The organism is Streptomyces changchenzhani (assembly GCF_039766235.1).
GTDB lineage: Bacteria > Actinomycetota > Actinomycetes > Streptomycetales > Streptomycetaceae > Streptomyces.
This window is the reverse complement of the sequence record NZ_JBDHNH010000001.1, coordinates 1,454,355-1,569,697: the sequence shown is the minus strand read 5'-3', so window position 1 is coordinate 1,569,697 and position 115,343 is coordinate 1,454,355. Positions and strand designations below refer to the sequence as shown.

95 protein-coding genes, 3 tRNA genes and 2 pseudogenes (2 of these 100 cut by a window edge) are annotated in these 115,343 nt (G+C 70.1%); 45 read left to right on the top strand and 55 right to left on the bottom strand.

Features of this window, described 5'->3' with window-relative positions; translation table 11 throughout:
* Positions 1-949, bottom strand: partial view of a sensor histidine kinase gene (locus tag ABCR94_RS07410; RefSeq protein ID WP_347118256.1) — the 5' portion only. It extends 209 nt beyond the left edge of the window; only the first 949 of its 1,158 coding nucleotides appear in the window; its start codon is at positions 947-949; its stop codon lies off the left edge, out of view.
* A 136-nt stretch (positions 950-1,085) separates the two neighbouring features.
* Complete coding sequence (locus tag ABCR94_RS07405; protein WP_347118255.1) at positions 1,086-3,710, bottom strand: valine--tRNA ligase; 2,625 nt, start codon at positions 3,708-3,710, stop codon at positions 1,086-1,088.
* A 136-nt stretch (positions 3,711-3,846) separates the two neighbouring features.
* Here ABCR94_RS07405 and ABCR94_RS07400 point away from each other — a divergent pair, with 136 nt between their 5' ends.
* Positions 3,847-4,851, top strand: coding sequence for a hypothetical protein (locus tag ABCR94_RS07400; protein ID WP_347118254.1), 1,005 nt, complete (start codon positions 3,847-3,849; stop codon positions 4,849-4,851).
* An 83-nt stretch (positions 4,852-4,934) separates the two neighbouring features.
* Here the strand turns inward: ABCR94_RS07400 and clpX are convergent, their stop codons facing one another.
* From clpX to ABCR94_RS07375, 5 genes are all read right to left on the bottom strand, one after another.
* Positions 4,935-6,218 (bottom strand): ATP-dependent Clp protease ATP-binding subunit ClpX, encoded by a 1,284-nt coding sequence (gene clpX, locus ABCR94_RS07395; RefSeq protein ID WP_283519414.1) that lies wholly within the window; start codon positions 6,216-6,218, stop codon positions 4,935-4,937.
* Between the two features lie 144 nt (positions 6,219-6,362).
* A complete protein-coding gene (locus tag ABCR94_RS07390; RefSeq protein ID WP_347118253.1) occupies positions 6,363-7,037 on the bottom strand; it encodes an ATP-dependent Clp protease proteolytic subunit in 675 nt (224 codons plus the stop codon).
* Positions 7,038-7,080: 43 nt separating this feature from the next.
* Positions 7,081-7,686: an ATP-dependent Clp protease proteolytic subunit gene (locus ABCR94_RS07385; RefSeq protein WP_347118494.1), complete on the bottom strand. Its 606-nt coding sequence runs from the start codon at positions 7,684-7,686 to the stop codon at positions 7,081-7,083.
* Between the two features lie 242 nt (positions 7,687-7,928).
* Positions 7,929-9,380: a trigger factor gene (gene tig / locus ABCR94_RS07380; RefSeq protein WP_347118252.1), complete on the bottom strand. Its 1,452-nt coding sequence runs from the start codon at positions 9,378-9,380 to the stop codon at positions 7,929-7,931.
* 195 nt (positions 9,381-9,575) lie between these two features.
* A tRNA-Pro gene (locus ABCR94_RS07375) sits at positions 9,576-9,652 on the bottom strand.
* 165 nt (positions 9,653-9,817) lie between these two features.
* Between ABCR94_RS07375 and ABCR94_RS07370 the strand changes: the two genes are divergently transcribed.
* Positions 9,818-9,891, top strand: a tRNA-Gly gene (locus tag ABCR94_RS07370).
* Between the two features lie 83 nt (positions 9,892-9,974).
* Here ABCR94_RS07370 and ABCR94_RS07365 read toward each other — a convergent pair.
* Positions 9,975-10,169: a hypothetical protein gene (locus tag ABCR94_RS07365; RefSeq protein ID WP_347118251.1), complete on the bottom strand. Its 195-nt coding sequence runs from the start codon at positions 10,167-10,169 to the stop codon at positions 9,975-9,977.
* A gap of 515 nt (positions 10,170-10,684) precedes the next feature.
* On the opposite strand from ABCR94_RS07365, the gene ABCR94_RS07360 reads away from it, so the two are divergent.
* On the top strand, positions 10,685-11,911 hold the full coding sequence (locus tag ABCR94_RS07360) for an acyltransferase family protein (RefSeq protein WP_347118250.1): 1,227 nt from the start codon (positions 10,685-10,687) through the stop codon (positions 11,909-11,911).
* Between the two features lie 27 nt (positions 11,912-11,938).
* Here ABCR94_RS07360 and ABCR94_RS07355 read toward each other — a convergent pair whose 3' ends face one another.
* The 3 genes from ABCR94_RS07355 to ABCR94_RS07345 all read right to left on the bottom strand — a co-directional run bounded on the left by ABCR94_RS07355 (position 11,939) and on the right by ABCR94_RS07345 (position 13,479).
* The gene (locus ABCR94_RS07355) at positions 11,939-12,382 is read right to left on the bottom strand and encodes an HD domain-containing protein (RefSeq protein ID WP_347118249.1); all 444 of its coding nucleotides are present in this window, start codon (positions 12,380-12,382) and stop codon (positions 11,939-11,941) included.
* 10 nt (positions 12,383-12,392) lie between these two features.
* The gene (locus ABCR94_RS07350) at positions 12,393-12,518 is read right to left on the bottom strand and encodes a hypothetical protein (RefSeq protein WP_347118248.1); all 126 of its coding nucleotides are present in this window, start codon (positions 12,516-12,518) and stop codon (positions 12,393-12,395) included.
* A 79-nt stretch (positions 12,519-12,597) separates the two neighbouring features.
* Positions 12,598-13,479: a TetR/AcrR family transcriptional regulator C-terminal domain-containing protein gene (locus ABCR94_RS07345; RefSeq protein ID WP_347118247.1), complete on the bottom strand. Its 882-nt coding sequence runs from the start codon at positions 13,477-13,479 to the stop codon at positions 12,598-12,600.
* A 7-nt stretch (positions 13,480-13,486) separates the two neighbouring features.
* Between ABCR94_RS07345 and ABCR94_RS07340 the strand changes: the two genes are divergently transcribed.
* Positions 13,487-14,029: an FAD-dependent monooxygenase gene (locus tag ABCR94_RS07340; protein WP_347118245.1), complete on the top strand. Its 543-nt coding sequence runs from the start codon at positions 13,487-13,489 to the stop codon at positions 14,027-14,029.
* Between the two features lie 183 nt (positions 14,030-14,212).
* Here ABCR94_RS07340 and ABCR94_RS07335 read toward each other — a convergent pair whose 3' ends face one another.
* Entirely contained in the window at positions 14,213-15,358 is a 1,146-nt protein-coding gene (locus ABCR94_RS07335; protein ID WP_347118244.1) for a PP2C family protein-serine/threonine phosphatase, read from the bottom strand.
* Positions 15,359-15,464: 106 nt separating this feature from the next.
* Between ABCR94_RS07335 and ABCR94_RS07330 the strand changes: the two genes are divergently transcribed.
* Positions 15,465-16,697: a GNAT family N-acetyltransferase gene (locus ABCR94_RS07330; protein ID WP_347118243.1), complete on the top strand. Its 1,233-nt coding sequence runs from the start codon at positions 15,465-15,467 to the stop codon at positions 16,695-16,697.
* 9 nt (positions 16,698-16,706) lie between these two features.
* Here ABCR94_RS07330 and ABCR94_RS07325 read toward each other — a convergent pair whose 3' ends face one another.
* Both ABCR94_RS07325 and ABCR94_RS07320 read right to left on the bottom strand, forming a co-directional pair.
* Positions 16,707-17,516 carry an Fpg/Nei family DNA glycosylase gene (locus tag ABCR94_RS07325; protein ID WP_347118241.1) on the bottom strand — a complete coding sequence of 270 codons (810 nt, stop codon included), beginning with the start codon at positions 17,514-17,516 and terminating at the stop codon, positions 16,707-16,709.
* Between the two features lie 76 nt (positions 17,517-17,592).
* Positions 17,593-18,081 (bottom strand): ribose-5-phosphate isomerase, encoded by a 489-nt coding sequence (locus ABCR94_RS07320; protein WP_347118240.1) that lies wholly within the window; start codon positions 18,079-18,081, stop codon positions 17,593-17,595.
* A 159-nt stretch (positions 18,082-18,240) separates the two neighbouring features.
* On the opposite strand from ABCR94_RS07320, the gene ABCR94_RS07315 reads away from it, so the two are divergent.
* Positions 18,241-19,773 carry an amino acid permease gene (locus ABCR94_RS07315; protein ID WP_347118239.1) on the top strand — a complete coding sequence of 511 codons (1,533 nt, stop codon included), beginning with the start codon at positions 18,241-18,243 and terminating at the stop codon, positions 19,771-19,773.
* Here the strand turns inward: ABCR94_RS07315 and ABCR94_RS07310 are convergent.
* A complete protein-coding gene (locus ABCR94_RS07310; protein WP_521976356.1) occupies positions 19,737-22,325 on the bottom strand; it encodes a protein kinase domain-containing protein in 2,589 nt (862 codons plus the stop codon). The genes ABCR94_RS07315 and ABCR94_RS07310 overlap by 37 nt on opposite strands.
* Positions 22,326-22,533: 208 nt before the next feature.
* On the opposite strand from ABCR94_RS07310, the gene ABCR94_RS07305 reads away from it, so the two are divergent.
* Entirely contained in the window at positions 22,534-23,244 is a 711-nt protein-coding gene (locus tag ABCR94_RS07305; RefSeq protein ID WP_347118237.1) for an LPXTG cell wall anchor domain-containing protein, read from the top strand.
* A 101-nt stretch (positions 23,245-23,345) separates the two neighbouring features.
* Here the strand turns inward: ABCR94_RS07305 and ABCR94_RS07300 are convergent, their stop codons facing one another.
* On the bottom strand, positions 23,346-23,948 hold the full coding sequence (locus tag ABCR94_RS07300; protein ID WP_347118236.1) for a biotin transporter BioY: 603 nt from the start codon (positions 23,946-23,948) through the stop codon (positions 23,346-23,348).
* Between the two features lie 285 nt (positions 23,949-24,233).
* On the opposite strand from ABCR94_RS07300, the gene ABCR94_RS07295 reads away from it, so the two are divergent.
* Positions 24,234-25,667, top strand: coding sequence for an amino acid permease (locus tag ABCR94_RS07295; protein ID WP_347118493.1), 1,434 nt, complete (start codon positions 24,234-24,236; stop codon positions 25,665-25,667).
* Positions 25,668-25,716: 49 nt separating this feature from the next.
* Here ABCR94_RS07295 and ABCR94_RS07290 read toward each other — a convergent pair whose 3' ends face one another.
* Positions 25,717-27,159 carry an FGGY-family carbohydrate kinase gene (locus ABCR94_RS07290; protein ID WP_347118235.1) on the bottom strand — a complete coding sequence of 481 codons (1,443 nt, stop codon included), beginning with the start codon at positions 27,157-27,159 and terminating at the stop codon, positions 25,717-25,719.
* A 176-nt stretch (positions 27,160-27,335) separates the two neighbouring features.
* Here ABCR94_RS07290 and ABCR94_RS07285 point away from each other — a divergent pair, with 176 nt between their 5' ends.
* The 6 genes and pseudogenes from ABCR94_RS07285 (at position 27,336) to ABCR94_RS07260 (ending at position 33,560) form a co-directional block, all read left to right on the top strand.
* Complete coding sequence (locus ABCR94_RS07285) at positions 27,336-28,757, top strand: ABC transporter substrate-binding protein (RefSeq protein ID WP_347118234.1); 1,422 nt, start codon at positions 27,336-27,338, stop codon at positions 28,755-28,757.
* A 6-nt stretch (positions 28,758-28,763) separates the two neighbouring features.
* Positions 28,764-29,723, top strand: a complete 960-nt coding sequence (locus ABCR94_RS07280) for a carbohydrate ABC transporter permease (protein ID WP_347118232.1) — start codon at positions 28,764-28,766, stop codon at positions 29,721-29,723.
* Positions 29,720-30,550 (top strand): carbohydrate ABC transporter permease, encoded by an 831-nt coding sequence (locus ABCR94_RS07275; protein WP_347118231.1) that lies wholly within the window; start codon positions 29,720-29,722, stop codon positions 30,548-30,550. The genes ABCR94_RS07280 and ABCR94_RS07275 overlap by 4 nt, the downstream gene beginning before the upstream one ends.
* Entirely contained in the window at positions 30,550-31,680 is a 1,131-nt protein-coding gene (locus ABCR94_RS07270; RefSeq protein ID WP_347118230.1) for an ABC transporter ATP-binding protein, read from the top strand. Before ABCR94_RS07275 ends, ABCR94_RS07270 begins: the two co-directional genes overlap by 1 nt.
* Before the next feature lie 41 nt (positions 31,681-31,721).
* Positions 31,722-32,491 (top strand): annotated as a pseudogene (locus tag ABCR94_RS07265) (DeoR/GlpR family DNA-binding transcription regulator).
* A complete protein-coding gene (locus ABCR94_RS07260; RefSeq protein WP_347118229.1) occupies positions 32,469-33,560 on the top strand; it encodes an ABC transporter ATP-binding protein in 1,092 nt (363 codons plus the stop codon). Before ABCR94_RS07265 ends, ABCR94_RS07260 begins: the two are co-directional and overlap by 23 nt.
* 29 nt (positions 33,561-33,589) lie before the next feature.
* Here the strand turns inward: ABCR94_RS07260 and ABCR94_RS07255 are convergent, their stop codons facing one another.
* A complete protein-coding gene (locus ABCR94_RS07255) occupies positions 33,590-34,789 on the bottom strand; it encodes an RNA-guided endonuclease InsQ/TnpB family protein (protein ID WP_347118228.1) in 1,200 nt (399 codons plus the stop codon).
* A 146-nt stretch (positions 34,790-34,935) separates the two neighbouring features.
* Here ABCR94_RS07255 and ABCR94_RS07250 point away from each other — a divergent pair, with 146 nt between their 5' ends.
* The 4 genes from ABCR94_RS07250 (at position 34,936) to ABCR94_RS07235 (ending at position 39,721) form a co-directional block, all read left to right on the top strand.
* A complete protein-coding gene (locus ABCR94_RS07250) occupies positions 34,936-35,946 on the top strand; it encodes a 2-hydroxyacid dehydrogenase (RefSeq protein ID WP_347118227.1) in 1,011 nt (336 codons plus the stop codon).
* A gap of 72 nt (positions 35,947-36,018) precedes the next feature.
* Positions 36,019-37,455 (top strand): FGGY family carbohydrate kinase, encoded by a 1,437-nt coding sequence (locus ABCR94_RS07245; RefSeq protein ID WP_347118226.1) that lies wholly within the window; start codon positions 36,019-36,021, stop codon positions 37,453-37,455.
* 440 nt (positions 37,456-37,895) lie between these two features.
* On the top strand, positions 37,896-38,993 hold the full coding sequence (locus tag ABCR94_RS07240) for a glycerophosphodiester phosphodiesterase family protein (RefSeq protein ID WP_347118224.1): 1,098 nt from the start codon (positions 37,896-37,898) through the stop codon (positions 38,991-38,993).
* A gap of 86 nt (positions 38,994-39,079) precedes the next feature.
* The gene (locus ABCR94_RS07235; RefSeq protein WP_347118223.1) at positions 39,080-39,721 is read left to right on the top strand and encodes a superoxide dismutase; all 642 of its coding nucleotides are present in this window, start codon (positions 39,080-39,082) and stop codon (positions 39,719-39,721) included.
* Between the two features lie 174 nt (positions 39,722-39,895).
* Here ABCR94_RS07235 and ABCR94_RS07230 read toward each other — a convergent pair whose 3' ends face one another.
* Positions 39,896-40,105, bottom strand: coding sequence for a DUF397 domain-containing protein (locus tag ABCR94_RS07230; protein WP_347118222.1), 210 nt, complete (start codon positions 40,103-40,105; stop codon positions 39,896-39,898).
* Entirely contained in the window at positions 40,102-40,983 is an 882-nt protein-coding gene (locus ABCR94_RS07225; RefSeq protein WP_347118221.1) for a helix-turn-helix domain-containing protein, read from the bottom strand. The genes ABCR94_RS07230 and ABCR94_RS07225 overlap by 4 nt, the downstream gene beginning before the upstream one ends.
* A 186-nt stretch (positions 40,984-41,169) precedes the next feature.
* On the opposite strand from ABCR94_RS07225, the gene ABCR94_RS07220 reads away from it, so the two are divergent.
* On the top strand, positions 41,170-41,592 hold the full coding sequence (locus tag ABCR94_RS07220; protein WP_347118220.1) for an ATP-binding protein: 423 nt from the start codon (positions 41,170-41,172) through the stop codon (positions 41,590-41,592).
* 8 nt (positions 41,593-41,600) lie between these two features.
* On the top strand, positions 41,601-41,975 hold the full coding sequence (locus ABCR94_RS07215; RefSeq protein WP_347118219.1) for a hypothetical protein: 375 nt from the start codon (positions 41,601-41,603) through the stop codon (positions 41,973-41,975).
* Positions 41,976-43,584: 1,609 nt separating this feature from the next.
* Here ABCR94_RS07215 and ABCR94_RS07210 read toward each other — a convergent pair.
* On the bottom strand, positions 43,585-44,265 hold the full coding sequence (locus ABCR94_RS07210) for a mycothiol-dependent nitroreductase Rv2466c family protein (protein ID WP_347118217.1): 681 nt from the start codon (positions 44,263-44,265) through the stop codon (positions 43,585-43,587).
* Between the two features lie 142 nt (positions 44,266-44,407).
* Here ABCR94_RS07210 and pepN (ABCR94_RS07205) point away from each other — a divergent pair, with 142 nt between their 5' ends.
* Positions 44,408-47,011, top strand: coding sequence for an aminopeptidase N (gene pepN, locus ABCR94_RS07205; RefSeq protein WP_347118216.1), 2,604 nt, complete (start codon positions 44,408-44,410; stop codon positions 47,009-47,011).
* A 219-nt stretch (positions 47,012-47,230) separates the two neighbouring features.
* Entirely contained in the window at positions 47,231-48,280 is a 1,050-nt protein-coding gene (locus ABCR94_RS07200) for a hypothetical protein (RefSeq protein WP_347118215.1), read from the top strand.
* 36 nt (positions 48,281-48,316) lie between these two features.
* Here ABCR94_RS07200 and ABCR94_RS07195 read toward each other — a convergent pair whose 3' ends face one another.
* Together ABCR94_RS07195 and ABCR94_RS07190 are read right to left on the bottom strand one after the other, a co-directional pair.
* A complete protein-coding gene (locus ABCR94_RS07195) occupies positions 48,317-50,017 on the bottom strand; it encodes a TIGR03767 family metallophosphoesterase (protein WP_347118214.1) in 1,701 nt (566 codons plus the stop codon).
* A 500-nt stretch (positions 50,018-50,517) separates the two neighbouring features.
* Positions 50,518-50,970, bottom strand: a complete 453-nt coding sequence (locus ABCR94_RS07190) for an NUDIX hydrolase (RefSeq protein ID WP_347118213.1) — start codon at positions 50,968-50,970, stop codon at positions 50,518-50,520.
* A 202-nt stretch (positions 50,971-51,172) separates the two neighbouring features.
* On the opposite strand from ABCR94_RS07190, the gene ABCR94_RS07185 reads away from it, so the two are divergent.
* On the top strand, positions 51,173-54,466 hold the full coding sequence (locus tag ABCR94_RS07185) for a S8 family serine peptidase (protein WP_347118212.1): 3,294 nt from the start codon (positions 51,173-51,175) through the stop codon (positions 54,464-54,466).
* A gap of 73 nt (positions 54,467-54,539) precedes the next feature.
* Here the strand turns inward: ABCR94_RS07185 and ABCR94_RS07180 are convergent, their stop codons facing one another.
* Positions 54,540-55,241 carry a nitroreductase family protein gene (locus ABCR94_RS07180; RefSeq protein WP_347118211.1) on the bottom strand — a complete coding sequence of 234 codons (702 nt, stop codon included), beginning with the start codon at positions 55,239-55,241 and terminating at the stop codon, positions 54,540-54,542.
* Between the two features lie 162 nt (positions 55,242-55,403).
* Here ABCR94_RS07180 and ABCR94_RS07175 point away from each other — a divergent pair, with 162 nt between their 5' ends.
* On the top strand, positions 55,404-56,432 hold the full coding sequence (locus ABCR94_RS07175; protein ID WP_347118210.1) for an aspartate-semialdehyde dehydrogenase: 1,029 nt from the start codon (positions 55,404-55,406) through the stop codon (positions 56,430-56,432).
* Positions 56,433-56,681: 249 nt separating this feature from the next.
* Positions 56,682-57,554, top strand: a complete 873-nt coding sequence (locus tag ABCR94_RS07170) for a LysR family transcriptional regulator (RefSeq protein WP_347118209.1) — start codon at positions 56,682-56,684, stop codon at positions 57,552-57,554.
* A gap of 12 nt (positions 57,555-57,566) precedes the next feature.
* On the opposite strand, the gene ABCR94_RS07165 is transcribed toward ABCR94_RS07170, so the two are convergent.
* Positions 57,567-58,067, bottom strand: a complete 501-nt coding sequence (locus ABCR94_RS07165) for a DUF1203 domain-containing protein (RefSeq protein WP_347118208.1) — start codon at positions 58,065-58,067, stop codon at positions 57,567-57,569.
* Between the two features lie 158 nt (positions 58,068-58,225).
* Here ABCR94_RS07165 and pepN (ABCR94_RS07160) point away from each other — a divergent pair, with 158 nt between their 5' ends.
* Positions 58,226-60,796: an aminopeptidase N gene (gene pepN / locus ABCR94_RS07160; protein ID WP_347118206.1), complete on the top strand. Its 2,571-nt coding sequence runs from the start codon at positions 58,226-58,228 to the stop codon at positions 60,794-60,796.
* A gap of 167 nt (positions 60,797-60,963) precedes the next feature.
* Here pepN (ABCR94_RS07160) and ABCR94_RS07155 read toward each other — a convergent pair whose 3' ends face one another.
* Both ABCR94_RS07155 and ABCR94_RS07150 read right to left on the bottom strand, forming a co-directional pair.
* Entirely contained in the window at positions 60,964-61,782 is an 819-nt protein-coding gene (locus ABCR94_RS07155; protein ID WP_347118205.1) for a LysR family transcriptional regulator, read from the bottom strand.
* A gap of 35 nt (positions 61,783-61,817) precedes the next feature.
* A complete protein-coding gene (locus ABCR94_RS07150; protein ID WP_347118204.1) occupies positions 61,818-63,179 on the bottom strand; it encodes an aspartate aminotransferase family protein in 1,362 nt (453 codons plus the stop codon).
* Positions 63,180-63,255: 76 nt separating this feature from the next.
* Between ABCR94_RS07150 and ABCR94_RS07145 the strand changes: the two genes are divergently transcribed.
* Positions 63,256-64,038, top strand: a complete 783-nt coding sequence (locus ABCR94_RS07145; RefSeq protein ID WP_347118203.1) for an SDR family oxidoreductase — start codon at positions 63,256-63,258, stop codon at positions 64,036-64,038.
* Here ABCR94_RS07145 and ABCR94_RS07140 read toward each other — a convergent pair.
* From ABCR94_RS07140 to ABCR94_RS07130, 3 genes are all read right to left on the bottom strand, one after another.
* On the bottom strand, positions 63,967-64,560 hold the full coding sequence (locus ABCR94_RS07140) for a DUF6309 family protein (RefSeq protein ID WP_347118202.1): 594 nt from the start codon (positions 64,558-64,560) through the stop codon (positions 63,967-63,969). The two genes, ABCR94_RS07145 and ABCR94_RS07140, sit on opposite strands and share 72 nt — an antisense overlap.
* Before the next feature lie 12 nt (positions 64,561-64,572).
* The gene (locus ABCR94_RS07135; RefSeq protein WP_347118201.1) at positions 64,573-65,364 is read right to left on the bottom strand and encodes a phytanoyl-CoA dioxygenase family protein; all 792 of its coding nucleotides are present in this window, start codon (positions 65,362-65,364) and stop codon (positions 64,573-64,575) included.
* A 163-nt stretch (positions 65,365-65,527) separates the two neighbouring features.
* The gene (locus ABCR94_RS07130; RefSeq protein ID WP_347118200.1) at positions 65,528-66,541 is read right to left on the bottom strand and encodes an EamA family transporter; all 1,014 of its coding nucleotides are present in this window, start codon (positions 66,539-66,541) and stop codon (positions 65,528-65,530) included.
* A gap of 123 nt (positions 66,542-66,664) precedes the next feature.
* Here ABCR94_RS07130 and ABCR94_RS07125 point away from each other — a divergent pair, with 123 nt between their 5' ends.
* Entirely contained in the window at positions 66,665-67,162 is a 498-nt protein-coding gene (locus ABCR94_RS07125) for a MarR family winged helix-turn-helix transcriptional regulator (protein ID WP_347118198.1), read from the top strand.
* A gap of 127 nt (positions 67,163-67,289) precedes the next feature.
* Here the strand turns inward: ABCR94_RS07125 and ABCR94_RS07120 are convergent, their stop codons facing one another.
* From ABCR94_RS07120 to ABCR94_RS07110, 3 genes and pseudogenes are all read right to left on the bottom strand, one after another.
* Positions 67,290-67,520 carry a hypothetical protein gene (locus ABCR94_RS07120; RefSeq protein ID WP_347118197.1) on the bottom strand — a complete coding sequence of 77 codons (231 nt, stop codon included), beginning with the start codon at positions 67,518-67,520 and terminating at the stop codon, positions 67,290-67,292.
* A pseudogene (gene malQ / locus ABCR94_RS07115) lies at positions 67,466-69,851 on the bottom strand (4-alpha-glucanotransferase). The gene ABCR94_RS07120 and the pseudogene malQ overlap by 55 nt, the downstream one beginning before the upstream one ends.
* The gene (locus ABCR94_RS07110; protein ID WP_521976474.1) at positions 69,852-70,031 is read right to left on the bottom strand and encodes a hypothetical protein; all 180 of its coding nucleotides are present in this window, start codon (positions 70,029-70,031) and stop codon (positions 69,852-69,854) included.
* 238 nt (positions 70,032-70,269) lie between these two features.
* Here ABCR94_RS07110 and ABCR94_RS07105 point away from each other — a divergent pair, with 238 nt between their 5' ends.
* Entirely contained in the window at positions 70,270-73,305 is a 3,036-nt protein-coding gene (locus ABCR94_RS07105; RefSeq protein WP_347118193.1) for a glycoside hydrolase family 84 protein, read from the top strand.
* Positions 73,306-73,347: 42 nt separating this feature from the next.
* On the opposite strand, the gene ABCR94_RS07100 is transcribed toward ABCR94_RS07105, so the two are convergent.
* On the bottom strand, positions 73,348-73,884 hold the full coding sequence (locus ABCR94_RS07100) for an HNH endonuclease (protein ID WP_347118192.1): 537 nt from the start codon (positions 73,882-73,884) through the stop codon (positions 73,348-73,350).
* Positions 73,885-74,189: 305 nt separating this feature from the next.
* Between ABCR94_RS07100 and ABCR94_RS07095 the strand changes: the two genes are divergently transcribed.
* From ABCR94_RS07095 to ABCR94_RS07030, 14 genes are all read left to right on the top strand, one after another.
* Positions 74,190-75,248 (top strand): mechanosensitive ion channel family protein, encoded by a 1,059-nt coding sequence (locus ABCR94_RS07095; RefSeq protein ID WP_347118191.1) that lies wholly within the window; start codon positions 74,190-74,192, stop codon positions 75,246-75,248.
* A 190-nt stretch (positions 75,249-75,438) separates the two neighbouring features.
* A complete protein-coding gene (locus ABCR94_RS07090; protein ID WP_347118190.1) occupies positions 75,439-76,665 on the top strand; it encodes an ROK family transcriptional regulator in 1,227 nt (408 codons plus the stop codon).
* An 89-nt stretch (positions 76,666-76,754) separates the two neighbouring features.
* Positions 76,755-78,089 (top strand): ABC transporter substrate-binding protein, encoded by a 1,335-nt coding sequence (locus tag ABCR94_RS07085; RefSeq protein ID WP_347118189.1) that lies wholly within the window; start codon positions 76,755-76,757, stop codon positions 78,087-78,089.
* 8 nt (positions 78,090-78,097) lie between these two features.
* Positions 78,098-79,066: a carbohydrate ABC transporter permease gene (locus ABCR94_RS07080; RefSeq protein ID WP_347118188.1), complete on the top strand. Its 969-nt coding sequence runs from the start codon at positions 78,098-78,100 to the stop codon at positions 79,064-79,066.
* A 5-nt stretch (positions 79,067-79,071) separates the two neighbouring features.
* On the top strand, positions 79,072-79,983 hold the full coding sequence (locus ABCR94_RS07075) for a carbohydrate ABC transporter permease (protein WP_347118186.1): 912 nt from the start codon (positions 79,072-79,074) through the stop codon (positions 79,981-79,983).
* Positions 79,984-79,991: 8 nt separating this feature from the next.
* A complete protein-coding gene (locus ABCR94_RS07070) occupies positions 79,992-81,257 on the top strand; it encodes a 6-phospho-beta-glucosidase (RefSeq protein ID WP_347118185.1) in 1,266 nt (421 codons plus the stop codon).
* On the top strand, positions 81,248-82,228 hold the full coding sequence (locus tag ABCR94_RS07065) for an N-acetylglucosamine kinase (RefSeq protein ID WP_347118184.1): 981 nt from the start codon (positions 81,248-81,250) through the stop codon (positions 82,226-82,228). Before ABCR94_RS07070 ends, ABCR94_RS07065 begins: the two co-directional genes overlap by 10 nt.
* Before the next feature lie 301 nt (positions 82,229-82,529).
* Positions 82,530-83,927, top strand: a complete 1,398-nt coding sequence (locus ABCR94_RS07060) for a GlnX family signal transduction membrane protein (protein ID WP_347118182.1) — start codon at positions 82,530-82,532, stop codon at positions 83,925-83,927.
* A 20-nt stretch (positions 83,928-83,947) separates the two neighbouring features.
* Complete coding sequence (locus ABCR94_RS07055; protein ID WP_347118181.1) at positions 83,948-84,949, top strand: glutamate ABC transporter substrate-binding protein; 1,002 nt, start codon at positions 83,948-83,950, stop codon at positions 84,947-84,949.
* A gap of 72 nt (positions 84,950-85,021) precedes the next feature.
* Positions 85,022-86,371, top strand: coding sequence for a hypothetical protein (locus tag ABCR94_RS07050; RefSeq protein WP_347118180.1), 1,350 nt, complete (start codon positions 85,022-85,024; stop codon positions 86,369-86,371).
* Entirely contained in the window at positions 86,368-89,250 is a 2,883-nt protein-coding gene (locus ABCR94_RS07045; protein WP_347118179.1) for a serine/threonine-protein kinase, read from the top strand. The genes ABCR94_RS07050 and ABCR94_RS07045 overlap by 4 nt, the downstream gene beginning before the upstream one ends.
* A 2-nt stretch (positions 89,251-89,252) precedes the next feature.
* Positions 89,253-90,536, top strand: coding sequence for a protein phosphatase 2C domain-containing protein (locus ABCR94_RS07040; protein WP_347118178.1), 1,284 nt, complete (start codon positions 89,253-89,255; stop codon positions 90,534-90,536).
* A 78-nt stretch (positions 90,537-90,614) separates the two neighbouring features.
* Positions 90,615-91,973 carry a vWA domain-containing protein gene (locus ABCR94_RS07035; protein ID WP_347118176.1) on the top strand — a complete coding sequence of 453 codons (1,359 nt, stop codon included), beginning with the start codon at positions 90,615-90,617 and terminating at the stop codon, positions 91,971-91,973.
* A gap of 100 nt (positions 91,974-92,073) precedes the next feature.
* Positions 92,074-93,099 carry an FHA domain-containing protein gene (locus ABCR94_RS07030; protein ID WP_347118175.1) on the top strand — a complete coding sequence of 342 codons (1,026 nt, stop codon included), beginning with the start codon at positions 92,074-92,076 and terminating at the stop codon, positions 93,097-93,099.
* A 35-nt stretch (positions 93,100-93,134) separates the two neighbouring features.
* Here ABCR94_RS07030 and ABCR94_RS07025 read toward each other — a convergent pair whose 3' ends face one another.
* Positions 93,135-94,097, bottom strand: a complete 963-nt coding sequence (locus tag ABCR94_RS07025; protein WP_347118492.1) for a methyltransferase domain-containing protein — start codon at positions 94,095-94,097, stop codon at positions 93,135-93,137.
* A 108-nt stretch (positions 94,098-94,205) separates the two neighbouring features.
* Between ABCR94_RS07025 and ABCR94_RS07020 the strand changes: the two genes are divergently transcribed.
* The gene (locus ABCR94_RS07020; protein WP_347118174.1) at positions 94,206-94,610 is read left to right on the top strand and encodes a globin; all 405 of its coding nucleotides are present in this window, start codon (positions 94,206-94,208) and stop codon (positions 94,608-94,610) included.
* Positions 94,611-94,829: 219 nt separating this feature from the next.
* Here the strand turns inward: ABCR94_RS07020 and ABCR94_RS07015 are convergent, their stop codons facing one another.
* The 7 genes from ABCR94_RS07015 to ABCR94_RS06985 form a co-directional block, all read right to left on the bottom strand.
* Positions 94,830-95,555, bottom strand: a complete 726-nt coding sequence (locus tag ABCR94_RS07015; protein ID WP_347118172.1) for a DUF8010 domain-containing protein — start codon at positions 95,553-95,555, stop codon at positions 94,830-94,832.
* Positions 95,552-95,986 (bottom strand): acyl-CoA thioesterase, encoded by a 435-nt coding sequence (locus tag ABCR94_RS07010; protein ID WP_347118171.1) that lies wholly within the window; start codon positions 95,984-95,986, stop codon positions 95,552-95,554. The genes ABCR94_RS07015 and ABCR94_RS07010 overlap by 4 nt, the downstream gene beginning before the upstream one ends.
* Positions 95,987-95,991: 5 nt before the next feature.
* Positions 95,992-97,656 carry an energy-dependent translational throttle protein EttA gene (ettA, locus tag ABCR94_RS07005; RefSeq protein WP_347118170.1) on the bottom strand — a complete coding sequence of 555 codons (1,665 nt, stop codon included), beginning with the start codon at positions 97,654-97,656 and terminating at the stop codon, positions 95,992-95,994.
* A 294-nt stretch (positions 97,657-97,950) separates the two neighbouring features.
* Positions 97,951-99,366 carry a Cys-Gln thioester bond-forming surface protein gene (locus tag ABCR94_RS07000; protein WP_347118169.1) on the bottom strand — a complete coding sequence of 472 codons (1,416 nt, stop codon included), beginning with the start codon at positions 99,364-99,366 and terminating at the stop codon, positions 97,951-97,953.
* 428 nt (positions 99,367-99,794) lie between these two features.
* Positions 99,795-100,196, bottom strand: coding sequence for a single-stranded DNA-binding protein (locus ABCR94_RS06995; RefSeq protein ID WP_347118168.1), 402 nt, complete (start codon positions 100,194-100,196; stop codon positions 99,795-99,797).
* A 163-nt stretch (positions 100,197-100,359) separates the two neighbouring features.
* Positions 100,360-102,138: a YfjP family GTPase gene (locus ABCR94_RS06990; RefSeq protein WP_347118167.1), complete on the bottom strand. Its 1,779-nt coding sequence runs from the start codon at positions 102,136-102,138 to the stop codon at positions 100,360-100,362.
* Between the two features lie 5 nt (positions 102,139-102,143).
* Positions 102,144-103,748 (bottom strand): dynamin family protein, encoded by a 1,605-nt coding sequence (locus ABCR94_RS06985; protein WP_347118166.1) that lies wholly within the window; start codon positions 103,746-103,748, stop codon positions 102,144-102,146.
* A gap of 316 nt (positions 103,749-104,064) precedes the next feature.
* Between ABCR94_RS06985 and ABCR94_RS06980 the strand changes: the two genes are divergently transcribed.
* Positions 104,065-104,137, top strand: a tRNA-Arg gene (locus ABCR94_RS06980).
* A gap of 187 nt (positions 104,138-104,324) precedes the next feature.
* On the opposite strand, the gene ABCR94_RS06975 is transcribed toward ABCR94_RS06980, so the two are convergent.
* From ABCR94_RS06975 to ABCR94_RS06915, 13 genes are all read right to left on the bottom strand, one after another.
* Positions 104,325-105,713, bottom strand: a complete 1,389-nt coding sequence (locus tag ABCR94_RS06975) for a tyrosine-type recombinase/integrase (RefSeq protein ID WP_347118164.1) — start codon at positions 105,711-105,713, stop codon at positions 104,325-104,327.
* Positions 105,713-105,883 carry a helix-turn-helix transcriptional regulator gene (locus tag ABCR94_RS06970; RefSeq protein WP_347118491.1) on the bottom strand — a complete coding sequence of 57 codons (171 nt, stop codon included), beginning with the start codon at positions 105,881-105,883 and terminating at the stop codon, positions 105,713-105,715. The genes ABCR94_RS06975 and ABCR94_RS06970 overlap by 1 nt, the downstream gene beginning before the upstream one ends.
* Positions 105,884-106,196: 313 nt before the next feature.
* Positions 106,197-107,732, bottom strand: coding sequence for a YfjI family protein (locus tag ABCR94_RS06965; protein WP_347118490.1), 1,536 nt, complete (start codon positions 107,730-107,732; stop codon positions 106,197-106,199).
* 991 nt (positions 107,733-108,723) lie between these two features.
* Positions 108,724-109,626: a bifunctional DNA primase/polymerase gene (locus ABCR94_RS06960; RefSeq protein ID WP_347118163.1), complete on the bottom strand. Its 903-nt coding sequence runs from the start codon at positions 109,624-109,626 to the stop codon at positions 108,724-108,726.
* Positions 109,627-109,711: 85 nt separating this feature from the next.
* A complete protein-coding gene (locus ABCR94_RS06955) occupies positions 109,712-110,110 on the bottom strand; it encodes a hypothetical protein (RefSeq protein WP_347118162.1) in 399 nt (132 codons plus the stop codon).
* 21 nt (positions 110,111-110,131) lie between these two features.
* The gene (locus ABCR94_RS06950; RefSeq protein ID WP_347118161.1) at positions 110,132-110,407 is read right to left on the bottom strand and encodes a hypothetical protein; all 276 of its coding nucleotides are present in this window, start codon (positions 110,405-110,407) and stop codon (positions 110,132-110,134) included.
* Complete coding sequence (locus tag ABCR94_RS06945) at positions 110,404-111,003, bottom strand: hypothetical protein (RefSeq protein ID WP_347118160.1); 600 nt, start codon at positions 111,001-111,003, stop codon at positions 110,404-110,406. The genes ABCR94_RS06950 and ABCR94_RS06945 overlap by 4 nt, the downstream gene beginning before the upstream one ends.
* A gap of 14 nt (positions 111,004-111,017) precedes the next feature.
* Entirely contained in the window at positions 111,018-111,206 is a 189-nt protein-coding gene (locus tag ABCR94_RS06940) for a hypothetical protein (protein ID WP_283519488.1), read from the bottom strand.
* A 5-nt stretch (positions 111,207-111,211) separates the two neighbouring features.
* On the bottom strand, positions 111,212-111,502 hold the full coding sequence (locus tag ABCR94_RS06935; protein WP_347118159.1) for a hypothetical protein: 291 nt from the start codon (positions 111,500-111,502) through the stop codon (positions 111,212-111,214).
* Between the two features lie 140 nt (positions 111,503-111,642).
* On the bottom strand, positions 111,643-113,820 hold the full coding sequence (locus ABCR94_RS06930) for a cell division protein FtsK (RefSeq protein ID WP_347118158.1): 2,178 nt from the start codon (positions 113,818-113,820) through the stop codon (positions 111,643-111,645).
* Between the two features lie 99 nt (positions 113,821-113,919).
* A complete protein-coding gene (locus ABCR94_RS06925) occupies positions 113,920-114,159 on the bottom strand; it encodes a hypothetical protein (protein ID WP_347118157.1) in 240 nt (79 codons plus the stop codon).
* A gap of 27 nt (positions 114,160-114,186) precedes the next feature.
* Entirely contained in the window at positions 114,187-114,576 is a 390-nt protein-coding gene (locus ABCR94_RS06920; RefSeq protein ID WP_347118156.1) for an RRQRL motif-containing zinc-binding protein, read from the bottom strand.
* Positions 114,576-115,343 carry the 3' portion of a DUF2637 domain-containing protein gene (locus ABCR94_RS06915; RefSeq protein WP_347118155.1) on the bottom strand. Its footprint extends 132 nt past the window's final position, so 768 of the gene's 900 nt are visible here — the last part of the coding sequence; its start codon lies off the right edge, out of view; the stop codon is at positions 114,576-114,578. The genes ABCR94_RS06920 and ABCR94_RS06915 overlap by 1 nt, the downstream gene beginning before the upstream one ends.

The following is a 115,343-nucleotide window of genomic DNA, read 5'->3' as shown; positions in this document are numbered from 1 at the left end:
GCACGGTTTCGCCGGGTGCGTGCTTGGCCGCGTTCGTCAGGCACTCCTGGACCACCCGGTGGACCGCGGCCTGGCGCAGCGGTGACAGGCCGTACGCCTCCGCCGCGATCTCCAGCTCGACCGGGCTGCCGGCCCGCCCGCTCTCCGCGGCGAGGGCCACGAGCCCGTCGAGCCCCGGGGTGGCGCCGCGCTCGCGGGCCCGCCGCACGATGATCTCGTTGAGGACGCGGTGCGCCTTGCGGGCGGTCTCGGACAGTTCGTCGAAGTCCCTCTGGTGCGCCTCGCCGCGGGCGCGCACCGAGAGCACCTCGGCTCGCACGGTCAGCAGGGTCAGCTCACGGCCGACGAAGTCGTGCACATCGCGCGCGACCGAGGTGCGCTCCTGCTGGACGGCCTGCAGTGCGGTGGTGGTGGCCCGCTGGGCGGCCAGTTCCCGCACGAGGTCCTGGCGGTACGCGGCGATGCCGACGCCTGAGGCCAGTACCCCGATCGGCACCACCAGGCTGAGGAAGTCGCTCAGCGAATCGCCCCGGTACTCGGGCCAGCCGGGCAGATTGAACAGGGCGTACGCCACGACGACGTATCCGACGGTGGCCAGGATTCCGGCCGTACGCCCCCGGTAGCGGCCGACGGAGTAGAGCGCGAACTGGACCAGGGTCAGCTCGTGCAGCCATCCCAGGAGCAGCAGCGCGGCGAGATACGGCGCCCAGGGCGCCCGGCGCCGCACCAGCAGCGTGGCCGCGCCGACCGCGAGGACGGCGGCCGCGTCCAGGCCGGACAGGGAGTTGTCGGCCTTGGCGAGCCCCGGGATGTCGAGGCCCATGAGCGCGAAGCAGCTCAGCGCGGTGAGGACGTCGAAGGTGCGCGGCGAGACGGGGCGGTGCTCCAGCCAGCGACGGCCCACTGCCACCGCACGGCGTACCGGCGAGGTGGCGGGCGGTGCGTGCATACCGTCCATCATCCAAGGTCGCCGGACCCCCGCCGCGGGACTTCGGGCACAAAATGAGTGATAAGACGCACTGGCGCGGGCACGCCGAGGGCCTCGGCGCAGCTGCGCCGAGGCCCTCGGTTTCGTACGTACGGCCCTACTTCTCCGGCAGCGCCGCCAGCTGCTCGGTGATGCGCTCGATGTCCGCCTCGGCCTTGGCGAGCCGCGCGCGGATCTTGTCGACCACGTTGTCCGGGGCCTTGCCGAGGAAGGCTTCGTTGCCGAGCTTCCCGTTGGCCTGGGCCTTCTCCTTCTCGGCCGCCGCGCGGTCCTTCGCCAGGCGCTTGCGCTCCGCGTCGACGTCGATCGTGCCGGACAGGTCGAGCGCGACCCTGGCTCCGGCGACCGGCAGCGACGCGGTGGCGTGGAAGTCCTCACCGGCGGGCTGGAGGCGCAGCAGCTGGCGGATGGCCGCCTCGTGCGGGGCCAGCGCCGTCCCGGTCAGGGTGAGCTCGGCCGGGACCTTCTGGCCGGGCTGCAGGCCCTGGTCGGAGCGGAAGCGGCGGACCTCGGTGACGACCTGCTGGACCAGCTCGATCTCCTGCTCGGCCGCTTCGTCGCGGAAGCCGGAGTCTTTCGGCCAGTCGGCGATGACGAGCGACTCGCGGCCGGTCATCGTGGTCCACAGCGTCTCGGTGACGAACGGGACGATCGGGTGCAGCAGGCGCAGCGTGACATCGAGGACCTCGCCCAGGACGCGCGCGGAGACCTTGGCCTGCTCGCCGCCCGCGAAGAACGTGGTCTTGGACAGCTCGACGTACCAGTCGAAGACCTCGTCCCACGCGAAGTGGAAGAGCGAGTCCGAGAGCTTCGCGAACTGGTAGTCCTCGTAGTACGCGTCGACCTCGGCAACCGTCGCGTTCAGCCGCGACAGGATCCATCGGTCGGTCGCCGACTGCTGCTCGACGGGCGGCAGTTCGCCCTCGACCGTCGCGCCGTTCATCAGCGCGAAGCGTGTGGCGTTCCAGATCTTGTTGGCGAAGTTGCGGGAGCCCTGGACCCAGTCCTCGCCGATCGGGACGTCGACGCCCGGGTTGGCGCCGCGGGCGAGGGTGAAACGGACCGCGTCGGAGCCGTACTTGTCCATCCAGTCCAGCGGGTTGACCGCGTTGCCGAAGGACTTCGACATCTTCTTGCCGAACTGGTCGCGGACCATGCCGTGCAGGGCGATGGTGTGGAACGGCGGGGTGCCGTCCATCGCGTACAGGCCGAACATCATCATCCGGGCGACCCAGAAGAAGAGGATGTCGTAGCCGGTGACCAGAACCGAGTTCGGGTAGAACTTCTCGACGCTCGGGGTCTGTTCGGGCCAGCCCAGCGTGGAGAATGGCCACAGCCCGGAGGAGAACCAGGTGTCCAGGACGTCCGTGTCCTGGTGCCATCCCTCGCCGGTCGGCGCCTCGTCGTCGGGACCGACGCAGACGACCTCGCCGCCCGGCCCGTACCAGACCGGAATCCGGTGGCCCCACCAGAGCTGACGCGAGATGCACCAGTCGTGGAGGTTGTCGACCCAGCTGAAGTAGCGGGGCTCCATCTCCTTCGGGTGGATCTTGACCCGTCCGTCGCGGACCGCGTCACCGGCTTCCTTGGCCAGCGGGGCGACCCTGACCCACCACTGCAGGGACAGCCGCGGCTCGATGGTGGTCTTGCAGCGGGAGCAGTGCCCGACGGAGTGGACGTACGGACGCTTCTCGGCGACGATCCGGCCCTCGGCGCGCAGTGCGGCGACGATGGCGCTGCGCGCCTCAAGGCGGTCGAGCCCTTGGAAGGGCCCGTGCACGGTGATGACCGCGCGCTCGTCCATGATGGCCAGGTTGGGCAGACCGTGGCGCTGGCCGATCTCGAAGTCGTTCGGGTCGTGGGCCGGGGTGACCTTGACGGCGCCGGTGCCGAACTCCGGGTCGACGTGCTCGTCGGCCACGACCGGGATACGACGGCCGGTGAGCGGCAGCTCGATCTCGGTACCGACAAGGTGGCTGTACCGCTCGTCGTCGGGGTGGACGGCGACAGCGGTGTCACCGAGCATCGTCTCGGCGCGGGTCGTCGCGACGACGATCTCGGCGTCCCCGGAGCCGTACCGGACGGAGACGAGCTCGCCGTCGTCCTCCTGGTACTCGACCTCAATGTCGGAGATGGCCGTCAGACAGCGCGGGCACCAGTTGATGATGCGCTCGGCGCGGTAGATCAGCTCGTCGTCGTACAGCTTCTTGAAGATCGTCTGGACGGCCTTGGACAGGCCCTCGTCCATGGTGAAGCGCTCGCGCGACCACGCGACACCGTCACCGAGGCGCTTCATCTGCCCGGAGATCTGGCCGCCCGACTCTTCCTTCCACTTCCAGACACGCTCGACGAACGCCTCACGCCCCAGGTCGTGGCGGGACTTGCCCTCCTTGGCGAGCTCGCGCTCGACGACGTTCTGGGTGGCGATGCCGGCGTGGTCCATGCCGGGCTGCCAGAGGGTCTCGTAGCCCTGCATGCGCTTGCGGCGGGTGAGGGCGTCGATGAGCGTGTGCTCGAAGGCGTGCCCCAGGTGGAGCGATCCTGTGACGTTCGGCGGCGGGATGACGACGGTGAACGGCGGCTTGTCGCTCTTCGCGTCGGCTTCGAAGTAACCGCGCTCCACCCAGCGTTCGTACAGCTTCCCCTCTACCTCGGCCGGCGCGTACTGGGTCGGCAGTTCGGGGGCGGGGGCTGCGGGCTGTTGCTGAGAGTTCTCGGTCACAGGCTCAGTTTACGGGCGTCACGACCCCGTACCGAAACCGGATTCCTGGTACCCGGCGAGGGCCCCGCCGCCTCATGATGTTCGAGGTTCCGTCAGGATGTTCGGAACGCGTAAACATCTGGAGGGGAACCCAGTAATGAGCTACAACCAGCCGGGCCCGTACGACGGGCAGCCCCAGCAGCCGGGCCCCTACGGCCAGCAGCCGCAGCAGCCGGGTCCGTACGGCCAGCAGCCGCCCCCGCAGGGCCAGCCCAACCCGTACGGTCAGCAGCCCCCGCAGCCGCAGGGCCAGCCCGGCTACGGCTACCCGCAGCAGGCTCCGCCGCCGCAGGGCTACGGCTACCCGCAGCAGGGCCAGCAGCAGGCCCCGTACGGCCAGCCCCAGCAGCCGGGCCCCTACGGCCAGCAGCCCCAGTACGGCGGCGGCCAGTTCCCGCCGCCCCCGCCGGCCGCGCCGAAGAAGAAGACGGGGCTGATCGTGGGCGTGGTGGTTGTGGCGCTGGCAGTGATCGCGGGCGGTGCGTACTTCCTGACCATGGGCGGCGGCAGCAACAGCGATGTGGCCGACGACACCAAGGGGTACAAGATCGTTCCCCCCGCGACCGCAGGCGAGTACACGAAGAGCACGGACGGCAAGCCTGCCGGCGCCTCGACCGGCAAGGAGAAGACGCGGCTCGAAGGGGTCGGCGTCAAGAACCCGCAGTCGCTCGGCGCCCAGTACAAGGGCAAGGACCCGCTGAAGCCGAAGCAGGCGTCCCTGTACGGCGTGTGGGGCGAGATCACCGACCCCGAGAAGGCCCTCGACGGCTACTTCGCGGGCGTCGCCACGGGCGAGGGGCTGGACAAGGGGATCACGTTCGAGCCCGTGGGAAGCCCCGAGGCCGTCACGCCCGACGGCTTTGAGGGCGCCTTGATGAAGTGCCAGAACTTCAAGATCACAAACCCGAGCGGAGACGGCAGCGCGGAGAAGGGGCCGAAGGAGACCCAGCTCCCGATCTGCGCCTGGACCGACTACAGCACCCTCGGCGCCGTGACACTCATCGACGTGGCCGCGGCGGCCACCGGCGGCTCGGGCGCGTCCCAGGAGGAGGCCGCGAACATCGCCGCCAAGCTCTACAACACGGCCCGCACCAAGGCGTGACCCGCCGTACGGGGTAACACGCAGGGGCGCCCGGCCAGTTGACTGGCCGGGCGCCCCTGCGTCGTACGTGCTGCGCGTAACCGCTACGCGGACTTCTCGTGGCGCTCGCCCTTGCCCACGATGCGCGGGACCAGCGTCGGGTACACGTTGGAGCGGACCACTTCGGCCGTGATGACTACGCGGGCCACGTCCTTGCGGGACGGGACCTCGTACATCACCGACATCAGGACCTCCTCCATGATGGCGCGCAGACCGCGCGCGCCCGTCTGGCGGAGGATCGCCTGGTCCGCGATCGCCTCAAGCGCCTCGTGCTCGAACTCCAGCTCCACGCCGTCGAGTTCAAAGAGCCGCTCGTACTGCTTGACCAGTGCGTTGCGCGGCTCGATGAGGATCTGCAGCAGCGCTTCGCGGTCCAGGTTGTGGACCGAGGTCAGGACCGGGAGGCGGCCGATGAACTCGGGGATCATCCCGAACTTCACCAGGTCCTCCGGCATGACCGCCTGGAACTGGTCGCTCGCCTCGATCTCCCGCTTGGAGCGGATCGTCGCGCCGAAGCCGATGCCCTTGGCACCCGCCCGCGACTCGATGATCTTCTCCAGACCGCTGAACGCGCCGCCCACGATGAACAGCACGTTCGTCGTGTCGATCTGGATGAACTCCTGGTGCGGGTGCTTGCGTCCGCCCTGCGGCGGGACCGAGGCGGTCGTGCCTTCCAGGATCTTGAGCAGCGCCTGCTGGACGCCTTCGCCCGATACGTCGCGCGTGATCGACGGGTTCTCGCTTTTGCGGGCGACCTTGTCGATCTCGTCGATGTAGATGATCCCGGTCTCGGCCTTCTTGACGTCGTAGTCAGCGGCCTGGATCAGCTTCAGTAGGATGTTCTCGACGTCCTCGCCGACATAGCCGGCCTCCGTCAGCGCCGTCGCGTCCGCGATGGCGAACGGGACATTGAGCATCCGGGCCAGCGTCTGCGCGAGGAGCGTCTTGCCGGAGCCCGTGGGGCCCAGCAACAGGATGTTGGACTTGGCGAGTTCGATCGCGTCCTCACGCCCGGCCGCTCCGCCGTTCTCGCCGGCCTGGACGCGCTTGTAGTGGTTGTAGACCGCTACCGAGAGCGCCTTCTTCGCGGGCTCCTGCCCGACGACGTAGCCCTCAAGGAACTCGTAGATCTCGCGCGGCTTGGGAAGCTCTTCCCAGCGCACTTCCGAGGTCTCGGCGAGCTCCTCCTCGATGATCTCGTTGCAGAGATCGATGCACTCGTCGCAGATGTACACACCGGGCCCTGCGATGAGCTTCTTCACCTGCTTCTGGCTCTTGCCGCAGAACGAGCACTTGAGCAGGTCGCCGCCATCACCGATGCGTGCCACGAGGTGCTTCCCCTTCGCCTGGGAGACGCCTGGTTCAGCGACTCCTGGTGCCTCATATCCGACGGTACCTTGCCCGGACCCTCGTACGGGCCCCCCTTGGCACGGTTCACATTGTCGTGGACGGTGCCAAGGGGTGGGTACGTATCAGGCGGCCGCTTGAGCCGTCGTCTTACGGGTGGACACGATCTGGTCGATCAGGCCGTACGCGAGAGCGCCGTCGGCCGTGAGGATCTTGTCGCGCTCGATGTCCTCGCTGATCTTCTCCAGCGGGGTGGTGGAGTGCCTCGCGAGCATCTCCTCCAGCTGAGCGCGCATCCGCAGGATCTCGTTGGCCGCGATCTCCAGGTCGGAGAGCTGCTCGCGGCCGGTCTGCGAGGACGGCTGGTGGATGAGGACACGGGCGTGCGGCAGAGCCATCCGCTTGCCGGGCGTACCGGCGGCGAGCAGCACGGCGGCGGCGGAGGCCGCCTGGCCCATGCAGACCGTCTGGATGTCCGGCTTCACGAACTGCATCGTGTCGTAGATGGCCGTGAGGGCCGTGAACGAGCCGCCGGGGCTGTTGATGTAGATCGAGATGTCGCGGTCCGGGTCCATCGACTCCAGGCACAGCAGCTGCGCCATGACGTCGTTGGCGGAGGCGTCGTCGATCTGCACGCCGAGGAAGATCACGCGCTCCTCGAAGAGCTTCGCGTACGGGTCGTACTCACGCGTGCCCTGCGAGGTGCGCTCGACGAAGCGCGGGACGATGTAGCGGTTGTCTACCTGGGGGCCCGTGTAGAGGCCGCTCGCGGAGTAGTCGTTCATGTGGGTGTTCACCATCCTGGTGGCGTTCGGTGGGCTGGGGAGGTTCGGCTGCGGGGGCTCAGGCCCCGGTGCCGCCACCACCCGGAACACCCGAGGCGGAGGCCATGATGTCGTCGATGATGCCGTACGCCTTGGCCTCTTCGGCCGAGAACCAGCGGTCGCGGTCACCGTCGCGGATGATCGTCTCGATGCTCTGGCCCGAGTGCAGTGCGGTGATCTCGGCCATGCGCTTCTTCGTACGGAGAAGCTGCTCGGCCTGGATCTTGATGTCGGAGGCGGTGCCACCGAGACCCGCGGAGCCCTGGTGCATGAGGATGTCGGTGTTCGGCAGCGCGAAGCGCTTGCCTGCGGCGCCACCGGTGAGCAGGAACTGGCCCATCGAGGCCGCCATGCCCATACCGATCGTGACCACGTCGTTCGGGATGTACTGCATGGTGTCGTAGACGGCCATGCCTGCGGTCACCGAGCCACCGGGGCTGTTGATGTAGAGGTAGATGTCCTTGTCCGGTTCGGCGGCAAGGAGAAGCAGCTGTGCCGTGATCTTGTTGGCGATGTCATCGTCGACCTGCTGTCCGAGGAAGATAATGCGCTCGCCGAGCAGTCGGCTGTAGACCTGGTCGCCGAGGCCACCACCGAAGGACGGCTCACCGGCGGCCTGGGGCATCAGATTCGTCACGTATCCACCTGCTCGTCTCTGACGGCTCCAGCCGTCTCAGCGTCTTCGTACCGGAAGGCGGGGACTCCCCACGCTCCTCTTCATGGACCCTAACGCGCAGGTAGGACAACGCCATCCCGCTTCCCGAACTGTTCGCTCGGAGCGCAAGGTCCGGGCCCGTACCGGTGTACGACGGCGGGCCCGGACGCGTGAAGCGTCCGGGCCCGCCGCGTAAGGAATCAGGCAGAGGCTCAGGCCTCGGTCTTGTCCTTGAGCTCGGCGTCGCCGGCCTCGGCCGACGCGTCGGCCTGGTCGGTCTCGGAGGCCGCCTCGACCGCTTCCACGGTGTCGGAAGCCTCGGAGGACTCGGAAGCCTCGTCCTCGTCCTCATCCTCGTCGTCGAGCTCGACGAGCTCACCGTTGGTGTCGGTGACCTTGGCGGCCTCGACCACCACGGCCAGCGCCTTGCCGCGGGCGACCTCGCCGACGAGCATCGGAACCTGGCCGCCTTCGACGACGGCCTGGGCGAACTGGTCGGGGCTCATGCCGGAGGTGGCCGCACGCCGCATGAGGTGCTCGGTGAGCTCCTCCTGGTTGACGTTCAGCTTCTCCTTGTTGACGAGCTCGTCAAGGATGAACTGGGTCTTGATGCCCTTGACGGCCTGCTCGGAGAGCTCGGCTTCGAACTCCTCGGCCGTCTTGCCCTGGATCTCAAGGTACTTCTCAAGATCCAGGCCCATCTGGCCGAGCTGGTGGTTCTCCAGGTTGTGCTTGCGGGTGTTGACCTCGTCCGCGAGAAGCTTCTCGGGGATCGGGACCTCCGCCAGCTTCAGCAGCTCGTCGAGGACGCGCTCCTGGGCCTGCGTGGCCTGGTCGTACTGCTTGGTGCTTTCGAGGCGCTTGCGGCTGTCGGCCTTGAGCTCGTCCAGTGTGTCGAACTCGCTCGCCATCTGCGCAAAGTCGTCATCCAGCTCGGGCAGCTCGCGAGCGGCGACCGCGGTGACCTTTACGGCGACCTCGGCCTCCTTGCCCTCGGCGGTGCCGCCCTTGAGCGCGGAGGTGAAGGTGGCCTCGCCACCGGCCTCCAGGCCCGTCACGGCGTCGTCAATGCCTTCGAGGAGCTCGCCGGAACCGATGGTGTACGAGACACCCTCGGCGACGCCGTCCTCCAGGACCTCGCCGTCGACCTTGGCCTCCAGGTCGAGCGTCACGACGTCGCCTTCGGCGGCGGCGCGCTCGACCGGGTTGGTGGAGGCGAAGCGCTCGCGCAGCTCCTCCACGGCCTTGTCGACGTCCTCGTCCTTGACCTCGATGGCGTCCACCTCGACCGCGATGCCGGAGTAGTCCGGAATCTCGATCGTCGGGCGGATGTCGACCTCGGCGGTGAAGGACAGCAGTTCGCCGTCCTTCAGCTCGGTGATGTCGACGTCGGGCTGGCCGAGAACGTTCAGCTCACCCTCGTTGACAGCCTCGGTGTAGAACTTCGGGAGGGCGTCGTTGACGGCCTCCTCCAGCACAGCTCCACGGCCGAACCGCTGGTCGATGACTCGGTTCGGGATCTTTCCCTTGCGGAAGCCCTTCACCGTGACCTGCTGGTTGATCTTCTTGTACGCCGCGTCGAGGCTGTCCTTGAGCTCCTCGAAGGGCACCTCAATGCTGAGCCGAACCCGGGTCGGGTTCAGGGTCTCCACGGCGCTCTTCACGGTTCGGTCTCCTTGGGGCTGACTTCTGGGGTTCTGCTGGGCCGCACGGTGGCGGCTTCGCCGATCGGGCCCGGTACATCAGACACACGGGCACGCAGCTTGCATAGTAACGGCAAGCAGGAGCAGTCCCACAATGCGATCTTGATCGTGATCGCACGGGGACCCTGCCGGCAACCCTGCCGGTAAAGGTGATGATGGTCGGGGTGGCCGGATTCGAACCGACGACCTTCCGCTCCCAAAGCGGACGCGCTACCAAGCTGCGCCACACCCCGTCGGTGCGACACGAAGGGTACATGCCTGCGGACGGCACGTCCGCCGCATTGTTCGCGACCCGGCCCGCCGCCCCGTCCACCGCATTATCGGGTGTGCGCCGAGCGGCCGGAACCCGCTACGATGCTCTCCGTGCCGCGGTCACCTCGACCTGCGGCGCGACATGTGCGGGCGTAGCTCAATGGTAGAGCCCTAGTCTTCCAAACTAGCTACGCGGGTTCGATTCCCGTCGCCCGCTCCACGGCCTCCGGCCCGGTCTCGGTGAGTACTCACCGAGACCGGGCCGGAGGTTTTTTCATGCCCGGAGGGCGCGTACGAACGCGCTCAGAAGCTGATCTGGTTGATGGTGTCCGCTATCGAATCCAGGAAGCGGTTGATGGACGGTGCCATGCCGCTGGACGCGAGGAAGAAGCCGAAGAGCACGGCCACCACCGCGGGCCCCGCCTTGATCGAACCCCCGCGGATCAGCACCACCAGCACGATCGCCAACAGAAGCACCACAGACAGTGAGATGGCCACAACTGATCACACCTTTGGTCGGTCCGCCTTGCCGGCCCGGGAGCGCACGACCCGGCACACACCCGCAAGCCTCCATCGTGCCACCAACTCGCCACTGGTGGCTGCCGGGTGACGGAACGTGGGAGGCCGGTTGGCGCCTTCGATGCGCCCGGCGCGCACTCCGGCGCGGGCGCCACGCGCACACCGCCGAATTGAACGGTCTCGCGCGGAAGCGAATTGAGCTTGATCGTTTCATTACCCACACATACTGTTCGCGGGAAATTCGAATAGTGGCCACTCACACTCCGGGCCGGTCGACAAAGGCGTAATGAGCCGGACATTTCACCGGAGTCGCCCGTCGACGGTATGCACCATTTAAGCGGGACTAGTCAGGTCATAACAGGTCGAAAATGTGACCTGCGCCATAACCATGTACGGCTGTGCCTCGTTGTCCACCAATGGGGTAACCGCGCAAATAGCAGATGGGTGAGAACGGGGTTTTACGAAATCGATCCGCCACGGCTAGGGTGCCTCAGATGTTTCATGCTCCGCACGGATATCAGAGGGCCCCGCTCCCCCCGGCCCGGGAGTCGGAGCCCGAAGCCCCCCTTGCACGGACCGCCATGACGTTCTCGTGGTCCGGGGCCGAAGCAGTACCCACGCCCTCCCCCAAGGGCGCCCCCGTCGCGAAGCACCGCGACGCGTTCTTCGACAACGCCAAGTACCTGGCCATCGTGTTCGTCGCCATGGCGCACGCGTGGGAGCCGGTGATGGACGGCAGCCGCACCACCAGGGCGATCTACATGGTGGTCTACAGCTTCCACATGCCGGCCTTCATCATCATCTCCGGCTACTTCTCGCGCAGCTTCGACATGAGCCGCAAGAAGCTCCAGCGACTCGTCACGGGCGTCGCGGTTCCGTATGTGCTCTTCGAGATCGCTTACACCTTCTTCAAGCGGTGGGTCGGCAATGATCCCGGCCACCCGATCAGCCTGCAGGACCCCTGGTATCTGACCTGGTTCCTGGTCGCGCTGTTCATCTGGCGGGTGACCACCCCGCTGTGGCAGGCGCTGCGCCACCCGATGCCGGTCGCACTCGGCCTTGCCGTCCTCGCGTCCGTCACCTCCAACATCGGTGACGCCCTCAATCTGCAGCGCGTATTGCAGTTCCTGCCGTTCTTCGTGCTGGGCCTGATGCTGAAGCCCGAGCACTGGCAGATGGTGCGGCGTCGCGAGGTCAGGCTGCTGGCGCTGCCAGTCCTCCTGGGTTCCCTGCTCTTCGCCTACTGGGTCGCCCCGCGCCTGTCGCTCGGGTGGTTCTACCACAGCAGTTCCGCCCAGGAGATCGGCGCTCCGTGGTGGGCCGGGGTCGTCATGCCCTTCGCGCTCTTCGGCTGCTCGCTGGTCCTCACCGTCTGCTTCCTGGCGTGGGTGCCGGGCCGCACGATGTGGTTCACGGTGCTGGGCGCCGGCACCCTCGGCGGCTATCTGCTCCATGGCTTCCTGGTGAAGGGCGCCGGGTACGCGGGCTGGTTCGAGACGTACACCTGGCTGTCGACGCCGCTCGGCGAGATCTTCGTGACGGTGGTGTTCGCCGTCGCGGTCACCCTGTTCTGCACCCCGCCGGTGCGGCGGTTCTTCCGGTTCGCGCTGGAGCCCAAGATGGACTGGGCGTTCCGCCGCGACGCGGGAGAGACCGCGCGCAAGCGGGAGAGCGAGCAGCAGCCCGAGCGGGAGCGGCAGTTCGCCGGGCGCTCCTCCTAGGCCGGGCGCCTCCTGGGGCGGACCACCCTAGGAGAGGCCGAGGAGGCGGCGTACCTCCGTGTATTTGAGCGTGAGCCGGGCCCTGGTCACCTCGTCGAGTACGGCGAGGCGACCGGGGTCCGCGTTGTGTGCGAGGTCCGCCTCCTTGACCAGCAGTGCGCCCGGTGTCGCCAGGATGCGGGCGGTGTACGCCGCCCTGTCCTCCCCCGGGCGCTTGGTGACGGCCAGCACCATGTCCTTGACAGAGCGCGGCAGTTCGGCGCTCTCCAGCCACTCGTGGGACAGCGCGTCGTCCTCCACCGCGTCGTGCAGCCAGGCCGCCGCGATCTGCTGCTGGGTGCCGCCCCTGGTGCGTACCCCTTCGGCGACGGCCTGGAGGTGCTCCACGTACGGGCGTCCCGCCTTGTCGGTCTGTGTCGCGTGCGCGTCGCGCGCGACGGCTTCCACCTCGGTCAGGGTCAGATAGGTCATGCCCCCACACTTACCGCATGGCCGCGCGGGCCGGCAGTGAGGTGGATGCCCAGCCCAGCAGCAGTGTCGCGGCGACGAACGAGCCGTAGACGACCGGCGGGATGTACGGGGCCTCGCCCGTCAGGGCGTTCAACATCGGCTGGCCCGGATCCTGCCGGGCGGACGGGCCGCGCACGAACGCGAGTTGGTGAGCTGACCCCGCGAGGACCCCGCCCTCAGCCCCGGGCGGGGTCCTCGACCACCCGGGCGAGACCGTCGAGCATCGCGGTGAGCCCCAGCTCGAACAGCGCGTCCAGGTTGAGGTCGTACCCGTCCGCGAGGGCCCCGGTGACCTTCGCGAAGGTCGGGAAGGCGCCGGACGAAGCCAGCGCTTCCAGCGCAGGCGTCTGCCGGTCCATCCAGTCGTCCTCCGAAAGCCCGGTCGCCGCCTCGGCCTGGGCCTCGCGCTCCAGATGGACCGCGAGGCCTTGGACATGCGCGTACACCAGCACATGCAGATTCATCAGGGTCTCCGCACCGAGCCCGTGGCCGTCCAGCGCGCTCAGCGCCCACTCGGCGTGCACCATCAGGTTGGGCAGCATCAGCGGGCGGCCGAGCGAGCTGATGTGCGCGAGCCACGGGTGCCTGCGGTGCAGCGCCCACAGGGTGTACGCACCCAACTCCAGCCGTGCCCGCCAGCCTTCGGGCGCGTCGACCGCCGACGGGTAGGCCAGTTCCCCGTACACGGCATCGGCCATGAGCAGCACAAGGTCGTCCTTGCTGGTCACATAGCGGTACGGCGACATCGCGGCGACCCCGAGCCGGGCGGCGACCCCGCGCATCGACAGAGCGGCAAGCCCCTCGGCGTCGGCGAGGGCGACGGCGGCGCGCACGATACGGTCACGGGTCAGCTCACGGTCGGGCTCGGGCACGGCCCGGCGCCGGGCCGTGCGGGCGGCGGCCACGACGGTGCCCACGCGGGGCTCGGCCTCGACCAGACCCTCCTGCCGCAGGGTCGCCAGCGCCTTGGTGGCGGTGGCCGGCGCGACCTCCCACTCCCTGGCGATCTGCCGGTAGGGCGGATCCTTCAGCGCCGAGAACTTCCTCGGCCTCGACAACTGGCAGATGTGGCTGCGCGAGGGCACCGCGGGCTACGGCATCTACCCGGTGCGCGACAACACCGAGCTCAGGGTCATGGCGGGTTTCGAGGCACCGCCGCTCGCCGACGGCTACGACTACCGCGACACCGACCGCCAGAAAAAGCTCGTCGCCGAAGCACTCAGCAGCCTGGGCTGGGAAACCCCCAGGCTGCTCAGAGCAATGCACACCGCCCCAGACTTCTACTTCGACTCAATGGCGCAGATCCGCATGGACAGCTGGTCGAAGGGACGCGTCACGCTGCTCGGTGACGCCGGTTACTGCGCCTCGCCCCTGTCCGGCCAGGGCACGAGCCTGGCCCTGGTGGGCGCGTACGTGCTTGCGGAAGAGCTCGGCCGGGACAGCAGTAACCACCTCACCGCATACGCCCGCACGGAGGCCCGCATGCGCCCCTTCGTAGCCCTGAACCAGGCCATCGCCCTGGACAACCCGGGCGGCCCCGCGTCCCAGGAGGCGGTCGACCGGGCAAAGTCGGCGATCGACCTGGACGCCGGACGGCACCTGGTGTGACGAGGGCCCGCGGGACTCGACGGCGGGAGGGGGTCGGGGCCGTAGGGAGTGGTGTTCGGGACGTAAAACGTGATTTGTGGGCCTCTTCCCCGCCAGGGCCTTCGGCGACCCCGCAGTGCGCCTAAATCATGCAGTCCCGAACGCCGCTCCCGGAGGCCACGGCCCCCGGCACCACGGCGCACCTCACGCCTCGTGGCAGATCAGCAACAACGCCCGATCATCATTGACGTCCTTAGCGACCGCTTCAATGAGATGCCAGGCCGCGCCCTCAAATCCAGAGGCGACGTACCGGTCCGCCTCCCCCGTAAGCCGGTCGATTCCTTCCGCGATGTCCCGTCCCGACGCCTCAACAAGACCGTCCGTGAACATCATCAAGACATCGCCGGGGCGCAGCGAGCCCTTCACCGGATCGAACTGGGCACCGTCGTAGACCCCGAGCAACGGCCCGATGCCGGTCTTCTCCTCCCAGCGCCCGCTGCCCGCGTGGAGCTGGAGCGCCGGCAGGTGGCCCGCCGACAGCAGCTCGTAGTCGCCGGAGTCCAGATCGAGCACCAGATGGATGGAGGTGGCGAAGCCTTCGTCCCAGTCCTGGCGGAGCAAATACGCGTTCGCTGCGGGCAGGAAGCCGTGCGGCGGCAGCTGACCGAGGAGGCCGCCGAACGCCCCGGACAGCAGTAGCGCCCGGGACCCCGCGTCCATGCCCTTGCCCGACACATCGGTGAGGACGACTTCGAGCGTGCGCCCCCCGTTCGTGCGGGCGGCGACCACGAAGTCGCCGGAGAACGACTGCCCGCCGGCCGGCCGCAGCGCCATCTCGCGGTGCCACTTCTGCGGGAGGCGCGGCAGCGCGCTCTGCACCCGGATGCGCTCGCGCAGGTCGAAGAGCATCGTGCCGCCGCGCCGCCAGGGGACGCCGACCCTGGCCCTGAACTGCGCGATGACCAGCCCGAAGAAGCCGCACGCGGCCACGGTCAGGACGGTGCCAGGCGTGACACGGGCCGGCCCCTGCGTGTACGGGCCGAGCACGATCGACTCGACGATGAGCGCGGCCGCGGCCGCCGCGTACAGGCTGAGCAGGCTCGCGGGGCGCAGCAGCAGCCCACCGGCCACGATCGGCAGGACCAGCGCGGACGGCGCGCACCAGATCGGCATGGCAATCGTGCCCAGCGCGATCGCCGGGACGGTCAGCAGGAGACCCGCCAGCGCGATCCAGTCGGAGCCGTCGCCGCGGAAATAGTCGACGCCGGACTTGCGCAGCGCGATACGGACCCGGTGCGCCGACTTGCGCGTCCGGGCCGAGAACGAGTCTGCTCCTACTCCGCGTGCCATTGCGGTGGACCCTATCTATCCCTGGCGCTCCTCCGCAGGGGGACCCCCGTGACATTGCGTTCGAAATCGGGTCGCTCGAATGCCGGAGCGCTGGTAGTCATGGCATATGACTACAGAACTTCGGGTACTGCGGCCGGACGAGTGGGACGAGTGGTATGGCAAGTTGGAGCTCGCCTTCGGTGGTGTCGCGGAAGCCCCGGAGGAGCGCGCCCTCTGGAAGAAACTGACGGAGCTCGACCGGTCGATCGGCGTCTGGGACGGCGAGGAGTGTGTGGGCACGGCCGGGGCCTTCAGCTTCCGCCTGTCGGTGCCGGGCGGCGCGCTCGTGCCCTCGGCGGGCGTGACCATGGTGAGCGTGACGGCGACTCACCGGCGGCGCGGGATCCTCAGGTCGATGATGCGGCGCCAGTTGGACGACGTACGGGCGGCCGGTGAGCCGCTCGCCGTGCTGACCGCGTCCGAGCCCGCGATCTACGGCCGCTTCGGGTACGGCTGCGCCACCCAGCAGCTGGCCGCCGAGATCAACACCTCGCGGGTGCGGCTCGCGGTGCCGGACGGGACGGACAACGTACGGGTGCGGTTCGCGAAGCCCGCCGACGCGCAGGGCGCGTGCGAGGCGGTGTACGCGCAGCTGGTGACGGGACGGCCCGGCATGGTGGCGCGCGCGCCCGGCTGGGAGGGCCTGCCGCTGATCGACCGGGAGAGTGACCGCGAGGGCACTTCACCGCTGCAGTGCGTGCTGGCGGAGCGGGACGGGGAGACCGTGGGGTACGCCCGCTACCAGGTGAAGCCCGACTGGGAGTGGACGGGGGCCGAAGGCATCGTCGTACTGCGGGACTGCGAGGCGCTCGACCCGGCGGCGTACGCGGCGCTGTGGCGCTTCCTCTTCGACATCGACCTGACGTCGACGCTCCGGACGCGCAACAGGCCGGTGGACGACGCCTGGCAGCAGCTGGTGTCCGACATCCGCCGGTGCGACGTACGGGTGCGCGACTCGCTGTATGTGCGGCTGGTGGACGTCGGCGCGGCCCTGGAGGCCCGGACCTTCCAGGTGCCCGTGGATGTCGTCTTCGAGGTCACCGACGCGTTCTGCCCCTGGAATGAGGGGCGTTGGCGGCTGACGGGGGACGCCAAGGGCGGTGCGTCCTGCAAGCGGACGGACGAGCCCGCCGATCTGGCGCTGTCCGTACGGGAGTTGGGCGCGGCGTATCTCGGCGGAACGAGCCTGACCGCGCTGGCGGGCGCCGGGCGGGTGCGGGAGCGGCGGCACGGGGCGCTGGCGGAGGCCTCGGTGGCGTTCGGCTCGGACGTCGCGCCGTGGCTGCCGCACGGCTTCTAGCACTGGCCCTCAGCTCTGCTGACACCCTGGGCACCAGAAGAGATTGCGGGCGGCGAGCGGAGCGATACGGATCTCCGCGCCGCAGATGTGGCAGGGCAGTTGGGCCCTGCGGTAGACGTAGACCTCGCCGCCGTGGTCGTCGACGCGTGGCGGGCGGCCCATCTCGTCCGGCATGTGCTCGGGGCGGACGGTGTCGATGCGGTTGTTGCGTACGCCCTCGCGCATGAGCGCGGCGAGGTCCGCCCAGATCGCGTCCCACTCGCGGCGGGTGAGGTCCTTGCCCGCGCGGTACGGGTCGATGCCATGCCGGAAGAGGACCTCGGCGCGGTAGACGTTGCCGACGCCCGCGACGACCTTCTGGTCCATGAGCAGGGCCGCGACGGTGACCCGGCTGCGGGAGATCCGCCGCCAGGCCTTCTCCGCGTCCTGGCCGGGGCGCAGCGGGTCGGGTCCGAGCCGCTCGTGTATCGCCTGCTTCTCGGCGTCCGTGATCAGGGCGCAGGTGGTGGGGCCGCGCAGATCGGCGTACGCCTCGGAGTTCACGAGCCGCAGCCTGACCGTGTCGGCCGGGGGCGGGGCGGGGGCCGCGCCGAAGCCGAGCTTGCCGAAGAGGCCGAGGTGGATATGGACCCAGCCGACGCCGCCGAAGCCGAGGAAGAGGTGCTTGCCATGGGCGTCCGTGTCGTCGATGACATGGCCGTCGATGAGCGCCGCGCTGTCGGAGAACTTGCCCTGCGGGCTGGTGACGCGGGCGGTCCTGCCCGCGAAGCGGTCGCGGTGGTCGTCGGCGAGGCGGTGGATCGTATGCCCTTCGGGCACGGCGTCGCTCCTCGGGGACATGGCCGTGCCGCCGAGGGGCGATGCCCCGGCGGCACAGGGAGAACGGTCGGCTCGGTCAGTCCTGCTGCGGGTGGTGCGCCGGGACCGGGGGAAGGTCACCGGTCGTCTCGTAGGCCGCGAGCATGTCGATGCGGCGCTGGTGGCGCTCCTCGCCCGTGTAGGGCGTGGACAGGAAGATCTCGACGAACTTCGTCGCCTCTTCCCGGGTGTGCATCCGGCCGCCGACCGAGATCACATTGGCGTTGTTGTGCTCGCGGCCGAGGGCGGCGGTCTGCTCGCTCCAGGCCAGCACGGCACGTACACCCTTGACCTTGTTCGCGGCGATCTGCTCGCCGTTGCCCGAGCCACCGATCACGATGCCGAGCCCGTCGGGGTCCGCGGCGGCCTTTTCGGCGGCGCGCAGGCAGAACGGCGGGTAGTCGTCCAGGGCGTCGTAGACGTGGGGACCGCAGTCCACGGGCTCGTGGCCGTGGGCCTTGAGCCACTCCACGAGGTGGTTCTTGAGTTCGTATCCGGCATGGTCGGAACCGAGGTACACGCGCATGGGTCGAGTGTGGCACGAGCGGAGCCGGGCAGCCGTCGCCGGGGTCGGGACCCCGCTCCCCGTACAACGATCCGGATTCGGCTCTTCCGTCCTGGATGAACGTCGGGTTTCAATGCGGGGGCTCGTCACCCGAGCGAACCCAGAAGTTAAGGATTGTGCATGAGCACGCAGCCGACCCTTACGAAGGCAGGCGAAAACCCCGGGGAACCCGGGAATTCGCAGCCTACCGATGGTCTCCAGGCCGGTCTGAAGAACCGCCATCTGTCCATGATCGCCATCGGCGGCGTCATCGGCGCCGGCCTCTTCGTCGGGTCGAGCGGCGGCATCGCCGCGGCGGGTCCGGCGATCCTCCTGTCGTACGCACTCGTGGGCACGCTGGTCGTCTTCGTGATGCGAATGCTCGGGGAAATGGCCGCGGCGAATCCGACCTCCGGGTCGTTCTCGGCTTACGCGGACCGGGCCCTCGGGCGCTGGGCGGGCTTCTCCATCGGCTGGCTCTACTGGTTCTTCTGGGTCGTGGTGCTCGCCGTCGAGGCGACCGCGGGCGCACTGATCCTCGAAGGCTGGATACCGGCAATCCCGCAGTGGGGCTGGGCACTGATCGTGATGGTCGTGCTGACCGCCACGAACCTGGCCTCGGTGGCGTCGTACGGCGAATTCGAGTTCTGGTTCGCGGGGATCAAGGTCGTCGCGATCAGCGCCTTCGTGATCATCGGTCTGCTCGCGGTCTTCGGCCTGCTGCCGGGCTCGGACAACCCGGGGGCGGGCTTCGCCCACCTCACGGACAGCGGCGGATTCTTCCCCAAGGGGCCAGGCGCGATCCTGACCGGCGTCCTGATGGTCGTCTTCTCCTTCATGGGCAGCGAGATCGTCACGCTGGCCGCCGGTGAGTCCGAGGACCCGGAGCGGGCCATCCGCAAGGCCACCAACAGCGTGATCTGGCGTATCGGCATCTTCTACCTCGGCTCGATCTTCGTCGTGCTGACGCTGCTGCCGTGGAACGACAAGTCGATCCTCAAGGACGGTTCGTACGTCGCCGCGCTGAACTCGATCGGCATCCCGCACGCAGGTCAGATCATGAACGTCATCGTGCTGACCGCGGTGCTCTCCTGCCTGAACTCCGGGCTCTACACGGCCTCGCGCATGGCGTTCTCGCTGGGCAAGCGCGGGGACGCGCCGAAGTCCTTCGCCAAGACGGTCGGGCACGGTGTTCCGCGCACGGCGATCCTCGCGTCGGTCGCCTTCGGCTTCATCGCCGTCTTCTTCAACTACATGTGGCCCGACACGGTCTTCGCGTTCCTGCTGAACTCGTCGGGCGCGGTGGCGCTGTTCGTGTGGCTGGTCATCTGCCTGACGCAGCTCAAGATGCGCGGGATCATCCTGCGCGAGGCGCCGGAGAAGCTCGTCGTGAAGATGTGGCTCTTCCCGTATCTGACGTACGCGACCGCGGCGATGATCGTGTTCGTGATCGGCTACATGATCTACGACGACGGTGAGCCCCGTAAGCAGGTGCTGCTTTCGCTGCTGGTCGCGGCGCTGGTGATCGGTATCGCGCTGATCCGCGAGAAGCTGCGGAAGAACGCGTCCGCCGACCCGACCGACCTGGCCGGGCCTGACGGGCCTGCCGACCTGGCCGGGCCTGCCGGTCCGACGGATCAGAGCGGTGTGAAGGAGTCCGTCACCCGGTCGTAGGCACGCAGGGCTTCGGTCCTGGTGTCGGGCGCGTACCAGAGGTTGACCTGGTACGACTTGCCGCCGGCGTTGAAGCCGAGCTGGCGGGCGCGCCAGGGCCGGCCGTCGTCCGTGAAGAAGTACTCCCAGACGATGGCCGGCCGGCCCTTGAAGGTGGTGCGCTCCAGGCGCTCCTTCCGATAATCCGGGACGTCCAGGGACTCCTGCTCGAACTGTTGCCACTGAGCAAGAAGATCGCCGCCGCGTGCGAGTGCGTACAGGCCGGCGATTTCTTGTTGCCCGTCGGGCGAGTGGTAGTGGACGTTGGACGGGCTCTTAGCGCTGCGCGTCCAACTCTTGGGCGGCACCCAGGCGAAGCCTGTCTCGTTGCGGGCGCCGGGGGGCGGCGTGGGGATGGGCTCGGTGGTGCCCCCGCCTGTGCCGGAGTCACTCGGTGGGCGGGAGGTGCCGGCGACGGTCGGGCTGCTGCTGGGGTCACCTCCGTTGCTGCCGCCCGGGTCGCCGGCGGTGGCGATCAAGACGGCGGCCACGGCGGCGGTGGCGGTGAGGACGGCGGCGACGAGCACGCGATTCTTACGGGCGGCCCAGGGGCGGGGTGAAGCGGGCGTGGGGGGACGGGTGGGAGCGGTGTCGGGGGCGAGGTCGGGGGCGGGCTCCGGGGCCTCCTGCTCCGGAGCGCGGCCCGAGACTTCCCGCTGCTCGCGCTCCGGAGCGCGGCTCGGGGCCTCCTGTGCGGGCGCCGGTGGCCCGGAGGCGTTGCCGGTGCCCGGCGGCCCGTAGGCCCGGCGGGGCGCCTCCAGGGTCGGCGAGTGGGCCACGCCCGACGCTGCGGGGCGGGATGCCGCCGGTTCGGGGGGCGCGGGCTCCGTCGGCGCGGGCTCAGCAGTGGTGCCGCGGGGGCCGGTGGCCTCCCGAGGGGGCGAGGTGTGTGGGTGTGCGGGCGCGGCGGTCGCCGCCGCAGCAGGGCGGATGCGCGGGTCGGGGCGGGTCGGCCGTGAGCCGGCGGGCGACCCGGCTGTCGGCCCGACGGGGCTTGCGTTCCCGACGGGGGTGGAGGGGGTGGACCCGTCGGCCTGTCCAGGAAAACTCGCGGACCCCGCTGGGCTCGGGCTCACGCGGGGCTCCGGCGGACGGAGTGCGGACCCGGCCGGACCGGACGCGTGGTGTGCCGCAGCCTCCGCACCATTTCCATGCCCCGCATCCGGCGGGATCCGGCTCTCGTCGCCGTGCGCCTCGGCCAACCAGCCCGTGGACCCCGAGCCTTCGGCCGACGGCCCGGAATGCGGCAGCGTACGGCCGGACTCGGGCGGGGGTACGGGTGCCGCTCCCCCAGCGGCCTCGGGCGCCGCACCGGGTACAGGGGCAGCCCCGGCTCCGACTCCCGCTTCGGCCGAGGCGGCGGGTGCCTGAGGGGCGGCGGGTGCCTGAGGTTGGGGCGCCGTCCCCTCGGGGTCCGGCTCACTCCACGCCGGCACCCGCTCCGGCCTGGCGTACGCCGGTCCCGCGTGCGGGGGCGCAGGGCTCGACGGCGCAGGGCTCGACGGCGTACGCCCCGGCGGATTGGAGCCCGGTGGCGCCTGGCCGGACACCAATGCGCCCGGCGGCGTACGCACCTCGTCCGGTGGGGCCTCCCCGCGTGCGGCGGGGCCGGGCGTTCCGGTGGCCTCCGCGGGGGGCGCGGTCCCCGTCGGGGCGGGCGGACCCGGTGGCGGCGGCGGGGTGTTGGCGATCAGGTGGAGGCGTGCGTGGAGCTCGTCCAGGGTCGGGCGCAGGGACGGCTCCTTGACCAGGAGCGAGGCCAGGATCGGGGCCAACGGGCCTGCGGCGGAGGGGATTTCGGGCTCCTCGTAGAGCACCGCGTGCAGGGTCGCCATGGTCGTCGGGCGGGAGAACGGCGACTGCCCGCCGACCGCGGCGCACAGGGTCGCGCCCAGCGACCAGATGTCGGACGGCGGGCCCTGCGGGCGGCCGCCGACCCGCTCCGGGGCCATGTAGTCGGGCGAGCCGACCAGCATGCCCGCCATGGTCAGCGACGTCGTGTCCTGAATCGCCGCGATCCCGAAGTCGGTGAGCACAACGCGCCCCGCGCGCCCGAGCAGCACATTGCCCGGCTTGATATCACGGTGCAGCACCCCCACCGCGTGGACCTCACGCAGCGCCGCCGCGAGACCCAGGCCGATCCGCGCCGCCTCGCGCGGAGTCACCGTGCCGTCCTCGGTCAGGAACTGCTCCAGGGAGCGCGAGTCGACCAGCTCCATGACGATCCACAGGCGGTCGCCCTGCTCGGCGACGTCGTAGACCCTGACCACATTGGGATGGTCTATCCGCGCGGTCGCCCGCGCCTCCCGCAGTGTGCGCTCACGCCGGATGCGGCAGTCCTCCGCGTCGGGGTCGTCCATCCGCATTTCTTTCACAGCGACGCGCCGGTCGAGAACCTCGTCGGACGCGCGCCACACACGCCCCATTCCCCCCTGGCCGATCGAAACGACCAGGCGGTATCGACCGGCTACCAATAGCCCCGGTGTCCCCGGCTTTCCCAATATTCCCGCCATTTAACCGTCCTCTCCCTCAGCACCGGCTGCGGCCAGGACAGAAGCATGAACTTGCCACCATCACAGCATAGTTGGACGGAATCTTGTGGTACCTCTTCTTGTACTGCAGAACGTTGCGCGGTGAGGGGGACGGGAAATGATCGGAAAGACCGTAGGGAACCACAGGGGACCGAATCGAACATTTGCGGGATCAATGGTGGCGGCCGCAATGGCGACCACTCTCTTTCTGCCGTTCAGCGCCTACGCGGCCGATGAACCGGCGCCGGGAAGCAGCAAGGGAGGCAAGCCGGGGCCCGCAGCGATCGCCGATGTGAAGATCACAACCGAACTGCCGGAGCGCATCACCGTCGACAACAAGACGGAAGGCACCGAGCTCACCGCGAAGGTAGTCAACAACGGGACCAAGGAGACAGGTCCGATCACCCTGACCGTGGTCGGCTTCGACGGCATGCGGATCACCGCCGTCAAGGGCTGCGGGCAGATTCCGAAGGGCCAACTGCCCCCCGGATCCAACAGCGGCTTCGCGTGTGTCATCGACAATGTGGCGGCGGGCAAGAACCGTTCGTACGCCGTCACCGCGACCTACGACCTCCAGAAGGCCGGCAAGATCTGTCTGCCGGTGACGGAGGGCACCGGCAAGAAGCTGCTGTGGCAGCAGGGCCCGGTCGCCTTCGGTACGTCGAAGCCGACGCCGAACGCGCCCGACACCCCGCTGCTGCTCGGCACGGACAACACCCCGGCGGCGCAGGGCGACAAGCCCGCGGAGCCGTCGAAGCCCGGCAAGGACGCCAAGCCCGGCAAGCCGGACCTGCCGTCCACGGGTATCGGGGACCGCACCCTGGCACTCGGTCTGGCCGGCGCGCTGCTGATCGCGGCGGGTGGCGCCGGGTTCCGGTGGACCAGCCGTCGGGCCCGCTGATGTAGGGCACAAAGCCCGCTGGCGTAGGGGACGTACGGCAAAAAAGGGGCGAGGGCCCGCACCAAGTGGTGCGGGCCCTCGCCTACTTCGTACGCGCGGACTCAGTCCCGGCGTCCCATCAGCTTCCACGTCGCGGGCAGCGCGCCCATCGCCAGCGCCGCCTTGAGCGCGTCACCGATGAGGAACGGCACCAGGCCCGCGGCGACCGCGGCGCTCAGGGACATGCCGGTGGACAGGGCCAGGTACGGCACGCCGATCGCGTAGATGAGGGCCGAGCCGAGCACCATCGTGCCCGCGGTGCGCAGCATCGAGCGGTCGCCGCCGCGGCGGGCGAGGGCGCCGACGACCGTGGCCGCGAGCAGCATGCCGAGGATGTAGCCGAACGTCGGCATGGCCATGCCCGACGCGCCCTCCGCGAACCACGGCACGCCCGCCATCCCGACCAGCGCGTACAGCGCGAGGGAGAGGAAGCCGCGGCGGGCGCCGAGCGCCGTGCCCACCAGGAGCGCGGCGAACGTCTGGCCCGAGACCGGGACGGGCGAGCCAGGCACCGGGAGGAATATCTGGGCCGCGACGCCGGTGAGGGCGGCGCCGCCGAACACCAGGACCGCGTCGCGGGCGAAGGCGCGCGAGGCGGTGGTGACGGACGGCAGCAGGTCGGCGAGGACCGCTCCGGGGCGGGTGGGGACGGCAGCAGTGCTCATCGGGGCTCCGCGGGCTAGGGCAGGAAGGGAAAGGCAGGAAGGGACACCGTGACGTTAGCCCAGGGGTTAACGGGCGATCACCATCAGCCGCCGACAAAGCGGGGGTTGGCCTCTTGGTGGGATTCACACAAAGAGTGGTCGGCAATCTCCGCGCATACGTGATGCGCGTCACGGAGTCACCGGTGCGCAGTGGCCCTTTTGCGGAGAAGGGCAATGCTCGGCCAGACTGTAGGTTCCCCATAAACGTTGCGGAACATTCCGAGAATCGCGAGAGTGACGAGCGCCATGCACGACGCCCCGCCCTGCTCCCCGCCCGCCACTGCCACTCCTTTGGCCACCGAGGCCGAGCCCCTCACGCACGGTCTTAAACAGCGCCATCTGTCGATGATCGCCCTCGGCGGTGTCATCGGCGCGGGCCTCTTCGTCGGGTCCGGCGCGGGCATCGCCGCGGCGGGCCCTTCGATCGTCGTCGCGTACGCGATATCCGGCCTCCTCGTCATGCTCGTGATGCGCATGCTCGGTGAGATGTCGGCGGCGAACCCGGCATCGGGCTCCTTCTCGGTGCACGCGGAACGGGCGATCGGCCCGTGGGCGGGCTTCACCGCGGGCTGGGCGTTCTGGGTGCTGCTGTGCGTGGCCGTGGGGCTTGAGGGCATCGGCGCCGCGAAGATCATGAGTAACTGGCTGCCCGGGACGCCCGAGTGGGCGTGGGTGGCGCTGTTCATGCTGGTCTTCCTCAGCACGAACCTGGCGTCCGTGAAGAACTTCGGCGAGTTCGAGTTCTGGTTCGCCGCGCTCAAGGTCGGCGCGATCGCGCTCTTCCTGATCATCGGCCTGCTGGCGATCTTCGGTGTGCTGCCCGGCACGGACGCCCCCGGCACCAGCAATCTCACCGGCGACGGCGGGTTCATGCCCAAAGGCTCCGAGGGCCTGGTGATCGGCCTGCTCGCCTCGGTCTTCGCGTACGGCGGCCTGGAGACGGTCACCATCGCTGCGGCCGAGTCGGAGCGGCCCGTCGAGGGTGTCGCCAAGGCCGTGCGGACGGCGATGTGGCGCATCGCGATCTTCTACATCGGCTCGATGGCGGTCATCGTCGCCCTGGTCCCGTGGGACAACCCGGACGTCGCCGACCCCGACAAGGGCCCGTACGTCACCACCCTCGACCACCTCGATATCCCTGGCGCCGGCACGGTGATGCAGATCGTGGTCCTGGTCGCGCTGCTCTCCGCGATGAACGCGAACATCTACGGCGCGTCGCGCATGGGGTACTCGCTGGTCGCGCGCGGGCAGGGCCCCAAGGCGCTCGGCCGGATCACCGGCGGTGTCCCGCGCGTCGCGGTGCTCGCCTCCTGCGTCTTCGGTTTCCTGTGTGTGCTGCTCAGTTACTGGCGCCCGGACGATGTCTTCCCATGGCTGCTCAACATGATCGGCGCGGTGATCCTGGTCGTCTGGATCTTCATCGCCGTCTCGCAGTTGCTGCTGCGGCGGCGCACGGAGCGCGAGGCTCCGGAGACGCTGGTCGTGAAGATGTGGGCGTACCCGGTGCTGACCTGGGTCGCGCTGATCGGCATGGTCGGCATCTTCGCCCTGATGCTGCGCGAGCCCGGCACCCGCGATCAGTTGCTCGCGACGGGGGCGCTCACGCTGGTGCTCGCCGGGATCGGCTTCGGGCTGCAGAAGTCCCGCGAGCAGGCGGGTACGCGCACGGATACCCGCTAAGGACTGTCCCGCGGGCGGCTTCAGCCCAACGGCACCCGCCAGGGCGGCTTCAGCCCAACCGCGTCACCGCGTGCGCCGCCACCTCCGGCGGCAGCCACCCCCGCGCCTCCAACTCCCCCACCAGCCGGGCGTACGGCTCCGCGAAGGCCGCCGTGCGCCCGGGGTGCGGGTGGACCACCTCCCGGACGCGGACCATCGCCTCCGCCGCATCCGCCAGGTCCCCCGCCTCCCCCGCGCCGTGCGCGGCCAGGACGGCCATCCCCAGGGCGGGCTGGGTCTGTTCGGGGATGCGGGCCGGGCGGCCCAGGATGTCGGCGCGCAGCCCGTTGAAGTACGCGCTGCGCGCCGCGCCGCCGGTGAAGGTCAGCGAGCCTTCGACCGGGGCGCCCAGGTAGTGCAGGTAGTCAAGGCAGAGCCGCTCCGCGTAGCCGATGCCCTGGAGCAGCGCCGCCCAGTGGTCGCCCTCCGAGGTACCGGCGCCGAGTACGAACGCGGTGGCGTCGGGGGCGCTGAACGGGAAGCGCTCGCCGTGCGAGGCGAGCGGGTAGGCGAGGGCGACGGCCGGTTCGTGGTGGGCGGCGAGGCGGTCGAGGCGGGCCGGGTCGGCGCCGGGGAAGGCCGCGTTGAGTGCGCCGGCCCCGACGCTCGACGCACCACCGGGCAGCCAATTGCCGTCCGGGGAGCGGTGGTTGTAGACAATGCCGGTGCTGTCGTGGACGGGGGCCGCGGTGACGCCCTTGAGGACGAGGGTGGTGCCGAGTACCGAGTTCCATGAGCCGATGCGCAGCGCGCCGGACGCGATCTGCGCCGCGCACCCGTCGGTCATGCCGGCCACGACCAGGGTGCCGGCCGGGATGCCGGTCTCGGCCGAAGCCGCGTCGCTGACCTTGCCGAGGGTGGCTCCGGGGCGTACGACCTCGGGGAACAGGCTCGCGGGCAGGCCGATCCGGTCCAGAGCCCCGCCGGGCCACGCGTCGTGTTCCAGGTCGTAGCCGGTCTTCAGGGCGTGGCTGGAGTCGGTGGCGACCGGGCCGCCGGTGAGCCGGGCGTTCACCGTGTCGGCCTGGTGCGCGAGGCGTACCGCGCCGGCTTGCCCGTTGCGCCGCCTGGCCAGCCAGAGCGCCTTGGGCAGGCCCCAGCTCGGCGGCAGCCCCGCCTCGACGGCCTCCGGTCCGGCGCGCCCGTCGTCGTACATCAGGCCGGGGGTGAGCGGGCAGCCCTGCCCGTCAGTGAGCAGGACGGTGCCCGAGGTGGAGCAGACGGCGAGGGCGCGGATACGGCGGGCGGCAACGCCGTTGAGTGCGGCTTGTGTTGCGGTGCGCACTGCGGCCCACCAGTCGGCCGGGTCCTGCTCGTGGCGCACTCCGTCGCGCCGGCCGGTCAGCGGGGCCGAGCCGCTGCCGAGGAGGTGGCCCCGGGTGGTGGCGAGGACCGCGCGTACCCCCTGTGTCCCGAGATCGATGCCCAGCCATGCCGTGTCGTCGGACCGCACACGATCCTCCCGCGCGTATCGGCGCCATGTGTGAACTTCTCACTGTGCACCGAGATTTTCCGTTGCGCGAGGGATTGACGCCCAACTACCGCTGTTCCAAGCTCTGTTAACCAGACGACTGCACTTGTTAGGAGGCCCGGGGGCACCCCCGGGCCGACACAGCAGCGGAGGTCGCGATGGACATGCGCGGACAGGACAGGCGGCGGCTCCTCGCCCTGGCGGCGGCCTCTTCCGCCACACCGCTGCTCACCGCCTGTGGTGCGGGGTTCGGCGGGGACGAGAAGAAGGGCGACGGTTCGGCGGCCGACGACGTCACCGGGTCCTTCGACTGGAAGAAGGCCAAGGGCAAAACGGTCAAGGCGCTGCTCAACAAGCACCCGTACACCGACGCCCTGATCGCCGACCTGAAGGCGTTCACCGCGAAGACGGGCATCAAGGTCGAGTACGACGTGTTCCCCGAGGACAACTACTTCGACAAGCTCACCGTCGACCTGTCCAGCGGCCGGGCGTCCTACGACGTCTTCATGCTCGGCGCGTACATGGTCTGGCAGTACGGGCCGCCGGGCTGGCTGGAGGACCTCGGCCCGTGGATGCGCAACTCCTCGGCCACCGGCTCCGAATGGGACCAGGCCGACTTCTTCCCCAACCTCCTGCAGGCCGACCAGTGGTCCCTGAAGGCGGGCGCCCCGCTGGGGCAGGGCGGGCAGTACGCGCTACCGTGGGGCTGGGAGACCAACGTCGTCGCGTACAACACCGAGGTGTTCAAGAAGCTCGGGCTGAAGCCCGCCGAGACCTTCGACGAACTGCGGGAGATCTCCGGCGCCATCAAGCGCCGGGCGCCGGGCGCGGGCTTCGACGGGATGTACGGGGTCGCGGTGCGCGGGTCGCGCAGCTGGGCGACGATCCACCCCGGCTTCATGACCATGTACTCGCGGTACGGGCTCAAGGACTTCACCGTCGAGGGCGGCAAGGTCAAACCGGCCATGAACTCCCCCGAGGCCATTGCCTTCACCCAGGACTGGGCCGAGATGATCAAGAAGGGCGGGCCGCCGTCCTGGACGTCGTACACCTGGTACCAGTGCTCCAGCGACCTCGGCGCGAAGAAGGCCGGGATGCTCTTCGACGCCGACACCGCCGCGTACTTCCAGGCCGTGGCGGGCGCCTCGCCGGCCTCCGGGAAGATCGCTTTCCACCCGGGGCCGAAGGGGCCCGACGGATCGCTCGCCACGAACATGTGGATCTGGTCGCTCGGCATGAACGCCAAGAGCAAGAACAAGCACGCGGCGTGGCTGTTCCTCCAGTGGGCGACCGGCAAGGAGCATCTGCGCAAGGCGGCGATCGAGGGCAACCACATCGACCCGGTGCGCAAGTCCGTCAGCCAGGACGGCGCGTACAAGGACAAGATGAAGGACATTCCCGGCTTCATCGAGACCTTCGAGACCGTCGTCGACCAGACGAAGATCCAGTTCACGCCGCAGGAGCAGTTCTTCGACGCGACGACGAGCTGGGCCGCGTCGCTCCAGGAGATCTACGGCGGCAAGAACGCCAAGTCCGTGCTGAACGGCCTGGCGAGCGACCTGGCATCGAAGGTCGGGTGACGCCGCATGTCGTCCCTCACCGAGACCGACCACGGGGCGGCCTCACGCGAGGGGGGTGGGCCGCCGGCGCGGGCAGTGCCGCGCTGGCGGCGTTCGCTGCGGCCCTATCTGCTGATCGTGCCGGCTCTGCTGCTGACCGGCGGAATCCTGTATCCCTTCGGACTCGGGCTGTACTACACGGTGTTCGACTTCGCGGCGAGCAAGCCGCAGCCCGACTTCGTCGGCCTGGAGAACTACCGGCGGATCTTCACCCAGTCGTCGTTCTGGGACTCCGCGTGGGTGACGGTGTTGTACGCGGTGGGGGCGGCGGCCGTCGAGACGGTGCTCGGGGTGTCGGTGGCGCTGTTGCTGCACCGCTCGCCCCTCATCGGGCGAGTGCTGGAGAAGATCCTCATTCTGCCGCTGATGATCGCGCCGGTGATCGCCGCGATCATGTGGAAGCTGATGCTCCAGCCGAGCGTCGGCGTCATCAACTACCTCCTTAAACCCTTCGGGTTGGGGGGTGTGCAGTGGACGGACACCCCGACCGGTGCGCTGCTCTCGTCGATCGCCGTCGATGTGTGGGTATACACGCCGTTCGTGGCGATCCTGGCGCTGGCCGGACTGCGCTCACTGCCGGCCTCGCCGTTCGAGGCGGCGGCGGTGGACGGCGCCAACTGGTGGTTCACGTTCCGTAAGTTGACGCTGCCGATGCTCTGGCCGTACGTCCTGGTCGCGGTGATCTTCCGGTTCATGGACTCGCTGAAGGTCTTCGACATCATCTACGCCCTCACCGAGGGCGGTCCCGGTGACTCGACCGTGGTGCTCCAGATCCGCGCGTATCTGGAGGCGATCCGCTTCCAGCGGTACTCGTTCGGGATCAGCTACATGATCGTGCTGTGGGCCGTGGTCTACCTGGTCACGATGGTGCTGGTCCGCTACCTCGGGAAGATCCAGAACCGGGCGGCGGAGGTGCCTCAGAAGTGAAACGCAAGCTGCTCTCGATCGCCGCCGACGGCGCCCTCATCCTGTACTTCGTCTTCGCGCTCTTCCCGATCGCCTGGATGATCATCCTGTCGCTGAAGCCCGCGAACGAGCTGTTCAGTACGTACTTCTCCTTCGCGCCGACCCTCGACTCGTACCGGACGGTCCTGGGGGCGGGCGACGACGCGGGCGTGCCGTTCCTGCGGTTCTTCGTCAACAGCCTGATCGTGTCACTGGGGGCCGTCGGCCTGTCCCTGGTGATCGGCCTGCCGGCCGCCTACGCGGCGGCGAGGTGGCGATTCCGGGGCTCGGAGAACCTGATGTTCACCCTGCTGTCGTTCCGGTTCGCACCCGAACTCACCGTGATCATCCCGCTGTTCGTGCTCTACCAGAAGCTCGGGCTCTTCGACACGTACGTCGGCATGATCTGGGTGCTCCAACTGGTCACGCTGCCGCTGATCGTCTGGATCATGCGCTCGTACTTCTCCGACCTCTCCCCCGAGCTGGAACAGGCCGCGCTGCTCGACGGCTATACCCGCAAACAGGCGTTCTTCAAGGTCGCCCTGCCGCTGGTCAAGCCGGGCATCGCCGCAGTCTCGCTGCTCGCGTTCATCTTCGCCTGGAACAACTTCGTCTTCCCGCTGATCCTCACCTCCTCCGAGGCGCAGACGGTGACGGTCGGCGCGCTGTCCTTCCTCGGCGGCGACCGGCCCAAGTACAACCTGACCGCCGCCGCGGCCCTGGTCTCGGTGATTCCGCCGCTGCTCCTGGCCCTCACCATCCAGCGCTACTTGGTGCGCGGTCTTTCCTTCGGGGCGGTGAAGTCCTGATGGCCGCCGCCATCTCGCTGCGCGCCGTCCACAAGGCGTACGGGAAGAACAGGGCGCTCGACGGGCTCGAACTCGACGTCGAGGAAGGCGAGTTCTTCTGCCTCCTCGGCCCCTCGGGCGCCGGGAAGACCACCACGCTCAAGACCGTCGCGGGCCTGGAGGAACCCCAGTCGGGGACCGTCCTGCTCGACGGCACCGACATGACGGGCGTCGAACCGTACGACCGGGGCGTCGCCATGTGCTTCGAGTCGTACGCCCTCTACCCGCACCGCAGCGCGTACGACAACCTCGCGTCGCCGCTGCGCTCCCCCAAGTACAAGCTGCCGGCCGCCGAGGCCCGCGAGCGGATCGGCGCCATCGCCGACCTGCTCGGCATCGGCGCCCTCCTGGAGCGCCAGGTGGGCCAGTTGTCCAACGGGCAGCGCCAGCGTGTCGCGCTCGGCCGGGTCCTGGTGCGCCCGGCCCGCGCCTTCCTCCTCGACGAGCCGCTCTCCCACCTCGACGCCAAGCTGCGCCAGGCGATGCGCGCCGAGCTCAAGGCCATCGGCGCGGTCCGGCGCACCACCACCCTGTACGTCACCCACGACTCGGTGGAGGCACTGGCGCTCGGCGACCGCATCGGCGTCATCCGGGAGGGCCGCATCGTGCAGACCGGTGTCCGCGAGGACATCTGGCACCGGCCGTACGACACCTTCGTCGCCCGCTCCTTCGGACGGCCGCGCATCAACCTGCTGCCGGGCACCGTCACCCGCGACGGCAACTACCGCTCGGTGGACGGCTTCTTCGAGCTGGCCGTCCCGGTCCCCGCACCGCCGGGCACCGCCGTCCAGCTCGGGGTCAGGCCGCGCGACCTGTCGCTGGGCTCCGGCCGCCTCGGGCCTGGCAGCCTCGAACTGGCAGGCAGCGTCTACATCACCGAGGTACTCGGCCGCGCCACCGAGGTCACCGTCCGGCTCGGCGAGCAGCACCTGTCGTGCGTCGTACCCCGCGCGGACGCGGCGGGGCTGCGGCCCGACGCGCCGGTGCGGGTGTCCGTACGCCCCGAGAACCTGCTGCTGTTCGAGGCCGACGACCCCAAAGGTGGGCCCGAAGGCGCGCCCGAGCGGCCGGGGCGGAGGATCTCCAGGTGAGCGGCGACCAGCAGCGCGGGCCCGCGCCCCGGCAGGCGGCGATTGCCGAGCGGGTCCTCGCGGCCGGTTCGGCGAGCGCCGCCGAGCTGGCCGAGCGCTTCGACGTCAGCCTGATGACCATCCACCGGGACCTCGACGAGCTCGAACGGCAGGGCATCGTACGGAAGTTCAGAGGCGGCGTCACCGCGCAGCCGTCCGGGGTCTTCGAGTCCAACGTCGCGTACCGGCTGAAGACCATGCGGGCACAGAAGGCCGCCGTCGCCGAGCACGCGCTGAAACTCATCGAACCCGGCATGGCCGTGATGCTCGACGACTCCACCTCCACCCTGGAGGTCGCCCGCAGGCTCGGCTCCATCACCCCGCTCACCGTCGTCACCAACTTCCTCGAAGCGCTGACCCTGCTGTCCACCGAGCGCGGCATCCACCTGATGGCGCTGGGCGGCGACTACGACCCCCTGCACTCCTCCTTCCTGGGCGTCTCCTGCTGGAGGCCGTGCAGCTCCTCCAGGTCGACATCTGCTTCACCTCGACGTCCGCGGCCTCCGGCGGCTTCGCCTACCACCAGGAGCAGCACATCGTCTCCGTGAAGCGGGCCATGCTCGACTCCGCCGCGAAGAACGTGCTGCTGCTCGACCACTCCAAGCTCGGCCGCGTCGCCCTGCACCGGCTCGCCCCGCTCTCCCGGTTCGACCTGGTGCTGGTCGACGACGGGGCGTCCGTGGACATGCTGCGCGACCTCGACGAACACAAAGTCCCCTACGAGGTGTGCGGAAGCGGAGGCCCCGGCGATGACCGAACTGGCACTGCGTGAGCTGCGCAAGACCTACGGCTCCCGGGGGCGGGAGCAGGTGCACGCCGTACGCGGCATCGATCTGGAGCTGCGCTCCGGGGAACTCCTGGGCCTCCTCGGCCCTTCCGGCTGCGGCAAGTCCACCACGCTGCGCATGATCGCCGGGCTTGAGTCGGTGACCGGCGGGGACATCCTGGTCGGCGGCTCATCGGTGGTGCCGCTGCCCGCCCAGCAGCGCAACATCGGCGTCGCCTTCGAGAACTACGCGCTCTACCCGCCGCTGACCGTCGCGGAGAATCTCGGCTTCGGGCTCGCCGCGCGCCGCTGGCCCCGCAAGGAAGTGGCTTTGCGGGTACGGGACATGGCCGAGCGGATCGGCCTGACCGAGCTCCTCGACGCCAGGCCCGGCAGCCTCTCCAGCGGCCAGAAGCAGCGCGTCGCGCTGGCCCGCGCCCTGATCCGCGAGCCCGACGTCCTGCTCCTTGACGAACCGCTGTCGCACCTCGACGCGGCGCAGCGCGACACCACAAGGCGCGAACTCAAGCGCATCCAGAAGGACTTGGGGCACACCACGATCCTGGTCACGCACGACCAGGAGGAGGCGCTGTCCCTCGCCGACCGCATCGCGGTGATGAAGGACGGCGTCATCCAGCAACTCGGCACGCCCTACGAGATCTACGACAGCCCGGCGAACCTCTTCGTCGCGGACTTCGTCGGGGAGCCCGCGATCAACCTGCTCCCCGGAGTCGTCACCGACGACGGACAAGTGCGGCTCTCCGCCACCGTGCGGCTGGCCGTGCCGGTACAGCTTGCCGCCGGGCGCGAGGTGGTCCTTGGCATCCGCCCCGAGGACCTGCGGCTCGCGGACCCGGACGAGGGCGACGAAGAGGTCGTACCGGCCCGCGTCAGTGTCCACGAACCGCTCCTGGAGACCGGGATCGCCACCCTCACCCTCGACGGCGTGACCAAGCCCCTCGTCGTACAGACCGGCCCCGAGGTGCGTCTCGACCGGGACCAGACCGTGCGGGTGGGCGCGGACCCGCGCCTCACCCATGTCTTCGACGCCGAGACAGGAGAGGCTTTGCGTTGACATCCTCCCCTCCCTGAAGGAGGGGGTTCCTACGGCTCGCGCCGTGGGTGTTTCTGCTTCGTCGCCGACTGCCCGCCCGGAGAACTCCGTTGAGGTCTTACACCAGCTCCACAGACTGTCACGGCCAGCCCGGCCGCCAGAATGTTCTTCGCCGCGTTCACGTCGCGGTCGTGGGTTACGCCGCATCCGCATGTCCATACGCGGACGTGCAGTGGCATCTTGCTCGCGATGGTGCCGCAGGCGGAGCACAGCTTGGAGGAGGGGAACCAGCGGTCGATGGCGACCAGGTCCCTTCCGTACCAGGCGCATTTGTACTCCAGCATGCCGCGCATGGTGGTCCAGGCCGCGTCGGATATGGCGCGGGCCAGAGAATGGTTCTTGACCATGTTGCGTACGGTCAGGTCCTCGATCACGATCGTTTGGTTTTCACGAACGAGACGAGTGGTCAGCTTGTGCAGGTGGTCACGCCTGCGGTCGGTGATCCGGGCGTGGATCTTCGCTACGCGCCGCCGGGCCTTGGCCCGGTTGGCCCCGTCACCCCTGGCCTTCTTCGCCAGCGCCCGCTGTGCCCTGGCGAGACGGGCACGGTCCTTGCGTTCGAACTTCGGGTTGGTGACCTTCTGACCGGTGGAGAGCGTCACGAGGCTGGTGATACCGGCGTCGATCCCGACAGCCTGTGTGGTGTCGGGCATGGGGACGGGGGTGTCATCGCACAGCATGGAGACGAACCAGCGCCCGGCCGCGTCCTGCGACACGGTGACCGTGGACGGGTCGGCACCCTCGGGGAGCGGGCGCGACCAGACGATGTCCAGCGGCTCACGCATCTTGGCGAGCGTCAGCTTCCCGTCCCGGTAGCGGAATCCGGAGGTGGTGTACTCGGCCGACTTGCGGGACTTCTTCCGCGACTTGAAACGCGGGTACTTGCCCCGCTTGGCGAAGAAGTTCGCGAACGCGCCTTGCAGGTGCCGAAGGCCCTGCTGGAGCGGAACGGAGGAGACCTCGGAGAGGTAGGACAGTTCCTCGGTCTTCTTCCATACGGTCAGCATGGCGGAGGTGGCGTTGTAGTTGACCCGCTCCTGCCTGGCCCACGCCTCGCTGCGGGCGGCGAGGGCCAGGTTGTAGACCTTCCGAACGCATCCGAACGTGCGCGACAGCTCGGCTGCCTGCGCGTCGGTCGGGCAGAAGCGGTACTTGAACGCCCGCTTCACCTGGTTGGTGGTCACGCTCACAAACTAGTACCGCCTTATGTAAAGACCAAACCTGCGAGTCAGTGCACTGCGATCCGCCCTGACGGCGAATCCCAGCCCATTGCCCTGCACCGCAGGAGTCCAATTCCTCCCCGCCCTAAAGGACGGGGCTTCCTCGGAGGTATCCGATGAGAATCCTGGCCGCCGGTGACCACTTCGTCCTCAACTCACTGATCGCCGAAGCCCTGGGGGCCTCGGTCCCCGCCCCCTTCGACCTGACCGAACTCACCCTCCCCTGGCCGCTGGAGCCCTTCGGCAAGGTCGCCGAGGTCGACGAGGCCAGTGACTCCGAGGACGCGCTCATCGAGGCCCTGCGGGGCGTCGAGGTGTGCGTGACCCAGATGGGTCCCTTCACCGAGCGGGTCCTGGCCGCATCCCCCGAGCTGCGCCTGCTCGTCGTCTGCCGCGGCGGACCCGTCAACGTCAACATCGAGGCGGCACGCGCGCGTGACGTACGGGTGTGCTTCGCACCGGGCCGCAACGCGGCGGCCACCGCGGAGTACACGGTCGGGATGATGCTCGCCGCGATGCGCCGCATCCCCCAGACGCACGACGCGCTGACGCGACGCGGCCTGTGGGACGGCTCGTACTACACGTACGAGCAGTGCGGGCCCGAGCTGGAGGACACCCGCGTCGGGCTGATCGGTTACGGCGCGGTGGGCAGCCGGGTCGCGCGGGCGCTGTGCGCGTTCGGCGCGGAGGTGGAGGTGTACGACCCGTACATCCGCGGGGACATACACGGGGTACGGGTGCACTCGCTCGACACCCTGCTGTCGCGCTCACGCGTAGTGACGCTGCACGCCCGCCTCACCGACGAGACCCGCGGCCTGATCGGCGCCCGCGAGCTGGCGCTGCTGCCGCGCGGGTCCACGCTGGTCAATGTGGCACGTGGCCCGCTGGTCGACACCGAGGCGCTGTGCGACGCGCTGGACAGCGGGCAGTTGACGGCGGCGGCACTCGACACGTACGAGCAGGAGCCACTGCCCGCCGGGGCGCGGCTGCGCGGTGCGCCGGGAGTGGTACTGACCCCGCATCTCGGCGGGGCGAGCCGCCAGGTCGCCGAGAAGGCGGCCAGAATCGCCGCGTCGGAGGTGGCGAGGTACGCCAAGGGAGTGCCGCTCGCGCACTGCCTGACCTGAGGCCGGGCCGAGACCGACCGAAGGCACCACCTGAGGCCCGACCCGCACGCCTGACCCGAGGAGGTCCGGGACATGTACGTCGGTATCGATGTGGGCACGTCCGCGGTGAAGGCGGCGGCGTTCGACGAGCGGGGGCGGGAGCTCGCTGTCGAGTCCCGGCCCGTCGCGCTCGACATCCGCGGCGGCTTCGTCGAACAGGACATGGACGCGGTGTACGCGGCGGTGACCGACGTACTGACCGCGCTGACGGCCGGGCTCACCGGGCACCGCGTCGAGCTGGCCGGGCTCACCGGCCAGGGCGACGGGGTGTGGCTGGTGGACGCGGAGGGCCGGCCGGTGCGCGCCGCGATCTCCTGGATGGACGGCCGCGCACACGAACTCCTCGACGAGTGGATGGCGTCGGGCGTCTTCACCTCGGTGTTCCGGCGGACGGGCGGCGCGATGTTCCCGGGGAGCCCGGGGCCGCTCCTCGGCTGGCTCGACCGGCACGAACCCAAGGCGCTGGACGGCGCCACGGCCGCCCTGTACTGCAAGGACATGGTCTTCCAGCGGCTGACCGGCGTACGGGCGACGGACGTCTCGGACGCCTCCATGCCCTTCCTCGACCCGCGCACCCGGCAGTACGACGGCGACACGCTCGCCCTGCTCGGCCTGAGTCACCGGCGGGGGCTCCTCGCCCCGGTCAAGGACCCCCTCGCCGTCGCCGAGACGCACGGCCCCGGGCTGCCGCCCGGCACCCCGATTGCGGACGGGCCTTACGACTTGCCGGCCTGCGCGCTCGGCGCGGGCGTGACCCGGCCCGGCGACGGGCTGCTCATCATCGGCACCTGCCTGGCCTCGCTGGTCGCCACGGACACCCTCGACCTGGCGGGCGAGCCCGCCGGTCTGCACATCTCGACGGACACCCCCGGGCACTGGCTGCGCGCGATGCCGGCGATGGTCGGCACGGCGGCGCTGGACTGGGTCCTGAACACCACGGGCGTACGGCACGCGGACGTCGACGCGCTCCTGGACGCCACCGAGCCGGGCGCGCACGGGGTACAGGTGCTGCCCTACTTCGCCCCGTCGGGCGAACGGGCCCCGTTCGTCGAACCGCATCTGCGGGCCGAGCTGACCGGCGTGTCCCTGGAGACCACCAAGGGCGACCTCATCCGCGCCACCTCCGAGGGCATCGGCTTCGCAGCCCGCCACTGCCTGGAGGCGGCGGGCCTCACTGGCGACCTGGCGGTGTGCGGCGGCGGTACGCGCTCACCCGCCTGGATGCGGCTGTTCGCCGACGTGCTCGGGCGCCCGCTGCGGGTCGTCGAGGGGGAGGTCGGAGCGCGGGGGGCGGTGCTGGCGGCGGCCGCACGGTACGGGGTACCGCTGGACGCGGCCGCCTGGACCGCCCCGACGGCGATCGTCGAGCCGGACCCGGAGCGGGCCCGGTTCTACGCCCGGGGGTACGCGGCGCACCTGGCCCGCCTGGCGGAGTCCCGGACGAGGGCGCGGGCGCGTGCGGGCGGATGACGCTCCCGGCGGGGCGCCCCGGTGGGGCGCGGGCGCGTGCGGGCAGGTGACGTCCACCCGAGACCGCCCCGGTGGGGCGGGCACCCTCGTCCCTCGGACGGCCGCGGTGACGCGCGCTCCGGCCGCGATGTCCTCGGCTCCCGGCCGGGGGCGATTCGGCCGGGGGCGACCCTCCCCGCCGGTCCGGCGACCGTCCCGGCGCGTCCGGCCATCGAGGACAGGGTCGAGGACAGGAACCCCGCTCGGGTGGGCCCGGCGCGGCGATCCGCCACCGCGCCCACCGCGCCCACCGCCCGCCGCGCCACCGCCGGAGGTGAACCCCGCACGACGAGTCGCGGACCTCCGGGTGAAGGGCGTTCGTACCCCGCCCCGAACGGCTCCGCCCCCGCCTATCGTGCAGTCGCCGCCCCTCAACACCCGCCACGACCAGGGAGATTCCCGTGTCCGCACAGCCAAGACGCCGCTCCGTCCTGCTCGCCGCCGGACTGGCGACCGCCGCCACGGCCGCCACCGCGCTCCCCGCCGCGGCCGCGGGCACCGGCGCCGTATCCGACTCCCGCTCGCGCCGGGGCCCGGTCGTCATCGGACACCGGGGCGCCGCCGGGTGGCGGCCCGAGCACACGGCCGCGTCCTACACGTACGCCGTCCAGACCGGCGCGGACTGGATCGAGCCCGATCTCGTACCGACGAAAGACCACGTCCTCGTCGTACGGCACGAGAACGAGATCTCCGGGACCACCGATGTCTCGGCCCACCCGGAGTTCGCCGCGCGCCGCACCACCAAGACGGTGGACGGGCGGCCGGTCACCGGATGGTTCACCGAGGACTTCACCCTCGCCGAGCTGAGGACCCTGCGCGCCGTCGAGCGGCTGCCGCTCGTCAGAAACCGCAACACGGTCTTCGACAGACGTCAGGGCGTCATGACCTTCCAGGAGGTCGTCGACCTGGCGCGGAAGCTGTCCAAGCAGCACGGCAGGACGATCGCGGTCTTCCCCGAGACCAAGCACCCCAGCTACTTCCGCTCGATCGGGCTGCCCCTCGAACCGCCGCTCGCCCGCATCATCCGGCGCAGCCGCCTCAGTGCCCGCGAGTGCGTCGTGCAGTCCTTCGAGCCGTCGAGCCTGCTGCAGATGGCCGCCGAACGACTGCGGGTGCCGCTGTGGCAGGCGCTCGGCACGACGGGCGGCCCGTTCGGCCACCCGGCGACGTACAAGGAGATGATGACGCCGGCCGGGCTGCGCGGGATCGCGGAGTACGCCGACTGGATCGGCCCGGACAAGAGCTCGGTGGTGGCACCGTCCCCCCTGCTCGCGGACGCGCACGCGGCCGGGCTGAAGGTCGGCGCGTACACGTTCCGCTGCGAGAACCAGTTCCTGCCCGCCGCGTTCCGCCGCGGCACCGCGCCCAACGACTTCGGTGACGCGTTCGCGGAGTACGCCCTGCACTACCAGCTCGGGGTGGACGCCGTGGTGACGGACTTCCCGGACATCGCGGTACTCGCCAGGGACGCGATGGACGCCATGGACCCCAGGTCCTAGAAGCAACGCCTGATCAACATCGAACCCTCCTGCTGCTAGCCTGCATCTGCATATCAGTCGCAATAAGCAGTCGGAGGGCTCGGATCATGGCCATTTACACACTTCCTGAACTTCCGTACGACTACGCGGCGCTCGACCCCGTCATCAACCCGCAGATCATCGAACTGCACCACGACAAGCACCACGCGGCCTACGTCAAGGGCGCGAACGACACCCTTGAGCAGCTCGAAGAGGCTCGCGACAAGGGGTCCTGGGGCTCGATCACCGGGCTGGAGAAGAACCTCGCGTTCCACCTCTCCGGTCACATCCTGCACAGCATCTACTGGCACAACATGACCGGCGACGGCGGCGGCGAGCCGCTGGCAAAGGACGGTGTCGGCGAGCTGGCCGACGCGCTCGCCGAGTCGTTCGGGTCCTTCGACAAGTTCAAGGCCCAGCTGACCAAGGCCTCCGCGACCACCCAGGGCTCCGGCTGGGGTGTCCTCGCGTACGAGCCGGTCAGCGGCCGTCTCATCGTCGAGCAGGTCTACGACCACCAGGGCAACATCGGCCAGGGCTCCGTGCCGATCCTGGTCTTCGACGCCTGGGAGCACGCCTTCTACCTTCAGTACAAGAACCAGAAGGTCGACTTCATCGACGCGATGTGGAAGGTCGTCAACTGGCAGGACGTGTCGAAGCGTTACGTCAACGCCAAGCAGAGCGCGAACAACCTGCTGCTCGTTCCGTAGTCCGTTCAGCCCGTAACCGGCTCCCGCAGCCGTACGGGCCCACACACGCCCTGCCTCGTGATCGTCTTCTCAACCTTCACCGGGGCGGGTGGAACAAGGCCGGCCCCCGCGAGGACATGACTCGCGGGGGCTGGCTGTTTGCGCGCTGTCGTTGCGCGCCGGGGCGGCTCAAGCTCAGCCGTCGAACGATCCGGCCTTCACCCCGGCGATGAACGCGGTCCACTCGGCAGGCGCGTAGAACTGCGTGGCGCGATCGCGGTTCTTGGTGTCGCGTACGGCCCGGCCGCCGTCGGCGGTGCGGGCGACCTCGACGCACTCGTTGGCCGAACCCCCGCCGGAGTACGACGATTTCATGAAGGTACTGACGACCTGACGGCTATTCATGCTTCCTCGTTCTCCGCAGTGATGCTGTTCATGAGCTTCCGGATGAAGGCACGACTTTGGTCCGGGGTGAGCGCAGCGGACCTGAGTGCATCGAAGGCATGTACGTAACCTGCCATGTCTTCATGGTCTTCAAGGATGACGCTGTTGACCATCGTGTCCTGCACAATGACCTCCGGCGACGCTTCGTGAGCATAGGAGAGGGCCACGAATGCTGGTGCCACCCTGGCGGCGGCCCATTCGCTGTGCGGAAGTACCTGAATCGTCACGTTCGGCTGCTTCGCCAGCTTCACGAGGTGGGCGAGCTGCGCCCGATGGACCTTCGCCGACGGCATCGGGCTGACGATCGCCGGTTCCCAGATGACAGCAGCGAACCGAGCGCCGGATTCCTCAAAGACCCGACGACGCTCTTGTCTCACCTTGACGACCTCGTCCGCCGATTCATCACTGATGACTTCCGGATTGGCCTCGGTCAACGCCCGGGTGTATTCCGGCGTCTGAAGCAGGCCAGGGATGAAGACCGGCTGCCAGGCGCGGATATACGTCGCGTCGGTCTCCAGCGAGAGGAAGTCGCCCAAGCGGTCGAGAGTCGGCGACTGGAACTGGAAGTTGAGCCACCAGCCGCGCTTGTTGCTGTCACGAGCCAGTTTCTCAAGCCGCTGACGCTCAGCCGCGTCCTCGACCCCGTAGAGGTCGAGGAGCATGCGCACGTCACCCACTCGAGCGCTGACCGCACCGGACTCGATCCGGCTGACTTTCGCAGTCGAGCACGCCACCGCTTCAGCCGCGTGTTCCTGGTCAAGGTGCGCGTTGAGGCGAAGGCGCTTCAGCGTCGCCCCCAGCCGCCGACTGCGCACCGTGGGCTTCCCACCTGCGGGCATGTGCCCCCCTTATCTCTTCGGAGCCAGTTTGCACGGCAACTGTTCGTAAGCGCCAGCGACTTGGCCCCCAGCCGTGACTGCAAGCTTGCATCAGTGATGCACTTGCCTATCGTCCAATACTAGGTCTAGCGTGACTTGCGTCACTCAGCGTTGGCAGTCCAGGACGCTTGGTGATGTTGGTTCCGCATGCCCACTGACCTTGGGGGACGCATGTCCGGGCGTACGCACGTAACAAGGTTCCAGGTCCGGAAGGACTCCGTAGCAGCGGCTCGGCGGCACGTCAGAGCGCTCCTCATCGAGTGGAGACTCGGCCTCCTGATCGACGATGCCGTCCTCGTCACCAGCGAGTTGACGACCAACGTGGTCAACCACGCCAAGGGCACCGGGGATTACTTCGAACTCGCCCTGCGCCGACGCAACGGCGTGCTCATCCTGGAGGTTGCCGACTCCTACGCCTGGCAGATGCCCGAGCTGCGGAAGCCCGACCCCGACGACCCCAACGGCCGGGGGCTGCTCATCGTCGATGCCCTCTCCGAGCGGTGGGGCATCCGGCCGCGCAACCCCGGCAAGACGGTCTGGGCGCATCTGCCCGTCCGGGGGCCGGCATGAGGGCCGACGTGAGAGCCCGCGTGACGACCGGATGGTGGTGCGCGTTCACCGTCCGGATGCCGCTGGGCGGCGCGGGAGGCGAGTGGGTCCGGGTCCACGCCTGCGCGACGCGCACCCCGGAGAGGGCCCTGGTCTGGATGCGACTGTCCGTACGCACCCGCCTGTCCACCTTCGACACGGCTGACGCAAACCGTACGTACCGCTGGCTGGACCACGGCCAGTGGGAGGCGGTGATACGGCTCAAGACCGGGGAGCCGTACACCTTCGCGGCTTCGGCCGGTGACACCCGCATCGAATGGTCCGTCCGCCCCGTGCGATTCCTCCCCCGAGTCGACCAGCACCCCACCGAGGGGCGGCCATCGTGCGGGGGTCTGGAGTGGTGAGGCGGGAGCGTTGGCGGGGGTCGGAACGACGTTCATTTCTGGTGGTCTTCGGGCCGCCCCGAGCGGTGTCATGGTCGGTGGGCCGGGCCGTCGAGTAAAGGGCGCTCCTGCGTCGCGTCGCCTCCGGCGATTCCGCTGCGCTCCACCCTTGACACGACGTCCCGTCCCACCGCTAACGCTCTATAACGGGGCGGCCGAGGAAAAAACGCCCTGCACGGGACGCTCGGAGAGCGGCCACGGTCGGCTCGGTGGCTGTCGGGTGAGTGGGTGGGGCGCGTGCGCTCTCGGGGGCGGTTGCTCTCGGCTTAGCGGCCTACGGCCGGTTGTTGGTGCGACACCGCCCACTCACCCCACATTCACACCCCCACCGGTGGGTGGCCGGGCGGTGTGGCCGACCTGCGGATTCATGAGCGGAAGGGTGGGGCGCACCAGTCGTGAGGGGCAGCCGATCCCGGCTCAGCGGCTTGCGGATGAGTGGGTGGCTGAGGTGCCGATCCTCCTGGGCACCGCCACACCCCCGGCCGGGGCGCGGTTGCGCCCGGCGGGCGACCTGCGGGCCGGCGGACAGGGGCGGGAGCGGGACGGGAACGGTGGGCCCGTCGTAGGGTCGGCTGTTCTCGGCCAAGTGGCCTTCGGTGGGTGGGGTGTTGGGGCCGCCTACCCCGTGGCGCTGCTGGGGTTGTTGGGGTTGGTGGTGCGCAGGAGGTGGATCAGGGGTGGTGGAAAGCCGGTTTCCGGCGGACTGCGGACCGCATCTTCCAATTCTTGGAAGTACGGGTCCGCGAAGGCCCCAACTGCGGGAGTCGCCCGCAGCCCCCGAACCCTCCCGGCCCCTCCCGGCCCCTTCCGGGCCCCGAACCCTCCCGGCTCCCTCCAGGCCCCGGAGCCTCCGGGCTCCCTCCCGGCTCCGGAGCCCGGTGGGTCGGAGCCGGAGTCCGGAGGGTCGTTTCGGTACTGCCTCTGGCTGGAGGGGGGCCTCTCGGACCCCGCCACCCTCACCACCCACTCACCCCAGAAACGGGGCATGAGTCTCGGGCGGCCACCGGCGGGGGATGACGCCATACCGGCCCGAGTCTCCCCATTTAACTGGTGCGTCCCACCCGCGCCTCGGTACCTCTACACGTCGGCCACACCGGCCCGGCTGTCCACCGGGGTGGGTGTGACCGTGCGGGCGGTAGCACGGTGTCGCACCAAATGGCGGCCGGGGCGGGCGCTAAGCCAACAGCCATCACGGTTGAGAGCGAGTGCGCCCCACCCACTCACCCGACAGCCACCGAGCCGACCGTGGCCGCTCTCCGAGCGTCCCGTGCAGGGCGTTTTTTCCTCGGCCGCCCCGTTATAGAGCGTTAGCGGTGGGACGGGACGTCGTGTCAAGGGTGGAGCGCAGCGGAATCGCCGGAGGCGACGCGACGCAGGAGCGCCCTTTACTCGACGGCCCGGCCCACCGACCATGACACCGCTCGGGGCGGCCCGAAGACCACCAGAAATGAACGTCGTTCACAGCAACGCCCCGCCGCAGCAATCGACGTCCCCGCCACGCCCCGACCCCACCGCACCCCCGCCGCACCCCCGACCCCGCCGCCCGAGCAGGACCTCACGCGAGATGCCGTCAGTCGAAGATCGGGCCCTGCGTGCGGGTGCGCTTTATCTCGTAGAAGCCCGGGGTCCCCGCCACCAGCAGCGTGCCGTCCCACAGGCGGGCCGCGGCCTCGCCCTTCGGGGCCGGGGTGACCACGGGGCCGAAGAAGGCGACCTCGTCGCCGTCCGGTCCCGGGACCGCGATGACCGGGGTGCCGACCTCCTGGCCGACCTTGTCGATGCCCTCCTGGTGGGAGGCGCGCAGCTCCTTGTCGTACGTGTCGGTGTCGGCGTACTCGGCGAGCGAGGCCGGCAGACCCACCTCCGCCAGGGCCGCCAGGATCCCCTCGGGGGTGATGCCCTCGCCCTGGTTGTGGATGCGGGTGCCGAGCGCGGTGTATAGCGGGCCCACGACGTCGTCACCGTGCTTCTGCTGGGCGGCGATCACCACGCGGACCGGGCCCCAGGCCTGCTTCATGCCCTCGCGGTACTGCTCGGGGAGCTCGTCGAGCCTGTCCTCGTTCAGGACGGCCAGGCTCATGACGTGCCAGCGGACCTCGATGTCTCTGACCTTCTCGACCTCAAGGATCCAGCGCGAGGTCATCCAGGCCCACGGGCACAGCGGATCGAACCAGAAATCGGCCGGGATCTTGCCGGACTGAGTCTTACCCGACTGAGTCTTGCCGGTCGGCGTGCTGCCGTTCGTGGACATGTCTCTCCTCGATAAGGACGTGGTGGGGTGGTGCCACCTTGTCGGGGCCAACGCCACCGGTCACCGGCGTCATTCCCGAATGTCCCGGGACAGTGGCGCATGGGAGGATCGGAGTGTTCGAACGAGACACGAAGGAGTGCCCGTGCCCGGTGAGAATCTTTCCCGCGACGAGGCCCGCGAGCGGGCCGAGCTGCTGTCTGTCGATGGGTACGAAGTAGCCCTCGACCTGCGATCCGCGCTCGGGGAGGCAGGGGAGGGACCGCGCACGTTCCGCTCGGTGACCACGGTCCGTTTCCGGTCCGCCCGGCCCGGCGCAGCCACATTCGCCGATCTGCTCGCACCCTCGGTGACGGCGGTGACACTCAACGGCAAGGCGCTGGACCCGGCCGTCGTCTTCGACGGCTCGCGGGTCGCGCTGGACGAGCTGGCCGCCGAGAATGTGCTGGTCGTGGACGCGCAGTGTGCGTACAGCCGCACCGGCGAGGGGATGCACCGCTTCGTCGACCCGGAGGACGGCGAGGTCTATCTCTATACGCAGTACGAGCCGGCCGACGCGCGCCGCGTCTTCGCCAATTTCGAACAGCCGGACCTGAAGGCACCTTTCCGCTTCGAGGTGACCGCTCCCGAGGGCTGGACGGTGTGGAGCAACGGCGCGGAAGAGGGGACGGGGGACAGCGGGCACGGGCCGGCCGACGGGACCTGGCGGTTCGCGCCGACGCGGCCCATCTCGACGTACATCACCACGGTCGTCGCCGGTCCCTACCACTATGAGACCGACACCTACCGGCGCGCCTTCCCGGACGGCAGCGAGCTGGAAATCCCGCTCGGTGCGCTCTGCCGCAAGGGGCTGGCCAGGCATTTCGACGCGGACGACGTCTTCCTCGTCACCAAGCAGGGTCTGGACTTCTTCCACGACACCTTCGACTACCCGTATCCCTTCGGGAAGTACGACCAGGCCTTCGTGCCCGAGTACAACCTCGGGGCGATGGAGAACCCGGGCTGTGTGACCTTCCGCGAGGAGTTCATCTTCCGCGGGAAGGTGACGCAGGCGTCGTACGAGCGCCGGGCGAACGTCATCCTGCACGAGATGGCGCACATGTGGTTCGGCGACCTGGTCACCATGCAGTGGTGGGACGACCTGTGGCTGAAGGAGTCCTTCGCGGACTTCATGGGGTCGTACTCGATGGTGGAGGCGACACGCTTCACCGAGGGCTGGGTCACCTTCGCCAACAACCGCAAGGCGTGGGCGTACCGGGCCGACCAGCTGCCGTCGACGCACCCGATCACGGCCGACATCCGTGACCTGGAGGACGCCAAGCTCAACTTCGACGGCATCACGTACGCCAAGGGCGCCTCGGTGCTCAAGCAACTCGTCGCGTACGTCGGCAAGGACGCCTTCATGGAGGGCGCCCGGCGCTACTTCAAGCGGCACGCGTACGGCAACACCCGGCTCGGTGATCTGTTGACCGTGCTGGAGGAGACCTCGGGGCGCGATCTGGCGTCCTGGTCGCGAGCATGGCTGGAGACGGCCGGTGTCAACACCCTGACGCCGCAGGTCACTTATGACGCGGCGGGGCGGATCACGGAGCTGGCCGTGGTGCAGGAGGCGGCCGCGTCCCATCCGGAGCTGCGTCCGCACCGGGTTGCCGTGGGCCTGTACCGGCGCGACGGCGTCGGCGGGGAGCTGGTGCGCTACGCGCGGGCCGAGACGGACGTGGCGGGGCCGCGGACGGTGGTGGCCGAGCTTGCGGGCAGCGAGCGGCCCGATCTGGTCCTGGTCAACGACGACGACCTGACGTACTGCAAGATCCGCTTCGACGCCGATTCGCTGGACACCCTGCGCGCGCACCTCGGTGAGCTCACCGATCCGCTGGCGCGCGCGCTGTGCTGGTCCGCGCTGTGGAACATGACGCGGGACGCGCTCATGCCGGCGCGGGACTTCATCGCCCTGGTGCTGAAGTTCGCCGGACACGAGTCGGGAATCGGGGTGCTCCAGATGCTGCACGCGTGGACCCGTTCCGCGCTGACGCACTACGCGGCTCCCGAGTGGCGCGAGGAGGGCGGCCGGGCGCTGGCCGAGGGTGCGCTGCATGAGCTGCGGCTCGCCGAGCCCGGCAGCCAGCATCAGCTGACGTGGGCACGGTTCCTGGCCGCGACGGCGAGCAGTGCGGCCGATTTCCAGCTGTTGCAGGGCCTCCTTGACGGTACGGCGAAGATCGACGGCCTGGACGTGGACCAGGAGCTGCGGTGGGCGTTCCTCGGGCCGCTCGCCTCGCACGGGGTCGTCGACGAGAAGGCCGTCGAGGCGGAGCTGGCGCGCGACGACACGGCGTCGGGCAAGCGGCACCAGGTGCGGTGCCTGGCCTCGCGTCCTTCGGAGGCGGTCAAGGCGCAGGCGTGGGCGGCGGTCGTCGAGTCGGACGCGCTGTCGAACGCCCTGGTCGAGGCGACGATCGGTGGCTTTGTGCAGCCGGGGCAGCGGGAGCTGATCGCGCCGTACGCGCCGATGTACTTCGCGGCGATCGAGCGGGTGTGGGCCGAGCGGTCCATCCAGATCGGGATGGACGTGGTGTCGGGGCTGTTCCCGGGGCTCCAGGACGACCCGGCAACGCTGGACGCGGCGGACGCGTGGCTGGAGAGCCACGCGGACGCGGCGCCGGCGTTGCGGCGGCTGGTGCTCGAAGCGCGGGACGACCTGGCGCGCGGGTTGCGGGGACAGGCGTGCGACAGGGCCGCGACCGTCTGACGCTCGCTCGCCCTCAGGGCGTGGGACGGGCTTGAACCGGGCTCGATCCGGGCTCGATCCGGGCTCGATCCGGGCTCGATCCGGGCAACTCCGTGGCGTATCCACGGGGTTGCCTAATCGGCAGTCGAACGCCCTTACTTTAGTGCAGGCTTGTCCCGAATTGTCGACGGGCTTGTAACAGCGGTTAGCGGGCGGGGAAAACGCGGGAAACCCCGAGACATGAACCACAACACCCCCGTCTCCCCCCGCCCCCTCAGCCACCTCACCGATGTGCAGCGCCGCGTGCTGTCGGCGGCCCAGTTGCGGGCGCACGGCGTGTCCCCCGCCGACACCGCCGCGCAGTGCCGGCCCGGTGGGCCGTGGCAGCTGCTGCTGCCCGGCATCGTCGTCCTGCACTCCGGGCCGCCGACCAGCGAGGAGCGGCTGCATGCGGTGCTGCTGTACGCGGGCCGGCCACCGGCCCAGGTGGCGGTGCCCGCGCAGTGCAGGACGGGCGCGGACGCTCCTCCGTACGGTGATGTCATGATCACCGGGCTGGCCGCGCTCGCCCTGCACCGCTTCTCGGCCGCCCCTCCGCTGCTCTCCCTCGACCACATCGACGTCCTGGTGCCGCGTACCCGCAGGCTGCGTTCGACGGGCTGCGCCCGGCTGATCCGCGCCCACTCCACGCCCGCCGCTCAGCAGCTCACCGGCGTGCCGGTGGCCCCCGTGGCGCGGGCGCTCGCGGACGCCGTCGCGCAGCTCGACGACGCCGACGCCGTGCGCCGGCTGCTGACCGAGGCGGTGCGCGGCGGGCACTGCGAACCAGCGGCCGTCGTACGGGAGTTGAGCATGGCGCGGCTGCTCTCGCGGCCGCATGTGGTCGACGCGGTGGACTCGCTGCTCGCCGAGGGCCGGGCCATCGCCGAGGACCGGCTGTACGAGATGGTGCGCACCCAGGGTCTGCCCGACCCGCTGTGGGACGTCGACCTGCGACTGCCGGGCGGCCCGTATCTGGGTGGCGTCGACGCGTACTGGCCGGACCAGGCGGTGGCGATCGAGCTGGACACCAGGGCGCCCCGGCAGGGTGAGCGCCAGGAGGAGGACGCGCTGTGGACCGAGTACGCCCGCAAGCGGGAGCACCTGGAGCGGCTCGGCATCACGGTCGTGCACATCACGCCCAAGAAGCTGCGGGATTCGCTGGAGCAGCAGGCTGCGGTGGTACGTACGGCTCTGCTGGCGGCGTCGGACCGGGAGCCGGCGGCGTACGTCGTACTCCTCCCCCGCTAGGGGCCACCGAGCGGCCCGCTCAGCGCTTCTTGAGGATCAGCGCTTCTTCAGGAGCAGTTCCGTGTTGCGGGCGTCCGCCGGGCCCGCGAGATTGCGCCTGGCGCCCGGGGCGTTGAAGGACAGCTCGCGGTAGAGCGCGGCGAGGCCGGTCTGGGAGAGGTCGGTGTAGTCGGTGCGGTGGGGCGCCGCGGACTCGATGAGCGTGGTGAAGAGCGAGAGCGTTCCGTCGTGGTTGTCCACCAGCTCGATGATGCGGGCGAGTTGGGGGAATTCGACGTGCGATGCGGTGGAGATCTCCCAGAAGGTGCCGTGCTGGAGGATCACATTGCGGTGACTGTGGCCGTTGATCCAGGCGACGACGTTGCGGTGCCGCTTGAGGAGCGCGAGGAGCCGGTCGCCGTCGTCGCCGTCGAACGTCCAGCTGTTGTGGTGGCTGAAGATCAGCACCTTGTCGTCCTGATGTGCCGTCAGTAGCCGCTTGAGCCAGTCGAGTTGGGCCTTGGCGATAGAGCCTTCGAAGTGGCCGCCGCCAACGGTGGTGTCGAGGCTGACGCCGAGGACTCCGTCGGCAATGGGGAAGGAGTAGTGCAGGGCCCCGGTGTCGAGGTTCTCGCGGGTGTAGCCGTGGCCGGGCGCGACCGCCGCCGCCCCCGCGTACGCCGGGTCGAGGTGGGCCTGGATGTACTCGCGCGGGGTGAAGGGTGCGCGGGCGGGGTCGGGGGTGATGCGGCGCATCCGGGGCTTCTCGCGGCGCAGCAGGTCGGTGAAGTGGTTGCCCCTGGGGTCCTTGCCGCCCTTGAGTACGGCCTCCAGCGCGCGGGCGTCGGCGAGCGGGAGGGTCATGAGCTTGCGGTCGCCGACGGCGAAGTCGCCGAGGTACTCGGTGCCGTTGGCGAAGCAGCCGCTGGGCAGGTCGTCGTGGTTGCCGACGGTGGAGTACCAGGGCAGCCGCAGCCCGGGGCTGTTGACCGGGCGGATCGCGGCGGCCAGGTAGCCCTCGATGCGTGGGTAGCCGAGCTTCTTGTCGGCGTCGCGCAGGGCGCCGTCCGGGTGCCAGTACAGGGGCAGTCCGGAGTCCTGGACGCCTTCGTAGCGGCCTGGATCCCCGGTGTTGGGGGTGATGCGGCCGCCGCTCATCGTGCGCAGGAACCAGTCGAGCTCGGCCTTGGAGTTGTTGTCGGTGTTGTCGCCGGTGGTCATGACGAAGTCGAGCGGCGCCCCGGTGGCGGGCCCGCCGCGCAGCGCGTTGACGCGCTCGACGAGGGACACCGCGCCGTGCACGGTGAGGGCCTCCTGGGGGCGCCAGGCGGAGACGGCCTGGGCGCGCAGGTACTCCGTACGGACCGGGTGCTGGGTGTCGGTGAGGTGCAGGTCGGTGAGCTGCACGAAGGAGGCCAGGGTGGTGCGGCGGTCGGCGCGGCCCGGCTTGGCTGCGGCCAGTTCGCCGCGTACGACGCGCTTCCAGCCGGGGCCGTCGCCGAGCCTCCGGTATCCGGTGGGGGCGGCGGCGCGGGGCGTGGCGACCGTGCCGAGCGAGGTGGCCCGGGAGACGGAGACGGGGGCGACGGGCGCCGCGGGCCTGGGCGCGGCGGCGGGGCCGGCGGCGGTGCGGGGCGGCTGCGGGGCGCCCTGGTCGGGGCGGAGGGCGATCCCGAGGCCGGCGGAGGCGCCGACCGCCCCGGTGGCGGCGAGGAACGAGCGGCGGTCGAGGGCGGCTGCGGAGCGTAGGCGTGACATGGCGCGGTCTCCCCGGGTGCGAACACATCGGCCGGGCGCGCAGTGCCGCTTCGGCCGCGGGGACCGCCTCCGTCCGGTGCGGGGCCGCGCGGGGCACCGGGGGCGCGTGGCCGGCTGCGGGTGGCTGCCGGGTGCGTGGGGCCGGTGACGCTGCGGGGTGCCGTGCCGGGCGGGGCGGGCCCGGACGATCCGGACGGCGTGCCCCGGGCGGAAGTGGAATCCCCCGCCCCCTTGGATGGTTGACATCCGGAATGACCTGCGCGTTAACGGCTCCGCAACGCGTGACGCCGATCACCGGACAGGGATCACTCGGGCACCCGGGGGCGCGCGAAGGGCCATCGGAAGCCCCCCGGACCGCATGGTTGCGCTCACTCCGCGTTCATCTGGCGGGGAAGGCGGCACAAATCGCCCCCGGACGGGCGCACGTCGGCCGTCCGGTCCCGCGCCCCTCCCGCGACCTCCCCGCGGGCCCTTCCCGCGCCCCTCCCGCGGCCTCCCCGCTACCGTCCCGCGACCCGGCCCACGGCCGGCTTTGTCCGCCACAGCTCCATGCCCGTGTCCACCAGCTCGACGCGGTCGAGGCCGGAGACGGCCTCCAGCGGGTGCCAGGCGGCCAGGTCCGTGGAACCGCCCGTCTCGTGGCGCAGTTCACCGCCGGTGACCCGGCCCTCGTACACGATCCGTAGTCCCTGGAAGTCCGCGAACGTACCGAGGCGGCGCGGGTAGCGGCGGGTGATGGAGTCCACGCCGATGAGGCGGACCGGCTCGACCGCGTACCCGGTCTCCTCCAGCGCCTCGCGGACGACCGTGTCGTACGGGTCCTCGCCGTGGTCCATGCCGCCGCCCGGCAGCGTCCAGCGCTTGCTGCCGTCGGGGGCCACCCAGCGGGCGAGGAGCACCTGGCCGTCCCGCACGCACACGGCGTAGGCCGCCACCCTGAGCTCTTGGTTCATTGGTCGAGGTTACGGGGCGACGCACCTGGCCGCCCGGAATGCGGCGGTTCACTCCCGATGGCGGATGGGGCGCGGTGGCGGATGTACGCCATGAGCACATTCAGATCCTGACAACTCTCCCCAAACAACTGTCACTTAAGAAAGGCTGAGCGGTCATCCGGCACCGTATTCCGGACCCTCTCTTCCACATACAGGGATGCCAATGACCCTCGAATCCTCCGGCTCCACCACCGGGCACAGACGCGCGGCCCGAATAGCCGTCGCCGCCGGGCTCGTTGCCGCGCTGTGCGCCGCGGCACCGGTGACCGCCTTTGCGGCGCCCGCCGACGATCCCCGGACGCCGCCGCCCGCCGTCAAGTCGGCCGCCGAGAAGCTCGGCAGCTCCGACGCCCAGCTGCTCACCGAGGCGGAGTCCACCGGCGCGAAGAGCGTCACGCTGATGGTCGCCACCGCGCCCGGCGCCACCGAGCAGGTCGCGCGCCAGCTCGACGCCGTGCAGGGCTCCGTCGTCGGACGCAGCGACGACAAGCTCGGATACGTACGGGCCACGCTCCCCACGGACCGCGCTGACGCGGCCATCAAGGCGGCGGCGAAGCTCTCCAGCGTCCACGGCATCGACCTCAAGCAGGAGATCGAGCTCGACGACCCGACGCCGAACGGCGACCGCGCCAAGGGCGCCGACACGGCGGCCAAGGGCACTTACGCGGCGCCGGACAAGAGCACCCCCGCGAAGAACCCGTACAACCCGTCCTTCGAGACGGGCGCCGTGGACTTCGTCAAGAAGAACCCCAAGGCGGACGGCCGCGGCATCACCATCGGCATCCTCGACTCGGGTATCGACCTCGGCCACCCCGCGCTCCAGAAGACCACCACCGGCGAGCGCAAGATCGTCGACTGGGTGACCGCAACCGACCCGGTGAGCGACAGCGACGACACCTGGCGCCAGATGACGACCGAGGTCAGCGGCCCTGTCTTCACGACCGGCGGCCGCACCTGGTCCGCGCCCGCGGGCACGTACAAGTTCAATACGTTCGCGGAGAAGGCCACCACCGGTGGCGACATGGCGGGCGACCTGAACCGCGACGGCGACACCACCGACGTGTGGGGCGTGCTCTACGACCCGGCGGCCGGCACCGTCCGCGTCGACCTCGACAACGACGCCGACTTCGGCGACGAAGAGGCGCTGAAGCCGTACAAGGACAAGCAGCAGGTCCAGTACTTCGGCAAGGACAACCCGGCGACCGAGATCGTCGAGCAGATCCCGTTCGTCACCGAGGTCCGCAAGGACGTCGTCTACAACGGGTCGGGCGCCAAGGCCGACTACGTCAGCATCGGTGTCATCGAGGGCTCGCACGGCACGCACGTCGCGGGCCTCGCCGCCGCCAACAGCCTCTTCGGCGGCAAGATGAACGGCGCCGCCCCCGGCGCCAAGCTGGTCTCCTCGCGCGCCTGCACCTGGACCGGCGGCTGCACCAACGTCGCCCTCACCGAAGGCATGATCGACCTCGTCACCAAGCGCGGTGTCGACATCGTCAACATGTCGATCGGCGGCCTGCCGGCGCTCAACGACGGCAACAACGCGCGCGCCGAGCTCTACACGCGCCTCATCGACACCTACGGCGTGCAGCTGGTCATCTCGGCCGGCAACAGCGGCCCCGGCACCAACACCATCGGTGACCCGTCGGTCGCCGACAAGGTGATCTCGGTCGGCGCGTCCATCTCCAAGGAGACCTGGGCGGCCAACTACGGCTCGCAGGTGAGCAAGCGGTACGCCATGATGCCGTTCTCCTCCCGCGGCCCGCGCGAGGACGGCGGCTTCGCGCCGACCATCTCCGCGCCCGGCGCCGGTATCAACACCACCCAGACCTGGGCCCCCGGCGGCCCGGTCGCCGAGGCCGGCTACCAGCTCCCGCCCGGCTACTCCATGCTGCAGGGCACCTCGATGGCGTCCCCGCAGGCGGCGGGCGCATCGGCGCTGCTGCTGTCCGCGGCGAAGCAGGCCGGCATCGAGCTCACCCCGGCGAAGCTGCGCACCGCGCTGACCAGCCAGGCCGACCACATCAGCGGCACGCAGGCGCACGAAGAGGGCGCCGGCCTGATGAACATCGGTGACGCCTGGAAGGCAATCAAGAAGGGCGCGACCGCCCACGCCTACACCGTCAAGGCGCCGGTCGACACCGCTCTCGACACCAACCTCAAGACCCCGGGCTTCGGCACCGGTCTGTACGACCGCGAGGGCGGCCTGAAGGCCGGCCAGAAGAAGGTCTACGACGTCACGGTCACCCGCACCACGGGCCCGGACCGCGCTGTGCGGCACGAGCTGCACTTCGAGAACAACGACGGCACCTTCCGGATCGTCGGCAACGACGTGGTCGGCCTCCCGCTGAACACGCCGGTCACCGTGAAGGTCTCCGCGCAGCCCCGCTCGGCGGGCATCCACAGCGCGATCCTGGAGGTGGACGACAACCGGACCGAGGGCATCGACAAGCAGATCCTCAGCACGGTCGTCGCCGCCAAGGACCTCGCGAAGCCCGCGTACGCCGTCTCCGAGTCGGGCTCGGTGCAGCGCAGCGGCCCGAAGTCGTACTTCATCACGGTCCCGCAGGGCGCCAAGACCCTGGAGGTCGCTCTGAGCGGGCTCAAGGACGGCAGCCAGACGCGGTTCATCTCCATCCACCCGTACGGCGTTCCGTCCGACCCGACCTCCACGGTCAACTGCTACCCGAACTACGTGAACCCGGCGAACACCTGCCGCCCCGACGCCCGCTCGTACGCGAACCCGGCGCCGGGTGTCTGGGAGATCGAAGTCGAGTCGCGCCGTACGTCGCCGCTGCTCGACAACCCGTACAAGCTGGATATCTCGCTGCTCGGCGTCACCTTCGACCCGGCCGTGCAGGTCCTGCCCGAGGCGAAGATCGGCACTCCGGCGCCGGTCGAGTGGAAGGTCACCAACAACTTCGCCGCGCTGGACGGCAAGCTGAAGGGCGGCCCGCTCGGCTCGTCGAAGGACGCGCGTCCGACGATCAAGCAGGGCGAGCAGCAGGAGTCCACGGTCGTCATCGGTGCCGGCGTCGAGCGTCTGGACGTCGCCATCGGCAAGGTCTCCGACCCCGCCGCCGACCTGGACCTCGTACTTCTGAAGGACGGCGTGCCGGTCGCTTCGGCCGCCGACGGCGACTCGGAAGAGGCCGTCAGCCTCGTCAAGCCCGCCGCCGGTACGTACACGGTCGTCGTCGACGGCTACGCGATCCCGGCCGGGACCACCGCGTACGACTACCGCGATGTGTTCTTCGCGCCGTCGCTCGGTGCGATCAAGGTCGACGACTCGAAGGTCGTCAAGCTCGCCAACGGTGCGTCGGCGCAGGTCTCCGCCGAGGTGCTGGTGGCCGGCGCGGCGCCCGAGGGCCGGCAGTTCTTCGGCCAGGTGCAGCTGCTGAACGCGCGCGGCAGCGCCGCGGGCACCGGCAGTGTCCAGATCCAGAAGGTCACGCCGTAACGGCTTGACGAGCACGAGGGAGGGGGCGGGCGCCGGATTCGGCGCCCGCCCCCTCCTCGTCGACCGGGAGTGGTCAGACCTCGACCATGACCTGGTCAAGCGCCTTGCGAACCAGGTCGGGCACCATGCAGTCGTCGGCCGGGTAGCCGACCGGGATCACGGCGAACGCCTTCTCGTTGGCGGGGCGGCCGAGGACCTCCGAGAGGAAACGCATCGGGCTCGGGGTGTGGATCAGCGCCGCGAGACCCGACAGGTGCAGCGCGGACAGCAGCATGCCGACGGCGATGCCCACCGACTCGTCGACGTAGTAGTGCTTGCGCTTGGTGCCGTCCTCGCCCAGCCAGTGGCGCTGCTGGAAGACCACGATCAGCGCGGGTGCGTCGGTCAGATGCGGCTTGACCTCGTCGGTGCCCAGCGGGCGCAGCGCGGCCAGCCACTCCTCGCCGAGCCTGCCGTCGTAACTGACCTGCTCCTCGTCCTCGGCTGCCTGCCGTATCCGGCGGCGTACCTCGGGGTCCTTGACCAGGACGAACGTCCAGGGCTGCTGGTGGGCGCCGGACGGGGCGGTGGCGGCGCACGCTATCGCGTCCTTCACCGCCTGCTCGGGCACCGGGTCCGTCGAGAACTGGCGCACGGTACGGCGCCCGTCCATGCGGGTGCGCAGATCCGCCGCGCGCGCCAGGGATTCGGCGTGCGGCATACGGTCGGGGCGGTAGGGAACCGGCCGGTAGGGGTCTCCGTGGGTCGGTGTCCACTTGTTCTTTGTCACAGGCATGGGTCGAGTCTGGTGGGGGCAGGGGCCCTGTGTCCCGTCCCTCGGACAATCGATTGGACAATCCGAGTGGGGCCATACACATCATGGGCGAGCTTGTCATGGGCCGGCTTGCCCGAGACATACGTACAACGTGCCCGAGACATACGTACAAAAGGAGTCAACGTGAGGGTCGGAATCGTCGGAGCGACCGGTCAGGTCGGGACAGTCATGCGCAGGATCCTCGTCGAGCGGAAGTTCCCGGTCGACGAGCTGCGTCTCTTCGCCTCCGCGCGGTCCGCAGGCTCCACCATCACCTGGGACGGCACGGACATCACCGTCGAGGACGCGTCGACGGCCGACTACACCGGCCTGGACATCGTGCTCTTCTCCGCGGGCGGTTCGACGTCCAAGGCGCTGGCCGAGAAGGTCGCCGCGCAGGGTCCCGTCGTGATCGACAACTCCTCGGCCTGGCGCCGCGACCCCCAGGTGCCGCTGGTCGTCTCCGAGGTCAACCCGCACGCCATCGCGAACCGCCCCAAGGGCATCATCGCGAACCCGAACTGCACCACGATGGCCGCGATGCCGGTGCTCAAGCCGCTGCACGCCGAGGCCGGTCTGACCGCGCTCATCGCCACCACCTACCAGGCCGTCTCCGGCTCGGGGCTGGCGGGTGTCGCCGAGCTCGACGGCCAGGTCAAGAAGGTCGTGGAGCACGCCGCCGAGCTCACCCACAGCGGTGACGCGGTGAACTTCCCGGAGCCCGCCGTCTACCGGCGCCCCATCGCGTACAACGTGCTGCCGCTGGCCGGCGCGATCGTCGACGACGGTTCCTTCGAGACCGACGAGGAGCAGAAGCTCCGCAACGAGTCCCGCAAGATCCTGGAGCTCCCCGACCTCTTGGTCTCCGGTACGTGCGTACGCGTCCCGGTCTTCTCCGGCCACTCCCTCCAGGTCAATGTGCGCTTCGAGCGCCCGCTGAGCGTGGAGCGCGCGTACGAGCTGCTGGCCGCGGCGCCCGGCGTCGAGCTGTCGGACATCCCCACGCCGCTCCAGGCCGCGGGCAAGGACGTGTCGTACGTGGGCCGTATCCGCCTCGACGAGACCGCGGAGAACGGTCTTGCGCTCTTCCTCTCCGGCGACAACCTGCGCAAGGGCGCGGCGCTCAACGCCGTACAGATCGCGGAGCTGGTCGCGGCCGAGCTCAAGGGCTGACCTTCTTGTGGTGTGTGGTGGGGCGGGGCTCGCTTGAGCCCCGCCCCACTGTCATGACCGCGGCCGTCGCGAGCAGCGGTGGCGGTGGCGGTGGCCACGGCGAACACGGCGGGCGGCAACGCACCTGCGGGGCGCGTAAGTTCGGTGCTCTGTTGCATGAGGTCCAGCCTTGAACGCCCGGTCGGCGGGAACAACGGCGAAGTCCTCATCCTTCTGTGAGCCTGAATGATCGATCGAGGGGTGCGGGCAATGAACAGCGGCACGGGTGGTCTGGAGATCCGGGAGCTGGAAAGCTTTCTCGTACTCGCCGAGGAACTGCACTTCGGCCGCGCGGGGACACGGCTGTATGTGTCGCAGAGCAGGATCAGTCAGCTGCTGCGCGCGCTGGAGGGGCGGATCGGCGCGCGTCTGATCGACCGCACCAGCCGCCTGGTGCGGCTGACCCCGCTCGGTGAGCGGTTCCTGGCCGAGCTGCGTCCCGCGTACGACGCGCTGCGCACCACGGTCGACGACGCGCGGGCCGAGGCGCGCAGTGTTGAGGGCCGGCTGCGGATCGGTTTCCAGGGGACGGCGGATGTCCGCCTGATGCGGGCGGTCACCGTGTTCCAGACGCTGCATCCGGCGTGTGTGACGGAGATCGTGGAGGTCCCGTTCTGCGACCCGTTCGGGGCGGTGCGCCGGGGTGAGGTGGACGCGGCGATCGTGCTGCTGCCGGTGGCGGAACCCGATCTGATGCTGGGCCCGCTCTTCTCCAAGGAGCAGCAGACCGTCGCGGTCTCGGTACGGCACCCCTTCGCGGCCCGTGACTCCCTGACGGCGGCCGACGTGGCCATGACGACGCTGATCGAGGCATCGGCCCCGGCCCCCGCGTACTGGCGCGAGGCGCACGCCCCCTCGGCCGTCCCCGGCCCGTCGGTCAGCACGCTCCAGGAGGGCCTCACATTGGTCGCGGCCGGGCGCGGCGCGATGCTGCTGTGCCGGCCGCCGGCGGAGTACCAGGGCCGCAAGGACGTCGTCTTCGTACCGATCGACGGGCTGCCGGACTCGGTGCTCGGCATGGTGTGGCACCGGGACGGCGAGACGGAACGGGTACGGGCCTTCGCGCGGGCGCTCACCGATTGAGGGGGGGGTGGCTCAGGGCCTGCGCACCTCGAAGTGGAAGCAGCCGTACTCGACGGCCCTGACGTGCACCAGCGCCACCTCGGGGTCGGCGAAGGCCTCGGCGAACGCGGCGTCGAAGCCGGCCGTCGCATCCTCGGGAATCTCCAGGAGCCGACCGCCGGTGATGTGCCCGTCCGCGCTGTAGCGGCGCACAGTGCGCAGGGCGCCGGAGCGCGCGAAGGGGTAACCGTCGCCGCCTTCCGGCCCTTCGCACTCCTCGGCGTGGATGAAGACGGGCCCCTGCTCGTCGTACGCCCCGGGCTTGGCCCAGTGCTCGGCGGCCCAGCGCCGCAGCGGCGCGTACGAGACGAGGGCGATCCGCTCCCCGGCCGCGCTCAGGCGCAGACAGCAGCGCAGGGGCGCGCCGCCCTCGCTGTCGGCGTACGCCGTGCAGGGGCGGCCCGCGTCGTCGGTGTCGCGGAGTTGTTTGAGGGCGGTGGGGGCGATGGGGCGGGCGAGGTAGGTCGTCGTCATGCGTCCAGCATCGGCGCGGGGGGCGCGGCGCACCGGCGGGCTTCGGACATCGCGCTTCGGAAGCCGTCCTGCGGAGTCAGCTGCGAGCGTACCGAGCGGTCCCGACCACAGGTGGCGTGGAAGGATGGCAAAAACGTCACATACCGAGGAGATGACCGGTGCCTGGCACGAATCTGACCCGCGAAGAGGCGCAGCAGCGGGCGCGACTGCTCACTGTCGACGCCTACGAGATCGACCTCGACCTGAGCGGCGCCCAGGAGGGCGGCACCTACCGGTCCTCGACCACCGTGCGCTTCGAGTCCGCCGAGGCCGGTGCGGAGACCTTCATCGACCTGGTGGCTCCGGCCGTGCACCAGGTCGTACTGAACGGCAAGTCCCTGGACGTCGCCGCCGTCTTCCGGGACGCGCGGATCGCGCTGAAGCACCTGGAGGCCGGGCCGAACGAGCTGCGGGTCGTCGCGGACTGCGCGTACACCAATACCGGTGAGGGCCTGCACCGCTTCGTCGACCCGGTCGACCAACAGGCCTATCTGTACACGCAGTTCGAGGTACCGGACGCCCGCCGCGTGTTCGCGTCGTTCGAGCAGCCCGACCTGAAGGCGACCTTCGCGTTCACGGTGAAGGCGCCCGATGGCTGGACCGTCATCTCCAACTCCGTGACGCCCGAGCCCAAGGACAACGTCTGGGCCTTCGAGCCGACGCCGCGGATCTCGACGTACATCACCGCGCTGATCGTCGGCCCGTACCACTCGGTGCACAGCTCCTACGAGCGGGACGGGCAGAGCGTCCCGCTGGGCATCTACTGCCGTCCCTCGCTCGCCGAGTTCCTCGACTCGGACGCGATCTTCGACGTCACGCGGCAGGGCTTCGACTGGTTCCAGGAGAAGTTCGACTACGCGTACCCCTTCGCCAAGTACGACCAGCTCTTCGTGCCGGAGTTCAACGCGGGCGCGATGGAGAACGCGGGCGCGGTGACCATCCGCGACCAGTACATCTTCCGCTCGAAGGTGACGGACGCGGCGTACGAGACGCGCGCCGAGACGATCCTGCACGAGCTGGCACACATGTGGTTCGGCGACCTCGTCACCATGGAATGGTGGAACGACCTGTGGCTGAACGAGTCGTTCGCCACGTACACCTCGATCGCCTGCCAGGCGGACGCGGCGGGCTCCAAGTGGCCGCATTCGTGGACGACGTTCGCGAACTCCATGAAGACGTGGGCCTACCGGCAGGACCAACTGCCGTCCACCCACCCGATCATGGCCGAGATCACTGACCTCGACGACGTCCTGGTCAACTTCGACGGCATTACGTACGCCAAGGGCGCCAGCGTCCTCAAGCAGCTCGTGGCATACGTCGGCCAGGACGAGTTCTTCCGGGGTGTGCAGGCGTACTTCAAGGCGCACGCCTTCGGGAACACCCGCCTGACCGACCTGCTCGGCGCGCTGGAGGAGACCTCGGGCCGCGACCTGAAGGCCTGGTCGAAAGCGTGGCTGGAGACGGCCGGTATCAACATCCTGCGTCCGGAGATCACCACGGACGAGGCGGGCAACGTCACCTCGTTCGCGGTCAGGCAGGAGGCACCGGCGCTGCCGGCCGGCGCCAAGGGCACATCGACGCTGCGCCCGCACCGCATCGCGATCGGCTGCTACGACCTCGACGAGGCGGGCAAGTTGGTCCGTACGAGCCGGATCGAGCTCGATGTCGACGGTGAGCGCACCGAGGTGCCGTTCCCCGAGAACACCCCGCGTCCTGCGGTGGTCCTGCTCAACGACGACGACCTGTCGTACGCGAAGGTCCGCCTCGACGCCGACTCGCTGGCCGTCGTCACCGAGCACCTGGGCGACTTCGCCGAGTCGATGCCGCGCGCGCTGTGCTGGGCCTCGGCCTGGGACATGACGCGCGACGGCGAGCTGGCGGCCCGTGACTATCTCGCGCTGGTGCTTTCGGGCATCGGCAAGGAGACGGACATCGGCGTCGTCCAGTCGCTGCACCGTCAGGCGAAGTTGGCGTTGGACCTGTACGCGGCGCCCGCATGGCGCCAGACGGGTCTGTCGCAGTGGACGGAGGCGACGCTGGCGCATCTGCACGGATCGGTGGCCGGCAGCGACCACCAGCTGGCCTGGGCGCGGGCGTTCGCCTCGACGGCGCGTACGCCACAGCAGGTGGACCTGCTGGCGTCGCTGCTCCAGGGCACGGAGACGATCGAGGGCCTGGCCGTGGACACCGAGCTGCGCTGGGCGTTCGTGCAGCGGCTCGCGGCGACCGGGCAGTACGACGAGGACGACATCGCCACCGAGTACGAGCGGGACAAGACGTCGGCGGGCGAGCGCCACGCGGCGCTGGCCCGTGCGGCGCGGCCGACGCCCGAGGCGAAGGCGGAGGCGTGGGCCTCGGTCGTGGAGTCCGACAAGCTGCCGAACTCCCTCCAGGAGGCGGTGATCGGCGGTTTCATGCACACCGATCAGCGTGAGCAGCTCGCGCCGTACACCGCGAAGTACTTCGCGGCGGTCAAGGGTACGTGGGAGTCGCGTTCCCACGAGATGGCCCAGCAGATCGTGGTGGGCCTGTACCCGGCCCTCCAGGTCTCACAGGAGACGCTGGACGCGACGGACGCGTGGCTGGCCTCGGCCGAGCCGAACGCGTCGCTGCGGCGGCTGATGTCAGAGTCCCGCGCGGGAGTGGAGCGGGCGCTGAAGGCACAGGCGGCGGACGCGGCTTCGGCGTAGCCGGTCGGGAAGGGGCGGGGCGGGGGGCGCCTGCGGCGGGCTTGTTCCCCACCCCGCCCCTTCCCAAGACTGGGGGCAAGCCCCCAGACCCCTGGACGCCCTTCGGGCGTGTCCTCAAACGCCGGACGGGCTGAATTTCAGCCCGTCCGACCTCAGCCCGTCAACGATCAGCCCGTCAGCTCCGTGTGCCGCACCCGCAGCACCTCCGCGCCCTCCGCGGTAAGCACCCCGTGCACCCGCATCCGCGGCACCAGCGCGACCCCCATCCGCGCCTCGACCATGGCCAGGATCGCCGTCCAGCCCGCCGCGCTGTGCGCCTGCTCGGGCACGAAGCCCGCCGCCTCGCACGCGCGGCGGGTGATCTCCGACCAGGGCCCGCTGCCGCCGAAGATCCATGCCTCGCCGGACAGGTCGGCCAGCCGCAGTCCGGGCGCCCCGGCGAGCGGGTGCCCGGCGGGCAGCGCCACGTCCAGCGGGTCGGCGAACAGCGGGACGCGGGCGAGCCGCGGATCGCGGGCGGTCGGGGCGTGCGCCGCCAGCGACAGCGCGAGGTCGACGGCCCCGCCGGCCAGCAGCTCGTACGCCTCGGCGGCCTCCGCCTCCCGCACCCGCACCTCCACCGCGGGGTGCGTCGCCCGCAGCAGCTGCACCGCGGGGACGACGAGCGCGGGCACAGCCGTCGAGAACGCGCCGACCCGCACCTCCCCCGCCTCGCCCTTCACATACCCGGCCAACTCGGCGTCGGCCTGCTCCAGTTGAACGAAGACGGCCTCCGCGTGCCGCAGCACCAGATGCGCCGCGTCGGTGAGCCGCACCCGCCGCCCGTGCGCTTCCAGGAGGGGTACGCCGAGTTGCTTGGCCAGGTTGGACAGCTGCTGCGAGACGGCCGACGGCGTCATCAGCAGCGCCTCGGCCGTCGCGGTCACGGTCCCCCGCTCGCGCAGGGTCCGCAGGATCCGCAGCTTCTTGATGTCCCACTCGATCATGGGACGCAACCTATCCCGGCCGGTACGCCGGGCCCTCAGGCGAGCGTGGCGAAGGCCTCGTCGATCGCCGCGCAGGTGAGACCGATGTCGTCCTCGGTCGTCGCGGAGGAAACGAACCAGCAGGCGAGCCCGTACGCGTTGGTGTGGACCCCGCGTCGCAGCAGCTCGTACCGGAAGGCGTCGTAGCGCCCGCCGTCCAGCCGCAGGGTGTCGCGGTAGTGCCGGGTGGGGGCGCCGTCCGGGGAGAAGACGACCTGGAACATCGAGCCGATCCCCTGGACCGCGCACGGCACCCGGTGGTCCACGGAGGCCCTGCGCACGGCCTCCATGATCTGCCGGCCGGTGTCGTCGATCCTCTTGGTGACGGCGGGATCGACCAGCTCACGAAGGGTCACCAGGGCCGCGGTGGCGCACAGCGGGGAGCCGTTGTACGTGCCGCCGTGCTTGACGCGGCCTTCGGCAACCGGCGCCATGAACTCCTCGCGGCCCGCGAATGCCGCGATGGGCAGTCCGCCGCCCAGCGCCTTGGAGTACACCGCCAGGTCGGGGATCACCCCGAAGAGGTCCTGCGCCCCTCCCGGGCCGCTGCGAAAGCCCGTACAGACCTCGTCGAAGATCAGCACGATGCCACGCCGGGTGCACTCCTCGCGCAGCGCCTGGAGGTAACCGGGCACAGGCATGGTGCAGGCGTTGTTGGCCACGATCGGCTCGCAGATCACTGCGGCGATCTCACCGCGGTGGGCGTCCAGGACCGCGCGCAGGACGTCCGGGTCGTTCCACGGGCAGCTCACCACGTCGTCGACGACTCCGGCCGGGATGCCCGGCGAGTGGGGGACGGAGGCCGGTCGCTCGTAGGGGCCCAACTGCTCGGCGGTGGGCCGGTTCGAGATCGCCAGGGTGTCGACCCAGCCGTGGTAGTGCCCCTCGAACTTCAGGATCCGCGAACGCCCGGTGAAGCCCCGCGCGGCGCGCACCGCGCCCTGCACCGCCTCGGAGCCGGAATTCGCGTAGCGCACCAGATCCGCGCAGGGCACCGACGCGCATATCAGTTCCGCCAGTTCGACCTCGGGCACATTGCACGTCCCGAACATGGTGCCGCTCGCCAGTACGGCGCTCAGGGCCCGGGTGACGACCGGCGCCGCGTGGCCGAGAATCGCGCTGCCGTAGGAGAGCAGGAAGTCGACGTACTCATTTCCGTCGACATCACGGATACGCGCACCCGATCCGCTCTGCATGTACAGCGGATACGGATCGGGGCCGTTCGAGGTCAGCCGGGCGGAGGAACTGATTCCGCCGGCCAGGGATCGCTTGGCCCGCTCGAAGAGTTCGCGGCTGGTTTCTGTGGTGGTTTCGCGGCTGGTTTCGGTGGTGGTTTCGGTGCTCTTCTGGGAGTTCATCGGCTGCTCCTGCTGGTCCGAGGTGACGGAAAGGCCCTCTTGACGCTGCATATCGCGGGTGCTCACACTCTTTCCCATGGTCGAGCCCATGGTCGAGAAGCTCAGCGGGAAAACTGCTGAAAAGGTCTGCCTGATTACTGGCGCGGGCAGCGGAATTGGCCGCTCCTGTGCACTCGCACTGATCGATGACGGCTGGTCGGTGGTGCTGGCGGGCCGCAGGAAGGACGCCGTCGAGGAAACGGCACGGCTCTCCGGAGCCGGGTCGCAGAGGGCGGTTCCGATTCCGACCGACATCACCGATCCCGACGCCGTCCAGCGCCTTTTCGGCGCGGTGGGCGAGCAGTTCGGGAGAATTGATGTGCTGTTCAACAACGCGGCCGACACCATGCCCTACGTCCCGACCGAGGACGTAGGGCTCGACGACTGGCACCGGGTCATGGACTCGATCGTCACCGGCGCCTTCCTGTGCTCACGGGCCGCCTTCCGAATGATGAAGGAGCAGACGCCCCGTGGCGGTCGCATCATCAACAACGGCGCCCCTTCCGCGCATGTGCCGCGCCCGGACTCGATCGCTTTCACGGCCGCCAAGCACGCGGTCGCGGGGCTGACACGCTCCCTTTCGCTGGACGGCCGCCGCCATGACATCTCCTGCGGTCAGATCGACATCGGCAATGTCACCCCGGTCGGCAGGGAGCAGCCCGCCGTCCGGCAGGCCGACGGCACGCTCCGCGCTGAGCCGACCATGGACGTGCGTCATGTGGTGGACATGGTCGTCACGATGGCCCGGTTACCCCGTGGGGTGAACATCCAGAGCGTCACGGTCATGCCCAGCTCCATGCCGTACGTCGGCCGGGGCTAGTCCCCCGGGTGCGCCCGCGACGTACGCCTCCATCGGGACGCCGGCCGCGAGTCTGCCGTGCAGTTCCCACGCGAGCATCCGGTGCAGTCCGTCCAGGTGGGTGAGCCTGTCGCCGGCCGGCAGCCCCTCGTAGTCGACGCCGGGCACGGCGCGGGTGCTGAGGAAGACCGGGGTGAGGGCCGAGGCCGCCTGCAGGTCGAGCTTGCGGCCGCAGACCGGGTTCGCCCTTGCGTAACCCTCGCCCGCCGCCCGCAGTCGGGCCACCGTCTGGCCGACGGTGAGGCCGGTCTTCGGAATCAGTTCGCGGTCGCCGCCCTCGCCCAGGTGCCAGGGCAGTATCACGGCCAGGACGTCCGCGCGGTCCAGCGCGACCCGGTGCCACTGGCCCAGCGTCAGTTCCGCCGCGCGCAGATGCTCCTCGGCCTCGTCGTTGGTGTTCTCCTCGTACTCGACGTCGAACGGGTGCTGCTCCGCGAAGTGCCGCATGACATGGGCGAACGGGACCGGGGCGAGGACCTTCATTGACGGAGCCTTTCATGCCGGGGCGGTGTACTCGGTGAAGTGGCGGTCGGCGAACAGGTCCGGCCACCGCCCTCCGTCCAGCTCCAGTTCCCGCGCCCTGGACAGCAGCTGACGCCAGTGCGGTTTGACCGGGCGCCACCGGACACCTCCCTGGCAGTACGAGCTGTCGACCATGTAGCGGGGCCCCCGGGACTCCGTCGCGGCCGGGCGCCGGGTGTGGAACAGCGCGGAGTGCAGTACCACCGTCGACCCGCCCGGCAGCTGGTCGATGAGCACCTCACCGGGCAGTTCGGCGGTGCCCAGGTGATGGCGTGCCGTCTTCTCCGCGACCTCCCGGTGCGAGCCCGGGAGTACGGCGAGGCTGCCCATGGACGCGTCGAGGCCGCCCAGGTAGTGCAGCGCGTGAATCATGATGCGTGCCCGGTCGGTCTGCGGGGACTGCTCGTAGTCGTGGTGCCAGTTCTTTCCGCCCGCGCCGGGAGCCCGGCGGTCGCTGTGCATGTGATGGAAGGCGAATACGGGACCCATCAGGAGCGATAGCAGATCCAATAGGGGCGGGTACCCGGCGAGTTCGCCATGGGCGTCCATTTCTATCTCCATGACCGGCGGCGGACCGTGTTTCTCCGGCTCGACACAGGAGGAGATCGAACGCTGCCGGAGTCCCGAGTCCACCCACCGGTCGACTTCCGGTTCCAGTCGGGACACCAACTCGGGCGGCAGGAAAGCGGGAAGGACCAGATAGCCCGCCCGAAAGAACTGATGCAGTTGATGCGTGCCGATCCTGGCGGCAACCCGATTTTGCATGTTCCGGCCTCCCCGAGCGAGTGGTCACCGCGATGTCCCCGAAGGGGGACGTAAACGTAGCCGAAGCTTCATTTGACCAAAGGCACTGCGGACACAATGACCGGATCGCGGCGGAGTGGCGCGAAGTATTCTGTGCAATGAATTTCGGCACATGTGGCTGGAGTTACTCGCTCAGGCCGACCCGGCGGCCTGAGTTACTTGGCCCGGCCGACCCGGCCGGAGTTACTTGCTCCGGATGGCACCGATCACCACTCCGCCCAGGATCAGTCCCACTCATCAGGTCCATCGAACTGTCTCGATCATTCTCTTCAGCTGAACTGAACGGTCGACGGGGCTTGATCTGCCCGAACAGCGTCGCGCCGAACGCGATCGCCATGCCCAGGAGCTGGATCGGCGTCAGCACCTCACCCAGCGCCGCCCAGCCGATGACGGCGGCGGTCAGCGGGGACAGCGGACCGAGGAAAGTGACGGAGGTGGCGGAGAGCTGGCCGATGCCCCGGAACCAGAGCCAGTACGCGACCGCCGTGTTGACCAGGGCAAGGTAGAGGTATCCGGCGACGGCACGCGAGTCCAGTGCGGGCGGCGCGCCCTCCGCCAGCAGCGCGATGGGCGCGATCAACAGGCCGCCCGCGGTGAGCTGCCAGCCGGTCATGACCAGCGGCCCCACGCCGTCGGGGCGCCCCCAGCGCTTGGTGAGGACGGTGCCGGTGGCCATCGAGGCGGACGAGGCGAGGGCGGCCAGCACGCCCACCGTGTCCAGCGTGGCGGTGGCACGCAGCACCACCAGGCTCACGCCGAGCGCCGCCGCGATGCCGGTGAGCAGGGTGCGTACGGTCGGCTTCTCACTCAGCAGGAGCACCGCGAGCCCGGCCACGAACAGCGGCGCCAGCGAGCCGAAGACCGCGGCCATCCCGCCGGGCAGCCGGTACGCGGACAGGAAGAGCAGTGGGAAGAACGCGCCGATGTTCAGCGCCCCGAGGACCGCCGCCTTGCCCCACCAGGCGCCGCGCGGCAGCGTCCGGCCGATCGCGAGCAGCACAAGACCGGCGGGCAGTGCGCGCATCAGGCCGGTGAACAGCGGCCGGTCGGGGGGCAGGAATTCGGTGGTCACCGCGTAGGTCGAACCCCAGGAGACGGGGGCGAGTGCGGTCAGGGCGATCGTTCCGGCACGGTTCATGGCGTGCTCCTCAAGGTCGTTCACGTCGCGCAAAGTTGCTTGACGGAAAGTAGCTTACTCCTAAGCCACTTCCCGTCAAGCAACTTTCTTGCGGCCGACCGGAACTCTCCGGATACTGCGGACATGACGACCAAGGACCTCGTGGACGCCATCACCGCCCAGTGGGCCGTGGTGCGTCCCGACCTCGACACCGCCCCGATGGCTGTCTTCGGCCGTGTCTACCGGATCGCGCGCGCGATGGGTGACCGCGTTGAGAAGGCGTACGGACGCTTCGGGATCTCCCGGGGCGAGTTCGACGTCATCGCCACGCTGCGCCGTTCCGGTGAGCCGTACGCGCTCTCACCGCGCGAGCTCTCCGCGACGCTGATGCTCACCACCGGCGGGATGACCGGCCGGCTGGACAAACTGGAGCGCGCCGGGCTGCTGGCCCGCAGCCCCGATCCGCACGACCGGCGCGGGCTGCGGGTCACGCTCTCGGAGCGCGGTCTCGCGATCGTCGACGAGGCCGTTTCGGCAGGCCTGGGGCAGCAGCGCGCGGCGCTCGACGCGTTCGACGAGGCGCAGGTGGAGCAGCTCCAGGAGCTGCTGCGTCAACTGCTGGCCGGGACGGGCAAGGAGTAGGCACGCGGACTGCCCGCACTGCCCGGATGGGGTGAACAGGGTGGACATCCGGACGGGGTGAACACGACGAGGGCGTCCGCTTTCCGTACGGGTACGGAAAGCGGACGCCCTCGCTGAAACGGTTGGGTCAGGCCTGCTTCTTGGACTTGTCCAGCACCATGACGAGGCCCGCGATGACCACGAACAGCCCGATCGGCGCCACGACGTAGAGGCCGAGCGTCTCCAGCACGCTCAGGCCGGGACCGGGGTCATCACCGTCGTCGCGCGTGCGCGCGAGCACGGGGGACGACATGAGCAGCATCATCAGCGTCGTACCGGCCGCGACAGCGCCGGCGCGCAGAGCGTTCTTCTTGTCCACGGGCCAAACGTAGCGAACGCCCAACCCGGGCGCGCGCCCGGGGGTGCCGTAAGGGGACACCTCCTAGGGTCTGAAGGTGTCCATCAGCCGGCGCAGCCGGGGTGAGGCGGTCAGCTCCTCCAGGGTCACGGGGCTGCCCTCCGCGTCGGCGATCGGGAGCCGCCAGTTGGGGTACTGGTCCCAGGTGCCGGGCAGATTCTGCGGTCTGCGGTCACCCACCGCGTCCGGCAGCCAGATGCCGACCATCCGGGCGGGGGTGCGCAGCAGGAAGCGGTGGGCCGCGCGAATCTCGCCCTCCTCGTCGCCCGCCCCTTCGGGCAGCAGGCCGAGCCGCGCGAGGTACGACACCCACTCGGTCACGTCGGCCGCCTCCTGGGCGGACTCCTCGGCCAGGGGCTGGGTGAGCAGGCCCAGGCGGTGGCGCAGCGCGACATGGTCGCCGGTCAGGCGGGCGGCGGTGGACGGCAGGTCGTGGGTGGTGACGGTGGCCAGGCAGCGCTCACGCCAGCTCTCCGGCGGCAGCGGTTCGCCCCGGCCCGCCCAGTCGCGCTCGAACCACAGCACCGAGGTGCCGAACACGCCGCGCTCGGCGAGGGCGTCGCGCACGCCGGGCTCGACGGTGCCCAGGTCCTCCCCTATGACGGCCGTGTCCGCGAGGTGTGCCTCCAGGGCGAGGACGGCGAGCATCGCGTCGGCGTCGTAGCGGACATACGTTCCCTGGGTGGGCGGCAGGCCCTGCGGGACCCACCAGAGCCGGAACAGGCCCATGACGTGGTCGATGCGCAGGGCGCCCGCGTTGCGCAGCAGTCCGCGCAGCAGCCCCCGGAACGGGGCGTAGGCGTGTGCGGCGAGGACGTCGGGACGCCATGGGGGCAGGCCCCAGTCCTGGCCGAGCGAGTTGAACGCGTCGGGAGGGGCGCCGACGGACATGCCGTGCGCGAAGGCCTCCTGCTGCGCCCAGGCGTCGGCGCCGCCCGGGTGCACACCGACGGCCAGGTCGTGCACGACGCCGACCGGCATCCCCGCGTCACGGGCGGCCCGCTGGGCGGCGGCGAGCTGGGAGTCGGTGAGCCAGGCCAGCCAGCAGTGCAGATCGACGCGGTCGTAGAGCTCGGTGCGGGCGCGGTGGACCTCCGCCGCGTGCGGGTCGTCGCGCAGCCCGGGGGGCCACGCGTGCCAGTCGGAGCCGTGCGTCTCGGCCAGCGCGCACCAGGTGGCGTGGTCCTCCAGGGCCGTGCCCTGCTCGGCGAGGAAGTCGCAGTAGGCGGCGCGACGACCGGGGCCGAACGGAACCTTGCGTACGAGCTCCAGGGCCTCCTTCTTCAGTGCCCAGACGGCGTCGCGGTCGATCAGCGCGCCCTTGCGCAGCACGGAATCGCGCAGCTGGGCGGCGCGCGCGAGGAGGACGTCGAGGCGCGTGCGGTCCGCCGCGGGCAGGTGTGCGTACTCGGGGACGTCCTCGACCCGCAGGTGGACGGGGTCGGGGAAGCGGCGCGACGAGGGGCGGTACGGGGAGGCGTCGGTTGGGGTGCCGGGCACGGCCGCGTGCAGCGGGTTGATCTGGACGAATCCGACGCCGAGCGCGCGCCCGGACCAGGAGCCGAGCTCGGCGAGGTCACCGAGGTCGCCCATGCCCCAGGAGCGCTCGGACAGCAGCGAGTAGAGCTGGACCAGGAGCCCGTAGGAGCGCCCACGGGGCTGCGGCACCCGGTCGGGCGCCACGATGAGCGCGGCGGCGTCCTCCCGCCCGTCCGGCGTCCGTACGGTCAGCCGGTGCACCCCGAGCGGCAACTGCCCCCAGCCGGGCGCACCGGCCACGGGTCCGGCGGTCCGGTCACCCGGGGTGAGGGGCTCGGCGTCCTGCGCGGGGTCCGGGGCGGGGCTCGCCTGACCGGGTGGCGGCTGCGGAGCGCCCGTGCCCGGGGTCCTCGGAGGCCGCCGGTCGGCGTCCGTGCCCGGCGCGGGCGGCGTCTGCCACTGCGTCGCCGTGCCCTGCTCGGTCTCGACCCGGAGCAGCGTGCCCGCGGGGAGGTCGGCCAGGGCGGGGGGCGGGACCGGGGAGAGGTCGGCCAGGGCGGGGGGCGGGACCGGGGAGAGGTCCCGTGCTTCGGCCGGGGCCCAGGCCACCACCGTTTCGGGCAGCAGGCGGCGCGCTGCCGCGGCCTCGTGCGCGTCGAGCGCGGCCCGCACCGCGGCGGGCGTGCGCGCGTCGACGCCCAGGGCCGCGAGCACGGCGACGACCGTGCCGTCCGGGACCTGGAGCGTGCGGTCCGCGGAGGGCGCGTAGGACGTGGCGACCCCGTGCAGGGCGGCGAGCCGGGCAAGGCCCATCTAGACCCCCATGGGCTCCACGCCCGATGCCGTGCCGTGGGCAGTCGGTTCGCTGGTCAGAGGTGCCTCGTCCGCCATCGGCGGCTCGCTGGTGAGCGGCGCCGCGTCGGCCATCGGCGGCTCACTGGTCAGGGGCGGTTCAGAGAGGAGCAGCGGGTCGGTGAATCCCGCGTCGAGCACCGCGTCGGGGGCGAGCGCCGGTTTGGACAGCGCGGACAGGAGGAGCTGAGCTGCGGCCACTGGGGCCTCCCTAGGTGAGCTACGTGGACAAAGCAGCCCTACCCAATGGACACGGCCGCAGACGTATACGTTTCCACAACGTGTCCCGGCTCACATTCCGTTCCCCGCGCGGAAATTGACACCTTGGCGGCCGAGTGGTGGGCTCGGTGCCCACACGAAGCGGACTGAGGAGACAGTTGTGCAGCTCGGGGGCAGGAGGGGCGCGACCGCCGTCGCGATGGCCGTGATGAGCGGACTGCTCGGCGGTGCGAACGGCGCGTTCGCCGCTCCGCAGCCCGATCCGGGCACGCCGCCGGCCGCTCCGCCGGTCACCACGCAGGACCGTGAGGGCGACGCCGCGCTGCCCTCCGTCTGGCCGCGCCCGCAGACGATACGGGCGGCGGGACAGGCGGTCCCGGTGGGCCGGGAAGCGGTGCTCGTCGCGGGCCAGGACGCCGACCCGCACGCCGTGCGGGCGCTCGAAGAGCTGCTGCGTACAGCGGGTGCACGGAGCGTCGCCACGGTCGGGCCCGGCGACCCGCTGCCCGCCGGGGGACTCGTCGTACAGGCGCAGGGCACCGGCGCGCAGGACGCGCTGCGCGCCCTGCGGGCACCCGAGCGCGCCGACCTGCCGCCCGGCGGCTATCGCATCGCTGTCGGACAGGTCGCCGGGCGGGACACCGTCGCCGTCGAAGGTGTCGGCGACGACGGTCTCTTCCATGCCGTGCAGACCCTGCGCCAGCTGGTGCGGGGCGATGACCGGAGCGGCGGCGGGACCGGGGCGAAGGAGATCGCGGGGGCCGTCGTACGCGACTGGCCGGGAACGGCCGTGCGCGGGATGACCGAGGGCTTCTACGGGCAGCCCTGGACCCGCGAGCAGCGCCTCGCACAGCTCGACTTCATGGGCCGCACCAAGCAGAACCGGTACCTCTACGCGCCGGGCGACGACCCGTACCGCCAGGCCCGCTGGCGCGACCCCTACCCGGCGGACAAGCGCGCCGACTTCCGCGCCCTCGCCGAGCGGGCCCGCGCCAGCCATGTGACGCTCGGCTGGGCCGTGGCCCCCGGGCAGTCGATGTGCATGTCGTCGGACAACGACATCAAGGCGCTGAACCGCAAGTTCGACGCGATGTGGGCGCTGGGGGTGCGTACCTTCCAGCTCCAGTTCCAGGACGTCAGCTACAGCGAGTGGCACTGCGGACAGGACTCCGAGACCTTCGGTTCAGGACCCGAGGCCGCGGCGAAGGCCCACGCGCGCGTGGCCAACGCGGTGGCGGAGCATCTCGCGGAGCGGCACCCCGGCGCGGAGCCGCTGTCCGTGATGCCGACCGAGTTCTACCAGGACGGCACGACGGACTACCGGCGCGCTCTCGCCGCGCAGCTGGACGGCGGCGTACAGGTGGCATGGACGGGCATCGGGGTCGTGCCGAGGACGATCACGGGCCGCGAACTGGCCGGTGCGCGCTCCGCGTTCAGGCATCCGCTGGTCACCATGGACAACTACCCGGTCAACGACTACGCGCAGGACCGTATCTTCCTCGGCCCGTACATCGGCCGTGAGCCCGCCGTGGCGACCGGTTCCTCGGTGCTCCTCGCCAACGCCATGGAGCAGGCCGCCGCCTCACGCATCCCACTGTTCACGGCCGCCGACTATGCCTGGAACCCGCGGGGGTACCAGCCGCAGGAGTCGTGGCAGGCCGCGATCGACGACCTCGCGGGCGCCGACCCACGGGCCCGCGAGGCGATGCGGGCGCTGGCCGGCAACGACGCCTCTTCCGTGCTGGGCGGCCAGGAGTCCGCGTATCTGCGCCCGCTGATCGACGACTTCTGGCGGACACGCACCACCGCGGACGCGGCCGCGAATACCGTCGCGGCGAAGAAGCTGCGCGCCGCGTTCACGGTGATGCGTGAAGCACCGCTGCGGCTGCAGGACGCGGCCGACGGCGCTTTGGACGACGAAGTGAAGCCGTGGACAGAGCAGTTGGCGCGCTACGGCGCCGCGGGCGAGCTGTCCGTCGACCTGCTCCAGGCCCAGGCGCGCGGCGACGGCGACGCCGCCTGGCGTGCCTCCCTGGACCTGGACGCGATACGCGGCTCGCTCAAGGCGGCGGACAGAGTGACCGTCGGCAAGGGCGTCCTGGACGTCTTCCTGACGAAGTCAGGCAAGGAGGCCGATGCCTGGACCGGCGCGGACCGCAAGGACGGCATCGTCTCCGAGGGCCCCGGTTCGTACACCGTGCGGCTGGGTCGCGCACGCCCCGTCGAGGCGCTCACGGCCATGACGGAGCCCGGTACGGGCGCGGGTGCGGCCGTCGAGACCCATGTGCCCGGCGAGGGCTGGCGGCGCGCGGGCACGCTCTCCGCGAGCGGCTGGACGCAGACCGACGCCGGGGGCGCGCGGGTGGACGCCGTGCGCCTGACCTGGACCGGCACAGGCGCCGGCAGCGGGAGTGAAAACGGCAGGGGGAGCGCGAACAGCGGCGGGGGCGCCCCCGTTGTGCACAAGGTGGTGCCCTGGTTCGCCGACGAGCCCCGCGCCGAGCTCAGCCTCGAACGCGCCGAGACGGACGCGGAGATCGGCGGCGATCCGCAGCGCGTCGAGGTGGCGCTGACCGGACAGCGCCCCGCCGATGTGCGCGGCAAGCTGACGACCAGGGCGCCCAAGGGCATCAAGGTGCGCACCCCGCAGACCACGACGGTGCCGCGCGGCACCCGCACCACCGTCCCCCTCGACATCACCATCGACAAGGCCGTACCGGCGGGCGAGTACACGGTGCCGGTCGCCTTCGACGGCGAGCAGAGCACTCTGACGGTGCGTGCGGCGCCGCAGACCGCCGACGCCGACCTGGTCCGCGGCGACGGCGCGAGGATCTCCTCCTCCGGCGACGAGACGACCGACTTCCCGGCGGGCGCGGCGGGCGACGGCGACCCGGAGACCCGCTGGACCTCCCCGATCGGCCGCACCGCGTGGTGGCAGGCCGAACTGCCGCAGCCGGTACGGCTCGGCCAGGTCGTACTGCACTGGCAGGAGGCGTACGCGAAGAAGTACCGCGTCCAGGTGTCGGCGGACGGCCGCACCTGGCGCACGGCGGCCACTGTCCGCGACGGCAGGGGCGGGCGTGAGGAGGTCAGGATGGACGCGAAGGACGTGCGCTTCGTCCGGGTCCAGTGCGACGAGCGGGCGCTGCCGTTCGGCTACTCACTGTTCGGCGTGGAGGCGTACGCCGTGAAGTAGCGGGATACACGAAAACGCCGGGGACGTCAGAGGCCCGGATCGTCAGGCGGAAATGCCGTCGATCCGAGCCATCACGTCGTCCGCGCCGAACGGCTGCAGGTAGGGCAGCCAGCGCGGGTCCCTGTGCCCGGTCCCGATGATGCGCCAGGCGAGACCGGACGGCGGGGCGGGTTGGTGGCGCAGCCGCCAGCCCAGTTCCAGCAGGTGCCGGTCCGCCTTGACGTGATTGCAGCGGCGGCAGGCCGCCACCACGTTCTCCCAGGCGTGCTGGCCGCCGCGGCTGCGCGGAATGACGTGGTCGACGCTGGTTGCGGCGGCACCGCAGTACATACAACGGCCGCCGTCCCTGGCGAAGAGCGCACGGCGGGTCAGTGGAACGGGCCCCCGGTAGGGGACTCTCACGAACCTTTTCAGCCGTACGACGCTGGGCGCCGGGATGACAAGGGTCGCGCTGTGCATGAAGGCGCCGGATTCCTCTAGGCAAATGGCCTTGTTCTCAAGAACGAGGATGAGCGCGCGGCGGAGCGGTACGACGCCGAGCGGCTCGTACGACGCATTGAGTACCAGGACATGCGGCACGGATGCCTCCTATTACGCCGGCGGCGCGTGGCTCGCGCCGGGACGATCTGCTCTCAGTCTCCCCTCATGGCTGGTCGTAGCGCCACCACGTCCGGGTAACGGGCTCGGAGTGTTTTCGACCACAGGGAGGGGCGCACACGGGGACCACGAAGGGAGCGCACGGGGACCACAGGGGGAGCGCACCAGGACTGAGCCCAATAGTTCCCCGGGTGAGGCTTGTCTCTCCCCCCTGCACCGCACCGGACCAACGGTGATGCCCCGTTAGTGTGGTTGGTCTGCTGTCGCCCTGCCTGGAGGTACCCGCCGTGTTCCTGTCCGCCCTGTCGGCCGCCGATCCGACGACCGAACCCGTCACCCTCGACGAGGCTGCGGAGCGGGCGACCAACGCCGCGGGCTGGGTGGAGGAGAACTGGTCCACCTGGCTGAGTGTCGGCCTGCGCATCCTGCTGATCGTGCTGATCGCGACCGTGCTGCGCACGGTCATCCGGCGCTCCCTCACCAAGCTGATAGCGCGCATGAACCGCAGCGCCCAGGCCGTCGAGGGCACCGCGCTGGGCGGGCTGCTGGTCAACGCCGAGCGGCGCCGACAGCGCTCCGAGGCGATCGGGTCCGTGCTGCGGTCCGTCGCCTCGTTCGTGATCCTGGGCACGGCCGCCCTGATGGTGCTGGGCGCGCTCAACATCAACCTGGGCCCACTGCTCGCCTCGGCGGGTGTCGCGGGTGTGGCCCTCGGTTTCGGCGCGCGCAATCTCGTCACCGACTTCCTCTCCGGTGTCTTCATGATCCTGGAGGACCAGTACGGCGTCGGGGACAGCATCGACGCGGGGGTGGCCTCCGGCGAGGTCATCGAGGTGGGGCTGCGTGTGACCAAGCTGCGCGGCGACAACGGCGAGATCTGGTACGTACGCAACGGTGAGATCAAGCGCATCGGCAACCTCAGCCAGGGCTGGGCCACCGCCGGCGTCGACGTCCAGGTCCACCCGAGCGAGGATCTGGACCAGGTCCGCAAGGTGATCGTCGAGGTCGCCGAGGAGCTCGCCAAGGCCGATCCGTGGAACGAGCTGCTGTGGGGCCCGGTCGACGTGCTCGGCCTGGACTCGGTACTCCTGGAGTCGATGACCGTGCGGATCACCGCGAAGACGATGCCGGGCAAGGCCCTCGGGGTGGAGCGCGAGCTGCGCTGGCGGATCAAGCAGGCCTTCGACCGGGCGGGCATACGCATCGTCGGCGGCCCGGTGGCCGTCGAGCAGGCGAGCGCTCCACCCGCCGATCCCACCGCGGCGCCCTCCGCCCTGGCCAGCCCCACCTCGCCGCAGTCGCTCGCCGCGTCCCCGATACCGCAGCCCACGAACCTCTCGAAGTAGCGGCGCCCCCACGACGTAACAGCGGCTCTCCGCGACGCCCCGCAGGTAACGCTTTGGTTGCCGCGAGGGCGCTGTACGTTGACGGCTATTGACGGCCACCTTGCGGGCGTCTTACGTTCCTCTCACTCAATAGGAAACTTTCCTAACAATGATGTTGAGTGGGAAAGAGCCGAAGGGCAGGTGCAGTGCCATGGCCGGGACACCCGGAACCCCCCGCGTCCTGCGGGCGATGAACGACCGCGCTGCCCTGGACCTGCTCCTTGAGCACGGCCCCCTCTCCCGTACGAAGATCGGCAAGCTGACCGGGCTCTCCAAGCCCACCGCCTCCCAACTGCTGGTCCGGCTGGAGTCCGCGGGCCTTGTCGTCGCCACCGGCACGACCGAGGGCCGCCCAGGACCCAATGCCCAGCTGTACGCCGTCAACGCCCGCGCCGCCCATGTCGCCGGCCTCGATGTGACGCCCCGGCGCATCCGCGCCGCCGTCGCCGACCTCGCGGGCCACACCGTCGGCGAGTTCGAACTGCCGACGCCGGGGCGCCGCGCGGACAGCGTCGTACGCCAGGTCACGGACGCGCTCGACGGAGCGGTGAAGGCCGCCGGGCTCACCCGGGGCGAGCTGCACCGCGTCGTCATCGGCACCCCCGGCGCCTTCGACCCCGGCACCGGACGGCTGCGCTACGCGAGTCACCTGCCCGGCTGGCACTCCCCCGCCCTCCTCGAAGAGCTGGCGGCCGTGCTGCCCATGCCCGTCGGGTACGAGAACGACGTGAACCTCGCGGCCGTCGCCGAGCAGCGCCTGGGCGCGGCCCGCGGCCACGAGAACTTCGTCCTGCTGTGGAGCGAGGAGGGCATCGGCGCGGCCCTGGTCATCGGCGGACGGCTGCACCGCGGCTGGACCGGTGGCGCCGGCGAGCTCGGCTTCATGCCGGTGCCAGGCACCCCGCTGGTGCGCCAGGTGGCCAAGGCCAACAGCGGCGGCTTCCAGGAGCTCGCGGGCTCGCAGTCGGTGCCCCGGCTCGCCAGGTCGCTCGGGATCGACACCCCCCAGCACCCGTACACCGAGATCGGCGCCGCCCTGCTGGCGCGCGCCGCGGCGGCGGGCCTGGCGCAGCCGGGCGAGGAACAGCCCGGCGACGAGCGGCTCGCGGAGTTCCTGCGGCAGTACGCGCAGCGGCTCGCGACCGGCCTCGCCTCGGTCGTCGCCGTACTCGACCCCGAACTGATCGTCCTCTCCGGCGCGCTCACCGCCGCCGGCGGGGAGCCCCTGCGCTCACTGGTCCAGGCCGAGCTCGCCGAACTCGCCGCGTCCAGGCCACGCCTGGTCATCGGCGAGGTTCTCCAGCATCCCGTACTGCGGGGCGCGTTGGAGAGCGCACTCGCCTCGACCCGCGACGAAGTGTTCGACACCTCCCGCTGATCACCCGCTTGCCCCTGCCCCTCGTTCGTTCTCCGCCCGTTCGTTCTCCGCGTCCGACCACCCCTGTCCCTGCCCCTGGGAGCTCCGCCATGCGCAGAAACCGCCGCCTGACCACCACAGCCGTTGCCGTCGCCGCCATATCGGTACTCGCCTCCGCGTGTACGGGTTCGACGGAGAGCGCCGCCAATGACGACCCGAACGCCAAGACCACGATCACGTTCTGGCACGGCTGGAGCGCCCCGGCCGAGGTCGAGGCGATCAAGGAGAGCATCGGCCGTTTCGAGAAAGCCCACTCGAACATCAAGGTCAAGGTCGTCGGCAACATCACCGACGACAAGCTCAACCAGGCGCTGCGCGCGGGCGGTTCCAACAGCCCCGACGTCGTGTCGTCGTTCACCACGTCCAACGTCGGCAAGTTCTGCTCGTCCGGTGCCTTCGCCGACCTTCAGCCCTTCATCGACAAGTCCAAGCTGGACATGAAGAAGACCTTCTCGAAGGTCCTCCTCGACTACACCCAGTTCGAGGGCAAGCGCTGCGCGATGCCGCTGCTCAGCGACGCGTACGGCCTGTACTACAACAAGGACGCGTTCAAGGCGGCCGGCGTCAAGGCCCCGCCGAAGACCATGTCCGAGCTGGCCGCGACCGCGAAGAAGCTGACGAAGACCAAGGGCGACTCGTACGAGCAGCTCGGTTTCATGCCGAACTACCACGGCTACGAGACGGTCGTCGACCACTACATGTCCTCGTGGGACCACAAGTACTTCGACGAGAACGGCAAGTCGAACATCGCCAAGGACCCGGCGTTCGCCAAGGCGTTCACCTTCCAGAAGAAGCTCGTCGACGACCTCGGCGGCTACACCAAGCTGGAGAAGTTCCGCACGACCTTCGGTGACGAGTTCGGCGCGAAGCACCCCTTCCACACCGGCCAGGTCGCGATGCAGCTGGACGGCGAGTGGCGGCTGGGCATGGCCGAGGACGCCAAGGTGCCGTTCGAGATCGGTGTCGCGCCGATGCCCGTCGCCGACGAAGAGGCGGAGAGCTACGGCAAGGGCTTCCTGTCCGGCACGATCATGGGTATCGCCCCGGCGAGCAAGAAGCAGAACGCCGCCTGGGAGCTCGTCAAGTACATGACGACCGACACCAAGGCCGTGGTGGAGTTCGCCAACGGCATCCGCAATGTGCCGTCCACCCTTGAGGCCCTGAAGTCGCCGGACCTGGACCTCGACCCGCGCTTCAAGACGTTCCTGGAGATCGCGCAGCACCCGAAGTCCAACACCCCCGATGGCGCCGTCAACGGCGCGACCTACCAGAACACCCTCCAGGACTTCGGCTTCCAGTACGAGAAGGGCCTGGCGAAGGACCTGAAGGCCGGTCTGGAAAAGACCGCCAAGCAGATTGACACCGACATCGCGAAGGCGAAGTAGTCCTCGCGATGAGCACACAGATCCCACGGAGCTCACGGAGCAGCAACACGCTCCGTACCAAGCGCAGGAAGGCCGCGCTGCGCACGGCGGCCTTCATGTCGCCCTGGCTGATCGGCTTCACGGTCTTCTTCGCGTACCCACTGCTCTCCACCGTGTACTTCTCGTTCATGAAGTACGACGGCTTCGGAGTGCCCCAGTGGAACGGTCTTGCCAACTGGAGTTACGTCTTCAACGACTACCCGATGTTCTGGCCGTCCCTGCGCAACACTCTGTGGCTCGTGGTCGTCATGGTCTCCTGCCGGGTCCTCTTCGGCCTCGGTATCGGCATGCTGATCACGAAGATCAAGACGGGTACGGGCGTCTTCCGCACCCTCTTCTACCTGCCGTACCTCGCACCGCCGGTCGCCGCGACCCTGGGCTTCGTCTTCCTGCTCAACCCGGGGACAGGGCCGGTCAATTCGATCCTCGGCGACCTGGGGCTGCCCACACCGGGCTGGTTCAACGACGCCGCGTGGTCCAAGCCGGCGCTCACCATGCTCGCGGTGTGGGGGGTGGGCGACCTGATGGTGATCTTCATGGCCGCACTGCTCGACGTACCGAAGGAGCAGTACGAGGCCGCGGAGCTGGACGGCGCGTCCAACTGGCAGCGCTTCCGCTTCGTGACGCTGCCGAACATCTCGCCCATCGTGATGTTCGCCGTGGTCACCGGCGTGATCCAGGCCATGCAGTACTACACACAGCCACTGGTCGCGGGGAAAGTCGCCTCCGGCATCATCGGCAACTCCGGCCAGTCCTTCGAGCCCGGCTATCCCGACAAGTCGACCCTGACCCTGCCGCAGCTCGTCTACAACCTCGGCTTCCAGCGCTTCGACTACGGCTCGGCCTGCGTCGCCGCACTCGTCCTGTTCGCCCTGGCCATGTGCTTCACGGCTCTGCTGATGCGGCGACGCGGCGGCCTCCTCCAGGCAGGTGAGTGACCGTCATGACCCAGCTCATCAACAGAACCGACAAGACGGCGAAGCCGGGCGCCCCAGCGTTCGACCCCTCGCCCGCTCTGCGCACCGCGCGCCGCAAGGCGCTGCTGCACTGGATCGCCGTGCACTCGCTGGGGATCGCGGCCGCACTGTTCTTCGTGCTGCCGTTCGTCTTCCTCTTCCTCACCTCGCTGATGAGCGACCAGCAGGCGCTCACCCGCGACCTCACGCCCAATACCTGGGAGTGGGGCAACTACGTCAAGGTCTTCGAGACCCCGGGCTTCCTGACCTGGTGGCGCAACACGCTGCTGTACGCGGGCCTGGGCACCGTACTGACGGTGCTGTCGTCCGTGCCGGTGGCGTACGCGCTCGCCAAGTTCCGCTTCAAGGGCCGCAATCTGTCGCTGATGCTGGTCATCTCGATGATGATGCTGCCGCCGCAGGTCGTCATCATCCCGATGTACCTGTTCTGGGCGAAGGAACTCGACCTGTCCGGCACGCTCTGGCCGCTGATCATCCCGATGGCGTTCGGTGACGCCTTCTCGATCTTCCTGCTGCGCCAGTTCCTGCTGACCATCCCCAACGAGTACATCGACGCGGCCAAGGTCGACGGGTGCGGCGACTTCCGCACCCTGACCAGGATCATCATCCCGATGGCGAAGCCGGGCATCGCGGCCATCGCGCTGTTCCAGTTTTTCGCCGCGTGGAACGACTACTTCGGACCACAGATCTACGCGTCCGAGAACCCGGCCGCCTGGACGCTGTCGTACGGACTCGAATCGTTCAAGGGTGCACACCACACCGACTGGAATCTGACCATGGCCGCGACCGTACTGGTCATGGCCCCTGTGATCGTCGTCTTCTTCTTCGCCCAGAAGGCATTCGTCGAAGGCGTCACACTGACCGGAGTGAAGGGCTAGTTGAGGAAATGAAGCTCGCAGTCGTGGGTGGCGGGTCCACCTACACACCTGAGTTGATCGACGGCTTCGCCCGGCTGCGGGACACGCTGCCGATCGAGGAGCTGGTCCTCGTCGACCCCGCGGCCGACCGTCTGGAGCTGGTCGGCGGCCTCGCCCGCCGGATCTTCGCCAAGCAGGGCCACCCGGGCAAAATCACCACCACGTCCGACCTGGACGCGGGCGTCGCCAACGCCGACGCGGTGCTGCTCCAGCTGCGCGTCGGCGGACAGGCCGCGCGCCAACAGGACGAGACCTGGCCGCTGGAGTGCGGCTGCGTCGGACAGGAGACCACGGGCGCCGGCGGCCTGGCCAAGGCGATGCGTACGGTCCCGATCGTCCTGGACATCGCCGAGCGGGTACGCCGGTCGAACCCGGACGCCTGGATCATCGACTTCACCAACCCGGTGGGCATCGTGACGCGGGCGCTGCTCCAGGCCGGCCACAAGGCCGTCGGTCTGTGCAATGTCGCGATCGGCTTCCAGCGCAAGTTCGCGAAGCTGCTCGACGTGGCGCCGGCCGAGGTGCACCTGGACCATGTGGGGCTCAACCACCTCAGCTGGGAGCTGGGCGTACGGCTCGGGGGCCCCGAGGGCGAGAACCTGCTGCCCCGGCTGCTCGCCCAGCACGGCGACGCGATGGCCGACAACCTGCACCTGCCGCGCGCGGTGCTCGACCGCCTCGGCGTCGTCCCCTCGTACTACCTGCGCTACTTCTACGCGCACGACGAGGTCGTACGGGAGCTCGGCACCAAGCCGTCGCGGGCCGCCGAGGTCGCCGCCATGGAGAAGGAACTCCTCGCGATGTACGGCGACCCGGCGCTCGACGAGAAGCCCGCGCTGCTCGCCAAGCGCGGCGGCGCCTTCTACTCGGAGGCGGCCGTCGACCTGGCGGCCTCGCTCCTGGGTGACGGCGGCAGCCCCATCCAGGTCGTCAACACGTACAACAACGGCACACTGCCGTTCCTCGCGGACGACGCGGTGATCGAGGTCCAGGCCCGGGTCGACAAGACCGGCGCCACCCCCCTCGCGGTGCCCGAGCTCGACCCGCTGTACGCCGGCCTGATCGCCAATGTCACCGCGTACGAGGACCTGGCGCTGGAGGCCGCCCTGCGCGGCGGTCGCGACCGCGTATTCAAGGCACTGCTTGCGCACCCCCTGGTCGGACAGTTCGAGTACGCCGAGGCGCTCACCGACAAGCTGATCGCGCACAACCGGGAGCACTTCGCGTGGGCGTGAGCGCGGCTGTCATCGCCATCGACGCGGGGAACAGCAAGACGGATGTGGCCGTGATCGGGACCGAAGGATCGGTCCTGGGCACGGCGCGCGGCGGTGGCTTCCAGCCGCCGGTGGTCGGGATCGGGGTGGCGATCGACGCGCTCGCCGTGACCGTCGGCCAGGCGCTGGAGGCGGCCGGTGTCCAGGAGGTGGAGCATGTCTCCGCCTGCCTGGCCAACGCCGACCTGCCCATCGAGGAACGGGAGTTGGAGGCCGCGGTGCACGCGCGCGGCTGGGGTCGTACGACCGAGGTCCGCAACGACACCTTCGCGATACTGCGGGCCGGGCTGCCCAGTGGCGCCGAGACCCTCGGGGTCGCGGTCGTGTGCGGCGCGGGCATCAACTGCGTCGGCATGCACCCCGACGGCCGCACCGCCCGCTTCCCCGCGATCGGCCGGATCTCCGGCGACTGGGGCGGCGGCGGGGGCCTGGCCGAGGAGGCGCTGTGGTTCGCGGCGCGGGCCGAGGACGGGCGGGGAGAGCCGACCGAGCTGGCGCGCGCCCTGCCGGCGTACTTCGGTCTCGACTCGATGTACGCGCTGATCGAGGCGCTGCACCTGCGCCGCATCGACGAGAAGCGCAAGCACGAGATCACCCCGGTGCTCTTCGCGGCCGGCGCGGCCGGTGACCGGGTCGCCCTGTCGGTCATCCACCGGCAGGCCGACGAGGTCGTCTTGATGGCGACGGTGGCGCTCGGCCGGCTCGGCCTGCTGGACGAGAAGGCGCCAGTACTGCTGGGCGGCAGCGTGCTCGCGGCTCGTCATCCGGAGCTGAACGACCACATCACGGCGCTGCTCGCCGAACGCGCGCCGAGGGCGGTCGCGCGCGTCGTCACGGCCCCGCCGGTGCTGGGTGCGGCACTCCTGGGGCTCGACCACGTCGCGGCGCCCGCGGAGTCCCACCTGAGGCTGCGCACGCACTACGACGCGTAGGGCTTCCACCACTCGGCCCCGGCCGCCGTCCCGAAGGTCCCGGACGGCGGCCGGAGTTGCGCGTACCGCACACATTGCCTGCTAAACGGATACGAACGGGAACTGAACAGATCCCCCCTGCGTATACATAAGCGGGAGATGCGGGGAGATCGGGTAGCTGCGATCGGACAAGATCCAGCCAATCCTGGTGTGGATGTCGGTCCCTGCGGCCATACTGCTTGCCGGGCACTGCCCCCACGGAGCACCGGGGGATTACGGACCGACTGTCCATGGCCCTGTCCATGACCGAGGGGGAGGTCACGTGGCACACCCGCCGAATGTGCGCGAGGCTCAGCCGCCGCACGTCCGCGAGGCGCAGCCTTCGCATGCGCGCGAGGCGCAGCCGCCCGTGCGCGGCACCGCCTGGTCCGAGGGCGTGGACCGGTTGCGTGCCGGGGCGACGACCGAGCCAGGCCGGCTGCGGATCATCGGCGCCCTGGCGGCGGTTCTCGTCGTGGCGTTCGGGGCGGTGACGGCCTGGGAGGTCTCGGGCCGCGCGTCCGCCGCCGACGACGTGGTGTCGCGCAGCCAGCCGCTGAGCGCGGACGCGGCGAGCGTCTACCGCTCGCTGGCGGACGCCGACACGGCGGCGTCGAGCGGATTCCTCGAAGGGGCGCAGGAGCCGCAGGACGTACTCACGCGGTACAACAAGGACATCGCGACGGCGTCCGAGCTGCTGGTGAAGGCGGCGGCCAACACGGACAGCTCCAGCGCGTCCGGGCACGAGATAGCCACGCTCAACAAGGAACTGCCCCGCTACACCGGCCTGATCGAGCGCGCCCGTGCCAACAACCGGCAGGGCCTGCCGCTCGGCGGCGCCTATCTGCGGTACGCCAACGACCGGATGACCAAGACCCTGCTGCCGGCCGCGGAGCGGCTGTACCAGTCGGAGACCCGCAGGCTCGGGGACGACTACGACGAGGCGAGGGTCTGGCCGTTCGCCGGGCTCGGCCTGGGTGTGGTGGCCCTCGGCGGCCTGGTCTTGGTCCAGCAGCGCAACTACCGCCGTACGAACCGGGTGTTCAACCACGGCCTGCTCGCCGCGAGCGTCGCCTCCGCCGTGGTCCTGCTGTGGCTGGGCGTCGGGCACGCGGTGTCCAGGGCCGAGCTGAACGACGCCAGGACGCACGGCCAGGTGTCCCTGGAAGTCCTCAACGACGCCCGCATCAACTCGCTCAAGGCCCGCGCCAACGAGAACCTCACCCTGGTCGCGCGCGGCGCCGTACTGGCCAAGGACGGCAAGCGCGACCTGTACGAGTCCCAGTACGCGGACAGCATGAAGGTCCTCGGCGAGCGTCTTGGCGACGCGGGCAAGTTCGCCGACGACCTCGCGGGCAGCGAGCCCGTCAAGGTCGCCACCAAGAGCGTCGGGGTCTGGCGCGAGCGGCACACCACCGCCCGCGCGACCGACGACAGCGGCGACTACGAGAGCGCGCGGTTGCAGATCACCGGCGACAAGAAGTCCACGGACGAGTGCTTCGACGCCGTCGACGCGGCGCTGGACAAGGCGCTCGCCCATGAGCAGGCCGAGTTCACGCGGGCCGCCGAGGACGGGTTGGGCGCGCTGACCGGACTGCCGTTGGGCGCCGCGCTGCTGGCGGTGCTCGGTGCCACGGGCGCGGTGCTCGGCATCGGGCGCAGGCTTTCGGAGTACAGGTGATACGGGTGGGTGGAGGCGCGGTGACCAGGACGAGCAGGAGAGCCACGGCCGGGCGGCTGCGCGGCTGGGGCGGCGTGGCGACCATGGCCGCCGCCTGCGCGCTGACCGCTTCGTTGACGCTGCTGCCGCTCTCCCACGGGGGCGGGGACGACGGCGCGACAGCGGCTTCCGGGCAGCGCGTGACGCAGGCAGCCGCCGCGCGGGCGGACACCTGCGAGGAGCCGGAGCGCAGCCTGCGGCCCGGGGGCAGCGAAGGCGCGGCCATCGAGAAGATCAAAAAGCGCGGCAAGCTGATCGCGGGCGTCGACCAGAACAGCTTCCGCTGGGGCTACCGCAATCCGGCCACCCGCGAGCTCGAAGGCTTCGACATCGACCTGGTGCGGGCCATGGCCCAGGACATCCTCGGCGACCCCGAAAAGGTCATCTACCGTGCGATCCCCACCAATCAGCGCATCCTCGCGCTCCAGGAGGACCGGGTCGACATCGTCGTCAGGACGATGACGATCAACTGCACCCGGCTGAAGGACGTCTCCTTCTCCAGCGCCTACTTCCAGGCGGGCCAGCAGGTGCTCGCCCCCAAGACATCCACCATCAAGGGGTACGACAAGTCGCTCGCCGGCAAGAAGATCTGCTCGGCGCGGGGCTCCACGGCGTACGACGCGCTCGCCAAGGAATCGTTCGGCGCGGACTTCGAGAAGTTCACCGTCTCCAACCAGCTGGACTGCCTGGTGCGGCTCCAGCTCGGCGAGGTCGACGCCGTCGTCACGGACAACGCCCTCGCGGCGGGCCAGGCGGCGCAGGACCCGGCGGTCGAGCTCAAGGGGAAACCGTTCACCAAGGAGTACTACGGCATCGCGGCGAAGCTCGGCAGCGACGACCTGGTGCGGCGGCTGAACCAGGTGCTCGACGACTACCGCAGCGGTGGCCCGAGCGGCCCATGGATGAAGGCGTACGACCAGTGGCTGAAGGCGGACCTGCCCGGCATCACGGAGCCTCCGGAGGCCAAGTACCGGGACAATTGAGCTGGTTGGGCGTGGAAACAGCAGTATCAACGGCACGAGCAGCGGATCGCAGCTGGAGCGGAGAGGTGATCGATGGGCGTCGCGGGAGCCACCGGGCCGGTGATGGACCGGGACGAGGTGGACCGTGCGCTGGCGCGGCTCGGCGCGGAGTACGAAGCGATCGAGACCTCGCTCCTCGCACTCCAGGACCACTCGGGCCGCCGCCTCCTCGAAGGCGCCGAGCTGACGGGCGTCACCAAGGACCGCTGGGCCGCCACCGAGCAGGCTGTGGCGTCGCTGTGGGCGTACTTCGACGCGTACACCGCCGCGCTGTCCGGCGCCCGTGAGCTGCGGGCGCGGCGGCGCTGGCCGAACCGCGAGGACCTGGCCGAGCTGACCGACGTACTGCGCGGCGAGAGCGTGACGGTCGCCGGGGGCGGCGTCGCGGGCGGTGCGCACGGCGGTCACACCCATTCGATCACCGGGCCCGCCCAGCTCGCCGAGCGGTTCACGCTGGAAGCGCTGGTGTCCCGGATGAACCAGCTGTACGCGCGGTCGCTCGACATGGTCGTCACGGCGGACGCGGTGTGGTCCGCGCTGCCCGCCCGGATCGATCTGCTCGCCGCCGAGCTGCTGCGCACCCGGTCTCTGGCGCACTCCGTCGGCGTACGGCCCGGGGAGCACCCGGCGGGCGACGACCTGGAGGAGATCACCCAGGAGCTGACGACGCTGCGCAGCCAGGTGGTGACGGACCCGCTCGCCTTCTGGCGCCCCGGGCTCGGCAGTTCGGCGCCCGGCGGCGGCCGGCCCGACACCGAGAGGTACGACCGGGCGGCCCGTGCCCTGGAGGAGATCCGGCGCGAGATCGAGGCGGTCCTCGGTGTGCGGCAGGACGCGGAGCAGCGGCTGCTGCGGCTGCAGGACGTCCTTTCGCGCGCGGACCGCACGCTGACCGAGGCACGGTCGGCGCGCGGCGAGGTCCTGGCGAAGATCGCCGCTTCGGAGGTGCCCGCGGTCAGCGGCCCCTCCACGGCGCTCCAGGAGCAGTTGGTGCTGGCCGCCGGATACCGCAGGCACGCCCAGTGGCACCGGCTCTCGCCGCTCCTTGAGTCGCTGGAGCGCGAGGCCGAGGAGGAACTCCTTCGCGCCCGCGAGTCGTTGTCGCGGGTCACCGAGCCACTGGCGGTCCGCGCCGAGCTGCGCGGTCGGCTCGACGCGTACAAGGCGAAGGTCGCCAGGCACGGCATGGCGGAGGATCCGCTGCTGATGGAGCGGTACGAGGCGGCCCGCCGGATGCTGTGGAGCGCGCCCTGCGATCTGCGCGCCGCCGAGCAGGCGGTAATGCGCTACCAGCGGGCCACGGCGGAAGTCCTGATCCCGCGGCAGCCCGGCCCCGCCGACCGCGCGGGGCCCTCGCGGAGCGACAAAGGGGATTCAGCATGAGCAAGTGCCAGCGCCCCGGGTGCGAGGGGTCGTACGAGGACATGGGCGGCGGTGAGATGTACTGCGACACCTGCGGTCTCGCGCCGGTCGTCTCGCCGTCCGGCACCCTGTCGTCGCCGCCGACCGGTGTCACGGCCGGCGGGCACAGCAGCAGGGCTCCCAGCAACAGGGCCAGCAGCAACAACGGCTCGGGCCGCAGCAGTTCGCGCGCCTCCTCGCGGGCGTCTTCTCGGCAATCGGAGCGCTCGTCGCGCTCCTCGACCTCGCGGCGTTCCGTCTCCGGGCGGCTCTCGCGCGCGCTGTCCGGTTCGGCCACGTCGCCGTCCGTGTCGGTCCGCAGCTCCGGCGCGTCGTCGAGCGCTTCGGGGCGCAACAGGCTCGGCGCCGGGCTCGTGTCCGTACCGGACGTGCCGCGCCCGGACCCTCGTTCGGCAGTAATGGAGAACCCGGAGGTCCCCGAGCGCAAGCGGTTCTGCAGCCGCAGCGACTGCGGGGCGCCGGTGGGGCGGGCCCGCGGTGAACGGCCGGGCCGCACCGAGGGGTTCTGCACCAAATGCGGCAACCCGTACTCCTTCATCCCCAAGCTCGGCACCGGCGACGTCGTGCACGGCCAGTACGAGGTCATGGGCTGCCTGGCGCACGGTGGTCTCGGCTGGGTCTATCTCGCGGTCGACCGCGCGGTGTCCGACCGCTGGGTCGTCCTCAAGGGGCTGCTGGACACGGGCGACCAGGACGCGATGGCCGCGGCGATCTCGGAGCGGCGCTTCCTCGCCGAGATCGAGCACTCCAACATTGTCCGCATCTACAACTTCGTCGAGCACCTCGACCAGCGCACCGGCTCCCTCGACGGCTACATCGTCATGGAGTACGTCGGCGGCAAGTCGCTCAAGGAGATCGCCAACGAGCGGCGGAGCCCGGTGGGCAAGCGCGATCCGCTGCCGGTCGAGCAGGCCTGCGCGTACGGCATCGAGGCGCTTGAGGCCCTGGGTCACCTGCACAGCAGGAACCTGTTGTACTGCGACTTCAAGGTCGACAACGCGATCCAGCAGCAGGACCAGCTGAAGCTCATCGACATGGGCGCGGTCCGCAGGATGGACGACGACGAGAGCGCGATCTACGGGACGGTGGGCTATCAGGGCCCCGAGGTCTCCGAGGTCGGGCCGTCCGTCGCCTCCGACCTGTACACGGTGGCGCGCACGCTGGCCGTGCTGACCTTCGACTTCCAGGGCTACACGAATGTCTTCGTGGACAGCCTGCCCGACCCCGACAACATCGAGGTCTTCCGTACGTACGAGTCCTTCTACCGCCTGCTGGTCCGGGCCACCGACCCGGATCCGGCCCGGCGGTTCGCCTCGGCGGCGGAGATGGCCGAGCAGCTGACCGGCGTCCTGCGGGAGGTCGTGGCGATCCAGACGGGCCGGGCCAGGCCCGCGCTCTCGACGCTGTTCGGCCCGGAGCTGCGGGTGACCGACACGCAGCTGTTCGCGGAGCTGACGGGCGACGCGTCGCAGCTCGGCGGCCGGTCCGTGCCGCTCTCCCGCCGTGCCCGCCGCGACGCGGCCCGCGCCGGGGGCCGCATCGTGATCCCGGCCCAGCCGGTCGCCGCCCCTTCGGGCGCCCCCGGCGCGGCGACCTTCCCGGCGCAGGGCGCGGGTGCGCCCGGCGGAGTCGGCGGGTACGCAGCGGTGGGCGCCGGGGTGTACGGCGCGGGCAACGGCGCGGGGGCGCCCGACGGGCAGACGGGGTCCGGCAGCGCGGGCTCCGGTACGTACGCGGGTCCCGGTGCGCAGCCGGGACTGGGGAGCGCGGGCTTCGGCGCGGGCGCCCTCGCGGTGGCTCCTCCCGCTCCCCCCGCTCACGCCACCCCGTTCGTCGCCGGGGCCGCAGCTCCGGCCGGTGTCCTCGCGCCGCCCGGGGTCTCGCCCGCCCAGGCCAACGGCGCCGGGGTGCCGTACCTCGCGGCCCTCGACCCGCGCGCCACCGCGCTCGCGCTCCCCGTGCCGCGCGTCGACCCGAACGACCCGAACGCCGGTTTCCTGGCGGGCCTGATGGCTTCGGCGCCCGCCGAGCTGATCACCGCCCTCCAGTCCGCCCCCGGCGACTCCGTCGAGCGCCGGCTGCGCGAGCTGCGCGCCCGGCTGGAGATGGACGAGCCCGCCACCGCCGCCGAGGCGCTGGCGGCCCTGGAGACGCAGCATCCGGACGACTGGCGGGTTGTCTGGTACCGCGGTATCGCCTCCCTCACCACCGGGGACAACGAGATCGCGGCGCTCTCCTTCGACGCGATCTACGACGCGTTTCCCGGCGAGGCCGCGCCCAAGCTCGCCCTCGCGGTCTGCGCCGAGGTCCTCGGTCAGCTCGACAACGCGGCGGAGTACTACCGCCTGGTGTGGACGACCGACCCGAGTTACGTCAGTGCGGCCTTCGGCCTCGCCCGCGTCCAGCTCGCGGCGGGCGACAGGCCAGGCGCCGTACGCGCGCTGGAGTCCGTGCCCGAGGCGTCGATCCACTACACGGCGGCGCGCGTCGCAGCCGTGCGGGCGCGGCTGCGCAGACGCGCGGCGAGCGACCCGCTGAGCGACGATCTGATGGCCGCCGCGGCCCAGGTGGAGGCCCTGCGGGGCTTCGGCCTCGACGCCGTACGCCGTGAACAGCTTTGCACCGAAGTCCTCGGCACCGCCCTCGACTGGGTACTCTCCGGTGGGCACGGGGCACGCCCCGTGCGGTCCGCGCTGCTCGGCAGCCAACTGGACGAGCGCGGCCTGCGCTTCGGTCTTGAACGCTCGTACCGGGTGCTCGCCCGGCTCGCACAGCGCGGGGATGAAAGGATCGACCTGGTGGAACGGGCCAACCGTTTCCGCCCCCGGACCTGGGTGTGATGATGTCGCAGATGCACCAGCTGTCCGCCTGTCCCGGCTGCGAGGAGCCGCTGGATACGGGTGACTTGTTCTGCGGGGCGTGCGGGTACGACCTGTCGGCCGTTCCGCAGCCGCCGGACGACCACCCGACGGTGGCCATCGCGGTGGCGCCGCGCGCCGCCTCGGCGGGCAGCCCCGCCGTGGGTGCGGAGCGCGGCGATCCGTCGCCCGCCGCGACCGCGGCCCTGCGGTTCGACGACCCGCCCTCCCCCGGCACCCCGGCCGAGGACTTCGCGCTCGCCTCCCCCGACGAGGCGCCGCCCGCCGACCCCCGGTCCCCCGAGCACCAGGCGACCCCGCCGGCCGGCACGCCTCTGGGCGGCAAGCTCTGTGTGGCCTGCCGGGCGGGCCGGATCGACGAGGACGGCTACTGCGAGAACTGCGGCCACGCCCAGCCCCGCGAGCGCGACCACATGGAGCAGGAGCTGGACGCGGTGGCCGCGGTCAGCGACCGCGGTCTGCGCCACCACCGCAACGAGGACGCCTTCGCGCTCTCGACGACGGCCCTGCCCGACGGTTCGCCCGCGGTCGTCGCGATCGTCTGCGACGGCGTGTCGTCGGCGACCCGCCCCGACGAGGCGTCGGCGGCCGCGGCGAGCACCGCCAACGAATCCCTGCTCGAATCCCTGCCGCGCGGCACGCACCCGCAGCAGGCGATGCACGAGGCGATCGTCGCGGCGGCCGAGTCCGTCAACTCCCTGGCCAACGACCCCGTTCAGGCCATGGAGCACGATCCGCAGCGCAATTCGCCCGCCTGCACCCTGGTCGGCGCGATCGTCGCGAGCGGCCTGCTCGTCGTCGGCTGGGTCGGCGACAGCCGCGTCTACTGGGTGCCCGACGACCGCACGGCGCCGCCCGCCCGCCTCACCGAGGACGACTCGTGGGCGGCCCAGATGGTCGCGGCCGGCCTGATGAACGAGGCGGAGGCGTACGCCGACGACCGTGCCCACGCCATCACGGGGTGGCTCGGCGCCGACGCGTACGAACTGGAGCCGCACACAGCTTCCTTCAAGCCTGACCGGCCCGGTGTAGTGGTGGTGTGCACGGACGGGCTGTGGAACTACTCGGAGGCGGCGCAGGAAATGGCACGGGTCACACCGGCGGACGCCGCCGAGCGGCCTTTGCACTGCGCCCAGGTGCTGGTGGGGCACGCGCTCGACGGCGGGGGCCACGACAACGTAACAGTGGCCGTGCTGCCGTTCCACGTACCGCCTCAAGGGGCAGGATCGGCCTACGGCACGGCGTAGGACCACTGTTTCTTCCCGCTACTTCACCTCTTCATCGCCTTCACCACTTGTCACGTGGAGCCTCAAGGAGCCGATTCGATGGCCAACTTCTCCAAGTCCCGTGTGCCGCAATTCTCCGTCGAGGTCTATCAGAACGAATATCTGCCGGAAGGCGGTCGTGAGGTCAACGCGATTGTCACGGTGACCTCCACCGGCGGTGGTACGAGCGGCAGTTCACGGCTGTCCGGGGCCGGGGTCTCGCCCACGTTCATACCCGGGCAGGGGCCTGCCGCCGCTGTTGTGATCATGGTCGACTGTTCCGGTTCGATGGACTACCCGCCCACGAAGATGCGCAACGCGCGGGACGCGACGGCCGCCGCGATCGACACCCTGCGCGACGGCGTCGCCTTCGCGGTGGTCGGCGGTACGCACATCGCCAAGGAGGTCTACCCCGGCGATGGCGCTCTCGCGGTGGCGGACAGCCACACCAGGGCCCAGGCCAAGGAGTCCCTGCGCAAGCTCAGCGCGGGCGGCGGCACGGCGATCGGCACCTGGCTGCAACTGGCGGACCGGCTGCTCGGCTCGGCCGAAGTCGCCATCAGACACGGCATTGTGCTGACCGACGGACGTAACGAGCACGAGTCCCCCGAGGCTCTGCGGGCCGCGCTCGACTCCTGCGCGGGCCGCTTCACCTGCGACGCCCGTGGCGTCGGCACGGACTGGGAGGTCAAGGAGGTCACCGGCATCGCCTCGGCGCTCCTGGGCACGGCCGACATCGTCGCCGATCCCACCGGCCTGTCGGCCGACTTCACGCAGATGATGGAGGAGGCAATGGGCAAGGAGGTCGCCGACGTCGCTCTGCGGCTGTGGACGCCCGTCGGCGTGGAGATCAAGTTCGTCAAACAAGTGGCGCCCGCCGTCGAGGAGTTGACCCCGCGGCGCACCGAGGTGGGCCCGCGCGCCGGGGACTACCCGACGGGCTCCTGGGGCGACGAGTCCCGCGACTACCACGTGTGCGTGCAGGTGCCCGAGGCCGGCATCGGCCAGGAGATGCTGGCGGCCCGGGTCTCGCTCGTCCTGCCGACGGTGGGCGAAGGCCCGCCGCAGACGCTTTCGCAGGGGCTCGTGCGAGCCGTGTGGACGGACGACATGGTGGCCTCCACGTCCATCAATCCACAGGTCGCGCACTACACAGGTCAGGCCGAACTGGCACAAGTCATCCAACAGGGGCTTGATGCACGCAAGTCGGGTGATTACGACGGAGCGACCGCGAAACTCGGCCGTGCGGTGCAGCTCGCGGCGGCCTCGGGGAACGCGGACACCGCGAAACTGCTTTCGAAGGTGGTGGACGTCGTCGACGAGGCGACGGGTACTGTGCGACTGAAGGCGAAAGTCGCGGATGCGGACGAGATGACCCTCGAAACACGCTCCACGAAGACAGTTCGCGTCAAGAAGTAGCGCAGAGCGACCCAAGAAGTAAGCCAGGCAATAAGCGAAGCAAGTGAAGTAAGTACCGATTTACGGCCTCCGGGCCGGACTGAGAGGGGGAAGCGCCGACATGCCGACCTGCCCGAACGGACACCAGTCGGGTTCCGACGACTGGTGCGAGGTCTGCGGCCATCGCATGGCCGGCGCCGTGCCGCCGCCTCCGCCCCCGCCGCCCGCTCCCGGTTACGGATACCCGCCGCAGGGCCAGGCCCCCTACGCGCAGGGCACCGACCCCTTCGCGCGCGGCTCCGACGCCACCCAGCAGGCGGAGCTCTGCCCGCAGTGCCGCACCCCGCGTGAGGGCATGACTCCGTACTGCGAGGAGTGCCGGTGGAACTTCCTCACCAGTACGGCGACCTCCTACACGCCGGTCGCCCCGCACAACGCGGGTCCCGGCTCGGGCCCTGCCGCCGACTCCGGCTCCGGTCTCAATCTGCCGCCCGGGTTCCAGTCGCCGCAGCAGCAGCAGCAGGCGCCGCCGCACCCCTTCCAGCAGCAGCCGGGCCCGCCCGCACCGCCCCAGCACCACCAGCAGCCGCAGGCGCCGCAGCGGCAGGGGAACGGCGAGGACGACTGGATGCTGCCCCCGCCGTCGCAGCAGCAACAGGCACAGCAAGCCCAGCAGGCACAGCACCAGCACCAGCCGCAGCAGGCACCCCCGCAGCAGTACCAGCCCCCCGTCGCCGCGCCCACGAGCTGGACCGCGACCGTGGGGCCCGACCGTGACTACTTCATGGCGATGATGCAGCGCAGCGGTCCGGACGCGGCAGGGCTCAACCTGCCCGCGTACTCGCCCGAGCAGCAGCGCCCGCTCACCGGCAACCAGATCACCATCGGCCGCCGCCGCCACAGCACGGGCGAGGCCCCCGATATCGATCTGTCCGTACCGCCGGAGGACCCGGGCGTCTCGCACCAGCACGCGGTCCTGGTCCAGCAGCCCGACGGCAGCTGGGCCGTGGTCGACCAGAACTCGACCAACGGCACCACGGTCAACGGCGCCGAGGACCCTATCCAGCCCTACGTGCCGATCCCGCTCCAGGACGGCGACCGGGTCCATGTCGGCGCGTGGACGACGATCACGGTCCGCCGGGCCTGAGCCGAGGGTTTCTGGGCGGTCGGGTCGGCCGGAGGTCAGCGGCCGGCCAGGGGCCAGGCGTACGGCCCCTGGGGGTCGTCCAGCCAGGCCCACTCGCTGTCCGCGGTGATCGTGACACCGAAGCGCTCACGCTCCGGACGCCTCTCACGGTGCCAGAGCGCGAGTGCGTCGTGCGGGTCCAGACCGCCCGCGGTCAGGCCGAGCAGGAACCGGAAGAGCTCGTTGTCCAGCGCATGGCGCGGCAGTCCGCCCGTGTTCCTCGGCAGGGGCCCGGCCGGACCGCCGCGCAGCGGGACGAAGTACGCGGAGGTGTGCAGGAAGTGGCCCTCCGCGTGCGTGGCGTCGCGTACCTCCAGTGAGATCAGTCCGGTCGACAACGGTGCCAGGATCCGGGCCCCCGGTCTGCACTGGGCCGGCCAGTCGCGCGGTACGGACTGCAGGGCGCACGTCGCGATGATCCGGTCGAAGGGGGCGCGGGCGGGGCAGCCGCGCGCCCCGTCCCCGGTGACGACCGCGGGGCGGTGGCCGGCCGCTGTCAGATGGTTCCGCGCCGATTCGGTGATCTCCGGGTCGAGGTCGATGGTGGTCACCAGGTCGTCACCGAGCCGGTGCGCGAGGAGGGCGGCGTTGTAGCCGGTGCCCGCGCCGATCTCCAGTACGGCATGCCCGTCCCGTACCTCCAGCTCCGCCAGCATCCTGGCCATCAGGGAGGGCTGGCTGCTGGAGGAGACCAGGTCGCCGTCGCGCATACGGGTGGCGAGCGGCCGGTCCGCGTAGACCCCTTCCAGCCAGCGCACCCGCCGTGCCGGATCGGGGTCCTCGCCCCACAGCCGCTCATAGCCGCCGGTCCGGCCGACGAAGTAGTACGGCACGAACAAATGCCGCGGGACCTCGGCGAAGGCCGTCCGCCAGGCGGGATCCGCCAAGGCCCCGGTCGCCTCGACCTCACGCACCAGCCGTGCGCGGGCCTCGGCATACATGTCCACGTGTGCGCCCATACGCCCACTGTCGCGCGGCGGGGCGCGGGAGGCGAGTGCCGGCCATGCTCGGGCGGCGGTGGGCCTGGGGCCGAAGTCCTCGGTCGCGCAGTCTGAGACGATGGACACGTGAAAGATATTCCGCGCGGCACGCTTCAGGAGCAGACCTTCTACGAGCAGGTCGGCGGCGAGGAGACCTTCCGGCGCCTGGTCCACCGCTTCTATCAGGGGGTCGCGGACGATCCGCTGCTGCGACCGATGTACCCGGAGGAGGATCTGGGCCCCGCCGAGGAGCGGCTGGTCCTGTTCCTGATGCAGTACTGGGGCGGCCCGCGCACCTACAGCGACGAACGCGGCCACCCCCGCCTGCGCATGCGGCACGCACCGTTCAAGGTCGACAAGGCGGCACACGACGCGTGGCTGAAGCACATGCGGGTGGCGGTCGAGGAGCTGGGCCTCTCCGAGGAGCACCGGCTCCAGCTGTGGAACTACCTGACGTACGCGGCCGCATCGATGGTGAACACGACGGACTGATCCGACAGGGCCGCGTCGGACCCTTTTACCACCGCCATCTCCGCTGCCCACGACGCCTTTCCAGCCCGCCCGGCGGCCCCCTTCAGCCCACCCGGGGCCTGCCTTTCAGCCCGTCCGGGGCCTGTTCTTTCAGCCCGTCCGGCGTCTGAGGACTTCGGGAAGGGGCGGGTAGGGGAAAGCCCCGCGCAGCGGCCCCACCGGGCACACCCCGCCGCACCCTCAGACCGGCGCCACCGCAAGCGCCCCAAGCCCCGCCCCACGCAGGGCAATTGACCCGTACGGCGTCCGAAGCCGCAGCCAGGACCCGGCCGCCAGCAGCGTCAACACCTCGCCCGAGCCGGGCGGCGACGGCGGGATCGCCCCCAGGGCCGAAGCCCGTACGGGCGCCGCCCTCAGGAAGCCGAGCGACTGAGCCGCATGCACCGCGCGCAGCGGCAGCCCGGTGTCACCGAGCGTCCGGGACCAGATGTCGCGGCCGATCCGGTCGCGCTCCTCCCGGGTCCGCGCCTCCGGCGCCAACGCCTCGTCCCGCGCCCGGAATTCGGCGACCGCGGCGGCCACCGCGCCACGCAACGCCTCGTAGCCCGGCAGTCCGGGCACCTGGCGCCACCCACCGCGCGGCGGCAGCACACCGGCCCAGGGCGGCCCGGTGACGGCGTCAGGAACGACCGCCGTCCCCGCCGACTCGTCGATGTCTTCGAGCAGTTGCCCGGCCGAGACGGTGGCGTCCAGCTCGGCGGACACCGCCAGCCGGGCCGTACGAATGGCCAGCACCTCGAAGGACGGCGGCCGTCCGAAGACCGCCAACGCCCCACCGCCCGCCTGAAGGCGCACCGCCGCGGCCCGGTCGTAATGAATCAGCCGACCGAGGAACGCCGCAAGATCCGCTGCCTCGCCGGCGTCGGCGAGAACGAGCGTCACACGGTCGGAGCGCTGCGCCGTCACGCGGCGACAGCCTCGTCCTCGGCGTCGTCGTCCAGGTACTCCAGAAGGAACGCCTTCTCCTCGGCCGTGATGCGGCGGGGCCGCGACTCGGCGAGGTTGACCGGCACGACGATCGTGGAGGCCCGTACGTACAGCGTCGCCTCGTCCTTGATCTCGTACGCGATGGTCAAGGATGCCGCACCGATCTTCGTCACCCACGACTCGACGGTCACCGGCTCATGCCGGTGGACCAGCGGCCGCACATAGTCGATCTCGTGCCGGGCCACCACGGACCCGCCAGTGAAGGACGTGCTGCCCTCCCCCGGCGCCAGCCGGAACATGAAGTCGATACGCGCCTCTTCCAAGTACCGCAGGAAGACCACGTTGTTGACATGCCCGAAGGCGTCCATGTCCGACCAGCGCAGCGGGCAGGAGTAGATGTGACGGCTCACGTCGGTCAGCCCCGGGTCAGCTTCTTGTAGGTCGCCCGGTGCGGGCGTGTCGCGTCCGCACCCAGGCGCTCGATCTTATTCTTCTCGTACGACTCGAAGTTGCCCTCGAACCAGTACCAGCGGGACTCGCCCTCGTAGGCCAGGATGTGCGTCGCCACCCGGTCCAGGAACCAACGGTCGTGCGAGATGACCACGGCCGCGCCCGGGAATTCGAGCAGCGCGTTCTCCAGCGAGGAGAGGGTCTCGACGTCGAGGTCGTTCGTCGGCTCGTCGAGGAGCAGCAGGTTGCCGCCCTCCTTGAGCGTCAGGGCCAGGTTCAGGCGGTTGCGCTCACCACCGGACAGGATCCCGGCCGGCTTCTGCTGGTCCGGGCCCTTGAAGCCGAAGGCGCTGACGTACGCGCGCGACGGCATCTCGACCTGGCCGACGTTGATGTAATCCAGCTCGTCCGAGACGACGGCCCACAGCGACTTCTTGGGGTCGATGTTGGCGCGGCCCTGGTCGACGTAACTGATCTTGACCGTGTCGCCGACCTTGATCGAGCCGGAGTCCGGGGTCTCAAGGCCCTGGATCATCTTGAACAGCGTGGTCTTGCCCGCGCCGTTCGGACCGATGATGCCCACGATGCCGTTGCGCGGCAGGGTGAAGGACAGGTCGTCGATGAGGACCTTGTCGCCGAACGCCTTGAAGAGGTTCTGGACGTCTACGACGATCGAGCCCAGACGCGGGCCCGGCGGGATCTGGATCTCGTCGAAGTCCAGCCTCCGCACCTTGTCGGCCTCGGCTGCCATTTCCTCGTAACGGGCGAGGCGCGCCTTCGACTTGACCTGACGGCCCTTGGCGTTGGAGCGGACCCACTCAAGCTCTTCCTTGAGCCGCTTCTGACGCTTCTCGTCCTTGCGCCCCTCGACCTTGAGGCGGGTGGACTTCTTCTCCAGGTACGTGGAGTAGTTGCCCTCGTACGGGATCGCGCGGCCGCGGTCGAGCTCAAGGATCCACTCGGCGACGTTGTTCAGGAAGTACCGGTCGTGAGTAACGGCCACGACGGCACCCTTGTACTTCGAAAGGTACTGCTCCAGCCAGTTCACCGACTCGGCGTCCAGATGGTTGGTGGGCTCGTCGAGGAGGAGCAGGTCCGGGCCCTCGATCAGCAGCTTGCAGAGCGCGACGCGGCGCTTCTCACCACCGGAGAGATTGGTGACGGGCCAGTCGCCGGGCGGGCAGCCCAGCGCGTCCATGGCCTGCTCCAACTGGGCGTCGAGGTCCCAGGCGTTGGCGTGGTCGAGGTCCTCCTGGAGCTTGCCCATCTCGTCGAGCAGCGCGTCGGAGTAGTCCGTCGCCATGAGCTCGGCGACCTCGTTGAAGCGGTGGAGCTTGCCCATGATCTCGGCCGCGCCGTCCTGGACGTTCTCCAGGACCGACTTGGACTCGTCGAGCTTCGGCTCCTGCATGAGGATGCCGACGGTGAATCCGGGCGAGAGGAAGGCGTCGCCATTGGAGGGGTGCTCCAGCCCCGCCATGATCTTGAGCACCGTGGACTTACCGGCACCGTTGGGGCCCACCACACCGATCTTCGCGCCGGGCAGGAAGCTCAACGTGACATCGTCAAGGATGACCTTGTCGCCGTGCGCCTTGCGCGTCTTGCGCATGGTGTAGATGTACTCAGCCAAGAGAAACCGTCCGGCAGATCGAGAAGGGCCTATGTTCGGCTCCGCCGCGTGAGGGCAGATACACCCATCTTGCCGCACGGCCACCCCCAGACGGAAACGGCCCCGATATACCAAGGCATATCGGGTCCATAGTGAGCGCCTGGTCACGGAGCGCGTCCGTGTTCACCCGTTCGGCTCCCGCTCCCCCACCCCTCGGCGGATGACGCCCGCTGCTGGGCCACTCCTCGGCCGCTGCTCGGCCACTCCTGGATCACCCCTCGCCGGAGGTCGCCGACTCCCGCGTGACGGTGCGGGTCACTCCTCGGCGGAGTCCGTCTGCTTCTTGCGGAGGAAGAAGACCGCCGCCCCGCCGATCACCACGAACCCAATCGCCACCCCCGCGATCATCGGCGTGGCATTGGAGCTGCCCGTGTCGGCCAAGTCGAGTCCGTCTTCGCCGCCGAGCGGGGCGTCACCGGCCGTGGCGGGGCTGGGCCGGTTCTGGGGCTGGTCCATGGTGCCGGTGCCCAAGGCACCCGAGGTCTTGCAGTCCAGGACGCCCTTGAAGTTCTTCTCGAAGCCGTCGGGTCCCTCGATGGTGAAGTCGTACGCCTGGTCCTCCTGGACCGGGATAGTCACCGTCCGGGACTGGCCGGCGCCGACGGTGTGCTTGGAGCCCATCAGCTCGAAGACGTACGGCTCGTCGCCCTTGTTGGCTGCGGTGATGTCCACGCCGCTCCTGGCGCAGTTCTTACGGGCCGTCAGCGCGGGGATCGGGCCCTTCTTCGCCCAGGTGGCGGTGGCCGCGGCGGAGACGGTGGACACGCTGGAGCCGGCCAGGATCTGGGTCTGGCTCTGGGTGGCCCCCGCAAAAGCCCGCCCGACCGGGACCGAGGTGGTGGCCTGCACGGTCAGCGAGGTCGAGCCGTCGGCCGCGTCGGCCGGGACGTCGAAGTACAGCTCGCTGCCGTTGACGACGGTAGTGAGGGGCTTGCCGTTCTTGCCGACGACCCTGACGCCGTCACCTGCTGCGTCGGCGGGCGGGGTCACGGTGACGCGGCCCACGCCGGTACGGACCTTGATGGGGCCGACCTTCTCGCCGGGCTTGCCGGAGACCGCGCTCGGCTCCAGGGTCAGCGACGCCCTGGGCTCGGAGCCGCCGCGCGCGCCGCGCTCCAGGAAGTCGGCGAGCTTCTCCGCCCTGGGGTCGAGCGCGTCGACCTTGACGTGGTCGGAGTAGCGCCAAATCGCGACCTGAGTGCCGGCCGCGGCGGTCTGCTCGGTGAGCGAGGCGACCCCGGCCTTCTCGGCCAGCGCGCTCAGGTCGTCCACCTGGGGATAGGAGTGGTCCAGAATCCAGCGGATCTTGCCCGCGTCGCGGTTGCTGCCGAGCGACGTCTGGTCCCAGGAACTCTCCAGGTACTTCGCCTGCTCCTGGGTCGCCCGGTGGATGTCGATGCAGTACGTCTTGAGCTTGCCGCCGCCGTCGACAGTCATCTCGAAGAGGCCGGCAGGTATCTGCTGAACTTGGTCACCCGTACGTATGACGGCCTTGTCGTAGGTCTTCAGACCGTCGAGGGTGGCCACCGCGCCGCCCTGGTGCTGTGGAGTCTCGTCCGCGGCGGCGGGCCCCGCGGTGACCATCGCCCCCGCCGCGACGAGGCCCGTGGCCACGAGCGCGGCGGCGAGACGGCCGGAGCTCCGCCTCCGTACAGAAAGCGCAGAAAACACAGAATTCCCCTTCGGGCGAGGCTCTTTCGCATGGTGGCGCGAGTGTGGGGAGTGCCTCGCCGGCAGACTCAAGTGCCCCGTGAGTATCCGGGAATCCTAAGGACGCGCAGAACGACAGCCCCCTGTCATGGCGTCACATGGCCATTCCGAATCGGAATCGTTATCGCCAAACCCCCTCTGAGCTGGGGATGTCGATAAATCACCGTTCGAATAGGCCGTGTTGTGGCGGCATCGGGCCTGCCCCGCCCGGAACATCGGCATCGCGCAGATCCCCACACCACCCACACCACTCGAACCAGCCGAACCAGCACCAGCACCAGCACCAGCACCAGCACCAGCACCAGCACCACAACTACCCGCGCCACCCACCCACACCACACCACACCACCCACCCCCCACGTCCCGGAGATTTCCCCACCCTCGGAGCCTCAGCCCACCGACGTCTTCGCACGCTCCGTCAGCAGCGAATCCCCCTTCACCACGCGTCTGAAGGCCGATGTCCCCCGTGTGATGTCATGCCCGACCGCCAGCGCGTCGATGTCCGCGGAGAACCGGCGCTGCCCGTCCCGCTCCTCGTCGCGGACCCTCAACCGGCCGTGCACCAGGAGCGGTTCGCCGACCGAGACCGAACCGGCCAGGTTCATCGCGAGCGAGCGCCGCGCCCACACCGTGTAGAAGCTGGAGTGTCCGTCCGACCAGCTCTCCTTCTGCCGGTCCCAGTACCGCGGTGTCACGGCGAGCCGGAATCTGGCCACCCCGCCCGCCGCCGAATCCCGGTAGTCCACGCTCGTCGCGGCATTACCCACCAGCGTCACCCAGGTCTCGCTCATACCAACCACCCCCGTCCGTCATCGGCGATCCGTCATCCGTCATCAGACATCGGACATCGGACATCGGACATCCGTCATGAGTCGTCGCCGTTGTTCCGCTCTCATGCGTTGCGTTCTGTTCTCATGCTGGACCGGACGGGGCGAGCCTGCCGAAGCCTGTGGACTACCGGCCGGTTGTGGACAACCCGGTCACCGCCACGTACTGCTCGCGCACCTCGCGGTAGCGCAGCAGCTCCGCCGAGACCGGGTCGAGCACCCGCGCCCGCCCGCTCCCGGCCGCCGCGTCCCGCAGCCGCCGCTCAGCCTCCTGCCCGTACCGGCGCGCCGGCCCTCTGGCCGCCACCCCGCACGACCACTCCACGACGGGCCCGCCGACAACGCCGGCCAGCATGACCAGGAACGGCGGCAGCAGGCCGGGCTCCAGGGCGCCGACGATCTGCCCCACCAGCCACAGCCCGCCGTAGATCTGAAGCAGCGTCATCGACGCCTGCGCCAGCACCGCGGCGGGCCACCAGCCCGGCCGGGGCGGCCTGCCCTGCGGCACCCCGGCCGTCACCGCCAGCGCGTCCAACTCCTCGGGCAGCCCGGCTGCCCCGCGCACCGCGGACTCCCGTACTGCCTGCGCCCACGGCGCGGGCAGCCCGGCCGCCGCTTCGTCCGCCACCGTGCGGACGGCCAGCTCGACACGCTGTCTGGCGGTGACCTCTTCCTCCTCCGCGGCCTCGCCGGACACGGATTCCGTACTCATCGGGTCGCGCCTGGCCTCGTACCAGCGCCACAGCCGCAGCCACGGCGTCCCGCACGCCCGCCCCGCGTTCCTGCGCCACTCGCGCTCCGCCGCCTCGCCCACGGCCGCCGCTCCCACCGCCTCCGCGAGCCGGTCGGTGAACTCCTCGCGCGCCCCCTCCCCCAGCTCGGGCCGCTGCCCGTCGGCCACATAGACGGGGCGCAGCCCGGCCGCCGCCGCGTCCACATCGGCGGACATACGGCGCCCGGCGGCCCCGCGCTCCTGCACGAACTGCCCGAGCATCTCGCGCAGTTCACCGACGCCCTCGCCGGTCAGGGCCGATAGCGAGAGCACCGTGGCGCCGGGCTCGCCGTGTTCGCCGAGCGCCATGCCGTCCTCGTCGAGGAGTCTGCGCAGATCGTCGAGTACCTGGTCGGCGGCGTCACCCGGCAGCCGGTCCACCTGGTTGAGCACCACAAAGGTGATCTCCGCATGGCCGGCCAGCGGCCGCAGATAGCGCTCGTGCAACACCGCGTCCGCATACTTCTCCGGGTCGACGACCCAGATCACCGCGTCGACCAGCTTGAGCACCCGGTCGACCTGGTCACGGTGCGCGGTCATCGCCGAATCGTGGTCGGGCAGGTCGACGAGGACCAGCCCGCGCATCGCCTCGTCGGGCTCACCCAGCTTCAGGGGCCTGCGGCGCAGCCGTCCCGGGATGCCGAGCCGGTCGAGCAGCCCGGCCGCGCCGTCCGTCCAACTGCACGCGATGGGCGCCGATGTCGTCGGCCGGCGCAGCCCCGTCTCGGAGATGGACACCCCGGCGAGGTTGTTGAAGAGCGTCGACTTGCCGCTGCCGGTGGCGCCCGCGATGGCGACGACGGTGTGCTGGCCGGACAGCCCCTGCCGGGCCGCCGCCTCGTCGAGTACGCGCCCCGCCTCGGCGAGGGTCCTGCCGTCGAGGCGGGTACGGGAGAGGCCCACGAGTTCCCGCAGCGCGTCGAGTCGTCCGCGCAGCTCACGGCTGTACGTGCCGCCGCGCGGGAGGTCGTCGTACGACTCGTCCACAGGGCGCACGGCTTCATCCTGCGCGCCCTCGACTTCCGCCGTGCGCCCGGCGGAACGTCGGGCGATCAGCCCGTCGTCCCAGCGCCCCACACCACGGCCCTCCGTACGATCCATCCGGTCTGTCTGATCACCGACCACCTCGGTCATGCGGATCACTTCTCCTTCTGCAGTAGGGAAAGCGCGGCGATCAGGTCGGCCTGCGGTTCCGGGGTCACTTCGAGGGCGTCGAGGGGCGCGAGCCGCCGGTCGCGTTCGGCGTTGAGTACGCGGTCGATGCACGCGGCGAGCAGCTCCTCGCCCTTGTCGCGCAGCCGCAGCGCGGCGATCACCCCGATCCGCTCGGCCAGCCGCTCACCCGCGCCGCGCGCCCGGCGACCGCCGAGCAGGCCGGCCGAGAGCAGTGCGGCCACGGTCTCGGAGTCCGGCGCGGCCGGCCGGTCCAGGTCCCGTGACTCCTCCTCGGCGAGTTCCTCCAGCACCCGGCGCCAGCGTCGCGCGGCCATGCCGATGCGCTCGCCCGCCTCCCGGTCCGGCACATCGAGCGCCACGGCGTCCGCGGCGGGCTCGCGGCGCCACGCCTCGGCCACATGCTCGTCGGCGGCGGCCACGGCGCACTGCAGCAGCGCGGTGAGGCTCTCGACGAGCGAGTCGAGAAGTTCACCCGGGCTGCTGTCCAGCGGATGGCCGCGCCAACGGGTGAGCGCGTCCCCGGACAGCACCGCGCCGCGCTGGAGCCGTCGGCGTACCCGCGCACCCTCCTTCTCGTACGCGTTCTCGACCGCAGCGGTGAGCCGTACGGAGGCCGCGTACTGCGCGGCCACCGCCCCGGCGAGTCCGGGCACCCGGGCGTCCAGCGAGTCGATGACCCCGGTCGCCGTGCGGCTCATGGCCTGCTGCCTGGCCGCCGGGTCCTGCGCCCGGTGCGTCAGCCAGGCCCGCAGGGGCGCGACGGCGGTGGAGGGCAACAGCCCCGAGCCGCCGCCCGCCGATTCGGGCAGCTCGGGGATGGTGAACCGCGGCACCTCGCCGAGGCCTGCCTTGGCCAGCAGCGCGCCGTACTGGCGTGACACCTCGGCGACGACCTGGTGAGGCACCCGATCGAGGACGGTGACAAGGGTGGCGTCGTACTCCTTGGCGGTACGCAGCAGATGCCACGGCACGGCGTCGGCGTACCGCGAGGCGGTCGTCACCATCACCCACACATCGGCGGCGCAGATGAGTTCGGCGGCCAGTACGCGATTTCCTGCGACCAGCGAGTCGATGTCGGGCGCGTCGAGCAGCGCGAGCCCGCGCGGCAAGGTCTCCGCGGTCTCGACCCGCAGGGCGTTCCCGTCGTCCTCGGTCTGTACCCCCTCTGTGGCCGCGTCTTCCTGTTGCGACTGCGGTTGTGGTTGCCACACGCGCGTGAGCTGCGGAAGTACGCGCAGTCCCGCGAACCAGTGGTGATCGTCGGGGTGGCACACCAGCACGGGTGTCCGCGTGGTGGGCCGCAACACCCCGGCCGCGCTGACCCGCCTCCCCACAAGGGAGTTGACGAGCGTCGACTTGCCCGCGCCGGTGGATCCACCAATGACAACGAGCAGTGGCGCTTCGGGCTGTCTCAGCCGGGGCACCAAATAGTCGTCGAGCTGCGCAAGCAACTCGACCTGTGTCTGCCGTGCGCGCGGAGCCCCCGGAAGGGGGAGCGGGAGGCGCACGGCGGCGACACGGTCGCGCAGGGCGGAAAGTGCGTCGATCAACTGAGGCCGTGCGTCCAAGGTCACCACATGCGAAGAATGCCCAATTTTAGTTGGTTTTTGAAGCCTATGGGCCCTCTGCGCGCCGATTGGGACACAGGGACAGACGGGACGAGTGGGGCGCAGGCATAACGAGTGCACAACGCCCGGGGCGCCAGAGGCCAAAAGCGCTGCGGGATTCGTACTCGCCTGCGATTATCGGGATCGCTTCACCGAACCTCCACATCGTGCCACGCAGGCGAAGCAACCGGGCCAAGGTGATCGGAGCCCTATCCTTGACCCCGGCAAGGTCAAGGTCCCACCCAGTCGGGGCCCAGGCCACCGAGGCCGCGATCCGGCCCCCGTAGCTCAGTGGATAGAGCAGGCGCCTTCTAAGCGCTTGGCCGCAGGTTCGAGTCCTGCCGGGGGCACACATTCCTTGCACCATCAGCCCTCTCTTCGAGAGGGCTTTTTCGCTGGTCAGAGTGGGTGCGCCACCCGACACCCGGACGCCAGACTGCGCCCCCGTGATCGCGGGGGCGGTCCGGCTGCGTCCGACTGTCACCGGGTTTCTGCGGGTGGCCGGGTCGATTGCGGGTCGACGTTTCGGTGGCGGTCCTACTCGTCCGCCGACGGGTGCCGTACCTCCTCCTCGTCCTCGATGCGCTTCTGGAGATCCTTGGTCTGCCCCGAAATGCACCGGGCGTAGGTGGACAGCAGCACCGGCACGCTGTTGCCCGCCCACTCAGCGACCTGTGCCGGAGGAACGCCGTTGTTGAGCCACTTCGTCAGGCAGGTGTGTCGCAAGTCGTAGACGCGTCGGCCCAGCGGCGAGGCGTACTCGTGTGGAGCAAGGCACTTGAGCCGGGCGGTGCGCCACGCCCGGCGGATGACCGACCCGGCGAGCATCTCGCCCTTCTCTCCGGGGAACAGCAGGTCGTCCGGCTTGAGGCCCGCCGCCGCGACGTGCTCGCGGAGAATCTTCGTCAGAGCGGGGCGCAACGGCACCGGGCGCGTGTCCTCGACTGCACGCCCCTTCAAGCCCCGCTTCTCGTGCACGCCACCGGCGTCGGTCCACTGCTTCCCGACTTCCGGCTGAGCGGAGTGGAGCAGCAGCTCACCCCACTGGTCGGCGTCTCCTTCCCCAGGCAGGTACACGTCCTGCACACGTAGCGCCACGGCTTCCTCGGGGCGAGGCCCGGCGTAGTAGATCGTGGCGAAGAACGCATGGAGCCGACGGCCACCGCGAGGGCGGTGCCATACCCACCTGAGCAGGGCCCCGGCCTGCTCGGGGTTGAGCAGCGACCTCTTATCGACGGCGAGTGACGTCTTCGGAGCGGTTCCCTTGCCTTTGGGGAGAGGGTTCGTACGCAGTACCTGACGCTTCACCGCGTACTCCAGGACCACGTTCATGATCCGGCGATAGCGCTTGACCGATGATGCCGCCGACGCCGTGCCGTCCAGCTTCGTGGACAGTGCATGGACGACGTCGTCCACCTTGGCCGGGTCCTCCCAAGCCGCCATGCTGAGCGAGTTGCGCTCAATCCACTTGAGGACGGCCGCGACTTCGGGTGGCGCGTCACTGCGGCGCTTGGTGTTGAAGGCCCACTCCCGCAGCGCCGTGCGTACATCCTCGGGCTTGAAGTCGCTCGGCTCGGAGCGCAGCAGAGCGACGGTCGCTGTCATGAGCGCCTTGGCGGTGTTCTTCCGACTGTTCCCGGCGGTGCGACGCCACTGCATGTCACAGAACTGGACAGCGAAGTCGTACCAGGTGACTGCGCTCGCGCCAGAACGGTACGCAACCGGCAATGCGGTCGCGCAATCGAACGCCTCACCTCGGCGGGTGGCGCTGACGAGATCGGAGCGGAATGCATCGGCGAGAGCGTAGGTGTCGAACGGCCGACGCTTCCGCGCGCCATCGACGGCCCACCGCACGATGTACGTGGTCTTCCGCTGCCCTCGATAAGTCATGATCTTGTGCACTCTGACGTTGTATGTCGTGTCCATCAGGCAGCGTCCTCATGGTCGTTGAGCCAGTTCTCCAAGTCCGTGCGGCGGACGCGGATGTCGCCGTTCGGGAGCTTGATGCAGCGGGGAGCGCGGTTCTTGGCGCGCCAGTCGTAGAAGGTCGAACGGGAGATCTGGAGTTCTTCACAGACCTCGGGGAGCTTGAGCATCTGGGCGCGTGCCACGGCGGTAACTCCTTCTTGCAACACAGGCGGGGGAGTCGCCACAGAAACCACGAAATACACAGAAAGCCGGGGTCGGTGCTCTGACCTGCAAGAACAGGGCCCCGGGCAGGGTCGGTCGGGCTGTCACAGAAATGGCGGGAAGTCCCACAGAAATAAGCGGGCCGGGGTGGGCTCCTATTTGTGTGGGACTTCTTCGGGTTTCTGTGGCGGCAGCCTCCGCGCCGCCCCTGACCTCGTTTGTGCAGGTCAGGGGCGGCGCAGGGTTATTTCTGTGATTCTGTGGTTTCTGTGGCGGGGGTCAGACGGCCGGTTCGCTCAACTGGGGGTGGATGAGGTAGCGCGGTGACGGCGGCCGGCCACGTCCTCCGGCGCGGTGAACGGGCTGTGCCCGGATGTATCCGTGGTCTTCGAGCAGGTTCAGCGCCGGGTCGAGATCCGCGACGGTGGGGAACTCGGAGCGGGAGAGCTTGGTCATGACGTCGCGCTTGCTGACCTCGGTCCACTCGTTGTCGCGCAGCAGCTCGTAGACCGTGCGGGCCCGGTTGGCGGTGTGGTCGGCGCCCATGAGGTCGAAGACCACCAGGGCGTGGCCGGTGAAGTAGTCCGAGAGCTTGACCGCGTCGCGCATGGTGTCGGCGGTGATGGGCTGGGTGTACCCGTTCTCGGTGTGGGTGGCCAGGTGCAGCAGCCCTGCGAGGCGGCAGGTCGCGCCGCCCAGTTTCGCGGCCCAGTTCCTGATGTGCCCGAGGTCTCCGCCCCGCTTGCGCAGCCGCGGTTCCTGTCGCCGCTCGTAGGCGGCCAGCGCTTGATTCGCCTCCGGGGTGAGCTGGAGTACGGCCGGGTCGGTCCAGCCCGCGAGGGACATCGTCAGCGCGGTGACGCGTTGTTCGTAGACGTCGGCCACGTCCTCGGAGAGGGGCTCGGGGAGTACTTCCCGATAGCCCACGAGGTCTTCGGGCAGCGAGTAGAGGAACCGCGCCAGCAGCCCCCGGTCCCCTGCTCCTTTGATGCGGCTGATGTCTTCCAGGACAGAGGGCTGCACGGTCTGCCCCATGGTCAGGGCAGGGGATTCGATGAACTCCTCCCTGCCCCGGCGGTCGACGCGCAGCCGGTCGCCTGCCTGCCCTTTGAGGAAGACTTCCATGTTGGGGGTGCCGGAGTAGCGCCCGGCGATGATGTCGAAGATGCCGCCCTCCGCCGACATGACGGAGAGCCTGCCGCCCTGCTCGGCCAGCAGTGAGGCGATGACCTCCGGGGTCGCGTCGTCGGCCAGCAGACGGGGCTTGGTGGGCACGGTGATGCCTTCGGCGGTCTGCGCGAGGCTGATGGCCTCAGCTACGAGCTGATCGCGCTTATCGGCGTCCGCACGGGCTGCCTTGGTCGCTGCGTTGTCCGCGACTTCCCTGGCGAGTTTCGCGGTGAGTTCGGCCTCGATGATGGCGCCGGCCGATTGGGCGGCCAGCAGCGCTTCGGACTTGTAGAGCGGGTCGGTCATCAGGGAGAACACCGCCGATTTCCGGCTGCCCGGGGGCAGCGCCATGACCACGAACACGTTGGTGGGCTCCCGCCACCGGCCCCGGACGTGGACCACGGCGCGGCCTCCGGCGGCGGTCGACAGGACCGCGAGAGCGAGCGAGGCCGCCGCGTCCACGGACGTCTGCGTCTCCTCTGCCACGCCGCGCACGAAGTCTCCGAGCCAGGGCGGGAAGATTTCCGTGGGGAAGGCGGGCAGTTCGCGCCGGGCGGTGAGCGGGATCGGCTCCTCCCACACGGGCTTGAGCGGCTCGGGCGGTTCCAGGCTGGACAGTCCGGCCCACAGGTCCGTGCTGTCCACAGGCTGTGTGGGCATGACGTCTCCCTCGTTCGTCGGCGGGGTTTCGGTGAAGCAGCCGCAGCCGCCCCAGTCAGTGGCCAGCGCCTCCTTGTCGGCGTCACCGCTGGTGATGCGGGCGCGCAGTTCGACGAGCGGAAGCGGGCGGGTGACGCCTCCGGTGCGGTCACGCAGGATCGCCACGTTCTTGCCCAGGTGGTTGCGCAGGCGCTGTTCCTGGCGTTCTTCCTCAGCGAAGCGGGCCGGGTTGGTCTCGTGGAGCAGCGCCCATTGAGCCTGGCCCCCGCGTACGCAGGCGCCACCGCAGTTGTTGTGCGGGAAGCCCTGCGCGTACAGGCGCGGCGGTTGCAGCCCCACCCCTTCGGCCTCGCGGATCAGGTCGTCCTTGTCCAGGTACGGCGGCTCGCACAGCGGGGCGAGAGCCGTCCAGGGCTGGTAGGCGTTTTGGATCGCGGGGAGCCTGTGGGTCTCGGTCCAGTCGATGCCGACGTAGACAGCGGTCTGCGTGGGGTCGGTGTGCTTCTCCAGCCATTGACGGCAGGGAATCTGTTTGAGGACTTCGCTGCACGGCGCGATGCGGGAGTTGCCGATCATCCGCCGGTCTGTGAAGACCTCCCACGGCGTGCGGCCATCGGCCACCCGCACCAGACGCGCCCCAAGCTGGGCTGCCGCATCGCGCAGGAACCGGTACAGGTCCGGATCTTCGACCTTGGTGTCAGCAAAGAGCAGCACCGTTTCATCCGGGCCGTGGCGGTCGATGACCCGCTTCGCGGTGGCCCATGAGCCGATCCCGCCGCTCATCATCACCACATGGCGAACCGGGGCACTCATGGTGTCCTCCGATCCATCTGCGGGTCAGGGCGAACAGCAGAGAGGACGCCTTCGGCGACGGCCTTCAGCGCGCCACTGCCGTCCGGAGCGCGGGACGGTTCGGCGGGGTTGGCCCCGGTGGGTCGGGAGGTGGTGCCTTCCAAGCGGGGACGGGGAGGGGTGTTCATGCCGTCTCCCGGGGCTGGGCGCCGCGGAGGGAGCTGTCCAGGGCGCTGCGGATCGTGTAGCGGCACTCGGCAGCGGTGAGTCCCCGCTCCTCCCCCGCCGCTTGGAAGGCCTGCTCAACCTCGTGGCGGGGGATGTCGCCCCATGCGACGAAGCGCCCCACCTTGAAGGCGCACCGATTGAGCGTGTTGTTCGCCTGCCTGGCCGGTGCGGTGCGGACCCGGTCGCATTCCCGCTCCAACGCGGCCCCGGCCGCTCGGCTGCCACTGACAGCCGGGAATGGCAACGGCGTTGCCCTGACCGGCGTTGGGGGCTGGAGCAGCCGCAGCAGCCACCCCGGCAACTCGGCTACGGGCGACGTGTCGAGGACCTCGTACGCGCTGCCCTGCACGACGCTGCCCGGGGCCACGACGTAACCGCCCCACGCCCGGGTGTCGACCAGCGGCGCGAGCTTGCCCGCGCTGTTGCCCAGCCGCACCGTGGCGGGGGCGGTGAAGTACAGGTGCCTGCCGCCGCTCGCAGTCCGGGCGCGGAAGGTGGTGGGGACGGGCTGCCCGGCGCGCTCGCAGAGCGCCTTAAAGGTCGTCACGCCGCAAGGCGTGTCCGCACTGTCCTTGTCCTTGGGCATATCGAGGTCGACCACGACGAGCCCGGCGGGGCCGGTGGCGAGGCCGACGTTGAACGGTCGCCTCTCCCAGGCGGTGCGGATGCGTGCGGGGTTGGTGGTGGCGCGCTGCTCCCACTTGCGGTGCCCACCGGCGCACACGCCGGTACGGGGGCAGGACGCCTCCTTGTGGAGGGCGGGGCGCTTGTCGCCCGGACGGAGGGGGAAGACGGGCCAGCCGTGCTCAGCGGCGGCCAGGGCGGCGCGCAGCAGCGCGGGGGCAGGGGTTGGTGTCATGCTGGTGGTCTCCTGTTTCTGCGAAGGGACGGGGGAGCCGGGGCGGTCGCGGTCTTTGGAGAGAGAGCGACCGCCCCGGGCACAGCTACAGGTCGTCGTCCGGGTCGTCGTTCATCGGGCCGCAGTAGCCGAGCGGGTTGGTGGCGCAGTGGGCGCGTTCCAGGGCTTCGTTCATGGCCCTCGCGTGCTGCTCCGCTTCGTGCAGGGCCGCCACCGCGGCTTCGGTGTGCTGGGTCGGCGTGCCGTGGTCGGCGGTGAGGTGCCCGGCGTGGTGGAGGTCGGCCAGGGCCATGGCGATCTGGTCGAAGGACTGCGGGAGCCGGTGCGCGAGCGACTCGAACCCGCCGATGGCCCGGCACATCTGCCCGGGGTAGGCGAGTCCGGGGTTCCCGTGCCGGGTGGGCAGGGTGGCCCGGTTGAAGGAACGGACCGCTTCGGCCCCGTTCTGCGGGTAGCGGGTGGGGTCGGTCTTGTGGGTGCTCATGGGTGGAGTCCTTTCGAGGGGTTAGAAGGGCGGTTCGTCGCTGAAGCCCGTACGGCTGCGGGTGGTGCGGCGCGGGCGCCGCCGGGGCAGCGGCAGCAGGACCCACTTCAGGTCTTCGTTCCAGCAGCAGCAGGGCTCCCAGTCCGAGCCCTCGTACTCGCCGGTGTCGTGGTGCCCGTAGGGGTGCTCGATGTCTCCGAGGCCGCCGCAGTGACGGCAGTCGGGGCGGGGGGTGTCGGTCAGAATCAGGGCCGATCGGGGCGAGGTGATGCGCTGGATGCGCAGGCGAACGTTCACGCGGACTTCCCTTCGGTGGCGGGCAGTTGGGGCAGGCCCGCGCCTGTGAGGGCTTTCGGGTCGTAGCCGGGCAGGGTGGCGCGGGTGATGAGGGCGGTGGCGAGCTGCTCGGCATAGGCCGCACCGGAGCGGGCGACTTCGATCTGTGCCCCGGCGCGGAGGGCTTCGACGCGTTCGATGTGGCCGTGTTCCTCGCGCCGTTCGCTCAGGTGCTGGTGGTGCGCGACGTCGGCGCGGCGGTCGGTGCGCCAGTGCCGGGCGGCCATGCCGTAGGCGAGGGTGGTGGCCAGCGCCCACAGCAGCAGCGGCAGCGAGATCCCATCGGCGTATCCGGCGATGCCGGACAGGGCGAGGCTCCCGGAGACGGCGTACCCGGTGGCGGCCAGTGGTGCGTTGCCGGTGCGGGAGAGCGAAGCGCCGGCCGCAGCAGCTCCGGCGGCGAGGACGACCATCAACGCGGCGTTGCCCACGGAGTGTTCGGCGCCATTCGCGTTCCAGATCCTGCCGAGGATGAGCACGGTCGTGGTGGCCACGGCCGGGGCCGCTTTGGGGGCGGCGAGGGTGAGCCAGTGGCGGGCGACGATCGGTTCGTTCATCACGGGTCTCTCCTCTACATCTCGGGGATGGCGTTGATGAGGGCGGTGGTGAGTTCGTTGACCGGTCCGGCGGCGCCGGTGGAGGCGAGGAAGAAGCCGAACATCACGGCGATGAACGCGGACCCGAAGCCGAGGGACTTGCCGCGCAGCAGGAAGAACAGGACGAGTCCGAACAGGGCCACGAGCGAGACGGTGACGGCCATGGGGGTTATCCCTTCGAGGTGGGCTTGAAGGCGGGCTTCTTGGGGGTGTCGGTGCCGTCGCGGTAGAGGCGCAGCCAGATGTTGTAGAGGTGGCGGCCGACGCGTATGCGCTTGCGTTCGCCTCGGCAGCGGCGGCAGGTCTTGCCGGGGCGGAGCTGTCCGCGCCGGTTCTTCTTGAGCGCGTAGCCGAAGCCCTTGCACTTGCGGCAGTCCCCGAACGGGCTGCTCGCACACAGGCTGACGTAACTGAGAGTGACGGTGAGTAGGCAGGCGCTAGCAAGGAGGACGGGGGTCATGGGGTGCCTTCCGGGCGGGGTTTCCGGCGTTTGAGCAGGTGGGGTGCTAGGTGCGAGGTTGCTGATCAGACCCGGTTTGGGGTGCTAGCGGGGGTGCTAGACCTAGCAGCGATGGCTGCTAGGTCTAGCAGCGCGTCACGTCAGCCCTCGGACCGCTTTCCGTCACGCACGGTGATTGCGGTGGTGATGTCGGTGCGGGCGATGCCCCGGCGGGTGGTGCCCTTCCCGGCGGCGGTGCTGCCCCATACGTCCTGGGCGGTGACGCCGTGCGGCTTGAGGTTGGAGGTGACCGTCTCGCCCTTCCACCCGCCGTAGACCTCGGGGCGGAGCGTGGCGAGGCGGGTGGCGATCTTCTCGTTCCACGCCTTGTCCTCATCGGTCGGCACGACCTTGAGGATGTCGGCCAGCAGGTCGAAGGTGGCCTCTCCGCTCTCCGGTTCCTGGCCGATGGCGTGGCCGGTGACGTTGCCGTATTCCTCGCGCATCGTGCGGGCACGGGCCACGACCTGTTCGGCTCCGAGCGCGTCGACGAACGCGGAAGCGACGATGCGCGGTTCATCACCTTCACCGGCCATCCAGCAGATGCCCAGGTCGCTCCGGGAGAACATGGTGGCCCGGTATCCGGCCTTGTAGGCGCCGGTACTGAGGACCATGTCGTTGGCGGTGTGGCCCATGACCTTCAGGCAGAACCGCAGCACTGCGTTGTTGGAGATGCCCGGGGGCAGCGACTTGGCGTCGGGTCGCTGGGTGGCGAACATGCCGACGATGCCCAGGGCCGGACCGCGCTTGGCGATGTCGGTGGAGATCTCCTCGATCTCCGCCCCGTGCTTGGCGTGCTCGAACGACTTCTGGCACTCGTCCAGGCTCACGACGATCGGGTGCAGGCCAAGGGACTTGTCATTGGCCAGCTCGGGCGTGACCTTCGATTCCGGGCAGCGTGAGCGCGGCAGGGACTTGATGACCTTCGCCCGCCTGCGCAGTTCCGCCTTCAGCTCCCGCAGGGATTCCAGGACGTAGAGGATGTCCTCGTCCTCCTCCCCTGCCCGATAGCGGTGGCAGACCGGCTCCAGTGCGCCGAAGTCGCCGGTGCCCTTGAGGTCGAACGCGTACAGCTGCGCACGCGGGTCGAGTGCGGCGATCAGCAGAAACAGCCGCATGAGGAACGTCTTGCCCATGCGCGGGATGGAGCCGACCACCACACTGGCGAACATCAGGGTTACAGCGACGTCGCCCATGCGCTGGTCGTTGCCGAAGACCACCGGCTTGAACAAGTCCACCTGCCCCGTCTTCAGCAGCGGCCAGGCGGGTTTGGTGGTCTCATTCATGGGCTTGTCGCCCACCCACAGGATCAGCCGCCCCTCATGCTCGGTCGGGTCGGATGAGGGCCACACGCAGCCGACCTTGCGCCGCAGACCAGAGGCGAGCGGCTTGCGCTCCTCCATGATGTCCTCGGGGGTGACACCCCAGGGAAGGTCCAGGTCAGCGCGGTATCCGGGCCCGTCGCGGGTGATCTCGGAAGTGAACCGCATCCCGTTCATGTCGCCGCCCTTTTTGATGGCGGCCGTCAGCTTCGGGTTGCCGATGTTGTCCAGAGCCCGCAGCACGATCGATCCGGTGAGCTTCTGGAGTTCGGTCTTCAGCACCGCCGGGCCGATCACGGGGTGATCCTGCGGGGAGCCCCGGAAACCGGCGAACAGGACCGCAGCCGACGCCAGGACCGCGAGCCAGGCCGGGGCCATCACGTACATGGTGAGCGCGAATCCGGCGCCGAAGACCACGCCCACGAGGGTGATGAACGTCCGCAGCCGCACCCGGCTGTCACGCTGCCGCGTGAGCTTGAGGTACTCGGCCGTGTTCTCGTGGAACACCTCGTAGGCCCGCAGCGGGGCCGCTTCCGCGTCCCACATCCACCGGTTCGTCTCGCGCACCAGCCGGGACGCTCCCCGCGGGGCGTTCAAGCCCAGTTGCAGCGCGTACCAGGGGGTGCGGATGCCGTGGTAGCCGGTGGCGTAGAACGCGTTGCTCGCGGCGCGCTGGGTGGTGGAGACGAACCCCGGCTTCGAGGTGAGCCAGCTCGGCAGGATCGGCTGCCGCTTGTAGGTCGTGACGCCCGGCGCGGGCAGATCGGGCGAGTCGACGGGGCGCGCTTTGGGCGACTCCTCGTCGTCGTCCGGTTCGGCCGGCGGGGCGGAAACCGGTGCTGCGGCCGGTGCGGGTACCGGGGTCTCGGTGGTGGGGCGTTTGGTGGTGATGTCGAAGACTTCGGCATCTACACGCTCGGGTGCTTCGGACTGGTCAGTGACGTGGATGTCAGACACGGTGGGCCTGCTCCCTCATGACGAGTGGGGTTGGAAGGGGCCCGGACGGCGCTTTGGTAGGCGAGCCGTCCGGGCCCCGCTGAGCGGAAGCGGGGCGGGTCAGAGCTGGTTGGGCTCCAGGGCGAAGAACATGACGTTGGCGGTCGCCAGCTCGGGGTTCTGCCGGGCGATGTCGTCCTTGATGGCCTTGAACGTGTCGTGGCGGGTGAAGCCCGTATGCGGGGTGAAGGTCCCGGACGCGGTCATGGCCATTCGGCCGGGCAGTTCGAGGGTCATCACCCAGTGGTGCGAGCCCTGCGACGCGGCAGCGGTGGTGGTCTTTTCGGTCTGCGTGGACACGGTGAATCTCCCTCGGAGGTGGGGTGCTCAGGCGGCGCACTGTTCTTCGGGGTAAGCGCAGGCCACGCACATGCCGAGCGAGGCCGGGATGCGGTATCCGGCATCGGTGCGGCACTCGGGGCAGACCTGCTGTGCGGCGTTCGCTTTGGCGAGCGCAGCCCATTTGGCCGGCGTCATCGGGCGGACCGTCTTGGCCAGGTCGATGCGGTAGAGGTAGGCGACGCGGATGGGGCTGGTGCCCTTGCGCCAGTAGCGGCGCGAGTACCAAAGGACCTGAGCGGCGACGTCCTGACCGCCGGGCCGTAGCTCCTGCGAGCGGAGCTGACGGCGAGTTGCCATCCCCTCCGGAGCCATCCGCCACGGAAAGGTAGGGACGCCGTACCGGGTGCCTTCCGGGTCGTAGAAGCGGCTGGCCATTACGCGGCCGTCGCTTCAGCAGCGTCGTCCGGTGCGGCGCGCTCGGTCTTGAGCGCCTCGCGCAGGGTGCGGCCGTTGGCGGACGACGTACGGACCGCCTTGCGGATCGCCTCGGCTGTCAGCTCGCCATCCGACCAGTCGGCTGTGACCGATCGAGCCTCGGCAAGGAGTTCGTTCGGGGTGCGGGTCGGTCGGGGTGTGCGAGCCGCCTGCGGTACCCGACCGGTCGCCCGACGCGGAGCGGACTCCGCAGCAGCGAACGCCTTCACCGGAGCCGCCTCAGCGGGCTCGACCGGCTCGACTACCGGCACGGACTCAACCGCCTGATCCGGCTCGATCACCGGTAGCGGGTCGGCCGACTCGGGGGCCGGGAGTTCGGCAACCGCAGGCTGTGCCTCGGGGGTCGACTCGTGCAGGTCAGGCCCCAACCGATTTGTTGTGAGGTGATCTGATTCATCCCGATCTGCGATCAGGGCTGCTCGGTGGTGCAGCACCTTCGCCACCAGGTCCGAGCCAAAGAAAATCGACCCGACCGGAAGCGACGTAGCCAGCAGCACCAGCACCCAGTTGGCAGGGTCCCAGTCGGCCAACTGCATCCGCTGCCCACCGCCGTGCAGTTCGGGAACCAGCCCGTGCACGTAGTTGAGGACCAGGGAAGCGGCCGTGTAACCGGCCAGCACCCACAGCGCGAAATCCTTGTCCTTGCCGGTGAGCACGAGCGTGGCGACCAGCGCGAGCGCCATCAACCCATCGACGACGAACGGGTA

Excerpts from the sequence above, each read along its gene's own strand:
- ABCR94_RS06995 (WP_347118168.1), bottom strand. The coding sequence starts at position 100,196 with ATGAGCGAGACCTGGGTGACGCTGGTGGGTAATGCCGCGACGAGCGTG.
- ABCR94_RS07220 (WP_347118220.1), top strand. The coding sequence starts at position 41,170 with ATGCCCACTGACCTTGGGGGACGCATGTCCGGGCGTACGCACGTAACA.
- ABCR94_RS07090 (WP_347118190.1), top strand. The coding sequence starts at position 75,439 with ATGGCCGGGACACCCGGAACCCCCCGCGTCCTGCGGGCGATGAACGAC.
- ABCR94_RS07400 (WP_347118254.1), top strand. The coding sequence starts at position 3,847 with ATGAGCTACAACCAGCCGGGCCCGTACGACGGGCAGCCCCAGCAGCCG.
- ABCR94_RS07390 (WP_347118253.1), bottom strand. The coding sequence starts at position 7,037 with ATGGTGAACACCCACATGAACGACTACTCCGCGAGCGGCCTCTACACG.
- ABCR94_RS07155 (WP_347118205.1), bottom strand. The coding sequence starts at position 61,782 with ATGATCGAGTGGGACATCAAGAAGCTGCGGATCCTGCGGACCCTGCGC.
- ABCR94_RS06960 (WP_347118163.1), bottom strand. The coding sequence starts at position 109,626 with ATGACACCAACCCCTGCCCCCGCGCTGCTGCGCGCCGCCCTGGCCGCC.
- ABCR94_RS07335 (WP_347118244.1), bottom strand. The coding sequence starts at position 15,358 with ATGGCACGCGGAGTAGGAGCAGACTCGTTCTCGGCCCGGACGCGCAAG.
- ABCR94_RS07350 (WP_347118248.1), bottom strand. The coding sequence starts at position 12,518 with ATGTTGAACGCCCTGACGGGCGAGGCCCCGTACATCCCGCCGGTCGTC.
- ABCR94_RS07225 (WP_347118221.1), bottom strand. The coding sequence starts at position 40,983 with ATGCCCGCAGGTGGGAAGCCCACGGTGCGCAGTCGGCGGCTGGGGGCG.
- ABCR94_RS06920 (WP_347118156.1), bottom strand. The coding sequence starts at position 114,576 with ATGGCCAGCCGCTTCTACGACCCGGAAGGCACCCGGTACGGCGTCCCT.
- ABCR94_RS07330 (WP_347118243.1), top strand. The coding sequence starts at position 15,465 with ATGACTACAGAACTTCGGGTACTGCGGCCGGACGAGTGGGACGAGTGG.
- ABCR94_RS07260 (WP_347118229.1), top strand. The coding sequence starts at position 32,469 with ATGACCGAACTGGCACTGCGTGAGCTGCGCAAGACCTACGGCTCCCGG.
- ABCR94_RS06990 (WP_347118167.1), bottom strand. The coding sequence starts at position 102,138 with ATGACCGAGGTGGTCGGTGATCAGACAGACCGGATGGATCGTACGGAG.
- ABCR94_RS07315 (WP_347118239.1), top strand. The coding sequence starts at position 18,241 with ATGAGCACGCAGCCGACCCTTACGAAGGCAGGCGAAAACCCCGGGGAA.
- ABCR94_RS06940 (WP_283519488.1), bottom strand. The coding sequence starts at position 111,206 with ATGGCCGTCACCGTCTCGCTCGTGGCCCTGTTCGGACTCGTCCTGTTC.
- ABCR94_RS07125 (WP_347118198.1), top strand. The coding sequence starts at position 66,665 with ATGACGACCAAGGACCTCGTGGACGCCATCACCGCCCAGTGGGCCGTG.
- ABCR94_RS07070 (WP_347118185.1), top strand. The coding sequence starts at position 79,992 with ATGAAGCTCGCAGTCGTGGGTGGCGGGTCCACCTACACACCTGAGTTG.
- ABCR94_RS07035 (WP_347118176.1), top strand. The coding sequence starts at position 90,615 with ATGGCCAACTTCTCCAAGTCCCGTGTGCCGCAATTCTCCGTCGAGGTC.
- ABCR94_RS07190 (WP_347118213.1), bottom strand. The coding sequence starts at position 50,970 with ATGAACCAAGAGCTCAGGGTGGCGGCCTACGCCGTGTGCGTGCGGGAC.
- ABCR94_RS07385 (WP_347118494.1), bottom strand. The coding sequence starts at position 7,686 with ATGCCCCAGGCCGCCGGTGAGCCGTCCTTCGGTGGTGGCCTCGGCGAC.
- ABCR94_RS07305 (WP_347118237.1), top strand. The coding sequence starts at position 22,534 with ATGGCGACCACTCTCTTTCTGCCGTTCAGCGCCTACGCGGCCGATGAA.
- ABCR94_RS06970 (WP_347118491.1), bottom strand. The coding sequence starts at position 105,883 with ATGCTCAAGCTCCCCGAGGTCTGTGAAGAACTCCAGATCTCCCGTTCG.
- ABCR94_RS07140 (WP_347118202.1), bottom strand. The coding sequence starts at position 64,560 with ATGAAGGTCCTCGCCCCGGTCCCGTTCGCCCATGTCATGCGGCACTTC.
- ABCR94_RS07360 (WP_347118250.1), top strand. The coding sequence starts at position 10,685 with ATGTTTCATGCTCCGCACGGATATCAGAGGGCCCCGCTCCCCCCGGCC.
- ABCR94_RS07200 (WP_347118215.1), top strand. The coding sequence starts at position 47,231 with ATGAACCACAACACCCCCGTCTCCCCCCGCCCCCTCAGCCACCTCACC.
- ABCR94_RS07040 (WP_347118178.1), top strand. The coding sequence starts at position 89,253 with ATGTCGCAGATGCACCAGCTGTCCGCCTGTCCCGGCTGCGAGGAGCCG.
- ABCR94_RS06955 (WP_347118162.1), bottom strand. The coding sequence starts at position 110,110 with ATGAGCACCCACAAGACCGACCCCACCCGCTACCCGCAGAACGGGGCC.
- ABCR94_RS07245 (WP_347118226.1), top strand. The coding sequence starts at position 36,019 with ATGTACGTCGGTATCGATGTGGGCACGTCCGCGGTGAAGGCGGCGGCG.
- ABCR94_RS06935 (WP_347118159.1), bottom strand. The coding sequence starts at position 111,502 with ATGACCCCCGTCCTCCTTGCTAGCGCCTGCCTACTCACCGTCACTCTC.
- ABCR94_RS07280 (WP_347118232.1), top strand. The coding sequence starts at position 28,764 with ATGTCGTCCCTCACCGAGACCGACCACGGGGCGGCCTCACGCGAGGGG.
- ABCR94_RS07210 (WP_347118217.1), bottom strand. The coding sequence starts at position 44,265 with ATGTCCACGAACGGCAGCACGCCGACCGGCAAGACTCAGTCGGGTAAG.
- ABCR94_RS07165 (WP_347118208.1), bottom strand. The coding sequence starts at position 58,067 with ATGACGACGACCTACCTCGCCCGCCCCATCGCCCCCACCGCCCTCAAA.
- ABCR94_RS07170 (WP_347118209.1), top strand. The coding sequence starts at position 56,682 with ATGAACAGCGGCACGGGTGGTCTGGAGATCCGGGAGCTGGAAAGCTTT.
- ABCR94_RS07130 (WP_347118200.1), bottom strand. The coding sequence starts at position 66,541 with ATGAACCGTGCCGGAACGATCGCCCTGACCGCACTCGCCCCCGTCTCC.
- ABCR94_RS06975 (WP_347118164.1), bottom strand. The coding sequence starts at position 105,713 with ATGGACACGACATACAACGTCAGAGTGCACAAGATCATGACTTATCGA.
- ABCR94_RS07050 (WP_347118180.1), top strand. The coding sequence starts at position 85,022 with ATGGGCGTCGCGGGAGCCACCGGGCCGGTGATGGACCGGGACGAGGTG.
- ABCR94_RS07320 (WP_347118240.1), bottom strand. The coding sequence starts at position 18,081 with ATGCGCGTGTACCTCGGTTCCGACCATGCCGGATACGAACTCAAGAAC.
- ABCR94_RS07145 (WP_347118203.1), top strand. The coding sequence starts at position 63,256 with ATGGTCGAGCCCATGGTCGAGAAGCTCAGCGGGAAAACTGCTGAAAAG.
- ABCR94_RS07025 (WP_347118492.1), bottom strand. The coding sequence starts at position 94,097 with ATGGGCGCACACGTGGACATGTATGCCGAGGCCCGCGCACGGCTGGTG.
- ABCR94_RS07300 (WP_347118236.1), bottom strand. The coding sequence starts at position 23,948 with ATGAGCACTGCTGCCGTCCCCACCCGCCCCGGAGCGGTCCTCGCCGAC.
- ABCR94_RS07030 (WP_347118175.1), top strand. The coding sequence starts at position 92,074 with ATGCCGACCTGCCCGAACGGACACCAGTCGGGTTCCGACGACTGGTGC.
- ABCR94_RS07340 (WP_347118245.1), top strand. The coding sequence starts at position 13,487 with ATGTGGCTGCGCGAGGGCACCGCGGGCTACGGCATCTACCCGGTGCGC.
- ABCR94_RS07285 (WP_347118234.1), top strand. The coding sequence starts at position 27,336 with ATGGACATGCGCGGACAGGACAGGCGGCGGCTCCTCGCCCTGGCGGCG.
- ABCR94_RS07045 (WP_347118179.1), top strand. The coding sequence starts at position 86,368 with ATGAGCAAGTGCCAGCGCCCCGGGTGCGAGGGGTCGTACGAGGACATG.
- ABCR94_RS07235 (WP_347118223.1), top strand. The coding sequence starts at position 39,080 with ATGGCCATTTACACACTTCCTGAACTTCCGTACGACTACGCGGCGCTC.
- ABCR94_RS07080 (WP_347118188.1), top strand. The coding sequence starts at position 78,098 with ATGAGCACACAGATCCCACGGAGCTCACGGAGCAGCAACACGCTCCGT.
- ABCR94_RS07180 (WP_347118211.1), bottom strand. The coding sequence starts at position 55,241 with ATGCCTGTGACAAAGAACAAGTGGACACCGACCCACGGAGACCCCTAC.
- ABCR94_RS07230 (WP_347118222.1), bottom strand. The coding sequence starts at position 40,105 with ATGAATAGCCGTCAGGTCGTCAGTACCTTCATGAAATCGTCGTACTCC.
- ABCR94_RS07135 (WP_347118201.1), bottom strand. The coding sequence starts at position 65,364 with ATGCAAAATCGGGTTGCCGCCAGGATCGGCACGCATCAACTGCATCAG.
- ABCR94_RS07295 (WP_347118493.1), top strand. The coding sequence starts at position 24,234 with ATGCACGACGCCCCGCCCTGCTCCCCGCCCGCCACTGCCACTCCTTTG.
- ABCR94_RS07085 (WP_347118189.1), top strand. The coding sequence starts at position 76,755 with ATGCGCAGAAACCGCCGCCTGACCACCACAGCCGTTGCCGTCGCCGCC.
- ABCR94_RS07195 (WP_347118214.1), bottom strand. The coding sequence starts at position 50,017 with ATGTCACGCCTACGCTCCGCAGCCGCCCTCGACCGCCGCTCGTTCCTC.
- ABCR94_RS07270 (WP_347118230.1), top strand. The coding sequence starts at position 30,550 with ATGGCCGCCGCCATCTCGCTGCGCGCCGTCCACAAGGCGTACGGGAAG.
- ABCR94_RS07185 (WP_347118212.1), top strand. The coding sequence starts at position 51,173 with ATGACCCTCGAATCCTCCGGCTCCACCACCGGGCACAGACGCGCGGCC.
- ABCR94_RS07250 (WP_347118227.1), top strand. The coding sequence starts at position 34,936 with ATGAGAATCCTGGCCGCCGGTGACCACTTCGTCCTCAACTCACTGATC.
- ABCR94_RS06945 (WP_347118160.1), bottom strand. The coding sequence starts at position 111,003 with ATGAACGAACCGATCGTCGCCCGCCACTGGCTCACCCTCGCCGCCCCC.
- ABCR94_RS07075 (WP_347118186.1), top strand. The coding sequence starts at position 79,072 with ATGACCCAGCTCATCAACAGAACCGACAAGACGGCGAAGCCGGGCGCC.
- ABCR94_RS07310 (WP_521976356.1), bottom strand. The coding sequence starts at position 22,325 with ATGGCGGGAATATTGGGAAAGCCGGGGACACCGGGGCTATTGGTAGCC.
- ABCR94_RS07355 (WP_347118249.1), bottom strand. The coding sequence starts at position 12,382 with ATGACCTATCTGACCCTGACCGAGGTGGAAGCCGTCGCGCGCGACGCG.
- ABCR94_RS07150 (WP_347118204.1), bottom strand. The coding sequence starts at position 63,179 with ATGAACTCCCAGAAGAGCACCGAAACCACCACCGAAACCAGCCGCGAA.